This window comes from Micromonospora sp. NPDC051924 (genome assembly GCF_055586005.1).
Map to the genome: position 1 here is coordinate 55,755 of NZ_JBVJJA010000016.1, position 96,933 is coordinate 152,687.

Annotated in this window: 89 protein-coding genes, 1 tRNA gene, 1 other RNA gene and 1 pseudogene (1 of these 92 cut by a window edge); 31 read left to right on the top strand and 61 right to left on the bottom strand. The window is 72.7% G+C overall.

Annotated elements, in window-relative coordinates; all coding sequences use genetic code 11:
* The 3 genes from ACZ6S5_RS15160 to ACZ6S5_RS15170 all read right to left on the bottom strand — a co-directional run.
* Positions 1-155 carry the start of a sensor histidine kinase gene (locus tag ACZ6S5_RS15160; protein ID WP_466000732.1) on the bottom strand. The gene continues 1,090 nt to the left of window position 1, outside the view, so the window shows 155 of its 1,245 coding nt (coding positions 1-155); it begins with the start codon at positions 153-155; its stop codon lies off the left edge, out of view.
* 72 nt (positions 156-227) lie between these two features.
* Positions 228-725: a hemerythrin domain-containing protein gene (locus ACZ6S5_RS15165; protein ID WP_466000733.1), complete on the bottom strand. Its 498-nt coding sequence runs from the start codon at positions 723-725 to the stop codon at positions 228-230.
* 5 nt (positions 726-730) lie between these two features.
* On the bottom strand, positions 731-1,699 hold the full coding sequence (locus tag ACZ6S5_RS15170; protein WP_466000734.1) for an aldo/keto reductase: 969 nt from the start codon (positions 1,697-1,699) through the stop codon (positions 731-733).
* Between the two features lie 126 nt (positions 1,700-1,825).
* Here ACZ6S5_RS15170 and mgrA point away from each other — a divergent pair, with 126 nt between their 5' ends.
* The gene (gene mgrA / locus ACZ6S5_RS15175; protein ID WP_466000735.1) at positions 1,826-2,815 is read left to right on the top strand and encodes an L-glyceraldehyde 3-phosphate reductase; all 990 of its coding nucleotides are present in this window, start codon (positions 1,826-1,828) and stop codon (positions 2,813-2,815) included.
* A 25-nt stretch (positions 2,816-2,840) separates the two neighbouring features.
* On the opposite strand, the gene ACZ6S5_RS15180 is transcribed toward mgrA, so the two are convergent.
* Positions 2,841-3,731, bottom strand: a complete 891-nt coding sequence (locus ACZ6S5_RS15180; RefSeq protein WP_466000736.1) for a lytic polysaccharide monooxygenase auxiliary activity family 9 protein — start codon at positions 3,729-3,731, stop codon at positions 2,841-2,843.
* A gap of 140 nt (positions 3,732-3,871) precedes the next feature.
* Here ACZ6S5_RS15180 and ACZ6S5_RS15185 point away from each other — a divergent pair, with 140 nt between their 5' ends.
* The 3 genes from ACZ6S5_RS15185 (at position 3,872) to ACZ6S5_RS15195 (ending at position 8,747) form a co-directional block, all read left to right on the top strand.
* Positions 3,872-5,071, top strand: coding sequence for a hypothetical protein (locus ACZ6S5_RS15185; RefSeq protein WP_466000737.1), 1,200 nt, complete (start codon positions 3,872-3,874; stop codon positions 5,069-5,071).
* A gap of 241 nt (positions 5,072-5,312) precedes the next feature.
* Positions 5,313-7,529 carry a DUF4153 domain-containing protein gene (locus tag ACZ6S5_RS15190; protein WP_466000738.1) on the top strand — a complete coding sequence of 739 codons (2,217 nt, stop codon included), beginning with the start codon at positions 5,313-5,315 and terminating at the stop codon, positions 7,527-7,529.
* 150 nt (positions 7,530-7,679) lie between these two features.
* A complete protein-coding gene (locus ACZ6S5_RS15195; protein WP_466000739.1) occupies positions 7,680-8,747 on the top strand; it encodes a glycerophosphodiester phosphodiesterase family protein in 1,068 nt (355 codons plus the stop codon).
* A gap of 64 nt (positions 8,748-8,811) precedes the next feature.
* On the opposite strand, the gene ACZ6S5_RS15200 is transcribed toward ACZ6S5_RS15195, so the two are convergent.
* Entirely contained in the window at positions 8,812-9,429 is a 618-nt protein-coding gene (locus ACZ6S5_RS15200) for a GNAT family N-acetyltransferase (protein WP_466000740.1), read from the bottom strand.
* A 233-nt stretch (positions 9,430-9,662) separates the two neighbouring features.
* Between ACZ6S5_RS15200 and ACZ6S5_RS15205 the strand changes: the two genes are divergently transcribed.
* On the top strand, positions 9,663-10,274 hold the full coding sequence (locus ACZ6S5_RS15205; protein WP_466000741.1) for a class I SAM-dependent methyltransferase: 612 nt from the start codon (positions 9,663-9,665) through the stop codon (positions 10,272-10,274).
* 78 nt (positions 10,275-10,352) lie between these two features.
* Positions 10,353-10,703 (top strand): DsrE/DsrF/TusD sulfur relay family protein, encoded by a 351-nt coding sequence (locus tag ACZ6S5_RS15210; protein ID WP_466000742.1) that lies wholly within the window; start codon positions 10,353-10,355, stop codon positions 10,701-10,703.
* Positions 10,704-10,765: 62 nt separating this feature from the next.
* Here ACZ6S5_RS15210 and ACZ6S5_RS15215 read toward each other — a convergent pair.
* Positions 10,766-10,838: transfer RNA gene (locus ACZ6S5_RS15215), tRNA-Ala, on the bottom strand.
* A gap of 92 nt (positions 10,839-10,930) precedes the next feature.
* Entirely contained in the window at positions 10,931-11,521 is a 591-nt protein-coding gene (locus tag ACZ6S5_RS15220; RefSeq protein WP_466000743.1) for a YqgE/AlgH family protein, read from the bottom strand.
* Between the two features lie 153 nt (positions 11,522-11,674).
* Between ACZ6S5_RS15220 and ACZ6S5_RS15225 the strand changes: the two genes are divergently transcribed.
* A complete protein-coding gene (locus tag ACZ6S5_RS15225; RefSeq protein ID WP_466000744.1) occupies positions 11,675-12,478 on the top strand; it encodes an S-methyl-5'-thioadenosine phosphorylase in 804 nt (267 codons plus the stop codon).
* A gap of 111 nt (positions 12,479-12,589) precedes the next feature.
* Positions 12,590-14,185 carry a benzoylformate decarboxylase gene (gene mdlC / locus ACZ6S5_RS15230; protein ID WP_466000745.1) on the top strand — a complete coding sequence of 532 codons (1,596 nt, stop codon included), beginning with the start codon at positions 12,590-12,592 and terminating at the stop codon, positions 14,183-14,185.
* 25 nt (positions 14,186-14,210) lie between these two features.
* Here mdlC and ACZ6S5_RS15235 read toward each other — a convergent pair whose 3' ends face one another.
* The 10 genes from ACZ6S5_RS15235 to pruA all read right to left on the bottom strand — a co-directional run bounded on the left by ACZ6S5_RS15235 (position 14,211) and on the right by pruA (position 22,924).
* Positions 14,211-15,188: a hypothetical protein gene (locus ACZ6S5_RS15235; protein WP_466000746.1), complete on the bottom strand. Its 978-nt coding sequence runs from the start codon at positions 15,186-15,188 to the stop codon at positions 14,211-14,213.
* A 39-nt stretch (positions 15,189-15,227) separates the two neighbouring features.
* Positions 15,228-15,689, bottom strand: coding sequence for a hypothetical protein (locus ACZ6S5_RS15240; RefSeq protein WP_466000747.1), 462 nt, complete (start codon positions 15,687-15,689; stop codon positions 15,228-15,230).
* Positions 15,690-15,854: 165 nt separating this feature from the next.
* Positions 15,855-16,520, bottom strand: a complete 666-nt coding sequence (locus ACZ6S5_RS15245; RefSeq protein ID WP_466000748.1) for a hypothetical protein — start codon at positions 16,518-16,520, stop codon at positions 15,855-15,857.
* An 85-nt stretch (positions 16,521-16,605) separates the two neighbouring features.
* Positions 16,606-16,981, bottom strand: a transfer-messenger RNA (tmRNA) gene (gene ssrA, locus ACZ6S5_RS15250).
* Between the two features lie 104 nt (positions 16,982-17,085).
* Positions 17,086-17,565 carry an SsrA-binding protein SmpB gene (smpB, locus tag ACZ6S5_RS15255; protein WP_466000749.1) on the bottom strand — a complete coding sequence of 160 codons (480 nt, stop codon included), beginning with the start codon at positions 17,563-17,565 and terminating at the stop codon, positions 17,086-17,088.
* A 134-nt stretch (positions 17,566-17,699) separates the two neighbouring features.
* Positions 17,700-18,575: a permease-like cell division protein FtsX gene (ftsX, locus tag ACZ6S5_RS15260; protein WP_466000750.1), complete on the bottom strand. Its 876-nt coding sequence runs from the start codon at positions 18,573-18,575 to the stop codon at positions 17,700-17,702.
* Positions 18,576-18,646: 71 nt separating this feature from the next.
* On the bottom strand, positions 18,647-19,327 hold the full coding sequence (gene ftsE / locus ACZ6S5_RS15265; RefSeq protein ID WP_466000751.1) for a cell division ATP-binding protein FtsE: 681 nt from the start codon (positions 19,325-19,327) through the stop codon (positions 18,647-18,649).
* 118 nt (positions 19,328-19,445) lie between these two features.
* Complete coding sequence (gene prfB, locus ACZ6S5_RS15270) at positions 19,446-20,567, bottom strand: peptide chain release factor 2 (RefSeq protein WP_148431527.1); 1,122 nt, start codon at positions 20,565-20,567, stop codon at positions 19,446-19,448.
* A 45-nt stretch (positions 20,568-20,612) separates the two neighbouring features.
* Complete coding sequence (locus tag ACZ6S5_RS15275) at positions 20,613-21,128, bottom strand: PadR family transcriptional regulator (RefSeq protein WP_466000752.1); 516 nt, start codon at positions 21,126-21,128, stop codon at positions 20,613-20,615.
* Between the two features lie 167 nt (positions 21,129-21,295).
* Positions 21,296-22,924, bottom strand: coding sequence for an L-glutamate gamma-semialdehyde dehydrogenase (gene pruA, locus ACZ6S5_RS15280; protein ID WP_466000753.1), 1,629 nt, complete (start codon positions 22,922-22,924; stop codon positions 21,296-21,298).
* Positions 22,925-23,373: 449 nt separating this feature from the next.
* Between pruA and ACZ6S5_RS15285 the strand changes: the two genes are divergently transcribed.
* On the top strand, positions 23,374-24,450 hold the full coding sequence (locus ACZ6S5_RS15285; protein ID WP_466000754.1) for a hypothetical protein: 1,077 nt from the start codon (positions 23,374-23,376) through the stop codon (positions 24,448-24,450).
* Between the two features lie 24 nt (positions 24,451-24,474).
* Here the strand turns inward: ACZ6S5_RS15285 and ACZ6S5_RS15290 are convergent, their stop codons facing one another.
* The 4 genes from ACZ6S5_RS15290 to secA form a co-directional block, all read right to left on the bottom strand.
* The gene (locus tag ACZ6S5_RS15290) at positions 24,475-24,984 is read right to left on the bottom strand and encodes a DUF6912 family protein (RefSeq protein ID WP_466000755.1); all 510 of its coding nucleotides are present in this window, start codon (positions 24,982-24,984) and stop codon (positions 24,475-24,477) included.
* Positions 24,985-25,255: 271 nt separating this feature from the next.
* The gene (gene tnpB, locus ACZ6S5_RS15295) at positions 25,256-26,635 is read right to left on the bottom strand and encodes an IS607 family element RNA-guided endonuclease TnpB (protein WP_466000756.1); all 1,380 of its coding nucleotides are present in this window, start codon (positions 26,633-26,635) and stop codon (positions 25,256-25,258) included.
* The gene (locus ACZ6S5_RS15300; RefSeq protein WP_466000757.1) at positions 26,632-27,213 is read right to left on the bottom strand and encodes an IS607 family transposase; all 582 of its coding nucleotides are present in this window, start codon (positions 27,211-27,213) and stop codon (positions 26,632-26,634) included. Before ACZ6S5_RS15300 ends, tnpB (ACZ6S5_RS15295) begins: the two co-directional genes overlap by 4 nt.
* Before the next feature lie 808 nt (positions 27,214-28,021).
* The gene (gene secA / locus ACZ6S5_RS15305) at positions 28,022-30,925 is read right to left on the bottom strand and encodes a preprotein translocase subunit SecA (RefSeq protein WP_466000758.1); all 2,904 of its coding nucleotides are present in this window, start codon (positions 30,923-30,925) and stop codon (positions 28,022-28,024) included.
* A 168-nt stretch (positions 30,926-31,093) separates the two neighbouring features.
* Between secA and ACZ6S5_RS15310 the strand changes: the two genes are divergently transcribed.
* A complete protein-coding gene (locus ACZ6S5_RS15310) occupies positions 31,094-32,251 on the top strand; it encodes a GNAT family N-acetyltransferase (RefSeq protein ID WP_466000759.1) in 1,158 nt (385 codons plus the stop codon).
* A complete protein-coding gene (locus ACZ6S5_RS15315; RefSeq protein ID WP_466000760.1) occupies positions 32,248-33,357 on the top strand; it encodes a GNAT family N-acetyltransferase in 1,110 nt (369 codons plus the stop codon). Before ACZ6S5_RS15310 ends, ACZ6S5_RS15315 begins: the two co-directional genes overlap by 4 nt.
* A gap of 60 nt (positions 33,358-33,417) precedes the next feature.
* Here the strand turns inward: ACZ6S5_RS15315 and hpf are convergent, their stop codons facing one another.
* The 5 genes from hpf to mtrA form a co-directional block, all read right to left on the bottom strand.
* Positions 33,418-34,071 (bottom strand): ribosome hibernation-promoting factor, HPF/YfiA family, encoded by a 654-nt coding sequence (hpf, locus tag ACZ6S5_RS15320; protein ID WP_466000761.1) that lies wholly within the window; start codon positions 34,069-34,071, stop codon positions 33,418-33,420.
* Between the two features lie 251 nt (positions 34,072-34,322).
* The gene (locus ACZ6S5_RS15325; protein WP_466000827.1) at positions 34,323-34,976 is read right to left on the bottom strand and encodes a ComF family protein; all 654 of its coding nucleotides are present in this window, start codon (positions 34,974-34,976) and stop codon (positions 34,323-34,325) included.
* 42 nt (positions 34,977-35,018) lie between these two features.
* Entirely contained in the window at positions 35,019-36,818 is a 1,800-nt protein-coding gene (locus ACZ6S5_RS15330; protein ID WP_466000762.1) for an LpqB family beta-propeller domain-containing protein, read from the bottom strand.
* Entirely contained in the window at positions 36,815-38,467 is a 1,653-nt protein-coding gene (mtrB, locus tag ACZ6S5_RS15335) for an MtrAB system histidine kinase MtrB (RefSeq protein WP_466000829.1), read from the bottom strand. The genes ACZ6S5_RS15330 and mtrB overlap by 4 nt, the downstream gene beginning before the upstream one ends.
* A gap of 108 nt (positions 38,468-38,575) precedes the next feature.
* Complete coding sequence (gene mtrA / locus ACZ6S5_RS15340) at positions 38,576-39,265, bottom strand: MtrAB system response regulator MtrA (protein ID WP_265004980.1); 690 nt, start codon at positions 39,263-39,265, stop codon at positions 38,576-38,578.
* A gap of 213 nt (positions 39,266-39,478) precedes the next feature.
* Between mtrA and ACZ6S5_RS15345 the strand changes: the two genes are divergently transcribed.
* From ACZ6S5_RS15345 to ACZ6S5_RS15365, 5 genes are read left to right on the top strand one after another with little or no spacing between them, the layout of a single operon-like run.
* A complete protein-coding gene (locus tag ACZ6S5_RS15345; RefSeq protein ID WP_466000763.1) occupies positions 39,479-40,318 on the top strand; it encodes a hypothetical protein in 840 nt (279 codons plus the stop codon).
* Positions 40,315-40,923, top strand: coding sequence for a DUF4129 domain-containing protein (locus ACZ6S5_RS15350; protein ID WP_466000764.1), 609 nt, complete (start codon positions 40,315-40,317; stop codon positions 40,921-40,923). The genes ACZ6S5_RS15345 and ACZ6S5_RS15350 overlap by 4 nt, the downstream gene beginning before the upstream one ends.
* A complete protein-coding gene (locus ACZ6S5_RS15355; RefSeq protein ID WP_466000765.1) occupies positions 40,920-42,239 on the top strand; it encodes a DUF4350 domain-containing protein in 1,320 nt (439 codons plus the stop codon). The genes ACZ6S5_RS15350 and ACZ6S5_RS15355 overlap by 4 nt, the downstream gene beginning before the upstream one ends.
* Positions 42,236-43,219 carry an AAA family ATPase gene (locus tag ACZ6S5_RS15360; RefSeq protein WP_466000766.1) on the top strand — a complete coding sequence of 328 codons (984 nt, stop codon included), beginning with the start codon at positions 42,236-42,238 and terminating at the stop codon, positions 43,217-43,219. Before ACZ6S5_RS15355 ends, ACZ6S5_RS15360 begins: the two co-directional genes overlap by 4 nt.
* A complete protein-coding gene (locus ACZ6S5_RS15365; RefSeq protein WP_466000767.1) occupies positions 43,216-44,526 on the top strand; it encodes a DUF58 domain-containing protein in 1,311 nt (436 codons plus the stop codon). Before ACZ6S5_RS15360 ends, ACZ6S5_RS15365 begins: the two co-directional genes overlap by 4 nt.
* Positions 44,527-44,637: 111 nt before the next feature.
* Here ACZ6S5_RS15365 and ACZ6S5_RS15370 read toward each other — a convergent pair whose 3' ends face one another.
* From ACZ6S5_RS15370 to ACZ6S5_RS15380, 3 genes and pseudogenes are all read right to left on the bottom strand, one after another.
* Entirely contained in the window at positions 44,638-45,624 is a 987-nt protein-coding gene (locus ACZ6S5_RS15370; RefSeq protein WP_466000768.1) for a stage II sporulation protein M, read from the bottom strand.
* A 16-nt stretch (positions 45,625-45,640) separates the two neighbouring features.
* On the bottom strand, positions 45,641-47,020 hold the full coding sequence (tnpB, locus tag ACZ6S5_RS15375; RefSeq protein ID WP_466000769.1) for an IS607 family element RNA-guided endonuclease TnpB: 1,380 nt from the start codon (positions 47,018-47,020) through the stop codon (positions 45,641-45,643).
* A pseudogene (locus ACZ6S5_RS15380) lies at positions 47,017-47,594 on the bottom strand (IS607 family transposase). The gene tnpB (ACZ6S5_RS15375) and the pseudogene ACZ6S5_RS15380 overlap by 4 nt, the downstream one beginning before the upstream one ends.
* A gap of 88 nt (positions 47,595-47,682) precedes the next feature.
* Here ACZ6S5_RS15380 and ACZ6S5_RS15385 point away from each other — a divergent pair.
* On the top strand, positions 47,683-48,660 hold the full coding sequence (locus ACZ6S5_RS15385) for an RDD family protein (protein WP_466000770.1): 978 nt from the start codon (positions 47,683-47,685) through the stop codon (positions 48,658-48,660).
* 85 nt (positions 48,661-48,745) lie between these two features.
* Here the strand turns inward: ACZ6S5_RS15385 and efeB are convergent, their stop codons facing one another.
* The 17 genes from efeB to ACZ6S5_RS15470 form a co-directional block, all read right to left on the bottom strand.
* Positions 48,746-50,044, bottom strand: a complete 1,299-nt coding sequence (efeB, locus tag ACZ6S5_RS15390; protein ID WP_466000771.1) for an iron uptake transporter deferrochelatase/peroxidase subunit — start codon at positions 50,042-50,044, stop codon at positions 48,746-48,748.
* Positions 50,045-50,067: 23 nt separating this feature from the next.
* Positions 50,068-51,201, bottom strand: coding sequence for an iron uptake system protein EfeO (gene efeO / locus ACZ6S5_RS15395; RefSeq protein WP_466000772.1), 1,134 nt, complete (start codon positions 51,199-51,201; stop codon positions 50,068-50,070).
* Between the two features lie 30 nt (positions 51,202-51,231).
* Positions 51,232-52,161: an iron uptake transporter permease EfeU gene (gene efeU / locus ACZ6S5_RS15400; protein ID WP_466000773.1), complete on the bottom strand. Its 930-nt coding sequence runs from the start codon at positions 52,159-52,161 to the stop codon at positions 51,232-51,234.
* 295 nt (positions 52,162-52,456) lie between these two features.
* Positions 52,457-53,956, bottom strand: coding sequence for an adenosylhomocysteinase (gene ahcY, locus ACZ6S5_RS15405; protein ID WP_466000774.1), 1,500 nt, complete (start codon positions 53,954-53,956; stop codon positions 52,457-52,459).
* Positions 53,957-54,260: 304 nt separating this feature from the next.
* On the bottom strand, positions 54,261-55,412 hold the full coding sequence (gene manA / locus ACZ6S5_RS15410) for a mannose-6-phosphate isomerase, class I (RefSeq protein WP_466000775.1): 1,152 nt from the start codon (positions 55,410-55,412) through the stop codon (positions 54,261-54,263).
* Between the two features lie 2 nt (positions 55,413-55,414).
* Complete coding sequence (locus tag ACZ6S5_RS15415) at positions 55,415-56,443, bottom strand: cation diffusion facilitator family transporter (protein ID WP_466000776.1); 1,029 nt, start codon at positions 56,441-56,443, stop codon at positions 55,415-55,417.
* Positions 56,440-57,636, bottom strand: a complete 1,197-nt coding sequence (locus ACZ6S5_RS15420) for an SIS domain-containing protein (RefSeq protein ID WP_466000777.1) — start codon at positions 57,634-57,636, stop codon at positions 56,440-56,442. The genes ACZ6S5_RS15415 and ACZ6S5_RS15420 overlap by 4 nt, the downstream gene beginning before the upstream one ends.
* Entirely contained in the window at positions 57,633-57,821 is a 189-nt protein-coding gene (locus ACZ6S5_RS15425) for a Trm112 family protein (protein ID WP_466000778.1), read from the bottom strand. The genes ACZ6S5_RS15420 and ACZ6S5_RS15425 overlap by 4 nt, the downstream gene beginning before the upstream one ends.
* A 196-nt stretch (positions 57,822-58,017) precedes the next feature.
* Entirely contained in the window at positions 58,018-59,010 is a 993-nt protein-coding gene (locus ACZ6S5_RS15430) for a hypothetical protein (protein ID WP_466000779.1), read from the bottom strand.
* Positions 59,011-59,243: 233 nt separating this feature from the next.
* On the bottom strand, positions 59,244-59,942 hold the full coding sequence (gene nfi, locus ACZ6S5_RS15435; protein WP_466000831.1) for a deoxyribonuclease V: 699 nt from the start codon (positions 59,940-59,942) through the stop codon (positions 59,244-59,246).
* A 44-nt stretch (positions 59,943-59,986) separates the two neighbouring features.
* A complete protein-coding gene (locus tag ACZ6S5_RS15440) occupies positions 59,987-60,163 on the bottom strand; it encodes a hypothetical protein (RefSeq protein ID WP_466000780.1) in 177 nt (58 codons plus the stop codon).
* Between the two features lie 28 nt (positions 60,164-60,191).
* Positions 60,192-60,857 carry a tetratricopeptide repeat protein gene (locus tag ACZ6S5_RS15445; protein ID WP_466000781.1) on the bottom strand — a complete coding sequence of 222 codons (666 nt, stop codon included), beginning with the start codon at positions 60,855-60,857 and terminating at the stop codon, positions 60,192-60,194.
* 20 nt (positions 60,858-60,877) lie between these two features.
* Positions 60,878-61,456 carry a DinB family protein gene (locus ACZ6S5_RS15450; protein ID WP_466000782.1) on the bottom strand — a complete coding sequence of 193 codons (579 nt, stop codon included), beginning with the start codon at positions 61,454-61,456 and terminating at the stop codon, positions 60,878-60,880.
* Positions 61,457-61,516: 60 nt separating this feature from the next.
* A complete protein-coding gene (locus ACZ6S5_RS15455; protein WP_466000783.1) occupies positions 61,517-61,963 on the bottom strand; it encodes a hypothetical protein in 447 nt (148 codons plus the stop codon).
* Positions 61,954-66,207 carry a toxin glutamine deamidase domain-containing protein gene (locus tag ACZ6S5_RS15460; protein ID WP_466000784.1) on the bottom strand — a complete coding sequence of 1,418 codons (4,254 nt, stop codon included), beginning with the start codon at positions 66,205-66,207 and terminating at the stop codon, positions 61,954-61,956. The genes ACZ6S5_RS15455 and ACZ6S5_RS15460 overlap by 10 nt, the downstream gene beginning before the upstream one ends.
* 18 nt (positions 66,208-66,225) lie before the next feature.
* A complete protein-coding gene (locus ACZ6S5_RS15465; protein WP_466000785.1) occupies positions 66,226-66,582 on the bottom strand; it encodes a hypothetical protein in 357 nt (118 codons plus the stop codon).
* A gap of 5 nt (positions 66,583-66,587) precedes the next feature.
* Positions 66,588-67,001: a YbaB/EbfC family nucleoid-associated protein gene (locus ACZ6S5_RS15470; protein WP_466000786.1), complete on the bottom strand. Its 414-nt coding sequence runs from the start codon at positions 66,999-67,001 to the stop codon at positions 66,588-66,590.
* A gap of 81 nt (positions 67,002-67,082) precedes the next feature.
* Here ACZ6S5_RS15470 and ACZ6S5_RS15475 point away from each other — a divergent pair, with 81 nt between their 5' ends.
* Positions 67,083-68,315 (top strand): SUKH-3 domain-containing protein, encoded by a 1,233-nt coding sequence (locus ACZ6S5_RS15475; RefSeq protein ID WP_466000787.1) that lies wholly within the window; start codon positions 67,083-67,085, stop codon positions 68,313-68,315.
* An 87-nt stretch (positions 68,316-68,402) separates the two neighbouring features.
* On the opposite strand, the gene ACZ6S5_RS15480 is transcribed toward ACZ6S5_RS15475, so the two are convergent.
* A complete protein-coding gene (locus ACZ6S5_RS15480; RefSeq protein WP_466000788.1) occupies positions 68,403-69,842 on the bottom strand; it encodes an aldehyde dehydrogenase family protein in 1,440 nt (479 codons plus the stop codon).
* A 141-nt stretch (positions 69,843-69,983) separates the two neighbouring features.
* Here ACZ6S5_RS15480 and ACZ6S5_RS15485 point away from each other — a divergent pair, with 141 nt between their 5' ends.
* Together ACZ6S5_RS15485 and gabT are read left to right on the top strand one after the other, a co-directional pair.
* A complete protein-coding gene (locus ACZ6S5_RS15485; RefSeq protein ID WP_466000789.1) occupies positions 69,984-71,420 on the top strand; it encodes a gamma-aminobutyraldehyde dehydrogenase in 1,437 nt (478 codons plus the stop codon).
* 3 nt (positions 71,421-71,423) lie between these two features.
* The gene (gabT, locus tag ACZ6S5_RS15490; protein ID WP_466000790.1) at positions 71,424-72,692 is read left to right on the top strand and encodes a 4-aminobutyrate--2-oxoglutarate transaminase; all 1,269 of its coding nucleotides are present in this window, start codon (positions 71,424-71,426) and stop codon (positions 72,690-72,692) included.
* Between the two features lie 107 nt (positions 72,693-72,799).
* Here the strand turns inward: gabT and ACZ6S5_RS15495 are convergent, their stop codons facing one another.
* Positions 72,800-73,237: a hypothetical protein gene (locus tag ACZ6S5_RS15495; RefSeq protein WP_466000791.1), complete on the bottom strand. Its 438-nt coding sequence runs from the start codon at positions 73,235-73,237 to the stop codon at positions 72,800-72,802.
* A 109-nt stretch (positions 73,238-73,346) separates the two neighbouring features.
* Between ACZ6S5_RS15495 and ACZ6S5_RS15500 the strand changes: the two genes are divergently transcribed.
* Genes ACZ6S5_RS15500 through ACZ6S5_RS15510 form a run of 3 tightly spaced genes read left to right on the top strand, consistent with a single transcriptional unit; the run spans position 73,347 to position 75,651 of the window.
* Positions 73,347-73,763 (top strand): GntR family transcriptional regulator, encoded by a 417-nt coding sequence (locus ACZ6S5_RS15500; RefSeq protein WP_466000792.1) that lies wholly within the window; start codon positions 73,347-73,349, stop codon positions 73,761-73,763.
* Positions 73,764-73,774: 11 nt separating this feature from the next.
* Positions 73,775-74,665, top strand: coding sequence for an ABC transporter ATP-binding protein (locus tag ACZ6S5_RS15505; RefSeq protein WP_466000793.1), 891 nt, complete (start codon positions 73,775-73,777; stop codon positions 74,663-74,665).
* Positions 74,662-75,651 (top strand): ABC transporter permease, encoded by a 990-nt coding sequence (locus ACZ6S5_RS15510; RefSeq protein ID WP_466000794.1) that lies wholly within the window; start codon positions 74,662-74,664, stop codon positions 75,649-75,651. Before ACZ6S5_RS15505 ends, ACZ6S5_RS15510 begins: the two co-directional genes overlap by 4 nt.
* Positions 75,652-75,727: 76 nt before the next feature.
* Here the strand turns inward: ACZ6S5_RS15510 and ACZ6S5_RS15515 are convergent, their stop codons facing one another.
* Positions 75,728-76,414, bottom strand: coding sequence for an RlpA-like double-psi beta-barrel domain-containing protein (locus tag ACZ6S5_RS15515; protein ID WP_466000795.1), 687 nt, complete (start codon positions 76,412-76,414; stop codon positions 75,728-75,730).
* A gap of 167 nt (positions 76,415-76,581) precedes the next feature.
* Positions 76,582-77,439 carry an SCO6745 family protein gene (locus tag ACZ6S5_RS15520; protein ID WP_466000796.1) on the bottom strand — a complete coding sequence of 286 codons (858 nt, stop codon included), beginning with the start codon at positions 77,437-77,439 and terminating at the stop codon, positions 76,582-76,584.
* Between the two features lie 163 nt (positions 77,440-77,602).
* On the opposite strand from ACZ6S5_RS15520, the gene ACZ6S5_RS15525 reads away from it, so the two are divergent.
* Genes ACZ6S5_RS15525 through ACZ6S5_RS15535 form a run of 3 tightly spaced genes read left to right on the top strand, consistent with a single transcriptional unit; the run spans position 77,603 to position 80,775 of the window.
* Positions 77,603-78,886 (top strand): transcriptional regulator, encoded by a 1,284-nt coding sequence (locus ACZ6S5_RS15525; protein WP_466000797.1) that lies wholly within the window; start codon positions 77,603-77,605, stop codon positions 78,884-78,886.
* Between the two features lie 39 nt (positions 78,887-78,925).
* The gene (gene adh, locus ACZ6S5_RS15530) at positions 78,926-80,431 is read left to right on the top strand and encodes an aldehyde dehydrogenase (RefSeq protein ID WP_466000798.1); all 1,506 of its coding nucleotides are present in this window, start codon (positions 78,926-78,928) and stop codon (positions 80,429-80,431) included.
* On the top strand, positions 80,431-80,775 hold the full coding sequence (locus ACZ6S5_RS15535; RefSeq protein ID WP_466000799.1) for a DUF779 domain-containing protein: 345 nt from the start codon (positions 80,431-80,433) through the stop codon (positions 80,773-80,775). Before adh ends, ACZ6S5_RS15535 begins: the two co-directional genes overlap by 1 nt.
* 52 nt (positions 80,776-80,827) lie before the next feature.
* Here ACZ6S5_RS15535 and ACZ6S5_RS15540 read toward each other — a convergent pair whose 3' ends face one another.
* The 9 genes from ACZ6S5_RS15540 to ACZ6S5_RS15580 all read right to left on the bottom strand — a co-directional run bounded on the left by ACZ6S5_RS15540 (position 80,828) and on the right by ACZ6S5_RS15580 (position 90,552).
* Positions 80,828-81,577: a LamG-like jellyroll fold domain-containing protein gene (locus tag ACZ6S5_RS15540; RefSeq protein WP_466000800.1), complete on the bottom strand. Its 750-nt coding sequence runs from the start codon at positions 81,575-81,577 to the stop codon at positions 80,828-80,830.
* Between the two features lie 227 nt (positions 81,578-81,804).
* Positions 81,805-82,257, bottom strand: coding sequence for a DUF559 domain-containing protein (locus ACZ6S5_RS15545; protein WP_466000801.1), 453 nt, complete (start codon positions 82,255-82,257; stop codon positions 81,805-81,807).
* A gap of 570 nt (positions 82,258-82,827) precedes the next feature.
* Positions 82,828-83,841: an agmatinase gene (gene speB / locus ACZ6S5_RS15550; RefSeq protein ID WP_466000802.1), complete on the bottom strand. Its 1,014-nt coding sequence runs from the start codon at positions 83,839-83,841 to the stop codon at positions 82,828-82,830.
* Positions 83,838-85,040, bottom strand: a complete 1,203-nt coding sequence (locus tag ACZ6S5_RS15555) for a saccharopine dehydrogenase family protein (RefSeq protein ID WP_466000803.1) — start codon at positions 85,038-85,040, stop codon at positions 83,838-83,840. Before ACZ6S5_RS15555 ends, speB begins: the two co-directional genes overlap by 4 nt.
* Positions 85,040-86,461 carry an NAD(P)/FAD-dependent oxidoreductase gene (locus ACZ6S5_RS15560; RefSeq protein WP_466000805.1) on the bottom strand — a complete coding sequence of 474 codons (1,422 nt, stop codon included), beginning with the start codon at positions 86,459-86,461 and terminating at the stop codon, positions 85,040-85,042. The genes ACZ6S5_RS15555 and ACZ6S5_RS15560 overlap by 1 nt, the downstream gene beginning before the upstream one ends.
* Positions 86,458-87,300 (bottom strand): ABC transporter permease, encoded by an 843-nt coding sequence (locus tag ACZ6S5_RS15565; protein ID WP_466000807.1) that lies wholly within the window; start codon positions 87,298-87,300, stop codon positions 86,458-86,460. The genes ACZ6S5_RS15560 and ACZ6S5_RS15565 overlap by 4 nt, the downstream gene beginning before the upstream one ends.
* Positions 87,300-88,211 (bottom strand): ABC transporter permease, encoded by a 912-nt coding sequence (locus ACZ6S5_RS15570; protein WP_466000809.1) that lies wholly within the window; start codon positions 88,209-88,211, stop codon positions 87,300-87,302. The genes ACZ6S5_RS15565 and ACZ6S5_RS15570 overlap by 1 nt, the downstream gene beginning before the upstream one ends.
* The gene (locus tag ACZ6S5_RS15575) at positions 88,208-89,362 is read right to left on the bottom strand and encodes an ABC transporter ATP-binding protein (RefSeq protein ID WP_466000811.1); all 1,155 of its coding nucleotides are present in this window, start codon (positions 89,360-89,362) and stop codon (positions 88,208-88,210) included. The genes ACZ6S5_RS15570 and ACZ6S5_RS15575 overlap by 4 nt, the downstream gene beginning before the upstream one ends.
* Positions 89,363-89,367: 5 nt before the next feature.
* Entirely contained in the window at positions 89,368-90,552 is a 1,185-nt protein-coding gene (locus ACZ6S5_RS15580) for an ABC transporter substrate-binding protein (RefSeq protein WP_466000813.1), read from the bottom strand.
* A gap of 210 nt (positions 90,553-90,762) precedes the next feature.
* Here ACZ6S5_RS15580 and ACZ6S5_RS15585 point away from each other — a divergent pair, with 210 nt between their 5' ends.
* The 4 genes from ACZ6S5_RS15585 to ACZ6S5_RS15600 all read left to right on the top strand — a co-directional run bounded on the left by ACZ6S5_RS15585 (position 90,763) and on the right by ACZ6S5_RS15600 (position 95,055).
* A complete protein-coding gene (locus tag ACZ6S5_RS15585) occupies positions 90,763-91,275 on the top strand; it encodes an Lrp/AsnC family transcriptional regulator (protein WP_466000815.1) in 513 nt (170 codons plus the stop codon).
* 368 nt (positions 91,276-91,643) lie between these two features.
* Positions 91,644-92,990, top strand: a complete 1,347-nt coding sequence (locus ACZ6S5_RS15590) for an aspartate aminotransferase family protein (protein ID WP_466000817.1) — start codon at positions 91,644-91,646, stop codon at positions 92,988-92,990.
* A complete protein-coding gene (locus tag ACZ6S5_RS15595) occupies positions 92,975-93,679 on the top strand; it encodes a pyridoxamine 5'-phosphate oxidase family protein (protein WP_466000819.1) in 705 nt (234 codons plus the stop codon). Before ACZ6S5_RS15590 ends, ACZ6S5_RS15595 begins: the two co-directional genes overlap by 16 nt.
* Positions 93,679-95,055, top strand: a complete 1,377-nt coding sequence (locus ACZ6S5_RS15600) for an NAD(P)/FAD-dependent oxidoreductase (RefSeq protein ID WP_466000821.1) — start codon at positions 93,679-93,681, stop codon at positions 95,053-95,055. Before ACZ6S5_RS15595 ends, ACZ6S5_RS15600 begins: the two co-directional genes overlap by 1 nt.
* 40 nt (positions 95,056-95,095) lie before the next feature.
* On the opposite strand, the gene ACZ6S5_RS15605 is transcribed toward ACZ6S5_RS15600, so the two are convergent.
* Entirely contained in the window at positions 95,096-95,464 is a 369-nt protein-coding gene (locus tag ACZ6S5_RS15605; RefSeq protein WP_466000823.1) for a DUF3499 domain-containing protein, read from the bottom strand.
* A 154-nt stretch (positions 95,465-95,618) separates the two neighbouring features.
* Here ACZ6S5_RS15605 and ACZ6S5_RS15610 point away from each other — a divergent pair, with 154 nt between their 5' ends.
* Positions 95,619-96,068 carry a metallopeptidase family protein gene (locus ACZ6S5_RS15610; RefSeq protein ID WP_091260118.1) on the top strand — a complete coding sequence of 150 codons (450 nt, stop codon included), beginning with the start codon at positions 95,619-95,621 and terminating at the stop codon, positions 96,066-96,068.
* Between the two features lie 68 nt (positions 96,069-96,136).
* Here the strand turns inward: ACZ6S5_RS15610 and ACZ6S5_RS15615 are convergent, their stop codons facing one another.
* Entirely contained in the window at positions 96,137-96,397 is a 261-nt protein-coding gene (locus tag ACZ6S5_RS15615) for a WhiB family transcriptional regulator (protein WP_013284161.1), read from the bottom strand.
* Between the last annotated feature and the right edge of the window lie 536 nt (positions 96,398-96,933).

Genomic DNA, 96,933 nt, shown 5'->3' on the forward strand with positions numbered 1-96,933 from the left:
ACCGGCCGGGGCACCCCGCCGTTGCCGAGCAGTTGCACGAAGGTCGCCGCGAGCAGCGCGTACGGCAGCGCGAGCACCCCACCGAGCAGCAGGAACACCCCGCGCCGCCAGGTGCTCCCCCGCACCAGCGGCCGCAACACCCCCGGGACCGTCACCCGCTCATTGTCCAGCCCCGCCCCGCCAACCCGACTCCCCCACACTGGGGAGATCCCCCACGAGCACAAGACTCAGCGATGATCAGCCACGTACCGGGACGGGTCCTTGTCCAGGAACGGCAGATTCCGGCCGTTCTTGTGCTCGCCGTAGAACTTCAACCACCGCGCCCCCAGCTCGGCCCGCAGCTCGACGCTGGCGTGTTTGCGGAAGTCGGGCAGCGCCTCGTCCTCCTCCTCGGCCAGGTGCTCGCTGTTCTCCCGGCGGGCCCGCCACACCGCCGCCCACCACTCGTCGGAGCCGACCTCGTACCGCTTCGACTCGGCGATCGCGTCCCGGATCTTGTTGTGGTCGCCGATGGCGTCCTCGGTCTCGTCCTCGCCGTCGTCGCCGTGCCGGACCAGGTGCGGGTAGAGGATCGCCTCCTCCGCCTCGGCGTGGATGTCCAGGTGCAGGGCGAGCGCGTCCCAGACGGCGAGCAGCTCGGTCGGGTCGCGGGCGTCGTCGAGCCGGGCGAAGCCGCGCCGGAAGGCGGCGTGGTCGTCGAGGATCAGCGCGGTGATGTCGTCCATCGTGGTCACCCTCCGGTGCGGGCACGGATCAGCTTGGGTACGGCGGCCAGCCCGGTGACCGGGCGGAATGCGTGGGCGGCGGTACGCAGGGCGGCGTACTCGTCGTCGGCCAGGTCGATCTCGGCGGCGGCCGCGTTGCGCTCCACCTGCTCCACGCCGGACGCGCCGGGAATGGCCACCACGTTGGGGTGGCGCAACAGGTACGCCAGGGCGATCTGGCTCGGGGTGGCGCCGTGCGCGTCGGCCACCTCGCGCAACGTGCCGATCAGCTCGGTGCCGCGGGCCAGGTTCTCGGGGAGGAAGTACGGGTTGGCCCGACGGATCGCCCCGCTGGGCAGGTTGTTCGCGTCGTAGCGGCCGGAGAGGAAGCCCTGCCCGAGCGGGCTGTATGCGATGACGATCCGGCCGGCCTGCTCCGCGTACGGGATCAGATCCTCCTCGGGCCGCCGGTCGATCATGCTGTAGCGGACCTGGTTGCTCAGCACCCGGCGGCCGAGCGCGGCCTCGGCGAACCGCCAGCGGCGCAGGTTGTAGTTGCTGACCCCGACCTCGCCGACCAGCCCGACGTCCTGGAGGGCGCGCATGCCGCGCATGGTGGTGGTGTCCGCGATCACCGGGTTGGGCTGGTGGACCTGGTAGAGGTCGATGCTGGTGACGCCGAGCCGGGCGGCGGAAGCGACCGCCCGCTGCTGCACGACGGCGGCGACCGGCAGCACCGGGAAGATCTTGCTGGCCACGACGACCTTGGCCCGGTCGTCGCCGAGCGCCGCGCCGAGGATGCGCTCGCTGCGCCCGAAGCCGTAGATCTCGGCGGTGTCGAAGAGGGTGACGCCGAGGTCGAGCGCCCGCCGGACGATCTCCGCGGCCCGGCGCTCGTAGTCGGCGCCGTAGCCCCACTCCCGGGACCCGAACTGCCAGGTGCCGAGGCCGATCTTGGAGATGGGCTTGGGGGTGTCGAGCTGGACGAAGCGCATGGCCTCGAAGCTACCCAAGACGGCGGGCCCGCACGCCCGTTCCGAACGCGCGGCCCCGACGACCCGGCCGGGAGCCGCCCCACCTTCGCCACGAGCGGTGACCGGGTGGCCGACTAGGGTCGGGGCGTGACCTACCTCGCCGCTGACAAGCGTTACGACTCGATGCCCTACCGGCGAACCGGGCGCAGCGGGCTGCGCCTGCCCGCCATCTCCCTCGGGCTGTGGCACAACTTCGGGCCGGACCGGCCGTACGAGCGGCAGCGGGACATCGTCCGGCGCGCCTTCGACCTCGGCATCACCCACTTCGACCTGGCCAACAACTACGGCCCGCCGCCCGGGGCGGCGGAGGAGAACTTCGGCCGGATGCTCGCCACCGACCTGAAGCCGTACCGGGACGAGCTGGTGATCTCCAGCAAGGCGGGCTACCTGATGTGGCCCGGCCCGTACGGCGAGTGGGGCTCCCGCAAGTATCTGATCTCCTCGCTGGACCAGTCGCTGCGCCGGATGGGGCTGGACTACGTCGACATCTTCTACTCGCACCGGTTCGACCCGGACACCCCGCTGGAGGAGACGATGGGCGCGCTGGACGCCATCGTCCGCTCCGGCCGGGCGCTCTACGTCGGCATCTCCAACTACAACTCGGAGCAGACCGCCCGGGCCGCCGCGATCCTGCGCGACCTGGGCACGCCGCTGCTGATCAACCAGCCGTCGTACTCGATGCTCAACCGCTGGACCGAGGCCGACGGGCTGCTGGACACGCTGGCGGAGGTCGGGGCGGGCTGCATCGCGTACAGCCCGCTGGCGCAGGGCCTGCTCACCGACCGCTACCTGGGCGGCATCCCGTCGGACTCGCGGGTGCGCACCAGCGTCTTCCTCAACGAGAGCGACCTGACCGAAAAGAAGATGGCCACCATCCGGGGGCTGGCCCAGGTCGCCGAGCGGCGCGGCCAGAGCCTGGCCCAACTCGCCCTGGTCTGGGCACTGCGCGACCCCCGGATGACCAGCTTGATCATCGGCGCCAGCAGCGTGGCCCAACTGGAGGGCAACGTCGCCGCGCTGACCGACCTCGACCTGTCCGCCGACGAACTGGCCGAGATCGACCGCCACCTGGGCTGAGCACTCATCGTCGGGGCGTCGGCGGTCACCAGACCCGCCGGCGCCCCGCACGGTGGTTGCGGATCCCGCACGGCCGGCCGACCGGGGCGCTCCCGGCCCGGCGCAGCCGCCTGCCGACGGTGGCCACCAGCAGCACGGAGACCACCGCCGCCGCGCCGGCCACCAGCGGCCAGCGAACCCCGCCGGTGCCGGTCACCGCCGCCACCGGCACCCCGTCCGCCGAGACGGCGTCGCGGGCCGGAGCGGCGGTACGCGGCGACGCCACCGTCGGGGCGGCCCTGCCCGCTGCTCCCGGCGCCGGCCGGAACACCACGTCCGAGCAGGAGTAGTACGTGTCCTGGGTGTCGGAGTTCTGCCAGATGGCGTAGATGATGTGCCGGCCGGTCCGGCCCGACGGCAGCCGCCCCGGCAGCTGGTACGCGCCGTCCCGGATCGGCGGGTCGGTCACCGTGAGGAACGGCCGCTCCGCCAGGTCCGCCCAGGCCAGTCTCCGGGTCGGGGCGTACGAGTCGGTGGTGGCGTAGAGCCGGAACGTGCCCTTGTGCGGGATCGTGGTCCGGTAGCGGAAGGTGAACCGGGCACCGGCGGTGAGCGTGGTGGCCGGCCAGTCAGTCCGCGGCAGGTCCAGCCCCCGGTACGCGGACAGCCCGCCGCTGCACAGCTTCCCGTCGGGGATGCGTTCCCGGTCCCGGCCGTCGATCCGGGCGACCCGGATGTTGTCCCATTCCCGTACGGCGGCACCCGCCGCGACGGCCGCCCGGCAGGCGGGAGTGCCCGCCTGACCACCCTCCGGGCCGCAGGCCGCCGCCCGGCTCCGTGGGCTGATGGGAGCGCCGTGCGCGCTCGCCGGACCGGCCGCGGGCAGCAGGAGCGCGGCGACGGCCGCGACGGCGGCGAGCGTTCGGCGTACGACCATGGTCTTCGACCTCCCGCCACTGGTACGGGCACGGGCCGGCAAAGGTTCGAACGGGCGGCGCGACCGCTCACGCAACGGTAGATTTCCCTGATCAGATGCCTCGATGTCCGCCCCGCCGAGGGCAGGGAAGAGGGACGCCCATGTCACGCCTCGCCCGCACCCGCCTCCTGACCGCTGTCCTGCTCGGCCTGGGCTCCGTCGTCGCCGGTGCCGCTCCGGCGCACGCGGCCGACCCGGTCGATCTGTTCCTGACCGCCACCGCCTACCCGGACCCCGTCTGGGCCGGTGGCACCCTCTACTACAACCTCTCCTTCGGCAACCGTGGCCCCGGCACGGCCACCGGCACGCAGATCACCGCGCCCCTGCCCGCCGGGGTCTCCTTCGTGTCCGGCTCGGACGACCGCTGCGGCGCCACGTCGACCCTGCTCTCCTGCGACCTCGGACCGGTGTACGCGTCCACGGCGGGAACACTGGTCCTCGCGGTCCGGCCGACCGAGGCGGGCCCGCTCTCGGTCACCTTCAGCGTGTCGTCGAACGAGCCCGACACCGATCCCTCCGACAACTCGACCACGGTGACCACAACCGTCGACACGCCCACCGACGCCGACCTCGCGTTCCGGCTGAGCCCGCCCGCGACGCCGGTCTACGCGGGCACGACCTTCTTCGTCGGCGTCGAGGTCAGCAACGCCGGTCCCGCCACCGCCACCAACGTCACCACGACCCTGCGGCTGTCGGCCGGCCTGACGCTCGCCGGGGGCGCCGCGTGCGTCCCGGAGGGGGCGGGCAGCGTGTGCACCGTCGGCGGACCGACGACGCTGCCCCCGTCCACCGGCGCGGCCGCCCCGATCGCGGTGACCGCCACCGCGCCGGGCGACTGGGCGATCTCCGGATCGGTCACCGCCGACCAGCCCGACCCGCAGCCGGCCAACAACACCGCGTCCGGCAGCATCACCGCCCTGCCCGCCGCGGACCTCGCCGTGGCGATCGCCGAGTCCGCCGACCCGACGCCGCCGGGCCGGCCGCTCACCTGGACGGTCACCGTCACCAACCACGGCCCGTCGCCGGCCGCGGCGCGCCTGGTGCACGAGTGGACCACCACCGTGTCCGGCGGCCTCACGCTTCTCTCCGTCGCGCCGTCGCAGGGCACCTGCGGTGCACCGGCGACCGGCCGGGTGGAGTGCGACCTGGGTGCGCTGGCGAGCGGTGCGACCGCGACCGTGGCCGTCACCCTGCGCCCGCAGGGCACGGGCACGGCCACCGGCCGCGCACAGGTCACCGGCAGCGAGTACGACCCCGATCCGGGCGACAACCTGGCCGAGGAGACCACCACCATCCGGTGAGCACGCCGGCACCCCGGGTGCGGAACCTCGCCGGCGCGGCCGGGAGATCACCGGGCCGGCCCGGGTCTGCTGACCGAAAGGACGGTCGGGGCGGCGGCCGACCCACGTCGCGCCCTACAGTGACGGGCACCCCTGATCAAGGAGCGTGCTTGTGTCCGAGCCGCCGTCGACTCCAGACACCCCGCCAGCCGGTCCCCCGCCTGGTGGCGTCCCCGCCGATGCCCCGCCGCACCTGCTCGTCATGCCCGCCGTGGAGGGCGCTCCGCCCGGCATGGTGTGGCCCGGCCCCGAGGGTCAACCCGCCTGGGCCATCCCGGTGACCGTCCCGCCCGGCACCCGCGGCTACGCGCTCTTCCTGCCGCTGGTCCCGGCGAGCGAGGACGCGCCGGCCGTCACCCCCGGGCCGGCGACCGCGCCACGGGTCCTCGTGCCCGCGCCCGGCGTACCCACCCAGGCCACCGCACCGGCCGTCGAGGCCGGTCCCGCCAGGGTGACCCCGACCGCACCGGCGCCGGCCGTAGCGACCCCGGCCGCGACCGACCCGGGCCCCGGGTCCGACCGTCCGACGCCGACCGGAGGCGAGGCCCCGCCGACCGCCGACGACGCCACGGGGCGGGCGACCGAGCCGGAGGCCCCGGCGTCCGGCGACGCCGCGACCGCCACCGGCACGGAGCTGCCCGCAGGAGCCGCGACCCCCGCCGACGCGGAGCCGCCGACGCGGGCCGGGACGACCGACCCGCCGACTGTTGCCGGCCCGGAGCCGACTGCGAGCACGAGCGCCGCCGGAGCACCGCCGGCCGGGCCACCGGTGCCCGGCATCACCGCACCGGTCGCCGGCCAGCCCGGGCCGGCTTGGCCGGCACCGGGCCAGCCGCACCCCGCCCCGCCGCCCTGGCAGACCTTCCCGCCGCAGCCCGGGGGCCCCTGGGTGCCCCGCCCGTCCGTACCCCGGACGTCGTTCCTCGGCGCGCGCTGGCCCGGGCCGAAGCAGGCCGCCGGCCGGGCGATCCCGCTCGGGGTGCTGGCCGGCGCGCTGGGCGCGGCGTTCTTCGTGCCGCTGAACCGGGTGGGTGTCGGCTGGTTCCTCGGCTGGCTCACGCTGACCCTCGGCGTGCTGCTGGCCGTGCGGCGGCACACGGCCGAACTGCCCCGCACCGACCGGCTCATCCGCGCCGGCTGGGCGGCGGCTGCCCTGGCGCTGCTGGCCGTACCGGCCTTCCGCAACGCCTGGTGGCTGGTGACCTTCTGCGTCCTCGGCGCGTTGGGCTGCGCGACCCTGGCCATCGTCGGCGGACGGCTCGTCCGGTCGATCCTGTTCGGCCTGCTCGCCGCGCCGTTCGCGGCGTTCCGCGGCCTGCCCTGGGTACGCCGGCACATCACCGCCTCGCCCGAGGCCGGGATGGTGCGCCGGGTCGTCGGCTCAGTTGCGGCCACCGTGCTGGTGCTGCTGGTCTTCGGCGCCCTGCTCGCCTCGGCCGACGCGGCCTTCGACGAGGTGCTCAGCGCGATCGTTCCCGACGTCAACGGCGGGTCGGTGTTCCGGGGGATCTTCCTGGCGGTGGTCGGCGGGCTGATCGCCGTCGCGGCGGTCTACACCCTGGCCGCCCCGCCGGACCTGTCCACCGTGGACAGGCCGAGCGGGCGTCGCCTCGGCCTGCTGGAGTGGGCCCCGGCCATCGGGGCGCTGACCCTGCTCTTCGCCGGCTTCGTCGTGGTGCAGTTCGCCGTGCTCTTCGGCGGGCAGCGGCACGTGCAGAAGGTCGCCGGGCTGAGCTATTCCGAGTACGCCCGCAGCGGCTTCTGGCAACTGCTCTTCGTCACCCTGCTGACCCTGGCCGTGCTCGGCGGGGTGAGCCGCTGGGCCAGCCGGGAACGGCCGGTCGAGCGGACCGTGCTGCGCGTCCTGCTGGGCCTGCTCAGCGCCCTCAGCGTGGTGATCGTCGTGTCGGCGCTGTCCCGGATGTGGACCTACCAGAAGGTCTACAGCTTCACCGGGGAGCGGATCTTCGTGATGGCGTTCGAGCTGCTGCTCGGGGCGGTCTTCCTGATGATCCTGGCGGCCGGTGTCCGGTGGCAGGGCCGGTGGATCCCGGGCGGCACCCTGGCGCTCGCCGTGGCGATGCTGCTCGGCCTGGCGGTGCTCAACCCGGAGGACTACGCGGCCCGGCGCAACATCGTCCGGTACGAGCAGACCGGGAAGATCGACGCCTGGTACCTGCGGGCGCTCTCCGCCGACGCCACGCCCGCGCTGAGCCAGCTCCCCGACCCGGTACGCCGCTGCACGCTGAGCTGGATCGCCAAGGACCTGAAGCAGTCCGACCCCTGGTACGCCTGGAACCTGGGGCGGTACCGGGCCCGGCAGACCCTGGACCGGCTCGGTGAGGACGCGATCGGCGGCCCCAAGGACTGCCGCCGGGCCGACCAGTTCGACCTGCCCAAGACCCGCGGCCCGCGGTGACGTCGCGGCCGGGCCGCGCACCGACGCGGCCCGGCCCGGCGCACCTGTCACGTCCGCGAACGTTCACGGCTTCCTCATGTCAGGGCCACGACGGGCACCGACCCCGCCCCTAGCTTCGGCAGCGTCATCCGAGCAAGGGGGAGGTATCCCATGTCCGTCCGTCAGCTCATGGCGGCCCTGGCCGCCGGGGCGGTGCTGGCCACGCCCACAGCGGCACACGCGGCCACCGGCACCGGTCCCGGCGTGCTGCCGCAGAAGACCCACTTCGATCTGCAGGCGCACCGGGGCGGCATCGGCCTGACCACCGAGGAGACCCTGGCGGGCTTCGCCAAGGCCCTGCGCCTCGGGGTCAGCACGCTGGAGCTGGACACCCAGGTCACCCGGGACGAGAAGGTCGTGGTCACGCACGACCGGCAGGTCAGCGCGCAGAAGTGCCGGGACACCGCGCCGGTGGTCCCCGGCGACCCGATGTACCCGTACGTGGGGAAGTACATCAAGGACCTGACGCTGGCCCAGATCAAGACCATGGACTGCGGCTACCAGCAGCTTCCCGGCTTCCCCGAGCAGGAGCGGATCCCCGGCGTCCGGATGGCCGAGCTGCGGGACGTGCTGGACCTGGTGACGAGCTGGCACGCCGACCAGGTCACGCTGAACATCGAGACCAAGGTCGAGGCGGGTGCGCCGGAGCAGACGGCGCCGCGCGAGCTGTTCGTCCGCCGGGTGTTCGAGGAGATCCGCGCCTCCGGCATCGAGGACCAGGTCACCATCCAGTCCTTCGACTGGGGGGCCCTGTGCGTCATGCACCGGCTCGCCCCCCGGTGGCCGCTGGTGGCGCTGACCAACTACGACTTCCTCCAGGTCGGCAGGCCCGGCGCGTCGCCGTGGCTCGGCGGCCTCGACGCGGACGACTTCGGCGGCGACTTCGTACGGGCGGCGGCCGCCATCCCCGGCGTGACCGCGCTCTCCCCCAACTATGGCTTTCCGCAGAACGGCACCGTCGCCGACCCGGGCTTCCGCTTCTACCCGGACGCGACGATGGTGGCCGAGGCGCACGCGCGCGGCCTGAAGGTCATCCCGTGGACGTGTGACGACCCGGCCACCGTGGCGGCGCTCATCGACCTGGGCGTGGACGGCGTCATCACCAACTACCCGAACCGGGTACGCCAGCTCATGGCCGAGCGGGGCATGCGCCTGCCGAAGGCGTACGAGCCGCGCTGACGTCGCACCGGAGGGTGTCCGCCGGGCACCCTCCGGTCGCCCGCCCTCGACACCGAGCGGTGTCTCAGCGAGCGCCCCGGCGCTCCGCCCACATCTCCCGGGTGATCTCGTACTCGACCTCACCGAGGTCGGCCCCCGGCAGCGGGGCGTCCCAGGACGGGAAGTACGTCCGCACGTACCGCATGCCGACGGCCTTCATCACGCCCTGGGAGCCGGTGTTCACCGTCATCGTCTGCGCGATCACCCGGCGCTGCCCGACGGCGTCGAAGGCGTGCCGCAGCAGGGCGCGAGACGCCTCGCTGGCCAGGCCCTTGCGCCAGTGCCGCCGGACGAGGCGGTAACCCAGGTCCGAGACGGTCGGGTCGTCGGGCTGGTCGGGGCCGTGCGCCGGGGGCAGCATCATCAACCCGACGAACTCGCCCTCCTCCGCCCGCACCGGTGGCGTCGAGCCCGGTGCCGCGCCGGCCGACCCGAACGCCATCCAGTAGCCCAGGCCGTCCACCTGGCGGCCCAGGTCCATCCGCCGCGCGTGCGAGGCGAGCACCTCGTCCCTGGACCGGGCCCGGCCGAAGAGGTAGCGGAGCACCTCCGGGTCGGAGTCGAGCTGGATCTCCAGGTCGAGATGTTGGTCGGCGAGGGGGACCAGCAGCAGACGGTCGGTACGCAAGATCGGCTGGGGCACGGGGCCACGATCGCACGACGGCACCGGTGGTGCGATCCGTTTTGTCGCCGCCGTCCGGCGGCGGCGATCACGCCCGCTCGCCGCCCTGAACGGACGCCCCGGAAACGACAAACGCCTCGATAGCCGGCAATCCGCCCGCCAGGCACCGTCACCGGCCTGCGCCAGGCGGCTGTCACCTGATGTTGACTGGGTACTCAACCCGCATGAGCGCGAGCCCGTCGGAGGGACCAAACGTGACCACGGAGCACTGGACCGGCGTCTACGAGGGGAAGCCGACGACCGAGGTCAGCTGGTATCAGCCCGAGCCGACGCTGTCGCTCGAACTGCTCGACACCGCGGAGGCCGGCAAGGACGACGCAGTCCTCGATGTCGGCGGTGGCGCGTCCGTCCTGGTGGACCGGCTCATCGGGCGCGGATTCCGGGACGTGTCGGTGCTCGACATCGCGGAGCCGGCTCTGGACGCCGCCAGACGACGTCTCGGCGACGACACCCGAAGGGTCACGTGGATCGTCGCGGACCTGCTCACCTGGCAGCCTGAACGCCGCTACCGGCTCTGGCACGACCGGGCGGTCTTCCACTTCCTCACCGCTGCGGACGACCGCCGCCGTTACCTGGCGGTCCTGCGTAGCGCGCTCGAGCCGGACGGCCACGCGATCATCGGCACCTTCGCCCCGGAGGGGCCGGACCGCTGCTCGGGTCTGCCGGTCGCCCGCTACGGCCCGGACCAGCTCGCCGAGCAGTTTCCCGGTTGGCGGGTGCTGCGCGCGACTCGTGAGGAGCACCGGACCCCCGGCGGCGGCGTTCAACCCTTCACGTGGCTGCTTCTCGCCAGGAACAGCGACTGACGCCGGGGCGCGCGGGCCCTCTCCTGAAAAGGACCTTTCGCCCTACGCGGCCGGCCACCAGCGATATTTACTGGCGGCATGAAGGTCCTGCTCATTCTCAACAATCCGGCCTACGGCTCCGACGAGACGTACAACGCGATACGGCTCGCCACCGCGTTGGCCAAGCGGGACGACACCGAGCCGCGCATGTTCCTGATGGGCGACGCGGTCACCTGCGCCGTAGCCGGACAGAAGACGCCGGACGGCTACTACACCCTCGACCGCATGCTGAAGACCTTCGCCCGCCACGGCGGACAGATCGCCTGCTGCGGGACGTGCATGGACGCCCGGGGCCTGACCCCGGAGCACCTCATTCCCGAGGCGCCCCGCTCCTCGATGGGTGAGCTCGCCGGCTGGACCGTCGAGGCCGACCGGGTCCTCACCTTCTGAGAAGCGCCCGGAAACGACGAAGGGCGTCCGTCATCTCTGACGAACGCCCTGATCGTGAAGGGTGGAGCCGAGGGGACTCGAACCCCTGACCCCCACACTGCCAGTGTGGTGCGCTACCAGCTGCGCCACGGCCCCTTGCGGTCGTCCCCGGTCGCCCGGGCACGGAGAGAACTATACACACGCCGGTCGGCATGGTCATCTCGCGGGGGGTTCCCTCACGCTGGGGGTCAGTTCAACGCCACGTCCGGCGGGAAGTGGGCCACCGCCGCCATCATGCCGCCCTGCCGCCGCAGCACCATCGGCCAGAGATCGTCCGGCCGGTCGACGAAGGCGTCCCCGGGCAGGGCGTCGAGGACGAACCAGGACCCCTCCTCGATCTCCCGCTCGAGCTGGCCGGCACCCCAACCCGAGTAACCGGCGAAGACCCGGATCCCGCCGATGGCGTCCCGCAGCCGCTCGGGGTCGACCGACAGGTCGATGGTGCCGACCGCGCCGGAGACCCGGTGGAAGCCCTTCACCGGCTTGATCGGGTGTCGCATCCGGGCCAGGCAGATGGCCGAGTCGGGCTGCACCGGCCCGCCCTCGAAGAGCACCGCGGGGTGCCGGGCCAGGTCGCTCCAGTCGCCCAGGACGTCGGCCACCGGGACCTCGGTCGCGCGGTTCAGCACCACGCCGAGCGCCCCGCCGGGCTCGTGGGCGACCAGCAGCACCACCGTACGGTCGAAGTTGGGGTCCTTGAGCGTCGGAGTCGCGACCAGCAGCCGCCCGGTCATCGAGTCCATGGCCCGGCCACCGATCGCCTGTCCCTCACCCTGCATGTCCGACACCCGTCAGCCGTACGCCGGTGCGGCGCACCCGCCGTCGTCGAACGTCCGCGCTGTCAACGCCATGCCACGCACCATAGCCTGCACCCCGCCCGCTGGCTAAGGTCTGTCGGGCGGGTGATCGCGACAGGATCGAGGGAGGGCCGCATGGGTCCAACGGCCGAGTTGGCGGTGATCGGCGGGTCGGGCCTCTACGCCCTGCTCGACGGTGCCACCGAGCACGAGGTGGACACGCCGTACGGCACGCCGTCCGGGGCGATCACGATCGCCGAGGTGGGCGGGCGCCGAGTGGCGTTCCTGCCCCGCCACGGGCGCGACCACCGCCACCCGCCGCACCGGATCCCGTACCGGGCGAACCTGTGGGCGCTGCGCTCGCTCGGCGTGCGCCAGGTGCTCGCCCCGTGCGCGGTCGGCGGGCTCCGCCCGGAGCTGGGCCCGGGCACGTTCGTGGTGCCGGACCAGCTCATCGACCGCACCAGCGGCCGGGCGCAGACCTACTACGACCGGGGCGCGGTGCACGTCCCGTTCGCCGACCCGTACTGCCCGACCGGCCGCCGGACGCTGCTCGACGCGGCGGCCGCGCGGCACGTGCCGGCGGTGGACGGCGGAACGGTGGTGGTGGTCGAGGGGCCGCGCTTCTCCACCCGCGCCGAGTCGCGCTGGTTCGCCGCGATCGGCGGCACGGTGGTCAACATGACCGGCCACCCGGAGGCGGTGCTCGCCCGCGAACTGGCCCTCTGCTACACCTCGATCGCGCTGGTCACCGACCTGGACGCGGGTGTCGAGGCCGGCGAGGCGGTCACCCAGGAGGAGGTCTTCCGGGTGTTCGCGGAGAACATCGACGTGCTGCGCACGGTGCTGCTGGACGCGGTCGCCGCGCTGCCGACCGAGCGGGACTGCCCGTGCGGGCACGCGCTCGACGGGATCAAGCTGCCGTTCCCGCTGCCCTGACCGCCGGGAAGCGCCCGAAAAGTCGACCGAAGACCGATAAATTCGGTTGGTCGGGGGAACTGATCAGCGAGCCGTCTCCGGCACCGCGTGTGGGACGGGAGGCAGCCGGCGATGGCAACGGTCCGCGACACGACCTACGACCTGCTCCGTAACCTCGGCCTGACCACTGTCTTCGGCAATCCCGGCTCGACCGAGGAAACCTTCCTCCAGGGCTTCCCCGCCGACTTCCGCTACGTGCACGCGTTGCACGAGGCGTCGGCGATGGGCATGGCCGACGGCTACGCGCAGGCCACCGGCCGCCCCGCGCACGTCAACCTGCACACCGCCCCGGGCACCGGCAACGGCATGGGCAACCTGGTCACCGCCTGGCACAACAAGACGCCGCTGATCGTCACCGCCGGCCAGCAGAACCGGGAGATGCTGCTGATCGAGCCGCGGCTGGCCAACCGCCGGGCGGCCGAGCTGACCCAGCCGTACGTCAAGTGGGCCTACGAGCCGGTCCGCGCGCAGGACATCCCGGCCGCCTTCATGCGGGCATACGCGACCGCGGTGCAGCCGCCGGCCGGGCCGGTCTTCCTCTCCCTGCCAATGGACGACTGGGACCGGCCCGCCGACCCGCCGCCGCAGGTGCGGAGGGTGGCCACCCGGATCGCCCCGGACCCGGACCTGCTGCGCGGCTTCGCCGAGGTGCTGGCCGCCAGCCGCGCCCCGGCGCTGGTGCTCGGCGCGGCGGTGGACCGGGCGGACGCCTGGCCGGCGGCGGTGGCGCTGGCCGAACGGCTGGCCGCCCCGGTCTGGTCCGCCCCGGCCCCGGAGCGCGCCGTCTTCCCCGAGAGCCACCCGCACTTCCGGGGCGTCCTGCCGTACGCGATCGGCCCGCTCGCCGAGGCGCTGCGCGGACACGACACGGTCCTGGTGATCGGTGCCCCGGTGTTCCGCTACTACCCGCACGTGCCCGGCGACTACCTGCCGGCCGACGCCCGGCTGCTGCACGCCACCGACGATCCGGACGAGTCCGCCCGGGCGCCGGTCGGGGAGAGCCTGCTCGGCGACGCCGGGCTGACCCTGGCCGGCCTGCTGGAGCTGCTGCCGCCGGCGGACCGACCGCCGCCGTCCGCCCGGCCCGACCCGGCGCCGCCCGAGGTCACCGCACCGCCGAACGCCGACGCGCTCTTCGCGGCGCTGGCCCGGCACTTCCCGGCCGACGGGGTGCTGGTGCAGGAGTCACCGTCCAACCTGTCCGCGCTGCGCCGCCGGCTGCGGGTCGACCGGCCCCGGTCGTACTTCACGATGGCCAGCGGCGGCCTGGGGTTCGGCCTGCCGGCGGCGGCGGGGATCGCCCTGGCCGAGCGGGACACCGGGCGCGGGCGGCCGGTGGTGGCGGTGATCGGCGACGGCTCGCTGCACTACTCGGTGCAGGCGCTCTGGACGGCGGCGCAGCTGCGCCTGCCGCTCGCCGTGCTGGTCCCGGTCAACCACCAGTACGCGATCCTCAAGGCGTTCGCCGAGCTGAAGCACACCCCGGGGGTGCCCGCGCTGGACCTGCCGGGGCTGGACGTGGCGGCGGTCGCGCGGGGCTACGGCTGCGCGGCGACGGTGGTGGAATCGCTGGACGGGTTGGGACCGGCGCTGGCCGCGGCGCTGGCCGCCGACCGGCCGACGGTGCTGCCCGTGCAGATCAGCACCGACGTGCCGCGGATCCTCTGACGCGCATCGCGCGCCCGCCGGGCGGTCAGCGCCGTCCCACCACCAGCGCCGTGCCGCTGCCCACGTCCAGCACCGCCCGCTTGCCGACCGGCGCCTTCAGGGTGACGGACACCGGCTTGAGGACCAGCTGCATGGTGCAGGGTCCGGGCGTGGTGGTCACCCCGGCGCCGATCACCACGAGGTCGTCCCGCTCCAGCACCAGCGGGGTGGGTTCGCCGTCGCAGGCGCCCGTCCCGACCTTGTAGTCGAGGCGCGCGCCGTCGACCGCGTCGAGGCTCTGCACGGTCCGCACCCCGTCGGGCACCGGGGCGGTGGGGGTGAGCCCCTGGGGTACGGCGCCGAGGGCGCTCGGCGCGACCGCGACCCGGGCCACCGGCACCTTCAGCTCCTCCACGGTGAACAGCCAGGCCGGCACCTGAGCCGGCCCGCGGCTGGTCCGGACCGTCGCGCTGCCCAGCGTCACGCCGGTGACGGTCAGCGGCACGCAGGGTTCGGTCGCCCGGGTGGCGACCGGGCCGTCCGGCCCCGGCTCGATGGTCGGGCCGCCGACCCCCGGCTTGCCGGGTTCGCCCGCCGGGGGCTTCATCGGCCGTCCGGCGCACGGCGGCGGGTCGCCCTTGTCCAGTTCGGCGTACGCCGCGGCGGCGCTGACCAGCGGCGCCCGCAGCGTGCCGTCGGGGAAGCGGATCGTCGCGTCGGCCGGCGTGGTGGTCGGGATGGCGACCTGCTCCCGGTACCAGCCCTGCGCGTACGCCCACTTGGTGTCGGCGCTGAAGCCGGGGTCGCCGGCCAGCGTCGTGCCGTCCTCCAGCGGCACGTACCCGCTGCGCCACGCCTCGCCGGGGCGCCAGGTGTCGGCCACCCGGGCGGCCCGCTGGTCGAACGCCGGCCAGCCGGTGGTCGCCGGGGTGCTGGCCGGCGGCGCGGCCGGACCGGAGCCGGGCGCGGCGCAGCCGGCGAGGACCAGGAGCGGCAGCCCCAGCAGGGCGATGGAACGACGCATGCCCCTTTGGACGCGGCGCCGGTGCGCCGGGTTCCCCGCTCAGTCCTCCCCGCCCAGGTCGGCCTGGTACGCCTCCCAGAGCAGGTCGGCACCGCGTTGCCGGTGCCGGTGCAGCGCCCGGAGCAGCTCGCCGACCCGGCCGCGCAGCTCCTCGGCCGGCACCTCCGGCAGCCCGGCGGCGTGCTGGAGGGCGGCGAGCGCCGCCACGATCAGGACGTGCTCCCGGGTCAGCTGGCGTACGCCCCGGTCCAGCCGGGGTGCCTGGCCGAGCAGTTCGGCGTAGAGCCCGGTGGGGCCCTCGGTGACCCGGACGTGCTCGGCGAAGCCCTGCCGCACCGGGCCGAGGTGGCGGATCAGATGCTCCCGCCAGCGTGGCTCCCCGATCGGCACGGCGAGCGCCCGGACGAGGGCGGGCACGTCGCCGAGGAGGCCGGGCTGACGCGCGGCGGGCGGGCGGGCCGTCGCGGCGACGGTCGGCTGCTGGATCGGACCGGTGACCATGGGCACCTCCCGTCCGACGACTCCATCTCGGCGCGTCTGCCGCCGCGCCGCGACCTGGAGCCGTCTTCGCTACTGCGTACAGCGATGGTGGACCCGCTCGGGGGGACTGTCCAGGCCCGGCGGACGCCTCATCTGCCCCGTCGGCCCCATCCACCCCACCCGTCCCTACAGCCCCAGCGGGTTGGCCGCCATGGCGCGCAGCTGTCCGGCGAGCACGTGCGCGTCGGCGTCCCGGCCGTCGGACGGGCGGCCGGCGGTGATCGCGTCGGCCAGGGCCCGCAGCTCGTACGGGGGCAGCGCGGCGAGCCCCATGCCCTGCAACGGGATGGTGATCCGGCGGCCGGTGTCCCGGTCCCGGGCGACCAGGGTCGGCACCCGCACCACCGCGTCGTCGCCGGCCCGCTGGCCGACCGCGCCGCCGTGCACCTCGGCGGTGGCCAGGTCGACAGTACGGGTGCCCAGGGCGCCGCGGACCGAGGCGCGGGGCCCGTCCAGCCAGGCGGCGGTGCGCAGCACCCGCAGCAGCAGATAGAGCCCGAGCAGCGTGAAGGGCACGCCGCAGAGCCCGACGAAGCGTCCCGGCCCGAGGGGCGAGCCGGTGGAGCCTCCGGTCAACTCGGGCGGCAGCATGCCCGGCGGCAGGTCCCGCGCGTCCTCGTACGACGGGAAGGGTTCACCGGTGCCGGTAAGCCGGGCCAGCAGCCGGTCGGCGAAGATCGGCAGCAGCACGAAGACGGCACCGAAGGCGGCGAACAGCACGCCCACGACGGCCGCGACCACGCGCTGCCCTGGCGCCGCGCCGACGGAGAGCCGGATCCTCTCGTTCGTCACAGCGGGGAGCGTAGAGCGCGCCGGCAACCGGACCCGGAGACGACTGTGCGCCCCGGTCCAGGTGGACCGGGGCGCACAGGTCAGGTGGTGGAGGTGCCGGGAATCGAACCCGGGTCCTTCGCCGCCTTGTCAGGGCTTCTCCGAGCGCAGCTCGCTGTGCCTCTACTCGGCCCCTCCGATCACGCGAGCGAGTCGGTGTGACGGGCCCAGTCGCTGATTGATCTCGCCGCACGGACCCCGCGACCGGGTCCGGTTGGCCAGCCTTCTAGCTGATGCCGGCTAACTGGGTCGAAGGCGCTCCCAGGCCGACAGACTCACTACTCGCCTCAGGCGGCGAGAGCGAAGTCAGCGCGATTGTTCTTGGCGCTTATTGGTTTCCGACGACCGATTCACGAGACGACGTCGGCTTCCTCGGCTCGCTTCCCCTGCCGCAACGTACGAAGTCGAAACCAGTCACCCCCTCGACGGGCTGCCCCTTTCGGCAGCAACACCAAGCCTAACGCCTGGCGCAACCGGATTCATTCCGAGGCCGGCCCTGGCCAGCTACCCGGACAAACCGGATGTTTCAGTCGTCCATGCCCTTGCCGCGCCGGCCCGCCGTGCGGGCGATCTCCCGCTCGGCGTCCCGCTTGGCGAGGTCCTGACGCTTGTCGTACGTCTTCTTACCCTTGGCCAGGCCGATCTCCACCTTGGCCCAGCCGTCGGAGAAGTAGACCTGCAACGGCACCAGGGTGAGACCGCTCTCCCGGGTCTTGCCGATCAGCCGGTCGATCTCCAGCCGCTTGAGCAGCAGCTTCCGGGTCCGCCGGGGCTCGTGGTTGGTCCAGGTGCCCTGCGTGTACTCCGGGATGTGCATGCCGTGCAGGTAGAGCTCACCGTTGCGCTCCTGGGCGAACGCGTCGACCAGCGACGCCCGCCCGGCCCGCAGCGACTTGACCTCGGTGCCGGTCAGCGCCATGCCCGCCTCGTACGTGTCGAGGATGGCGTAGTCGTGGCGCGCCTTCTTGTTGGAGGCGACCACCTTGCGGCCCTTTTCCCGTGGCATCGGCGCCACCTCCCTTCCCATCGGTCCGCGACCCACCCGGGCGCGGAGCGGAGATCATGCTACCCCGAGCACAAGGGCCCTCCCGCGCCGTTTATTCCGGCGCGGAAGGGCCCTCGGAGAGCCGTACCCGAAAACTAGACCCGCAGGTAGAAGCGGAGCGTGACCCAGGCGGTGACCGCGCTGACCACACCGCCGACGGCGGCCATCAGCGGGAACGTGAGCAGGATCTCCGACCACGAGATCGGGGTGATCAGGCCCTCCAGGGCGGCCAGCGAGCCACCGCCGGCGACGAGCTTGACGCCGATCAACGCCACCAGGCCGAGGATCGAGCCGAACAGGCCGGCGACCACCGCCTCCAGCACGAACGGCGCCTGGATGAACCAGTTGGAGGCGCCGACCAGCTTCATGACCGCGACCTCGCGCCGCTTGCTGTACGCGGCCACCTGGATGGTGTTCGCGACCAGCAGGAGGGCGGCGACCGCCATCACGATCGCGATGGCCAGGGCGAAGTTCTGGATCCCGGTGAGCACGCCGAAGACCTTGTCGAGCAGCTTGCTCTGGTCGACGATCTCGTCGACCCCCTCGGAGTCCTTGTACTGGTCGTAGATGCTCTTGTACTGCTCCGGGTTCTTCAGCGTGATCCGGAACGACTCGGGCAGCTGGTCCGGCTTGACGGCGTTCACCAGGTCGGGGGCGTCGGCGTACATCTGCTTGAAGCGGTTGTAGGCCTCGTCCTTGTTGACGTAGGTGACCTCCTTGACCAGCGGGTCGCCCTTCAGCTTCGCGTCCAGGTCGGTGCGCTGCTGCTCGCTGACGTCGGTCTTGAGGAAGATCGACACCTGGACGTTCTCGTAGTAGAGGTCCTTCATGTCGCCGACCTTCTGGTAGAGAAGGCCGCTGCCGCCCAGCATGAACAGCGACACCGCCATCGTGATGATCATCGCGACGGTCATGGTGACGTTGCGCCACAGTCCGACCAGTACCTCGGACAGGACGTACTTCATCCGCATCGGGAAATTCCTCCGGCTCTCCGGCGTGAGGTGTTCGTCGTCAGGGTCTACGGATCGTCAGCCGGGACGGCTCAGCCGTAGACGCCACGGTGCTGGTCGCGCACGATGCGGCCGCTCTCGATCTCGACGACGCGGCGGCGCATCTGGTTCACGATGTTGGAGTCGTGCGTGACCATCACGACGGTCGTGCCGGTGCGGTTGATCCGGTCCAGCAGGCGCATGATCTCGATCGACGTGTCCGGGTCCAGGTTTCCGGTGGGCTCGTCCGCCAGCAGGATCAGCGGCCGGTTCACGAACGCCCGCGCCACCGCGACCCGCTGCTGCTCACCACCGGAGAGCTCGTGGGGGTAGCGGTGCTCCTTCCCACCGAGACCGACCAGCTCCAGCACCTCCGGCACGACCCGGCGGGCGACCGCCTTGGTCTTGCCGATCACCTCCAGCGCGAACGCCACGTTCTCGTACGCGGTGCGGTTCGGCAGGAGGCGGAAGTCCTGGAAGACGCAGCCGATGGAACGCCGGAAGTGGGGTCGCTTCCAGGAGCGCATCGACGTGACGTCCCTGCCGTTGACGACGACCCGCCCCTTGTTGGGGGTGACCTCGTGCAGCAGCATCTTGATGATCGTGGACTTGCCGGAGCCGGATGGACCGATGAAGAAGACGAACTCGCCCTTCTCGATCGAGACGGACACGTTGTCGAGCGAAGGCCGGGACGCCTTCGGGTACGTCTTCGTCACTTGCTCAAGCTGAATCACGGGTCGAGAGTCTACGCGGTGTAACGGAAGAGCCAAGCCCCCCGCCCCATCGTTGCGAGTCGCGTCATCGATTCAGCCGGTCAGGCGGAGATCGATGACGCGCTGCGTCCGACTCCGATCACGCACCGTCAGCGGTGAGCTGCTGCTGCTTCCGCCAGCGGATACCGGCCTCGATGAAGCTGTCCAGCTCGCCGTCGAAGACCGCGGACGGATTGCCCGTCTCCTGCTCGGTACGCAGATCCTTCACCATCTGATACGGGTGCAGGACGTACGAGCGCATCTGGTCGCCCCACGAACCGGCGGCGTCGGTCTTCAGACCCTGGAGCTTGGCCTGCTCCTCCTGGCGCTTGCGCTCCAGCAGCCGGGCCTGGAGCACCCGCAGCGCCGACGCCTTGTTCTGCAGCTGCGACTTCTCGTTCTGGCAGGTGACCACGATGCCGGTCGGGATGTGGGTGATCCGGACGGCCGAGTCGGTGGTGTTCACGCTCTGCCCACCCGGGCCCGAGGACCGGTAGACATCGATCCGCATCTCGTTCTCGGGGATCTCGATGTGGTCGGTCTGCTCGACGACCGGCAGCACCTCGACGCCGGCGAAGCTGGTCTGCCGGCGGCCCTGGTTGTCGAACGGGCTGATCCGCACCAGCCGGTGGGTGCCGGACTCCACGCTGAGCGTGCCGAACGCGTACGGCACCTTGACCGTGAAGGTGGCCGACTTCAGGCCCGCCTCCTCGGCGTACGAGGTCTCGTAGACCTCGGTCGGGTAGCCGTGCCGCTCGGCCCAGCGCAGGTACATCCGCAGGAGCATCTCGGCGAAGTCCGCCGCGTCCACGCCGCCCGCCCCGGCCCGGATGGCGACCAGCGCCTCCCGGGAGTCGTACTCGCCGGAGAGCAGGGTGCGGACCTCCATCTCCTGGATGGCCTTGGTCAGCCCGGTGATCTCCGACTCGACCTCGGCCAGCGTGCCCGGGTCCGACTCGGCCTGCGCCAGCTCCAGCAGCACCCCGGCGTCGTCGAGCCGGGAGCGGAGGCTGCCGAGCTTGCTGATCTCGCCGTTGACGTACGACAGCTGCGACGTCACCTGCTGCGCCTTGGCCTGGTCGTCCCAGAGGTCGGGCGCGGAGGCCTCCTGCTCCAGGCGGGCCTTCTGCTCGCGCAGCTTGTCGAGGTCGAGCACGGCCTCGATGTTGCGCAGGGTGGCGTCGAGTTCCTTGAGCTGTTCGGCGTAATCGGCAGCGGTCACGACAGACAAGCGTACTGCCTCAGGTGGCCGCGCCGGCGCAGGTGGTCAGCCGACCGGGGCGGACTTGAGCCAGGACAGCGCCGCCTTGTGGTAGGCGACGGCGAACTCCAGCGCGCTGGCGTCGTAGTTGTCGCCTTCCTTCTTGGCATTCTTGACCTGCTCGCGCACCGCCGCCAGGGCCTCGGTGTGGTATTCGTTCGCCGAGGTGTACAGGTTCTTGAGCTGAGTCGCCGAGTGCAGGGGGCCGAAGGCGATCCGTAGCGCGATCGGGTTACGGATGGTGTCCTTGCCCGGATTCTCCGCCAGCCAGCGGGAGAATGTCCGTTTCCCGGCCGCCGTGATCGCGTACGGCTGGCTCATCCGCGGCCCGGGCTTCCCGAGCCGCACCAGACCCTTCTCGGCCAGCACCGGGAGCTCCCGGTAGACCTGGCTGCGGGTCATCGACCAGTACGGCGCCAGCCGGCGCTCGGCGGCGGCCATCAGTTGGCCGCCTGTCATCGGGCCGTCGTGCAGCAGGCCCAGCAGGGCCGCCGCCGTCGGGTTGACTCCGGATTCCGCCATGCCCTCTAAGCTGCCACTTTGTCGGCATCGGCGTCCACGTTTCGCCGATTTCGCCACCCGTTGGCGCGTCCGATGTGCACTGTCGGCGGACGACAGTCCGCCGGGGACGCCCGCCCCCGGCCCCCGGCGGCGAGGAAGGGCCCCTGAACGGGGCCCTTCCCTGCCCGTCAGCCCATGTGCGGGTACGTGTGGTCGGTCGGCGGGACGAAGGTCTCCTTGATCGTCCGCGGCGACGTCCAGCGGACCAGGTTGTGCCAGGAGCCGGCCTTGTCGTTGGTGCCACTGGCCCGGGCCCCGCCGAACGGCTGCTGCCCGACCACCGCACCGGTCGGCTTGTCGTTGATGTAGAAGTTGCCGGCCGCGTACCGCATCTTCTCGGCCACCTGGTCGACCACCCGGCGGTCGGTCGCGAAGATCGACCCGGTCAGGGCGTACGGGGCGATCGACTCGGCCTGGTGGACCACCTCGTCGAAGCGGGCGTCGTCGAAGACGTGCACGCCGAGGATCGGGCCGAAGTATTCGGTGGTGAAGGTCTCGTGCGCGGCGTCGGAGCACTCGAAGAGGGTCGGCCGGACGAAGTACCCGACCGAGTCGTCGGCGGTGCCGCCCGCCAGGACCGTGCAGCTGTCGTCGCCCTTGATCAGCTCCAGCGCGGCGAGGTGCCGGCCGAACGCCTTGTCGTCGATGACCGCCCCGCCGAAGTTGCCGAAGTCGGTCACGTCGCCGTAGGTCAGCGCGTCCGCGGTGGCGGCCAGCCGGTCCCGCAGGCCACCCTCCCAGATCGACCGGGGGATGTACGCCCGGGACGCCGCCGAGCACTTCTGCCCCTGGTACTCGTACGCGCCGCGGATCAGCGCGGTGTGCAGGGCGTCCACGTCGGCGCTGGAGTGCGCGACCACGAAGTCCTTGCCACCGGTCTCGCCGACCAGCCGGGGGTAGCCCCGGTAGCGGGCGATGTTCTCGCCGACGGTCCGCCACAGGTGCTGGAAGACCTTGGTCGAGCCGGTGAAGTGGATGCCGGCCAGGTCCGGGTCGGCGAGCACCACGTCGGAGACCTCCTCGCCGCGCCCGGTGACCATGTTGATCACGCCGGGCGGCAGGCCGGCGGCCTCGAAGAGACGCATGGTGAAGTGCGCCGCGAACTGCTGGGTCGGGCCCGGCTTCCAGACCACGGTGTTGCCGAGCAGGGCCGGCGCCGAGGGCAGGTTGCCGGCGATCGCGGTGAAGTTGAACGGGGTGACCGCGTAGACGAAGCCCTCCAGCGGGCGGTGGTCGAACCGGTTCCACACCCCCGGCGAGGACATCGGCTGCTCGGCCAGCAGCTTCCGGGCGAAGTGCACGTTGAACCGGAGGAAGTCGATGAACTCGCAGGCCGCGTCGATCTCGGCCTGGACGACGGTCTTCGACTGGCCGAGCATGGTGGCCGCGTTGAGGGTGTCCCGCCACGGGCCGGAGAGCAGGTCGGCGGCGCGCAGGAAGATCGCGGCGCGCTCCTCGAAGGGCAGCGCCCGCCACATCGGGGCCGCGTCCTTGGCCGCCTTGACCGCAGCGCGGGCGTCGTCGTGGGTGGCGTGGCCGGTGACGCCGAGCACGTGGGCGCGCTTGTGCGGCTGGACCACGTCGATCGACTCGCCGCCGGCCATTCGCTGCTCGCCGGCGATGGTCATCGGCAGCTCGATCCGCTCGGCGGCGAGCTCAGCCAGCCTCCGCTGGAGCCGCTCCCGGTCGGCGCTGCCGGGCTCGTAGGTGTGGACCGGCTCGTTGCGCGGCTCGGGTACGGAGAACACGGCGTCCATCACGGCTCCTGTGCGATCTCGACGGCGGTGGCGAAACCGGACCCGCGGGCACCGACCGGGCGGCCGGGTGCCGGGCACCGCGCGGCGGACCGGTCGCGGCGGCGGGACCTCGGCCAATTCTTCCATGCGGCAGGCCCGGACACCCTCGCCGGTGCCGTCACCGGCAGGAACTCAGGGTCGCACCGCCACACGACGGACCGTAGGCCAGGAGCCGTCCGCACCTGCCCAACCGTCGGCCGGACCGGCTTCGTGCCCTGCGATCCGTCGCCGGGCCTCACCCTGCGGACACCGGTGCCGGGCGCACCGGCGGTCGCCCCGGGAGGTCACGCCCGGGACCGACCGGGTCGGCCGCGAGGGGCGCGGGGCCGGCCCCGGGTGGCGCGTACCCTGGATGGCCGGTGACCTGCCCGGCCCCGCGCGGCCGACTGGCGTCCGTCGAGAGGGAGACGATGAGCAAGCAGCCCGGCAGCTCCACGGCTGCGGAGCCGGACCAGCCCGAGGCCGCCCCGGTCGAGGTGCCGGACCAGCCGGAGGCCGCCCCCGCCGACGCGGCGGGGCCGGCCGCGGACCGGGCGTACGCGCCCGGCGCGCTGGTGCTGGCCGTGGTGGCGGTCGCCTGGCTGGCCGCCATGCTCTGGTCCACCCAGGCGGCGATCACCTCCGCCGCGGCCGGCGTCACCGCGATCAGCCTCTCCGCCTACGCGCTGCCCGGCGTGATCACCGCCGCGCTGGTCGCCGGTGCCGCCGTCGCGCTGGCGGTGACCAACCCGGTCGGCCGGGCCACCCTGCGCTTCCTCGCCGCCGTCGGCACCGGCCTGCTGGTCGGGCTCGCCGCCGCGGTGGCGATCAACCTGACGTACGCCGACAACGCGACCACGAACACCATCGCCGGCACCACTGCGGCGGCGGCGATCATCGGCGGCGCGATGGCCGGCGCGCGCAACGCCCGGGTGGTCGGTGCGCTGGCCACCGCGACGCTGGCCGCGCAGGTCTTCGTGGTGCTGTTCAGCCGCGCCCGGGACCCGCTCTCCGACCTGTTCGGGGCCGGCGACACCCAGCAGTCGATGCTCGACGCCGCCAAGTGGGTGTCCCGGACCGAGTCGCTGCTCGCCGGGCTGATCGCCGGTCTGGTGGCCTTCGGCTATCTCGCCTGGGCCCGCCGGCGGGCCGCCCGCCGGGACGGGGTCGCGCCCGACGGCTCCAGGTCGGGGCGCGGCGTCAGACGCGCCGAGCTGGAGTTGTCACAGCTGCGCTGGCCGTCGTACCTGGTCGCCGGGGCCGGGGCGGGCCTGCTCCTGCTGCTCACTGAGGTGATCATCCGGGTTGGTGGGCACGGCCTGCTGGAGCTGGCCGCCGCGCTCAGCGACGCGGACCAGGTGGCGCAGACCGCGCTGGGCACCTCGCGGGTCGACAACGGCATCTGGGTGCTGTTCGTGGGGGCGCTCACCGCGCTCGTCGCGTTCGGCCGCACCCTCGGCCCGCGCCCCACGGTGGACGAGGACGAGGACGAGCCGGCGGAGGCCTGACCACCAACCCCTGTCCGCGAGCCCTCAGCCGGCCTCGCGGAGCAGGAGGTCCAGTTCGGTCACGTCGTACCACTCCAGCTCGTGGTCCTCGGCGCCGTCGACGGTGAACTGGGCATCCGGGTCACCCGCCTGGGCCTCCGCGACCACCTCGGCGGCGGCCGCCACGTCGTCCACCGCCTCCGCGCCGTCCACGTGGATAGCGGCGACCGTCTTGACCGGCACCGGCCCGGCCAGCCGGACCACGCTGGAGCCGAGCTCGCCGCCGACCCGGCCGACCGCGCGGGCCGGCAGGTCGACCGAGACCACCACCCGGCGCCGGGGCGCGGTGTGGTCGGCCCGCAGCAGCAGCAGCGCGTCCTGGGCGGCCCGGGTGAAGGCGACGTACTCCAACTCCTCCTCGTCGCCCTCGGCGTACCACTCGCGCAGCTCCGGGGTGACCGCGTGCGCCTCGTCGGCGGAGAGCCCCTCCTCGCGCAGCCGCGCCAGCATCGGGACGGTCGCCGGCACGTACACCCGGACAAGCTCGTCGGTCACCGGTCTCTCCCAAGCTCAGGCCCGGCCGGCGGGCGCCGGCTCCGGGCGCCGATCATGCCGTACGCCGTGACCGTCATACACCTTGCACCCGCCCCGGAACTAGTTCCCCGCCGGTGTGTCCCTACGCCGGTTCGGCGCGGTTCCTCCGGCGGCCGGGCGGGTCGGACGCTGGGACCGGCGGGCCGGCGATGGCAGATTGAGGCAACACAACCAAACCCAGGAGTCACCGTGGAGCCGAGGTTCCGGCTACGGGTGTGCGAACCGTTACCTCTCAGTGTGCTCTAGTGAGCACATGGTCGGCAGTCCCGCCTGACGGTGGGACGGTCCCGGTCTTACCCGCCTGGGCGGTGCCGCGTTGACGCTTCGCGGCCACCTGCCCGCGTGGGCGGGTCTTACGGTCGGCTCCACGTCCTGCCACCGGGCCACTCCCGGCGGTGGTCGCCTCGGCCGCGAGCGCGGCGAGGTTACGTGCGGCATTCACATCCCGGTCCAGGATCAGGCCGCACGAGGTGCACTTGTAGGTACGCGCGGACAGGGCCAGCTTGGCTTTCACCGTGCCGCAGTCCGAGCAGGTCTTGCTGGAGGGATACCAGCGGTTGGCCACCACCAGGTGGCCGCCGTTCCATACGGTCTTGTAGGTCACCTGCCGGCGGATTTCACCGAACCCGGCGTCGGCGACGCGCCGGGCGAGGCGCGGGTTGCGCAGCATGCCGGCCACGTTGAGGTCTTCGACCACGATAGTGCCGTACTCGCGGGCCAGGCGGGTGGTGAGCTTGTGCAGCCCGTCGCGGCGCAGGTTCGCCACCCGCGCGTGCGCCCGGGCCACCTGCCGGCGGGCCTGTTCCCACCGCTTTGACGGCCGCTGGCCGGTACGCCGGGCCGGGCCGACGCGCCGGGACATCTGCCGGGCGAGTCGGCGCATTCGGCGGGCCGCGTCATCCAGGTGGCGGGGGTTGGGCTCCATCTTGCCGGTGGACAGCACCGCCAGGTGCGTGATCCCGACGTCCACGCCGACCACCGCCCGCGGACGTGCCGGGGCCCGCTCGGCCCGATCGACCTCGACGCAGAACGCGACATGCCACCGTCCGCCGTCACGGCGCACGGTCGCGGACAGGATCCGGGCCGTGCCCGCCTCCAGGCGGCGGGCAAGTTTGCGGGCGGACTCGTGCAGCTTGAGCCGGCCCAGCCGGGGCAGTACGACGTGCTGGCGGTCCGGCTCCACCCGGATCGCACCCGTGGTGAACCGGATGCTCGGCGTGCTGCGGCGACGGGACTTGAACCGCGGGAACCCGACTCGCCGCCCCTTTCGCTTGCCCGTACGCGCGTCGGACCAGTTCTTCAAGCCGCAGGCCAGGGCGTCGAGGCCGGTGTTGAATGCCTCCTTGGAGCACTCCTGCCACCACGGCGCCACGTCCGGCTTCGCTTGGTTCCACGCCTTGCGTAACGCCGCGAGGTTCCACCCGAGCGTCGGGGTCAGCAACTCCTCAGGTACACCGTAGGTGCGTTCCGCGGCGCGCTGGTCCATGATGGCCTTCACCCGGGCCAGGGCCCAGTTGTACGCCACCCGGGCCGCGCCGGCGTTGGCGAGCACGCCACGCTCCTGCGCCGCAGTCAGATTCAGCGCGAACCGATACGCCTGCACCACCTTCACGCGACGCTCTCCCCGCCGGTGGCGGCGTCGATCGCGCGGCGGGCCCGGTCGGCGGCGGCCCGATGCCCGTACAGGCGGGCGCACAGCGAGGTCAGGACCTCGGTCACGTCACCCACCAGATCGTCATCAACCTCGGCCGGGTCGACCACCAGCAGGCGGCGGCCCTGCGCGGACAGCGCGGCCTCGACGTACTCGGCACCGAACCGGGCGAACCGATCCCGATGCTCCACCACGATCGTGGATACCGCCTTGTCGGCCAGGAGCGCGAGGAACTCCTTACGGCGCCCATCGAGAGCGGAACCGACCTCGGTGACCACCCGGCCCACCGCCAGACCCTGCCCGGTAGCCCAGCTGGTCACCCGAGCGACCTGCCGGTCAAGGTCGGCGCGCTGGTCAGCCGATGACACGCGGGCGTACACCGCGACCACATGTCGTCCATGCGCAGACGGTGCCGGTTCGCCAACCACGATCAACCGGCCGGTCTGGTAGGCGGGAACGGGCAGCTTCCCGGCCGCGAACCACCGCCGGGCGGTTGCATACGACACCCCCTGGGATGCTGCCCACTCCTTGAGGTTCACATCAACACTCTAGCCCACTCCTGAGCGCTCATACTGACTGAACCGGCAACAGCGGCAACCCCGCGCCGGGGCGGTCGAGGCGGCCGCCGTGTTCGCCGGCCCGGGCGGGGCGAGATGGGCGATCGCCCTGCGCCTGGAACACCGCTGCGGCACCTGACTCTGCACCGTCCTCGACGTCCTCTGACTGTGAGGCACCGGCCGCCTTTCGCGCGAAGCCTCACCCCACGTCGCCCCCGCCCCGGGCCCCTGCCTTCCGCGCCCCACGCCCCAACGCCGCACACCCAACGCCCTGCGCCCTGCGCGCCCCACACGGCACACCCCAACGCCCTGCGCCGCCTGTGCCGCTCCGCGCCCGCGCCCGCCGCCGCACCCGCGGCCGCGGACGGCGTGATCGACGTCGGGATGCGGCGAGACGGGGCAACTCGGCGACAGGAAAGCGCGACGCGCCGCAAACCCGCGCCCCGCTCGACGCGCGACCGACCCGCGCGACCGACCTGCGCGACCGACGCAGGCGAGGGCGGACCGGCACCGGGATGCGGCAGGGCGGGCTATCCGGGCGGCCGGAGACGGCGACATGCCGCAACCCGCCCCGCGCCCGCCCGGCTCTGGACCTGCGGGCGGGACCTGCCCGGCTCGCAGGCGCGGGTGCGGGTGCGACCGGCGGGCCCGGCCTGCGGGGGCGAGGCGCACGAGACCGGGCGGCACCGTGCGCGGGGTCGCCGGATGCCGGGCGGCGGCGGGGGCGGGTGTAGACGGGGACGGGCCCCGGCCGGGTGGCCGGGGCCCGTCAGTGGCGCGGTGCGGGCGGTCAGTTGCCGCCGTTGGGGGCGCCGTGGCAGCGCTTGTACTTACGGCCGGAGCCGCAGGGGCAGGGCGCGTTGCGCGACGGGCCCTCGCCGGCGTCCACCTGGCCCGGGGCGGCCCGGCGGGCGGTGCTGGCCGCGACGGCCTGCCCGCTGATACCGGCGGGCGCGCGGCGTGGGCCCGAGGCCGCCGGGCGCTCCGGCTTCTCGGTGCGGCCGACACCCAGCGCGGGCGCCTGCTGCTCGGTGCGCTCGACCACCGGGGCACCCCGGCCCGCCTCGCCGTCCACAGCGGGCGCGGAGTATTGCAGACCCTGCTGCTGCGGCGCGCGGTTGAGGCCCTTGGCGTGGATCTCCACCGGCTTCTCCAGCAGCTGCACCTCCTCGGCCTCCGGCTCGGGCTCCTGGACCTGCACCTCCAGGTTGTAGAGGAAGCCGACCGTCTCCTCCTTGATGCCGTCCATCATGGTGGCGAACATGTCGAAGCCCTCGCGCTGGTACTCGATGACCGGGTCGCGCTGGGCGTACGCCCGCAGGCTGATGCCCTCCTGGAGGTAGTCCATCTCGTAGAGGTGCTCGCGCCACTTGCGGTCGATCACCTGGAGCAGGACCATCCGCTCGAGCTGGCGTACCGCCTCCTCGCCGAGCGTCTCCTCGCGCCGGTCGTACGCGGCGTGCGCGTCCTCCTTGAGGCGGGCGAGCAGGAAGTCCTGGTCGAGACCGGCCCGGGAGCCGACCTCCTCCTCCAGCTCCTCGATGGTGACGCCCATCGGGTAGAGCTGCTTGAGGTTGGACCAGAGCTGCTCGAGGTCCCAGTCCTCGGCGTAGCCCTCGCTGGTGGCGCCCACCACGTACGCGCCGGCCACGTCGTCGATCATGTTGCGGACCTGGTCGGAGAGGTCCTCGCCGTTGAGCACCCGGAGGCGCTCGGCGTAGATCACCTGGCGCTGCTTGTTGAGCACCTCGTCGTACTTCAGGACGTTCTTCCGGATCTCGGCGTTCTGGCCCTCGATCTGGGCCTGCGCGCTCTTGATCTGGCGGGTGACCATCTTCGACTCGATCGGCACGTCCTCCGGGATGTTGAAGCGCTCCATCACCGCCTCGACCGCGCCGGCCCGGAAGCGCTTCATCAGGTCGTCCTGCAGCGACAGGTAGAAGCGGGACTCGCCCGGGTCACCCTGCCGGCCGGCGCGACCGCGCAGCTGGTTGTCGATGCGGCGCGACTCGTGCCGCTCGGTGCCCAGCACGTAGAGGCCACCGGCGGCGGCGACCTCCTCCGCCTCGACGTCGCAGGCCTGCTTCCACGTGGGCAGGACCTCCTCCATCGCCTTGGCGTACTCCTCCGGCTGCTCGACGGGGTCGAGGCCGCGCTGGCGGAGTTCGTTGGCGGCGAGGAACTCGGGGTTGCCGCCGAGCAGGATGTCCGTACCGCGGCCGGCCATGTTGGTGGCGACGGTGACCGCGCCCTTGCGCCCGGCCTGGGCGACGATCTCCGCCTCCTTGGCGTGGAACTTGGCGTTCAGCACGGAGTGCGGGATGCCCCGGCGGCGCAGCAGCTGGGAGAGGATCTCGGAGTTCTCCACCGAGACCGTGCCGACCAGCACCGGCTGACCCTGCTCGTGCCGCTCGGCGATGTCCTCGACGACGGCGTTGAACTTGGCCTTCTCGGTCTTGTAGATGACGTCCGCCCGGTCGAGGCGGACCATCGGCCGGTGCGTCGGGATGGTCACGACGCCGACCTTGTAGACCTTGTTGAACTCGCTCGCCTCGGTCTGGGCGGTACCGGTCATGCCGGAGAGCTTCTCGTAGAGGCGGAAGTAGTTCTGGAGGGTGATGGTGGCCAGGGTCTGGTTCTCCTGCTTGATCTCCACCCCCTCCTTGGCCTCGATCGCCTGGTGCATGCCCTCGTTGTAGCGGCGGCCGTGCAGGATGCGGCCGGTGAACTCGTCGACGATCAGGACCTCGCCGTCGCTGACGATGTAGTCCTTGTCGCGCTTGTAGAGCTCCTTGGCCTTGATCGCGTTGTTCATGTAGCCGACGAGCGGGGTGTTGACCGACTCGTAGAGGTTGTCGATGCCGAGCCGGTCCTCGATCTTGGTGACGCCGCGCTCGTTGATCGCGATGGTGCGCTTGGCGTGGTCGACCTCGTAGTCGCCCTCGCCGTCGGTGCCCGGCTGGAGGCGGGCCACCACGGCGGCGAACTCCTGGTACCAGCGGGCGGAGTGCTCGGCCGGGCCGGAGATGATCAGCGGGGTCCGGGCCTCGTCGATGAGGATCGAGTCGACCTCGTCGACCACCGCGAAGAAGTGGCCGCGCTGCACGAGTTCGTCCCGCGACCAGGCCATGTTGTCGCGCAGGTAGTCGAAGCCGAACTCGTTGTTGGTGCCGTAGGTGATGTCGCACTCGTACGCGGCGCGGTGCTCGGTGGCCGGCCGGTTGGGCAGCACCACGCCGACGGTGAGGCCGAGGAACTCGTGCACCCGGCCCATCCAGGCGGCGTCGCGCTCGGCCAGGTAGTCGTTCACCGTGACCACGTGCACGCCCTTGCCGGCGAGCGCGTTGAGGTAGACCGGCATGACCGAGGTCAGGGTCTTGCCCTCACCGGTCTTCATCTCGGCGATGTTGCCGAAGTGCAGCGCCGCGCCGCCCATCACCTGGACGTCGTAGGGCCGCTGGCCGAGCACCCTCGAGGCGGCTTCCCGGCACACCGCGAACGCCTCGGGCAGCAGGTCGTCGAGGGTCTCGCCGTCGGCCAGCCGCTCCCTGAACTGGTCGGTCATGCCGCGCAGCTCATCGTCGGTGAGGTTGACGTAGTCGTCCTCGATCGAGTTGACGGCGGCGGCGATGGCCTTGAGCCGGCGCACCATGCGGCCCTCGCCCGCGCTAAGGACCTTTTCCAGAATCGACACGGATCAACGCTCCCCTAGACAGTCTCGAACCATCGTAGGCGCTCCATCGCGGCGATGGTCACTGGTGGCGGCGGTCCGGGGCAGGGAACCCGACATAACACCCCGGGTGGCCGTTGAGCGGCCGTTATCCGGTTACGCCCAGCGCGAACGATCCGGCACGATGGGCCGATGGAGCCCGTGGAGATCATCGAGGACGGCCTGCTGTTACGACCCTGGCGGGCGGCGGACGCCGACGCGGTGTACCGCGCCTGCCAGGATCCGGACATCCAGCGCTGGACCACCGTACCTCGCCCGTATCTGCCCGAACACGCCCTCGGGTACGTGACCACGATCAGCGGGACGGCCTGGGCGGAGGGCACCGAGGCGCTGTTCGCGGTCTGCGACGCCGACAGCGGGGAGTTGCTCGCGTCCTGCGGCCTGGTCTCGATCGACCGGGCCCGCGACTCGGCCGAGGTGGGCTACTGGACCGCGCCCTGGGCGCGCGGCCGGGGCGTCACGGTACGGGCCACCCGGGCGGTCGCCCGCTGGGCCTTCGACGCGCTCAAGCTGCGCCGGCTGGTCTGGCAGGCCGAGATCGGCAACCACGCCTCCCGCCTGGTCGCGCTCCGGGCCGGTTTCCGGATCGAGGGCGAGTTGCGGCTGGCCGAGCCCGCCGTCGACGGTCGCCCGGAGGGCTGGATCGGCTCACTCCTCCCGCACGAGCTGGCCGCGCCGGGCGAGCCCGTCCCGTACGGCCCGGACACCCTGCCCGCCCGCCGGGCCGCCGTGTTCGGCCGCCCCCAGCCCGTCCTCTTCGCCACCGCCGGGGACACCGAGCTGCGGCTGCGCCCGCTGGAGGAGCGCGACCTCGACGCGGTGATCGAGACCTGCCGGGACGAGGAGACCGTCCGCTGGACCACCGTCCCGCACCCGTACCTGCCGGAGCACGCCGAGGGCTTCCTGGGGGACGTCGCACGGGCGGCGTGGGCCCGCGGCACCGGCGCCACCTTCGCCATCGCCGACGCCGACGATCGGTACGCCGGCTCCGTCGACCTGCGGATCTCCCCCGGCTCCCCACTCGTCGCCGACGTGGGCTTCATGACCGCCCCGCACGCCCGGGGGCGCGGCTGGATGCCGGCCGCCCTCGGTGCGCTGAGCGCCTGGGGCTTCACCACGCTCGGGCTGGCCCGGATCGAATGGCGGGCCAACGTGGGCAACACCGCGTCCCGGCGGGCCGCCGAGAAGGCGGGCTTCGTCTTCGAGGGCACTGCCCGGGGCGGCGTCCAGCACCGGGGGGAGCGGGTGGACGTCTGGGTGGCCGGGCTGCTGCCGCAGGACCTGGCGTGACGCCGGACACCATCGAGGCGTACGGAGTGCGGCTGCGGCCGTCCCGCCTGACCGACGTGGCGGACACCGCGGCCGCCTGCGCGGACCCGCTCACCCAGCGGTTCATGCCGGGCATGCCCAACCCGTACACCGAGCAGAGCGCCCGGTGGTGGATCACCGAGGGCGAGCCCGCGGCCTGGGCCGCCGGCGGCGCGTCGTACGCGATCGCCGATCCGGCGACCGACCGGCTGCTCGGCGCGGTCGGCCTCAGCCACCCGCTGCCCGAGCGCCGGCAGCTGGAGATCGGCTACTGGGTGGCGCCCTGGGCACGCGGCCGGGGCGTGGCGACGGCCGCCACCCGGGCGCTGTCCGAGCGGGCCTTCGCCGCCGGCGCCGCCCGGCTGGAGCTGCTCACCGGCCAGGAGAACACCGCCAGCCAGCGGGTCGCGCTGGCCGCCGGTTTCCGCCACGAGGGGGTACGCCGGTCGGCCGGCACCGCGCGGGACGGCGGCCGGTACGATCTGGTCACCTGGGTACGTCTCGCCGACGACCCGCCCGGGCCGACCGCCCGGCTGCTGCCGGACCTGCCCGGGGGCCGGCTCACCGACGGTGTGGTCGCGCTGCGCCGGCTCGGGCCGACGGACGTGGACCCGCTGCACCGGCTGCACACGCTGCCCGAGGTGGTGGCGAACCGGGTGCCGCCGGCCCCGGCCAGCCGGGAGTCGATCGAGCGGCGCTGCCGCCTCGCGGAGAGCCGCTGGCTGGCCGGCCGCTCCGCCGACGTCGCCATCCTCGACGCGCACACCGGCACGGTGGCCGGCGGCTGCGCCCTGGTGTACGACGAGCCCACCACCGGTCAGGCCATGCTCGGCTACAGCGTGCTGCCCGAGGCGCGCGGTCGGGGGCTGGCCACCCGGACGGTGGAGCTGCTGGCCGGCTGGGCGTTCGAGGTCGGGCTGGCCCGGCTCTGGGCGGGTACCCGGCCGGAGAACGTCGCCTCGCAGCGGGTGCTGGAGAAGGCGGGATTCCGCCGGGAGGGGCTGCTGAGCGGCCGGCTCCCGGGCCCGGACGGCACCCGCGTCGACTCGCTGATCTACGGCCTGCTGCCCGGCGACCGCGCCCGCTGACGGCGGGAGCCGTGGTGGCAGGCCACCACGGCTCCCGGCCGGTCTCCGGTCAAGGGGTGGTCAGGGTGCCGTGTCGAGCGAGATGATCCCGTAGTCGTAGGCGTGCCGGCGGTAGACGACGCTCGGGCGGCCGGACTCCTTGTCCTGGAACAGGTAGAAGTCGTGGCCGACCAACTCCATCTGGAAGAGCGCGTCGTCGACGGTCATCGGCTCGGCGGGGTGCACCTTCTCCCGCGCGATGTGCCACGGCTGGTCGTCGTGCTCCTCGGTGACGTAGTCGTCGTCGGGTCGGTCGGCGACGGCGGTGGCCGTCCCGTGGCCGTTCAGTGTCGCCAGGCCGGGCCCGTCGAGGTTGGCCACCGGCAGGTCGGCGGTGGCGGCGGCGACGGAGAGCGGCGCGTGCCGTCCCCGGTGCACGCGACGCCGGTCGGCCGCCCGGCGGAACCGGGTGTCCAGCTTGGCGATGGCTGCGTCCAGCGCGCTGTAGAAGTCATTCGTGCAGGCCTCGGCCCGGATCACCGGACCGCGCGTCACGCAGGTGATTTCCACCCGCTGGCAGTGATCGGCCTGGCGCGGATTGCGCTCGTGGAACAACTCGACGTCCACGCGAATGAGCTTGTGGTCGTAGCGTTCGATCTTTGCGAGCTTTTCGGCTACGTGCACCCGGTAATGGTCCGGTACTTCGACGTTACGGCCCTTGACCACGATGTCCACGTGACCTCCCTTGTTCGGACGGTCGTTCGGTCCGGATCTCTCCGCGTCGACGCCCCCTGGGAGCTGCCCCGTTCGGCGTCGACCGGTGGTACGGCTACGCCTCCTTCCATTGCCGGGGAAGGGCGATGGACCTCCTACCCCCGACACGAAAACGCTAACTCCTGTTGGGCCACCAGTCACCCCTGGTTGCCGAGAGAGGCCGCGAAATTTAACAGGTCATACACCATGGGGTGAAACGGAAACACGAAGCGTCACTCACGGCGTCGCTTTTGCGTTGCGGCGAGCACCGCCGCGGCCTTTGGCGTCATTCCCGCCGCGTGCAAGACCCGGCTCACCGCCGCAAGCGTCGCGCCGGTGGTGACGATGTCGTCGAGCAGCACAATCGGCCCGTCCACCCCGCCGAACCGGCGCAGCCGGAACGCCGCGTCGGCCGCCGCGGCCCGCCCGGCGCTGTCCAACGCGACCGAGTCCGGCCGGGGCAGCGCGCGCAGCGGGTGCCGCACGCGTACCGGCCAGCCGGCGGCCCGCAGCCGGGCCGCCGCGTGCCGGGTCAGCCGGTCCAGGTGGTCGCCGTACCGGGCCCGGGCGGCCCGCGCGGTGTCCGGCACCGGCACCAGGATCACCGGCCCGGCCGAACCCACCGCCGCCGCGACCACCTCGGCGAGCAGCGCGCCCAGCGGCCGGGCCAGCCCGTGCCGGCCCCGCTCCTTGTACGCCAGCAGCCCTTCGCGGAGCGCCCCGGCGTACGGGCCGAGGGCGACGCAGGGCGGCAGGTCGAGGGGGCGCGGATCGGGGCTCGTCGGCGCGGGCCGCAGCGACTCCAACTCACCGACGCAGCGCGGGCAGAAGCCCTGCCGCAGGCCCGGGACCCGTTCCGCGCAGCCGGCGCACCCGGCCGGCAGCACCAGGTCGGTCAGGTCCGACCAGAGCCCGCCCACCCGCACGGCTCAGTAGTAGAAGAAGGGGGCGATGGGGTTGGCGTTCCGGTTGCCCGCCGGCGCGTCCTTCACCTGCTCCCGCTTGATGATGTCGACCGGGTTGTTCTTGTAGGCCGCCTTGTTCGCCTCGTACATGTAGGAGATCGAGGGCAGCACGCCGACCACCGGTCCCGGATACCCGGCCAACTGGGTCACCTCGGCGCCGATGTCCGTCTCGAGCGGGGTCCCCAGGGCGCCGTCGGCCGTGGTCTGGTAGATCGCCGGTCGGTTCCCCTCGTAGCCGGCGCAGACCAGGTCGTCCTCCGAGATCCAGTCGACGGCGGTGAGGCGGCCGAGCCTGGTGACCACCGGCCGCGGCGGGCCCACGTTGAAGCCGCTGCCGTCCACGCTCAGCGCCGCGACGTACAGGGCACCGTTGACGACCAGGGCGACCCGGTGCCCGTCGAGCGACGCGGCGACCGCGGTGACCTTGCCGGTGACCGCCAACGAGACCAGGCTCATTCCGGCCGCCCCGTCGAACTGGTAGAGCCGGCCGTCGGCCACCACCAGCCCGCCCGGATCGTTCGGGTCGAGCGAGCGGATCCAGGTCGGCCGCCCGATGGCGTCGTACGAGTCCTTGCTGTCGTTGAACACGCTGACCGGGTCCGGGCCGGAACCGACCCGGAGCACCTGGTTCCGATCGGAGCGGGTGACCACCAGGGCGGCCAGCACCTGGTCGTCGGCGGAGCGGTTGAGCGACGCCGAGACGACGTTCCGGTTCTTGCCCGCCGCCACGGGCACCGGCCCGCCCGTCTCGCCGACGAAGTTGAGCGGATGGATCACACCGTCGTAGACGCCGAACCGCTCCGGCCTGCCGCCGGACGGGTACGCCGGGCGCGCCGCCCGCTCCTGCTTCAGGTCGACGGTCAGCCGCTTCTGGTTCTGGATCTTCAGATCGAGCTGGCCGGACAGCTCGGGCAGTGACCAGGCGAGCTGGGTGGCGAGCTTGGCCAGCGCGGCGTCGTTGGCCCCGGGCATGGTCAGGTTGACCTCCCAGCGCCCGTCCGAGCCGGTCGCGTTGTTGATCGGCTGGGTACCGTCGGGCAGCTTGCTCACTCCGGGGCTGAGCCAGTCCGACGGGCCGAGGACCAGCCACTTCACCACCTGGGTGACCCGCCGCTGGACGGGCACCGCCGAGGGCAGCCACCGCTGGTCGGGCACCAGCCGGGTCTGGTCGGAGTTCCAGAAGTAGATCGTGTGCGCGCCGTAGTAGCTGCGCAGGGCGGTCTCGCTGACCAGCAGCACGTTCGGCAGCTCGTAGATGCGCAGCTCCGGCCGGTTGGGCGCGACCGGGCGCAGCTTGAACACGTACTCGGTCTCGTTGGCCACGGGCGGCCCCAGGGTGCCGTCCGCGCGGAGCACCCCGACCTGCTGCACCTTGATGGTGACCGTGCTGGTGCGGTCGTTGTTCGGCGGGGTGACCTCGAGCTTCTCCCGGAGTCGCACCACGGTCAGCTCGATCTCGCTGTTCTGCTTCCTCTCCCGCAGGCTGTCCTTCGCCCCATCGGTGAGGAACGCCTTCGCCCGGGCGTACGCCTGCTCGCGCTCCCCGGCCGCCGCGGCCGCGAGGTAGTTCTCGATGAACGGCCCTGGCTCGCTGGTGTCCGCCGGGGTGGGCGGCCGGGCGGCGCTGCCGTTGGACGAACCGGGCTCGGCGGCCGGACCCGAGCCGTCGACCTGGACCTCGGTCTGATCGGGGATGCCGCAGGCGGCCAGCCCGGCGGGGAGCAGCGCCCCGGCCAGCAGCGCGGCCAGGAGCCGGTGCCTCACGACGTCACCTCGGCCTTGCCCTCCACGGCCGGCCCGATGGCCAGCGCCCCGCCCCCGCTGCCCGGCCCGATGGCGAGCAGCCCACCAGCCCGCGGACCGCCGAACGGCAGCGCGGCGTCGGCCGGCACCAGCCGCAGCGGCGAGGTGGTCAGCCGGTCGCCGGCCCGGGCCGGCAGGGTCAGCCGGAACTGGGCGCCCTGGCCGGGCGCACCCCAGGCCTCCAGCCAGCCACCGTGCAGGCGGGCGTCCTCCAGGCTGATCGACAGGCCCAGCCCGGTCCCGCCGGTCTGCCGGGCCCGGGACGGATCGGCCCGCCAGAACCGGTTGAAGACCAGCTTCTCCTCGCCCGGCTTGAGCCCCACTCCGTGGTCCCGCACGGTGATCGCCACCGCGCTCTGGTCCATCCCGAGGGTGATCAGCACCGGCTTGGCCTCGCCGTGCTCGACCGCGTTGCCGACCAGGTTGCGCAGCACCCGCTCGACCCGGCGCGGGTCCACCTCGGCGATCACCGGGGTGTCCGGCACGTCCAGCTCGATGGTCACCCCGACCCGCTCGGCCAGCCCTTCCAGTCGCTCGGCCACCCGGTGCACCACCGGCACCAGGTCGGTCGGCTCGGAGTCGAGCACCGCGAAGCCGGCGTCGAAGCGGCTGATCTCCAGCAGGTCGGTGAGCAGTTCCTCGAACCGGTCCAGCTCGGCCTGGAGCAACTCGGCGCTGCGGGCCACCGCCGGGTCGAACTCGTCCCGCTCGGCGAAGATCAGGTCGGCGGCCATCCGAACCGTGGTCAGCGGGGTACGCAGCTCGTGCGAGACGTCCGAGGTGAACCGGCGCTGCAACCGGGACATCTCCTCCAGCCGGAGGATCTGCCGTTGCAGGTTGGTCGCCATCTGGTTGAACGAGGCGGCCAGCAGGGCCAGGTCGTCCTCGCCGTTGACCACCATCCGCTGGTCGAGCAGGCCGGCGGAGAGCCGCTGGGCGGTGCGGGCGGCCACTCGTACCGGGGTCACCACCAGCCGGGTGACCAGCGCGGCGAGCAGACCGAGCAGGAGCACCAGGGCGACGCCGGTGGCCACCACCGTGGCGCGGGCGTCGGCGGCCGTGGTGTCCTGCCGGGTCAGCGGCACGAGGTAGTAGAGCTCCACCTGCCCGAACCGGGTCGGCACCGGTGAGCCGTACACGAGGTATTTGGTGCGTTGTCCGCCGAGCGTGCCGGTGCCGATCTGGTGGGCGACGCTGCCGCCGGCGACGGACGCCCGCAGCTCCGGGCTGATCAGCGGGCGCACCTGCACGTCCGGCGAGGTACGCGGCTCGATGGCCCGGGGGAAGCTGTCGGCGGTGATGGCGACCACCACACCGCTGGTCTGCGTCGGGTCACCGCCGGCCAGGTAGTTGACCGTGCCGTCAATGGTGTCCTGGAGCTGTGCCTCCTGCGGCGAGTTGTAGAGGCTGAACTGCCGCTGGGCGTACTCGCTGCCGTTGCGCAGCCGCACCAGGACGTCGGTCTCGGCGTTCTCCAGCAGGATGTTGGTGATCTTGTCGGCGATCAGGTACGCGAAACCGCCCACCAGCAGGCTGGACGCGACCAGGGTGATGGTCACCACACGCAGCTGGAGGGAACGGCGCCAGGTCTGGTGCACGCCGCCGGCCAGGCGGGCCGCCCGGCCGGCGAGGACGCGCCAGAGCGCCCGCGCGGCGCGGAGCCGGCGGGCGGTGGTCGGCGAAACGGGGGGCGGGGAGGTCACCACAGTGCGACCAGGCTATCCGGTACCCGCCTTGTAGCCCACGCCCCGAACGGTGAGGATGATTTCCGGGCGCTCCGGATCCGGCTCGATCTTGGCGCGCAGCCGCTGGACGTGCACGTTGACCAACCGGGTGTCGGCGGCGTGCCGATAGCCCCAGACCTGCTCCAGCAGCACCTCGCGAGTGAAGACCTGGCGCGGCTTGCGGGCGAGCGCGACCAGCAGGTCGAACTCCAGCGGGGTCAGCTTCACCTCCTCGCCGTCCCGGCTGACCGTGTGCGCCGGCACGTCGATGGTGATCTGGTTGCCGGGCGGGCCGATGGTGAGCAACTCGGGCGCCACGTCCTCGCCCCGGCGCAGCCGGGCCCGCATCCGGGCCACCAGCTCCTTGGGCTTGAACGGCTTGACCACGTAGTCGTCGGCCCCGGACTCCAGCCCCAGCACCACGTCGACCGTGTCGCTCTTGGCGGTCAACATGACGATCGGCACGCCGGACTCGGTCCGGATCGCCCGGGCCACGTCGATGCCGCTCATCCCGGGCAGCATCAGGTCGAGCAGGACGATATCGGGCCGACTGTCACGGAACGCGGCCAACGCCCGTTCCCCGTCCGCGACGAAGGAGGGCACGAAGCCCTCGCTGCGCAGGACGATGCCGAGCATCTCGGCGAGCGCGGGGTCGTCGTCGACCACCAGTACCCGGGCTCTCATGGGGTTTATCGTTCCATCCCCGTTCGTTTCGGAGGGTTCGGCGTTATCACGGCACGGTACTGCGGTGGGCGGTTCCGCACCACAGCCGGCGACCCGGACGTCCGTCGTGGCGCGCCACGGACGTGCGGGTCAGCCGGAAACGGACCGGCCATGCAAACATGATCCCCCGGGCGCGCCCTCGCCCGCCACCACAGACGCCCGCCAGGAGTACGCGTGCCCGACGTCGGCCCGACCGCCGTGCTCCCGCGCCGCCCCCTGACGGTGGGCGAACTGCTGGACTCGGCCGTCCTGCTGCTGCGCGGCCAGGCCCGGTTGCTGGTCCCGCTGGGTGTCCTGCTGGCCCTCGGCGAGCAGTTGCTGCTCTACCCGCTGCGCGAGCTGGCCGCCGCCCGGCCGCCCGAGTGGTGGTTCCACGACCACCGGTTCGGCTCGTACTGGCTGCTGCTCGCGGTGGGGGCCGGGACCGAGGCGGCGATCATCGCGGTGCTGGGCAACCCCGCCGCGCGCGGTGCCGGGGCGGCGCTGCTGGGTCGCCGGGCCGGGGTCCGCGAGCTGTTCCGCGAGGCCCGCTGGGCGGCCACCGTGCTGTTCGCGGCGGCGGTCGGGATCATCGTCTGCCTGGCCGGGCTGGCCGGGCCGGCCTGGTTCGTCGCGTACGGGCTGCTCGGCGCGGTGGCCCCGGTGCTGGCGGTGGACCGGGTGCCCGGGCACCGGGTTCCGGGCCGGGCGCTGCGGCTGGCGGTCCGGGCCGGGGGCCGCGCCGCCGCCATCCGGCTCCTCGGCTACCTGGGCTGGTGGCTGATCCGGCTGGGCATCGGCCTCGGCCTCTGGTACGGCCTCGCGCTGCTCGGTCTCTTCGACCTGCACGCCTGGGCACTGCCGGTCGCCACGGTCGCGTGGGCCGGGGTGAACGCGGTCGCGTACCCGGCGCTGGCCTGCCTCGACGCGGTGCTGCACCTGGAGACCCGGATGCGCACCGAAGGGCTGGACATCCGGCTCTCCCGCGCCCCGGCCGGCACCCCGGAGCCCGTCCTGCTGGCGGTGCCCCGGTGAGCCGGTGGTGGACCGAGACCGTCGCCGCGCTCGGGGACGTCGTACCGCTGCCGCTGGCCGCCCTGCTCCTGCTGCTCGCCGCACTGCTGGCCGCGCTCGCCTGGTACTTCTTCCCGGCCTGGGTGCCCCGCCGGCTGCCCCGACTGCCCCGGCTGCGGCGGCCCCGCTGGCGACTCCCCCGGCTGCGCCGCCCGAAGCTGCCCCGCCGGCGCCGCCGGCCGAAGGCACGCCCGGCGGACGGGTCGCCCCCGGTGCCCACGCCCCGGGCCCCGGAACCGGTCGCGACCGGTCACGCCACCCTCGCCGACCGGCTGGCCGCCGAGGGCCGGTACGCCGAGGCGGTCCGGGAGCGGCTGCGCGACATGGTCCGCGAACTGGTGGAGCGGCGGGTGGTCGAGCCGCGCGCCGGGATGACCGTCACCGAGCTGGCCGCGGCGGCGGCGCACGTGCGGCCCGGGACGCGTCCCGCCCTGCACGCCGCCGGGGTGATCTTCTCCGACCTCTGGTACGCGCAGCGGCCGGCCACCCCCGAGCACGACCGCCGGATGCGCGAGCACGCCGCCGACCTGCACCGCGAGCTGGCCGGGGAGAGTGAGCACCGGTGACCGCCACCCTCGACCCGACCCGCCCGGAAGCGCCGCCCCGGCCCCGGCACCGCCGGCACCGGCTACTGCTCCCGCTCGGGCTGGCCGTGCTGCTGGTCGTGGCCACCCTGGTGTTCCACGCCGTCGACCAGCCCGACCCGACCGATCGGAGCTTCCTGTCCCCGGTCGCCACCGGGGACGACGGGGGCAGCCGGCTGGCCGAGGCGCTGCGCGGACAGGGCGTGACCGTACGCCGGGAGACGGACACCCTGCGGGCGCTGCTGGCCACCCAGCCGGGTCCGGCGACCCTGTTCGTCCCGGCCCCCGAGCTGGTGCACCCGGACACCCTCGGAGCCCTCACCGACCTGCCGCCCGGCAGCCGCCTGGTGCTGGTCGACCCGTCCCGCCGGGTCCTCGCCGGAATGGGGCTGCCGGTGGTCCCGGCCGGCCGCCGCTGGGCCACCCGGGTCACCACCCCGGACGCCGGCGGCCGGCCCTGCCCGCTGGCCGAGGCCACCCGCGCCGGTCGCGCCGCCGCCGAGCAGCAGCGCTACGCCGCCCGGGCCGCCGGGACGGTCCGCGGCTGCTACGCCGGCGGGCTGGTCCAGGTGCCGTGGAGCACCGAGGTGGTGGTGATCGGCGCCAGCGACCCGTTCCGCAACGACCGGATCGCCGAGTGGGGCAACCAGGCGCTGGCCACCGGCCTGCTCGGCGGTCCCCGCCGGCTGGTCTGGCTCGACCTGCCCGGCCCGGCCCCGGCGCCCGAGGGGCCGAGCTGGTCACCCGTCCCCGGCGGGGGCAACGGTGACGGCTACGGCGACGGCGACGGCGGGTCGTCCGACCGCTCCGGCCGGGGCTCCGACGACCGGGCCGACGGCGGGTCGCCGTGGGACAACCCGCTCTGGGGCGCCTTCCCGGCCTGGTTCTGGGCCCTGCTGCTCCAGCTCGCGTTGGCCGGCCTGCTGGTGGTGCTCTGGCGGGCCCGCCGGCTCGGCCCGCCGGTCCCGGAGCCGTTACCGGTGACCGTCCGCTCCGCCGAGACGGTGCTCGGGCGGGCCCGACTCTACCGCCGGGCCCGGGCGCGAGGGCCAGCCGCCGACACCCTGCGCGCCGCCGCGCTGGCCCGCCTGCTGCCCCGGCTCAGCCTGCCGCCCGACACCCCGCCCGCCCACGTGGCCGCGCGGGTCGCCGCGCAGACCGGCCGCGACCCCGAACAGGTCGCGGAGCTGCTGCACGGCGATGAGCCGACCACCGACCAGGAGCTGCTGGCGCTGGCCCGCGACCTGGACGCCCTGACCCGTACCGTCGTCCACCCGACCGAAGGAGACCCCCGGTGACCGGACCCGTCATCGCGCCGGCCGTCGCGCAGCCCGACGCCCGTGCCGCCCTGCACCGGCTGCGGGCCGAGGTGGCCAAGGCCGTCGTCGGGCAGGACGCCGTGGTCACCGGCCTGGTGCTCGCCCTGCTCTGCCGGGGGCACGTGCTGCTGGAGGGCGTACCGGGGGTGGCCAAGACCCTGCTGATCCGGACCGTGGCCACCGCGCTCGACCTGGAGTCCAAGCGCGTGCAGTTCACCCCGGACCTGATGCCCGGCGACGTCACCGGCTCGCTGATCTTCGACCCGCACACCGCGGCGTTCACCTTCCGGGAGGGGCCGGTCTTCACCAATCTGCTCCTCGCCGACGAGATCAACCGGACCCCGCCGAAGACCCAGTCGGCGCTGCTGGAGGTGATGGAGGAGCGGCAGGTGTCCGTCGAGGGCGAGCGCCGTCCGCTGCCCGAGCCGTTCATCGTGGCCGCCACCCAGAACCCGATCGAGTACGAGGGCACCTACCCGCTGCCGGAGGCGCAGCTCGACCGGTTCCTGCTCAAGCTGACCGTGCCGCTGCCCAGCCGGGACGAGGAGCTGGGCGTGCTCCGCGCCCACCACGCCGGTTTCGACCCGCGCGACCTGCGGGCGGCCGGCGTGCGCCCGGTGGCCACCGCGGCCGACCTGGCCGCCGCCCGGGCGGCGGTGCGCGAGGTGCACGTGGCCGAACCGGTCCTCGGCTACATCGTGGACCTGTGCCGGGCCACCCGGGTCGCCCCCGCGCTCGAGCTGGGCGCCTCGCCGCGGGGCGCCACCGCCCTGCTCGCCACCGCCAAGGCGTGGTCCTGGCTGGCCGGCCGCGACCACGTCACCCCGGACGACGTGAAGGCGGTGGCCCGGCCCACCCTGCGGCACCGGCTGCGGCTGCGCCCGGAGGTGGAGCTGGAGGGGGTGACCGTCGACGCGGTGCTGGACGCGGTGCTGGCCACCATGCCGACCCCCCGATGACCTGGCGGGCGGCGCTGCTGCTGGGCGCCGGTGCGGCGACCCTGCCGGTCTGGCCGGCGCCGTTCCTCGGCGTCGCCGTGATGACCGGGCTGGTGCTGCTGCTCGTCGCGCTCGACTGGGTTCTCGCGGCGCCGCTGCACGCGCTCACCGCCACCCGCACCGGTGACCGGGCCGTCCGGCTGGGCGGCACCGCCACCGTCACCCTGCACCTGGCCAACGCCTCCGACCGGGTGCTGCGCGCCCAGGTCCGCGACGCGTGGGTGCCCTCGGCCGGCGCCCGGCCCGACGTACCGCCCGGACGGATGCTCACCCTCGAACCGGGCGGCGTCGCCGCGCTGCCGGTCCGACTCACCCCGGCCCGGCGCGGCGACCGGCCGGCGGGCGGACTGACCGTACGCTCCCTCGGGCCGCTGCGGCTGGCCTTCCGGCAGCGCGCCCGCCGGCCGGCCACCCCACCGTGGACCCTGCGCGTGCTGCCCCGCTTCGACTCCCGCCGGCACCTGCCGGAGAAACTGGCCCGGCTGCGGGTCATCGACGGGGTGCAGGTGACCCGGGGGCGCGGCCAGGGCACCGAGTTCGACACCCTGCGCGAGTACGTGGTCGGCGACGACGTGCGCTCGATCGACTGGCGGGCCAGCGCGCGCCGCTCCGACGTGCTGGTGCGCACCTGGCGGCCGGAGCGGGACCGGCGGCTGGTCTGCGTCCTGGACACCGGCCGCACCTCGGCGGTACGGGTCGGCGACGAGCCGCGGCTGGACACCGCGATCGACGCGGCGCTGCTGCTCACCGCGCTGGCCGCCCGCGCGGGCGACCGGGTCGACCTGTTCGCCGCCGACGCCACCCTGCGGGCCACGGTGACCGGCAGCGGCCGGCCGGCCCTGCTCGCCCGGCTGGTGGACGCGGTCGCCCCGCTCCAGCCGGCCCTGGTGGAGACGGACTTCGAGCTGATCGCCGGGGAGGTGCTACGCCGGGAGCGCCGGCGCAGCCTGGTGGTGCTCTTCACCGCGCTGGAGGCGGGCGCGCTCGGCGAGGGGCTGCTGCCGGTGCTGCCCCGGCTGGCCGCCCGGCACCGGGTGGTGATCGCCGCGACCCACGACCCGGTGCTGACCGGGCTCACCGTCACGCCACCGACCGGCGTGGACGACGCCTACGCCGCCGCGGCGGCGTGGCGGGCCCTGGCGGAACGGGACCGGGTCCGGGCGGCCCTGTCCCGGCACGGCGTGACCGTGGTCGACACCCCCGCCGACCGCCTCGCCCCGACGATCGCCGACACCTACCTCCGCCTCAAATCCCTCGGCCAGCTCTGACCACCTCGCCCCGCGCCGCGCGGCCCACACCTCCCCACGCCTCCCCACGTCTCCGCGAAGATTCACGGAAATAGTGGGCATCGCGGGCCGGACAGCCACTATTTCCGTGAATCAGTGGCCACCGCGGCCGGGGTGGTGGCCACTGCGGCGGGGGGTGGGGGGACGGGTGGCGTGGCGGCCGAGGAGGAGGGCGTACGCCAGGAAGGCGAGCCAGACCGTGGCGCCCACCGCGATCCGGACGGCGGCCGGTACCGGCGCCGGGGTCACGAACGCCTCCAACAACGCGGAGACCGCGAAGAGCCCGACCAGGCCGGCGGCCACCACGATCGCGGAACGTCCCGCCTCGGCGACCGCCCGGCCCCGGCTCAGGTGCGCCGGCGGGGCGATCCACGCCCACGCGGTCCGCAGCCCGACCCCGGCCGCGACGAAGATCCCGGTGAGTTCCAGCAGCCCGTGCGGAGTGATCAGGCCGAAGAAGACGTCGGCCCGGCCGTACGAGATCATCACGCCGCCGACCACGCCGATGTTCAGCGCGTTCTGCCACAGCAGCCAGAACACCGGCACCACCAGCACTCCGGAGGCGAGGCACTGCGCGGCCAGCCAGGCGTTGTGCGTCCAGAGGTGGAACGCGAAGGTGGGCGCGGCGAACTCGGTGTAGTAGCCGGCGAAGCCGGAGTCGACGAGGTCCTTCGCGGCGTCCTCGCCGATGAACGCGGCGGCGCTGTCCGGGTGACCGGCGACGAACCAGATGAGGAAGCCGCTGAGCGCGCTGAACCCGGTGGCCACCGCACACCACCAGGGCCAGGCCTGGTAGAGGGCGGCCGGGAGGTCGGCCAGGACGAACCGGCGGACCGCCGCCCAGGACGGGCGGGGCCGGCCGGTGATCCGGGCGCGGGCGGCCAGCACGAGGTGCGACAGCCGGTTGACCAGCGCCGGGTCGGGCGAGCGGCTGCGCAGCGCGGACAGGTGCGTGGCGGCCCGCTGATAGAGCGCCACCAGCTCGTCGACCTCGGTCGCGTCCAGCTTGCGCCGGCCGGTCAGCTGCTCCAGCCGTCGCCACTCGGCGCCGTGCTCCGCCACGTACGCGTCGAGATCCACCCTGCACCGTTACCTTTCAGTGCGCTCTAGTGAGCACATGGTTGGTAGTCCCGCCTTGCGGTGGGACGGTCCCGGTCTGACCGGCGGGTGCCGTGCCGGGTTCACGTTTCACAGCCGCCTGCCCGCGTTGGCGGGTCTTCCGGTCGGCTCCACGTGCTGCCACCGGGCCACTCCCGGCGGTGTCGGCTTGGGCCGCCAGGGCGGCCAGGTTGAGCGAGGCGTTGCGGTCGCGGTCTGTGACCAGGCCGCACGTCTGGCAGTGGTAGGTGCGCTCGGACAGGGCCAGCTTGGTTTTCACCGTGCCGCAGCCCGAGCAGGTTTTCGTGGACGGGTACCAGCGGTCGGCCACGATCAGACGGCCGCCGCTCCACTGGGTTTTGTACGTGAGCTGCCGGCGCAGTTCGGCGAATCCGGCGTCGGCGATGTGCCTGGCGAGTCGCCGGTTGGCGAGCATGCCGGTGACGTTGAGGTCTTCGACCACGATCGTGGCGTGCTCGCGGGCCAGTCGGGTGGTGAGCTTGTGCAGCCCGTCGCGGCGCAGGTTCGCCACCCGGGCGTGGGCGCGGCCGAGCCTGTTCGCGGCGCGCTGCCAACGGTGGGAGGGGCAGCGGCCGGTTGCGCGGTCCGGGCCGGTCTTGCGCGACAGCGCCCGGCCGAGGTGCCGCAGGCGCTGCTGGGCAGCGCTCAGGTGACGCGGGTTGGGCTCCGTTTCGCCAGTGGACAGCACGGCAAGGTTCGTGACGCCGACGTCGACTCCGATCGTCGAGTCGGGCCGCATCGGTCGGCGTTCGGCTCGCTCGACCTCGACGGTGAACGCGACGTGCCACCGGCCGCCGTCGCGCCGGACGGTCGCGGACATGATCCGGGCGGTGCCGTTGTCAAGGCGGCGGGCCAACTTGCGGGCCGACTCGTGCAGCTTCAACCGTCCCAGCCGCGGCAGCACCACATGCGTGCGGTCCGGCTCCACGCGGATCGTTCCCGTGGTGAACCGCACGCTGGGCGTGGTGCGGCGGCGGGACTTGAACCGAGGGAACCCGACCGGCCGGCCGGCCCGCTTACCCGTCCGGGAGTCCGACCAGTTCCTCAACGCCCGAGCCAGCGCATCGAGGCCGGTGTTGAACGCCTCCTTCGAACACTCGGCCCACCACGGCGCAACGTCCTGCTTGGCGGCGTTCCACGCCTTGCGCAGCGCGGGCAGCGACCACGAGATAGCCGGGGTGAGCTGGCCATCCGGAACATCGTAAGTGCGTTCAGCGGCCCTCTGGTCCATGATGGCTTTGACCCGGGCCAGCGCCCAGTTGTGCGCAACCCGGGCGGCCCCGGCGTGCGCGAGCACGTCGCGTTCCTGCCCGCGGGTGAGATCAAGGGCGAACCGGTACGCCTGGATCGTCTTCACACCGTGCCCCTGGTGGCAGCTTCGATGGCACGGCGGGCTCGGTCCACGGCGGCGCGGCGCCCGTACAAGCCGGCGCACCACGACGTCAGGATCTCGGCTACGTCGCGCACGAGGTCGTCGTCCACCTCGGCGGGTCGACCACGAGCAGGCGGCGGCCCTGCGCCGCGAGAGCGGCTTCCACATACTCGGCACCGAAGCGGGCGAACCGGTCTCGGTGCTCGACCACGATCGTGGCCACGGCCGGGTCGCGCAGCAGCGCGAGGAACTTCTTACGGTGCCCGTCGAGCGCCGAGCCCACCTCGGTCACCACCCGGTCGACGGCGAGGTGCTGCCCGGTCGCCCACATCGTGACCCGGGCGACCTGCCGGTCCAGATCCGCCTTCTGATCAGCCGACGAGACCCGGGCGTACACCACGACCTGCCCGGCGTCCGGGACCGCGCCGGTCACCGGTTCACCGACCATGATGAGCCGGCCAAGCCGATACGTCGGAACGGGCAGCATTCCAGCCGCGTACTGCCGCCGCGCGGTCACATACGAGATACCGCTGGCCGCCGCCCACTCCTTCAAGTTCACTGCGGTAACTATAGGGCGCTAGATGTCGCTAAGGACCTCCGACACGCCTGTTTACCCCCGTTCGGCGCTGATGGTGTTCACTGTCGGGGTGCGCGCGCAACCTCCCCCACCGATCGGTTGGGCCGACGCCGGTCTGGTCAGCGGCGAGGCGGTCGAGTTGGACGTCCGGGCGGCCCGGCTCGGCTCCCGGGTGCTCGCCCTGCTGATCGACCTGCTGGCCCAGCTCGTGGTGGCGATGCTGCTGTCGGCCGTGCTGTCGGTGCTGCTCCTGCTCGTCCTGCCGGACAACCTGGTGGACGCCGCCCTGGAGGGGGCGTTGCAGACCGTGCTGCTCGTCCTCGTGCTGGTCGGCTACCCGGTGCTGATGGAGCGCTTCGCCAGCGGGCGGACGCTGGGCAAGCTCGCCGTGGGGTTGCGGGTGGTCCGCGCCGACGGCGGACCGGTCGGCGTCGGCCAGTCGCTGACCCGGGCCCTGGTGGGTGTCGCCGTGGAGTGGCCGGGGCTGGTGCTGCCGCTGCTGAGCTGGGCGGCGAGCGTGACCGTCATGCTGAGCGACCCGCGGGGCCGGCGCCTGGGCGACCTGGTCGCCGGCACGCTGGTGGTGCACACCCGCAGCGCCGGGGTGTTCCGGCCGCTGCCGCCGGCCGTGCCACCGCTGCTCGCCTGGGCGAGCACGCTGGACCTGACCCGGGTGGACGACGGGTTGGCGCTGGCCGTCCGGCAGTACCTGGGCCGGGTGCACCAGCTCGCCGAGCCGGACCGCAGCCTGCTCGGGCGGGGACTCTGGGCCGAGGTGGCGGCGCGGACCTCGCCGCCGCCCCCGTGGGCCGCGCCGGAGGCCGCGTACCTGGCGGCGGTGCTGGCCGAGCGGCACCGCCGGGCCGCGTACCGGCTGGGGCGCACCCGGGCTGTCACCGCCACGCTCTGGCCGGAGCTGGCCCCCACCCCGGTCCCGACGCCGGTCGCCGCCCCGCCGCCGGTCGCCGCGACCGGGTTGCGGCCCGCCGTGCCCACCCAGCCCGATCCGGTACGCGGGCAGCCCGCCCCGCTCGACGCCGAGCACTGAGATCGTGCTCGGTCAGGGAGGGATGACCGCGAGACCACCCTCCCGGATCGAGCACGACCATGCGGGGCCGGCCGGCCGCTGACGGTCAGGAGAAGAGCGCGCGGCCCCACCAGTCGGCGGCGTCGCGGACGCCCGGCGGGCAGGCGAACAGCCCGCTGGAGACGTGCCGCAGGTACTCGTTCATCGCGTCGTGCCGGGACAGCCGGGTCTGGATCGGCACGAACTGCTTGTGCGGGTCCCGTTGGTACGCGATGAAGAAGAGCCCGGCGTCGAGCCGGCCCAGCCCGTCCGAGCCGTCCACGAAGTTGTAGCCCCGGCGCAGCAGGTGCGCGCCGTTGTTCTGCTGCGGGTGGGCGAGCCGGACGTGCGAGGTCTCGGCGATCACCGGCTGGCCGTCGTCGCCCTTCGCGGCGAAGTCCGGCTCGTCGAACTCGTCGCGCCGGCCAAGCGGGGCGCCGCTGCCCTTGGTCCGGCCGATGATCTGCTCCTGCTCGGCCAGGGAGCTGCGGTCCCAGGTCTCGATCTGCATCCGGATCTTGCGGGTGACCAGGTACGACCCGCCGGTCATCCAGTCCGGCCCGTCGCCCGGCTGCGACCAGAGCTGCTCCCGGAGCAGGTTGGCCTCCTCGGCTTTGAGGTTGGCGGTGCCGTCCTTGAAGCCGAACAGGTTGCGCGGGGTGGCCTGGTCCCGCGAGGTCGACGAGGTACGCCCGAACCCGAGCTGCGACCAGCGGACGCTGACCACGCCCATGCCGATCCGGGCCAGGTTGCGGATGGCGTGCACCGCCACCTGCGGGTCGTTGGCGCAGGCCTGGACGCAGATGTCCCCGCCGGAGAGCTCCGGCTTGAGCGCGTCCCCGGCGAAGTGCGGCAGGTCGGCCAGCGCGGCGGGGCGCTTGTCGGCGATGCCGAACCGGTCCTTGCCCTGCGCGTCGCGGAACAGCGTCGGGCCGAAGCCGACGGTGATGGTGAGCTGCGACGGCGGCAGGCCGAGCGCCTCGCCGGTGTCGTCCGGCGGCGCCTCCGGCACACCGTCGACGGCGCCGATCAGGCCGGCGTCCTTGCCGGCGGTCATCCGGGCCGCGGCGGCTGTCCAGTCCTGGAGCAGCGCGACCAGCTTCGCCCGGTCCTTGGTGATCACGTCGAACGCGACGAAGTGCAGCCGGTCCTGGGCCGGGGTGGTGATGCCGGCCTGGTGCTCGCCGTGGAACGGCACCGCCCCGGCGGCCACGTCGTTGCCCGTGGCGTGGTCGCCGCCGCGGACCAGCGCGGTGGCGCCGGCCGCCACCCCGGCCACACCGGCGACGCCGACCCCGGCCAGGGTGATGGCCCGCCGCCGGGACATCCCGGTCCCGGTGGCGGCGTCGGTGCTCGGCTCGCTCATCGCGTCACCTGCGGTCGCGGTGCTCATCGGGCGACGACCGCGGCGACCTTGCTGATCGGCTCGGCGAGCGCGTTGATGCTGTCCGACAGCTCCTTCAGCTCAGCCTTGCTGAGCTGGGTGTGCAGCTTCCAGTCGTCGCCGGCGCGGTGCTTGCCGAGGGTGGCCTCGACGCTGGCGAATTCGGTGTCGAGCTGCTTGACCAGCTCGGGCGAGCGCTGCTCGAGGGCCGGGCGGAGCGCCGCGATCGCCGCCTTCGAGCCCTCCAGGTTGGCGTTGAAGTCCCAGAGGTCGGTGTGCGAGTAGCGCTCCTCCTCGCCGGTGATCTTGCCGCTGGCGACCTCGTCGAGGAGGGCCTTCGCGCCGTTGGCGAGCTGGAGGGGGGTGAGCTTCTCGGCGTTCGCCTTGGCGACGATCGCCTTCACGTCGGTGAGCAGCTGGTCGGCGATCGCGCCGTCCTTGCTGACGTCACCGGTGGTCCACAGGTCCTTCTCGATCCGGTGGAAGCCGGTGAACTCCATGCCCTCTTCGACGACCTCCTCGCGGCCGTCGATCTTCGGGTCGAGGTCGCCGAAGCTCTCCGCGACCGGCTCGATCCGCTCCCAGTAGGTGCGGGCCACCGGGTAGAGCGCCTTGGCCTTGGGCACGTCGTTGGCCTTGACCGCGGCCACGAACTCCTCGGTCTTCGTCAGCAGCGCGGCGGTCTGGCTCTGCACGTACCGCTGGTAGCTGGCGGTCGCCTCGGTCAGGGCGGCGTCCGGCGCCACGCTCGCGGCGGTGCCGCTGACCTTCAGCGCGGCCCGGATGCCCCGGCCGCTCATGCCGGGCTTGCAGGCCGTCTCGTACGTCCCCGCGGGCAGCTCGACCCGCAGCTCGCGGCTCAGGCCGGGGGCGATGTTCTCCACCTCGCCCATCACCCGGTCGCCGGCGGCGTAGACGTAGAACTCGTTGACCTTGGAGCCCGAGTTGGTCACCTTGAACGTCACCTGGCCGGCCTGGACCTCGGTGGTGGCCACCTCGCAGGCGCTGTCGGTGGCCTTGACCACGATCGGGCCGCCGACCGTCGTGTCCGACTTGTCGTCGCCGCCCCCGCACCCGGCCAGACCGGCCACGGCGAGCATCCCGGCGGCAGCGGGCACGATGAATCGAGTGGTACGCATCGGTACGGTTTCTCCTCGGAAAACGGTCGGTCAGGCGCGCTGCGGCGTGGTGGGGGTGTCGGTCGCCACCGGGCCGGCCGGGGCGGCGGCCTCGGCGGCCGCCTCGGCCTCGGCGGCCGGCGGGGCGACCGGGGTGTCAGCCGGCTTGGCGGGGGCGGCCGGCTTGCGCAGGAAGAGCACCAGCACCGGCACCGCGTATGCCACCCAGGCGACCACCTCGAGCACGCTCGGCGTGGCGGTGATGTTGAACATGCCGCTGAGCAGCGCCGCGTACCAGGTGCTCGGGTCGAGCACCGCGGAGATGTCGAAGGCGTGGGCGTTCAGGCCGGGCAGCACGCCGGCCTCCTGGAAGTCGTGCACGCCGTACTTGAAGATGCCGGCGGCGACCAGGATCAGCAGTGCGCCGGTCCAGGTGAAGAACTTGCTCAGGTTGAGCTTCAGGGCGCTGCGGTAGAGCAGGAAGCCGAGCACCACGGCGGTGAGGATGCCACCGACCAGGGCGAGCATGGCGTTGCGACCGGCGCCGCCGGTGCTCTGCGCGGCGGAGTAGAAGATCAGCGCGGTCTCCAGGCCCTCCCGGATGACCGCGAGGAAGGCCATGCCGGCCACCGCGAACGCGCCGACGGCCAGCGCGTCGGACAGCTTGCCCCGCAGCTCACCGGCGATGCTCCGGGCGGCCTTGCGCATCCAGAAGATCATCCAGGTGACGAAGACGACGGCGGCCACGGAGGTGATCGCGTCGAAGAGTTCGCGCGACTCGGAGGTCTGCAGCAACGAGGTCGAGGTGTACTCGATCAGCCAGCCGAAGAACACCGACAGCACCACGGCTGCGGCGACGCCGAGCCACACGTGCGGTAGCCGGTTGCGTCGGTCCGACTTGACCAGGAACGCGACCAGGATGCTGACCACCAGGGTCGCTTCCAGGCCCTCGCGCAGGCCGATCAGGTACGTGGCGAACATCAGGTACTCCGTCGTTTGGTTAGGCACGCCTCAGTTAACTTAGGGCAGCCATACCTTCCCCCTGACCCGGGCCCGCCGTCAAGTCGTTCACGACAACGTCACCCTGGTCGGCGGGGATCCGACACCCGCCGGCCATCCCAGCTTTCCGCCCTGGTGGCGAGGGTCACCAGGGCCATCCGGCCCCACCTGGGCACCGGGAGCCGGCGCGGCGCGCCGGGGCCGGCGGGTGCCCGCGTACGCGAAAGGGACCGGGACGGCCGCGCGGCGGCCGACCCCGGTCCCCTCCGGGCGTGACTCAGTACCGGTAGTGCTCCGGCTTGAACGGGCCCTCCTGCGACACGCCGAGGTACGCGGCCTGCTCCTTGCTGAGGGTGGTCAGCTTGGCGCCGAGCGCGTCCAGGTGCAGCCGGGCGACCTTCTCGTCCAGGTGCTTGGGGAGCACGTACACGCCGACCGGGTAGTCGTCGGTCTTGGTGAAGAGCTCGATCTGCGCGATGGTCTGGTTGGCGAACGAGTTCGACATCACGAAGCTCGGGTGGCCGGTGGCGTTGCCCAGGTTCAGCAGGCGACCCTCGGAGAGCACGATGATGGCGTGGCCGTCGCTGAACCGCCAGACGTCGACCTGCGGCTTGATGTTCTCCCGGGTGACGTCCGAGCGCTTCGCCAGGCCGGCCATGTCGATCTCGTTGTCGAAGTGGCCGATGTTGCCGACGATCGCCTGGTGCTTCATCCGGGCCATGTGCTCGTTGGTGATGACGTCGAAGCAGCCGGTGGCGGTGATGAAGATGTCGGCCTGCTCGACCACGTCGTCCAGGGTGGCGACCTGGTAGCCGTCCATGGCCGCCTGGAGCGCGCAGATCGGGTCGACCTCGGTCACCACGACCCGGGCGCCCTGCCCGCGCAGCGACTCGGCGCAGCCCTTGCCCACGTCGCCGTAGCCGAGCACGACCGCCATCTTGCCGCCGATCAGCACGTCGGTGGCCCGGTTGATGCCGTCGATGAGCGAGTGGCGGCAGCCGTACTTGTTGTCGAACTTGCTCTTGGTCACCGAGTCGTTGACGTTGATGGCCGGGAAGAGCAGGGTGCCGGCGCGGTGCATCTCGTAGAGCCGGTGCACGCCGGTGGTGGTCTCCTCGGTCACGCCCTTGATGCCGGCGGCGATCCGGGTCCAGCGCTGCCCGTCCTCGGCGAGCGAGCGGTGCAGGAGCTTGAGGATGACCGCGTACTCCTCGGAGTCGGCGGACTCGACCGGCGGGACGACGCCGGCCTTCTCGAACTCGGCACCCTTGTGGACGAGCAGGGTGGCGTCGCCGCCGTCGTCCAGGATCATGTTCGGGCCCTGCCCGTCCGGCCAGGTGAGCACCTGCTCGGTGCACCACCAGTACTCCTCCAGGCTCTCGCCCTTCCACGCGTAGACCGGGACGCCGGCCGGGGCCTCGGGGGTGCCGTCCCGGCCGACCACGATCGCGGCGGCGGCGTGATCCTGGGTAGAGAAGATGTTGCAGGATGCCCAGCGGACCTGCGCGCCGAGCGCGACCAGGGTCTCGATCAGGACGGCGGTCTGGATGGTCATGTGCAGCGAGCCGGTGATGCGGGCGCCGGCGAGCGGCTGGGCGTCGGCGAACTCACGCCGGATCGCCATCAGGCCGGGCATCTCGTGCTCGGCGAGCTGGATCTCCTTGCGCCCGAACGCGGCGAGCGACAGATCCGCCACCTTGTAGTCGCCCTCGGCGAGGGTGCTCGGCCGGGCCTCGGACGACGCGCCGCTGGGGGCCGCCGGGAGGGTGCTGGTCATGGAAGCTCCTGTCGAACGATGTGGTGCGCAGCCTTCCACCTTACGCTCGCGACCCAGCCGGACCGTGCCCGGTCGGCGGACGGCGCAAGGCTTCCGGACCCGGACAGCGCACGGGGCGGTCGGTCATGAACGGACTCTCCGCCCACGGCCCGGCCGCCCCGTGCATCCCCCCGGTTTGGTTCCCCGCGCGTCACCGGACCTTCGTCGCGACAACGCTGCGTACCCATAGAGTCACACTGCGCGAGGGGGTCGTCAAGCCATTCCGGAAAAGTCGGACTTGGTAAGTCGGGGCGGCGTCCGCCCGTCAGCGCAGGCCGCAGGTGGCGACGTACCCCTCGCCCTCACCGCCGACCACCAGCGCACCGCCGGCCGCGGTGCCCACCGCCGCCTGGCCCGGCCCCAGGGTGACCGTGCCCACCCCGTCGTCCACGGTGAGCTTGCCGGCCCGGCAGAGCACCACCCGCGGACCCGGCAGCGCCAGCCGCACCCCCGCGCCGCCGGCCGTCACCTCGACCCGGTGCAGCGCGAAGTCGTCCACCGGCACCGGCCAGGTCAGCACGCCCGGCGCCACCGGCACCGGGGCCACCACCGGCTCGTCGAGCACCTCGAAACACAGCACCCGCAGCAGCTCGTCCACGTCGACCCGCTTCGGCGTGAGACCGCCGCGCAGCACGTTGTCGCTGGCCGCCATGATCTCCACACCGGTGCCCCGCAGGTAGGCGTGCAGGTTGCCGGCCGGCATCCAGATCGCCTCGCCCGGCGCCAGCCGCACGTGGTGCAGCAGCAGCGCCACCAGCACCCCCGGGTCGGCCGGGTAGTCGACCGCCAGGGCCCGCGCCAGCACCGCGTCAGAGCCGGCGGCCTCCACCGACAGCACCCCCGCCACGAGCCCGGCACGCTCCGCCTCGGGCCAGCTCAGCAGCAGGCGTACGGCCTCCCGCAGCCCCGCCGGCCCGGTCCGCAGCGCCGCCACCACCGGCTCCAGCGCGGGTACGCCGAACGCCGCGATCGCCGCCGCCGACTCCGCCGGGTCGCGGAACCCGCAGAGTGCCTCGAACTCGCTCAACGCGACCAGCAGCTCCGGCTTGTGGTACGGGTCCACGTAGTTGACCCGACCCGGGTCGGCCGCGTGCCCCGCCCGGGCCTGCTCGGCGTCCGGGTGCGCCTGCAGGCTCAGCGGGGCGTCCGCGGCCAGCACCTTGAGCAGGAACGGCAACCGGGTGCCGAACCGGCCGACCAGCCGCTCGCCCAGCCAGTGCGCCGGCTCGGCGACCAGCAGGTCGGTGAGGCTCACCGGGCTGCCGTCCCGGTCCACCGTGGCCGGCGCGCCCGGGTGGGCGCCCAGCCACAGCTCGGCCTCCGGCCCGTCGCTCGGCACCGGGCGCCCCTGCAACTCGGCGATCGCGGTGCGGGAGCCCCAGGCGTAGTCCCGGATCTGGCCCTGCAGCAGCTCCACGGTCAGCTCCCGGGCCGGCCGGCCACCTCGTCGGCCGCGGCCCCCGGCTGCGGGTCGGTGGCCTCCGGCTGCGGCACCGCCGTGTGCGACGCCTGGCCGGTGCCGGCCCGGTCCGCCGCCGCGCTGTAGATGTCCGGCTCCAGGTAGATGATCCGGGCGATCGGCACCGCATCGCGGATCCGCGCCTCCACGGCGTTGATGCCCCGGGCCAGCTGCTCGGCGCTGTCGCACGGCGACACCGCGACCTTCGCGGCCACCATCAGCTCCTCCGGGCCCAGGTAGAGCGTCTTCATGTGGATGATCCGCTCCACCTCCGGACCGTCCGTGACGGCCCGCTGGATCGCGGCCAGTTCCTTCGGGTCGGCGCCCTCGCCCAGCAGCAGGCTCTTGGTCTCGATCGCCAGGGTCAGCGCGATGATCACCAGCAGCACGCCGATCATCGCGGTGCCGGCGGCGTCCCAGATGCCGTTCCCGGTGATCAGCGTCATCCCCACGCCGAACAGCGCGAAGACCAGACCGATCAGCGCGCCGAAGTCCTCCAGCAGCACCACCGGCAGCTCCGGCGCCTTGGCTCGGCGGATGAACCGGATCCAGGACTGGCTGCCCCGGATCAGGTTGGACTCCTTGATCGCGGTCCGGAACGAGAAGCCCTCCATGGCGATCGCGATCACCAGGACGGTCACCGGCACCCACTGCCAGCTGGTGATCGGCTCCGGGTGCTGCGCCTTGTGGTACGCCTCGTAGAGCGCGAACAGGCCACCGACGCTGAACAGCACGATCGCCACGATAAAGGCGTAGATGTAGCGCTCCCGGCCGTACCCGAAGGGGTGCTCCGGGGTGGCCTCCCGCTTGGCCCGGCGGCCGCCGAGCAGCAGCAGGCCCTGGTTGCCGGAGTCGGCGACCGAGTGGATCGACTCGGCCAGCATCGACGAGGAGCCGGTCAGCAGGAACGCGATGAACTTGGTGACGGCGATGCCGATGTTGGCCGCCAGGGCGGCGATGATCGCCTTCGTCCCACCGTTGGCGCTCACTGGTTGGCCAGCTCCTTCATCTCCGTGATGGCCGGCACGGCCATCGGGTCCAGCCCATGTGCCAGGGCGAGGTAGATCGAGGCGAAGTCCGGGACCGCCATCAGCGAGGCGAGCCGCTCCAGCGCGGAACCGCCCTCGGCGGTCACCACGTCGCAGCGCACCCCACGCCGCTCGGCGAGGGTCTGCACGGCGTCGGCCCGGCGCTCCTCCACCGCGAGCGGCTCGTCGGTGTCGTCCTCCGCGTTCAGGCCGCCGTCGCGCAACAGCACCAGCCGCAACCGGGTGCTGTCGCCATCGCCCTCGTCCGGGTCGGCGAAGATGTCCCGCTCCCCCTCGGCCAGGCCACCGAACACGCCGTCGAGCAGGCCGACCCGGCCCCGGCCCGCCTCGCCCAGCGCCCCGGTGACCACCGGGTAGCGGGCGTTGGCCGAGAGCGTGTCACCGAACCGACGGGCGGCCACGGTGGCCAGCGGGGACGAGCCCCAGACGATCGGGATCGACCCGGCCAGGCCGAGCGCGAGAGACTTCGCCGGGTTGACGAAGGACTCGGCCGTGGGGCGGCACCGGTCGGCGTCCGCGTCCAGCCGGGCCGCCGTCTCGGCCAGGTCCGCCTCGTTGACCTTCACCAGCCCGAGCGTACGGGCGGCCAGCAGCACCGGCACGGTGAGCGCCCAGAGACTGGCCCGGGCCGGGGCCCGGCGGGGCACCGGGATGAACGGCGCCCGGGCCCGCTCAGCCACCGACTGGAGCTGGGAGTCCGGCGCGCCGACCGCGACCAGGCGGGCGCCCCGCCGGTGGGCGGCCTCGGCGGCGCCCAGCGCCTCGGGACTGCGGCCGGAGGCGCTCACCGCGATGACCACGTCCGCCGCGCCCACCCAGCCCGGCACGCCGGCGCTACGGTGCGGGATCACCGGCACGGGGCAGCGCGGCCCGGCCACCGTGGCCAGCACGTCACCGGTACGCCCGGCGGTGCCGATGCCGGCGATGACCACCGCGCGGGGTCGACCCTCGTCGGCCAGCACGCTCAGGTTCGCCTCGGCGGCCAGCGCCGCCGACTCGCGCACCTGGGCGCCGCCGGAGGCGGTGAACCGGAGCATGCCGCCCGGATCCTGCTCGGCCAGCAGCTCCGGGTTGTCCAGCAGCGACTCGTCGGCGTGCCGGTGCCCGCTGACCCCGGCCGTACCCTCCATCACGGCTGCGTCGCCGCGGGACCGCCGCGCGCCTCGTCCAGCAGCAGCACCGGCACGTCGTCGCGCACCTCGAAGATCCGACCACACTCGGTGCAGGTCAGGGTCTGCGCCTGCGCGTCGTAGTCGAGCGGGGCGTGGTGTGTGTCCGGGCAGGCGAGGATCTCGAGCAACTGCGGGTCCAGGGCCACGGCGCGGCTCCTTCCACGTATGCGGTCTCACCGGTCGGCGGTGCCAGCCGGCGCACGCGATCTTATCGGCGAACCGACGCGGGCACCGTGCCACGTCTCAGCACCAACGGCACCCGCCGGCTGCTGCGGCGGCCACCCGGTCAGGTCGTCACCACACACCGTCACCGTAACGCCCGGTGAGCGGCCGGGCGCGGGCTCAGCGGGGCGGGTGGGGCAGCACGGTGGTCGGGTCCGGACCCGCAGCCGGTGGCTCGCCATCCGGCCGGTCCGCGCCGGCGGAGGCGCCGTACACGTTGCCGGTGGGACGGGGGGTCGCGGACCCGCCGTAGACGGTCGGGGTGGCCGGCTGCTGCCCGTACCCCTGACCGACCGGACCGCCGGCGCGATACGTGGTGCCGCCGGTGGCGCGCGGCAGCGGGACCTGCGGGTACGCGCCCTGCTCGTCGGCCTTCTCCGCGCGGTTGCGGCGGACCAGCAGCGCGATCAGGGCGGCGCCGACGAGCACCAGCAGGATGCCGAACCACATGATGGGAGAACCTCCGGAGGAACTGTCGGCCGCGGCGGAGCTGGCCCCGGCGGCCGGGTCGAGCGCGGCGCCCACGGCCGAACTGGTGTCGTCGGCGCTCGGGGCGATCGCCGCGGCACTCGGGGTCGGCGTCGGTTTCCGCGTCGGCGTCGGCGAGGGCGTCGGGACCTTCGCCCCGCCCACCACCCGCGCCGCCGCGCCGGCCCGGCCGATCAGCCGACCGACGGCGGTGGTCGCCTCGCCGACCACGGTCAGCCGACCGCCGGGCGCGCCGGCCAGGAAGGCGACCCGGTATCGGACCGTCCTGCTCTTGCCCTTGCAGAGCGTCGGCTCGGCCGGCGAGGTACGGGCCGTAACGACCCTGCCGACGCCGCCGGAAACGGGCAGCGGCCACCACCGGCCGCCGCTGTTGACCTGCGCCTGGACCTGCTCGGGTCGGACACCCTCGAGCTGCAACTCCAAGGCGGTGCGGAGCATGACGCAGCCGTCGGTGCGCTTGCGCACCTCGACCGCGACGGTGCCCGGAGACCCGCCGACCGTGAAGCTGCTCGCCGACCGCACCTCCACCCGGTCGCCGTCGGCCAGCGCCGGGGACGCCGCGACGGCCAAAAGGCCGCCCAGCATCGCGCCGACCGTGGCCACCCGCGCCGCGTGCCGCCTCATCGACATCTCCACCTCACCGTTCCGCCCCTGCCGGGTCCGCCGGTAGGTTACTACCGGGCCGGTGTGGTACCCGCGCATTGAACGCTCACCATGTGCGCCGCGACACGCCGGATCGCCCCGTTCACCATCCGCGCAGCTCCCGCCACCCGGTTCGACCGGCGGCGACCCGGTTCGATCGGCGGCGGCCTTGGCAGGTCTCGGAGCTCTGCCGCAGTCGGGTCCCGGCCGCGCAGTCAGGCGGGGGCGGCGGCCAGAGCCTGGCGGCACAGGCGGTCGGCGGTGCGGGTGGTCTCGGGCAGCCGGTACCGCGGCGTCAACGCCAGCACCCGGTCCACCGCGTTGGCCAGGCTCATCCGGTGGCCGACGCTGACGAACACCGGTTTGACCCCGTCCCGGGTACGCAGCACCCGGCCGACCACCTCGCCGGCGTCCTCCAGCGGGCTCCAGTCGCCCCGCCGCGGCCCCGGCTCGGCCCACCCGCCGACCAGCGGCGTCTTCCCCACCCCGATCGCGGGCAGTCCGGTGACCAGGCCGAGATGGCAGGCCAACCCGAACCGGCGCGGGTGTGCCAGCCCGTGCCCGTCGCAGACCAGCAGGTCGGGCCGGACGGTCAGCCGGTCCAGGGCGTCCAGCAGCGCGGGCAACTCCCGGAAGGCGAAGAGCCCCGGCACGTACCCGAAGGCCGGCCGGCCCACGTTCACCGCCTCGTCCACCACGGCCAAGGTGGCGGCGTCGAGCACGGTCACGGCCGCCGCCAGCCGGTCACCGCTCTCCGCGTACGCGACGTCCAGGCCGGCCACCGTCGCGGGCGCGGTCGGACCCGGCCCGACCAGGTCCACCCGCGAGCGCAACTCCTCCTGTACGCGCAGCGCCTCCGCGGTGTCGGCCGGCGGCACGTAGCGGACCGCGCCCGGTTCCGCTACCCCGGCCAGCGGCTGCCACTCCGCCTGTCTTCCGCCTGCCGGCTGCCCGCGCGTCACCTTCGGTCGGGCCCCCGGCGGGCCCGGCTGAAGGCGATCCCGAAGATCACCCCGACGCCGATGCCCACCGCGATCCCGGCGACCCCACCGATGGTGAGCCAGCCGATCACCAATCCGAGCACGATCCCCGCCACCCAGAGGAGGGCCAGGCGCCGATTCGGCGAACTCGTCATGCGCTCACCGTAGCCAGCGACGGTCGCCTCACGCCGGCTCTCCCGAGCTCGCCTCGATCGCGGCGCGAGTCTCCGCGACCCAGCCGAGCACGCCGTGTGCGTCGGCGGCTGCGGCGGCGGCCGTAGCCTCGTCGAGCAGGCCGCGGGCTCCGTCCAGGTCGCCGGTCCCGGCCGCGAACTGGGCCAGGGTGAGCAGGTTCGCCGCGACCCCGGGCCGGAAGTCGAGTTCCCGGCGCAGCCGGGTGGACTCCGCCACGAGGGCGCGGGCGTCGTCGGTCCGCCCGGCGTCCCACTCCCGGAAGGCCAGGTGCCGCAGCACGTACGACAGGGTCAACGTGTCGCCGGCCCGCGTGGCCAGCTCGCGGGCGCGGGCGAACACCGGGGCAGCGGCCTCGCCGTCACCGCGGACCACCTGGTGCACGCAGCCCACCAGGAAGATCGCCTCACCCTCACCGCGTACGTCGCCGAGTTGCCGATACAGCTCGGCCGCCCGCTCGAACAGCTCCAGCTCGCGTGGATCCTCGACCCGCTCCATCAGGTAGCGGGCATGCAGCACCCGACCCCGGGCGAGCGTGAGATCCGCCTCGACCGAGTCCAGCATTCGGTCAGCCGTGGCCAACGCGCCGCTGTCGCCTCCGAACGTCGCCCGCTCGTACAACTCCCGGGCCCGGACGATCCGGTCCGCCGTCGCCATCCCCACTCCCCCGGCCACCGTCACTGACCGATACGGCCGTCGATCCGCTCACGCAGCAGGTCGGCGTGGCCGTTGTGCCGGGCGTACTCCTCGATCATGTGGACCAGCAGCTCGCGCAGCGAGATCGTCAGATCGCCCCGATGCCCCTTGACGCCCAGGTCGGCGGCCTCGGCAACGAACCGGTCGGCGTACGCGACCTCCGCCCGCCAGGTCGCCCACGCCTCCTCGACCACCGTCGGGTCGGCCACCGCGCCGTCAAAGTCGCCGTCCGGGTCCGCCTCGGTGCACCAGATCCGGGGCGCGTCCTCGCCCGCCATGGTGCGGCGGAACCAGCCCCGCTCCACCTCGGCAAGATGCCGCACCAGCCCGAGCAGCGACATCGTCGAGGGCGGTACGGACCGGCGCGCCAACTGTTCGGCGTCAAGGTTCGCGCACTTGAGTTCCAGCGTGAGGCGCTGGTCCCGCAGGTAGTTGACCAGGACGTTCGACTCGTCGTCGAACCCGCCGTCGGACCGCGGGTCGTCGTCGGGGTGGACGAACATGTCCTCCCAGCCGAACCGGCGCTGTTGGTTCCCGCTGCTGGTACGCGCGTCAGCCATGCCCGGACCCTTGTCCTCGGGTCCGGGCGCCCGCAACGCATTTCCGTGGTGTGGCCAGCCTCAGGAGGTCGCGGAGGCGATGGTCGGGTCGGCGCCGGGGTCGCCGGCCTGCTGCAACTGCTCCTCGAACATCACGAACGTCCTCCGCCGGATGCCCGCGATCAGCGCCTGCTCCTGCGGGGTGGGGTAACGGCGCTCCATCCGAATGGTGTCCTGCAGCGCTTCCACGGTCTGGTAGAGAGCAAAGACCGGGCCCTCACCACCCAGATGCCGGCCGCGCTCCTGCTCGGTAAGCCAGACGAAATCGTCCCGCGAAATCTCGTAGATCTCCTCTCCGCTGCCGGCGAAGAGCGCTCTGTCGATCAGGTTGTTGGCCGGCTCCCAGCCGCCGGTGTCATCGGACAGACGCCATCCGGCGACACCCCCTGCAGGCGTCTCGACGAGCTTCAGAGAGGAGCCGTAGTACTCGAAGAACCTCGGGAGTCCCATACTCGTCACTACTGCCATCCTTCCGGCATCCTCCCGAGTCCTTCATCAAGGGCCCTCTGGTAGGCGTCCTGCGCCCGCTGCAGCAGGCCATCCCAGATCGCCTTCTCCACCTTCGTCAGAGGCCGTCCATCGGACTCGGACAAGATCTCCAGATCCCGCCGGACCTCGTACAGGGGATGCTCCCACCTGGCCACGCGTTCCAATGGCCGCAGCTGTAGCCGAAGTTCAGCGACATGCCCATTCGGCATATCCAAGTTGAGCAACACGTCGCGATACCCACTGCTTTGCGGCGATTGGAACCGATCCTTGATACTGAGTATCCGTACCGTCGGATCGGCAGCCAACTGACTCAGCGCTCGATATACGTCGTCTAGCTGGTCGAATTCCACCTTCGCACCAGCCAGATCCTTCAACTGAGAAGCGTCATTGCGATATTCGACCAGCTTGTCCATCACCCGGTCACGCTTCTTCGGCTCGGTTCGCCAGCCCGGGTGCCCGCGGTCACCCGCGACCTGGATCGCGAGGCTGTTCAGCTGCAGCTGCGCCTCTGCCGCATCGGCGTAGAGCTTCTCCAGGTAGGCGAGCCGGTAGCCGTCGTCATCCTTCCGGGTTTGGTCGAAGCCGAGTTGCAGGGGTCGTTGTCTACGACTGCGTACGGCGGCACTTGTCGCCCGCTGTTCGGATGTCAACGGCGTCGGGCCTGGCACCGGATCCTCATTGCGAATCAACGCCTCCGGGCCCCGCTCGGCGATGTCCCTCAGGACGTCACCGAGAACCTCAATCGCCTCCTGATCGCGTGCCAACTGGTGCAGCGTCACCGGTCTGGCTAGCAGTGAGTTCGCCAGGTCCGGAGTTGACAGCACCATCCGCGCCAAGTGCGGCCGCTGGGCGAGCTGGTGCACCAGCGTCTCCGCCAGCAAGGGCTCACCCCGCCGCGGCGCCTCCCAGGTCTGGTCGAGCATCTGCTGGACCCGCGGGTCGCCGAGCAGCCGCGCCACGTCGCCGGCCGCCGACTCGTCCAGCTCCGGTACCAGCCGCCGCAGCGCCGGTGAATCGAGGTGCTGCGCCAACTCAACCGGCGTCACCCCGGCGGCGAAAATCTGCTCCAGGCTTCCGCAGTTGGCGATGGCGTCCCGGACGTAGAGCCCAGCCGCTATCCGCTCGGCATGGGCGTCGCGGTGCTGTTTCCACAGGTCCTCAGGAGTCGGCTTGGCCGTGCTCCCAGGTGGCGGCGGGTCGCCGGACCGGTGGAATGTCGTGTCCTCGCCGAGCAGGTACACGTGGTTAAAGTCCGGCGAATCCGCCTCGCCGTCGTCGGTTGCCGGCGGTGCGGGCGGCCGGGGCGACTCGGGTGGCTCCCGCAGCTTGGGCAACACGTTGTAGATGCCGGGCGGTCGGCCGGCCAGCGGCATCGGACGGCCGTCCGGGCCGAGTACCAGCGCGTCGATCGCCGCCGTGTTGTGGGAGTGCGCCACCCCACTGTGCGTGTAGAGCGGACGATCCCAGACGGAGCCGTTCTGCGGATCCAGGTAGAGCACTGTGCCGTTCTGGTTCAGCGCCACCCATGCGTGGGAACCGCCGCCTTCGTAGCTGGTGATGAGAAAGGCGTAGCTGCCGTGCCCGCCGCCGAGCAACTGCCCGTGCAGGTCGCGGTAGCCGCGCTCGACCCGCTGCCGCGCTTCGAGATCACTCGTCGGTGCTGGTTCAGCGCACAGGTTCTGGAACCAGCCGCCGGTGACCTCCTCGACCCGCTTCGGCCCGTCCCGCTCGCCGTCGACCGGCGAGCGGACGTCGCCCTGGAGGTAGCCGTCGAAGGTACGCGGGGCGGAGACCCGGGGGCGGCCGTGCATCCAGGTCTCGTAGAGCGACAGGGTGCAGTCGAGGCAGTTGATGCCACGGGCCGCATCCGCTTCCGGGCCACCGTCGTTCGCCACCTTGAACCAGCCGCCATACCGGGGATCAGCGGTACGCACGACGCTGCCGTCCGGGTTACGCGGCATCTGCCGCTCCAGATCGGTCTGGTGCAGCGCGAGCGGAGGTCGCAGGCCACCGCGTACGCCGTAGCGACGGGTGCGATCGATCGGTGGCGGGTGGCCATCACCGGTCAGCGCCGAAAGGTCGGGCGTCTCCACGGCGCCGAGCGCGAGATCGGCGACGTCGTCATTGATCCGGTCGAAGTCGGACCGGGCCTCGATCCGCACCTCGTCGGGCACCACCGATCCGGCAAGGACCTGCTGGGCCAGCTCGCGAAGTTCGTAGCTTTCCCTGCTCGACTCGTAGGCTTCCCGGCGATACCTCTCCGCGCGCAGCCCACGGCCGGTGCGTCCGCACTCCGCTGCTTGGGCGTCCCACTCGTTGGCCCGCTCTTCGTGGTAATCGGCCCGCTCGCGCAGCCACTCCGCTCTTTGTCGGCGCCGGTTCTCCTCGTACCACTCCCGTTGCGACTGGAGGTAGCTCTGGTAGCGACGTCGGTCGAGGGCCTCCCGGTCGGCCGCGAGCCGGGCGGCCCGCTCCTCGGAACTGATCCGGGGCGGCGGCAGCGGATCGAACGGGCCGGGGAACGCGGGCGACGGGTCGTGGGCCGGCGGACGTGGTGCCGGGGCCAGCGACTCCAGCAGCGGAAAGCGGGGATTCGGCGTCGGCCGGGCGTCCTGGCCGGGGGCCGACGGCGCGGTGACCGGGTCCACTGCTGGTCGGACGTGCGGGTGCGACGACGGCACGGTCGACGGCTCGGCCGGTGGCGTCGCAACGCTGGCGGGGACGGCGTGGAGGGGTCCCGGCACCGGCGGGTGGGACTGCGGCGCGACGGGCGTGGCGACCGGCGCTGTCACGCTCGCCTGGGCCGGTGCTGACTGGCTGGACGTGCCGAGGTCCGCCGCTGCGGGGCTGTGGAGAGGACCGGGTCTCGGGTCGCCGGCGAGCGGATGGGTGACGGAGAGCGGCGACTCGATGGTGACCGAGGAGAGCGTGGGGCTGGCCGATGCTTCGACGCGGGGCCGGTGGGCGTCGAGGTCTCCGGCCGGATGCTCGAAGGTCGGGGCGACGCCCGCCTGGCCTTCGAGGTCGACCGGTGAGCGTCGAAGTTCCCCAACCCCGCCGTCCTGCGGCAGATGGTCGGCTGTGGCAGGAACCTGGTCCTGCGCGGCAACGACCGGCCCGGTCAGATCGGAGGTCCGCTGGGAGGGCATCACGCCGGCCGCATCACTCATATCCCCTGATGGCAGGGCGAGGTCCATCGGCTGCGTGAGACCGGCCAGCTTGCCGTCGAGCCGGTGGTGCATCGCCGCGTCGGCCTGGCCGGTGGCCGACCCGCTGGCCCCGGAAACCGCCGCCCGGGCCAGATCCTCCAGCGACACGCCCTGCCCGGTGGCCAGGCCCGCAGCGCTCTCGGCCAGGGTTTCGCCGGCCATCTCCCGGCCGAGGTGCTCGCCGATCTGCGGGAACCGCCCGTGCGCGTGCCCGCCCAGGCCGGCAAGGGGCGCCACCGCGCCGCCGGCGAAGCCACCGAGCCCGGACATCCCCGCCTCGGTCAGGTCGATGTCGTCGCGGCGGCCGGTGGAGTTCTGGTACGCCTGCGTCGCCAGGTTGGTGCCGGCCTCCTGCCCGGCCTCGATCAGGCCGCCGACGAGGGCCCGACGGGCCAACCTGCGTGCGCCGCTCTTTACGGCCTCCTTCGCGGCCCGTTCGCCGGCCTCCTTCAGTCCTTCCTTGACGGCCTTACGGGCCAACTGCGCCACGAGCCGCTTGAAGATCTGCTGCACCGCCACCCGGCTGGCAGCGGTGGCCGCGCCGACGGCCGGCGAGGCGACGCCGGCGGTGGCCACGGTCAGCACCGCCAGCGACAGCAGCTCGATGACCAGGATGCCCAGCTCGATCCAGGCCTCGAGCTTGGCGCCCTCGATGTCGCACCCGCAGGACTCGACGACCTTGCCCAGTTCGCCGGTGAAGTCGAGCACGGCGTGCAGCGGGGCGTCCTCACCCTCGCCGACCTTGTGCCAGGCGATGTCGAAGGTCTTCGCGACCAGGCCGATGCCGCCGTATCCACTGCGCACCTCGCCCGCCGCGGTGATCGCGTCGTTCCGCGGGATGCCGAGCACGTCGGCGACGCCGTACCACTGGTCGGCGAGGTCCCAGACGGCCCGCTCGTCACCCTCCGGCCACTCCACTCCGACGACCCAGTCGAGTGCCTCGTAGATCCAGCCCGGGACGTCCCAAGGGCAGTAGTCGAGTGGATGCGGGATCGGGCTGGGCAGCAGAGTCACGCGCGCATCCTCCGAAGGTCAGCGCCAGTGCCGATGTGGGTTGTGACGCTGGTGCGGGATCTCCCCGAGCTGCCGGGCATTGGCGTCGTCGGTCTCGACGGTCGCCGCCACCGAACGGACCACGTCGGCGCCCAGCCCTTGCAGCGACCGACCCAGGACCTCCCAGGCCTTCAGCAGCGTCTCCTCGTAGCCGCGATACTGCTTCTCGAAAGCGGCGCCGATGTCGTCGCGACCCCAAGGTCGCCGGGCACTCGCCTCCGCGATCGCCCCGCCGACCTCCCGCCGCGAGGCACCGACCGCCTCCCCTGCCATGCTCAGGTCGGCGCCGCCCCGGCGGGCCCGGTCAGGGTCCAGCCAGATCTGCCCGTCGGCCACCGCCGTCACTCTCCGCGCGACAGCACGGCGTCCGCCCGACCGAGCAGGGCGCCGAAGTCGTTCGTACGCAGGAACTCCACCGACGGCGAGCCGGGCGGCAGGTAGCCGGCGACCAGTTCGCGGGTGGCCGCCTCCGCTGCGGTGGAAGCCCGCAGGAGCGTTGTGGTGATCTTTCGGCTCAGCGCCTTGGCGTCCCGATCGTGGAAGACCGCCGGGGACACGTCCACGCTGATCAGTTCGCCTCGGGCTCCGACCACGGCGTTCACGTGGTCGTCGTCCGAACGCTCGGTCACCCGCAACTCCGCAAGCTTGGTCTGGAGTTCGTCCAGTCCGGAGCGAAGTCGCTGGTACTGGCCGTACACCTCGTCGAACCGCGCACGCAGCGCGCGATTGGCCTCCCGGTCCGCAGTCTCGGCCACCCGCCGCCCCTCTCCGTCACCGTCAGTAGGGCAGACCATACCGGGCGCCACGGAATCCGTGGGGTCCGGTAGTTTCAGGCTGTGATCGAGCGACAGCAGGCCGAGCAACTCGCCGCCGTCTGGGCGCAGCGGGATTCCGAACGCTTGGGATTCCCGTGCTCGCCGCTGGTCGAGGAGTTCGACCTGGGCTACCTGATCACCTCGACCGTGTCGCGGGATGCCCGCGCTCTTCCCGGTGGCCTGCCCACCACCGTCGTGGACAAGGAGACGGGCGAGGTGTCGACCTGGCCGCGGCTGCCGTTCCCCGCCGTGGAGCAGCTGTTCCGCCAGCGCCGGCCGCCCGAGCCGCGGGCGCCACGCACCGTCGACCCCGGCGGCCAACTGCTCCGCGAACTCACGCGACTCCCTACACCCGGCGCTGCCGCGCACCTCACTCTCGACGGCCGAATGCATGTGGCCCACGGGGCGAAGGGGGACGTGGAGCTGCGCCATCACCCGCTCGTGCAGTCCTACCTGGACGAACTACCTCCCGGCCATCTTGTCCGTGGCGGCGAACGGCACGCCGAGATGATCGTCGTCTCCGACCTGCTGCATGAACAGGACCACCGTCGCGCGAGTGGGGGTCTCTCCTCGCTGACCTTGGCGGAGGCCAAGGCGCTCCTGGCCAGGAGCCGGGTCGAGTTCTTCCGCATCCGTGAGGCCGGCGATGCTGCTGGCGGCGCCACGGACAGGCCCTGTGACTCCTGCATCAACTTCCTGGTGCACTTCAACGCACTGCCCTGGCCCGACCTCGCCTACACCGAGGCATGGCTCTCGGAACCACAGGCCGATCCGGAGCCTGGACGCTTTCCGCAGCAGGTCGTGGATGCCTTGGTGGTTGCCGGCTGGCGTCCGCACTTCGGCGACGAGGTGCTGGCCGCCGCCGCCATCCGCGACGTGACCGCCGTGGCCGGCAAGAAGCACTCTCACGCGGTGTTCCCAGCTGCGGTGGCGGTGCTCACGGCGTTCCCAGGACTCGTAACGGGGCGTAAAGGACCAGGAGAGCAGGTCTGGATCTCCCGCTTCAACATCCGGCCACGCCACGCCTCGTACACCGCCGACACCCTCGCCGATTTCGGTGCGGTGCTCGGCGTACGGCTGTTCCCGCTGGGCACCGAGCGCGGCGACAGCATCATCGCGGTCGACGAGCACGGTCGGATCTTCGCGCTGGACCAGGCCGGCGAGTGGTTCCTCGGCCCGGACATCGACGCCGCCCTCACCACCCTGCTGCTCGGCCGGGCCCCCGCCCGGGTACGCGACGACGGCACCTGGTGAGCGCCGTCAGCACCTCGACCGGGTACGGCGCGGCGGCGACGGCCGCGGCGACCTCATCCCACGCTGACTGCTCCACGCGCCGAGCGGCTACAGCGCCACCCCGGTCAGCACCATGACCCGCGGCTCGGTGTAGTCCTCCATTGCGCTTTGCAGCCCTTCCCGGCCGACGCCGGAGCCCTTCACCCCGCCGTACGGCATCTGGTCGGCCCGGTACGACGGCACGTCCCCGACGATCACCCCGCCGACCTCCAGGGTCCGGGCGGCGGCGAACGCCACGTCCAGCCGATGGGTGAACACGCCGGCCTGCAACCCGTACGCGGAGTCGTTGACGGCGGCGAACGCGGCCTCGTCGTCGGCGACCGGGGCGACCACCAGCACCGGCCCGAAGACCTCCTCCCGGCAGACCTTGGCGTCCGCCGGCACGCCGGAGAGCACGGTCGGCGGGTAGGTGGCGCCCTCCCGACGGCCGCCGACCTCGATGGTGCCGCCGGCGGCGACGGCCTCGTCCACCCAGGCCTCGACGCGTTCGGCCGCCTCGACGGAGACCAGCGGCCCGACGTCGGTCAGCTCCGCGGCGGGGTCCCCGGTCCGCAGTTCCTGCACCGCGGCGACCAGCCGGGGCAGGAAACCGTCGTAGAGCCATTCGTGCACGTAGACCCGCTGCACGGCGATGCACGACTGGCCGGCCTGGTAGTTGGAGAAGGTGGCGATCCGGTGCGCGGCGAAGGTGAGGTCCTCGTCGGACGACCAGTCGGCGCAGATCACCGCCGCCGCGTTGCCACCGAGTTCCAGGGTCACGTGCTTGTCGGGGACGGCCCGGCGGATGGCCGCCCCGACCGGCCCGGAGCCGGTGAACGACACCACCGGCAGCCGTGGGTCGGCGACCAGCTCGGCGGCGCGTTCGTTGGGCAGCGGCAACACCGAGAACATCCCCTCCGGGAGCCCGGTCTCGGCGAGGATCTCGCCGAGCAGCAGCGCGGACAGCGGGGTGGCCGGGGCGGGCTTGACGATGATGGGCGCGCCGACGGCGATGGCCGGGGCGACCTTGTGCGCCACCAGGTTCAGCGGGAAGTTGAACGGGGCGATCCCGAGCACGGGGCCACGGGGCACCCGCCGGACCAACGCGATCCGCCCGGTGGCCGCCGGGTCGGTGTCGAGGCGTTGCAGTTCGCCGGAGAAGCGCCGGGCCTCCTCGGCCGCCCACCGGAAGGTGGACACGGCCCGGCCGACCTCGGCCTTCGCCCACTTGAGCGGCTTGCCGTTCTCGGCGGTGATCAGCGCCGCGACCTCCTCGGCCCGTTCGGCGAGCCGGCGGGAGACGTGGTCCAGGGCGGCGGCGCGGACGTGCGCGGGCAGGGCCGCGGCCTCCGCGGCTACCCGGGCGGCTGCCGCGACGGCGGCTTCGACCTGGTCGGGCGTGGCGAGGGTGGTACGCCCCACCGTGCGGCCGTCGTACGGGTGGGTAACGGTCAGTTCGCCCGCACCGTGGGTGGGGCGGCCGGCGACATACAAGGCTCTCGGCTCCACGTCCGGCAGCGTAGACCACCCCAGCTCGCGCGGAAACAGTTGCTCAAGCCCTTGTCTGCCGCGAATTCAGTAGCCAAGATGGCAGTCAGATTGCGATAACCTCCGCTGACCCTTCCCTCGGCCACCCCTCGGAGACTTCTGATGAGCGATCAGCAGCAGCTGCGCAACTTCGTCAACGGCGAGTACGTCGACCCGGTGGACGGCGGCTACGCCGACCTGATCGACCCCTGCACCGGCGAGGTGTTCGCCCAGTCGCCGGTCTCCGGGGCGGCGGACGTCGACGCGGCGATGAAGGCCGCGGCCGCCGCGTTCGAGGGCTGGCGGGACGCCACCCCCGGCGAGCGACAGAAGGCCCTGCTGAAGCTCGCCGACGCGGTGGAGTCCCGGGCGGCCGACCTGGTTGACGCCGAGGTGCGCAACACAGGCAAGCCTCGCCAGCTCACCGCCGACGAGGAGCTGCCGCCGTCGGTGGACCAGTTCCGCTTCTTCGCCGGCGCGGCCCGCCTGCTGGAGGGACGCTCGGCCGGCGAGTACATGGCCGGGCACACCTCGTACGTGCGGCGCGAGCCGATCGGCGTCTGCGCTCAGGTCACCCCGTGGAACTACCCGCTGATGATGGCGGTCTGGAAGATCGCCCCGGCCCTCGCGGCCGGCAACACGGTGGTGCTCAAGCCGTCGGACACCACGCCGGTGTCGACGCTGCTGCTGGCCGAGATCGCGTCCGAGTTCCTCCCGCCGGGCGTGTTCAACGTGGTCTGCGGCGACCGGGACACCGGGCGGGCCCTGGTCGCCCACCCGACCCCGCAGTTCGTGTCGATCACCGGCTCGACCCGGGCCGGCATGGAGGTCGCCGCCGCGGCGGCTCCCGATCTGAAGCGGACCCACCTGGAGTTGGGCGGCAAGGCCCCGGTGGTGATCTTCGACGACGCCGACATCGGCGCGGCGGCCGAGGCGATCGCGGTCGGTGGCTACTTCAACGCCGGCCAGGACTGCACCGCCGCCACCCGGGTGCTCGCCGGCCCGGGCATCTACGACGACTTTGTGGCGGCCCTCGCCGAGCAGGCCCGGAACACGAAGACCGGCGCGCCGGACGACGAGGACGTGCTCTACGGTCCGCTGAACAACGCCAACCAGCTTTCCCGGGTACGCGGGTTCGTGGACCGGCTGCCGGACCACGCGAACGTCGAGACCGGGGGATCCCGGCAGGGCACGCGGGGTTACTTCTACGCCCCCACGGTGGTCAGCGGAGTGCGCCAGGAGGACGAGATCATCCAGGACGAGGTGTTCGGCCCGGTGATCACCGTGCAGCGCTTCTCCGACGAGGACGAGGCGGTGCGCTGGGCCAACGGCGTGGACTACGGCCTCTCCGCCTCGGTCTGGACGAAGGACCACGGCCGGGCGATGCGGATGACCCGCCGGCTCGACTTCGGCTGCGTCTGGGTGAACACCCACATCCCGTTCGTCTCCGAGATGCCGCACGGCGGCTTCAAGCACTCCGGGCACGGCAAGGACCTCTCGGTCTACAGCCTGGAGGACTACACCCGCATCAAGCACGTCATGCACAACATCGAGGGCTGAGCATTGTCGAGCGAGGAACTGCACAAGCGGCGCGGGGCGGCGGTCGCCCGGGGCGTCGGCAGCACCATCACCGCGTACGTCGACCGCGCGGGCGGCGGCACCATCACCGACGTCGACGGGCGGGAGTGGATCGACTTCGCCGCCGGCATCGCGGTCACCAACGTGGGCAACTCCGCCCCGCGGGTGGTCGAGGCGGTCCGGGCGCAGGTCGAGCGCTTCACCCACACCTGCTTCATGGTCGCCCCGTACGAGTCGTACGTGGCGGTCTGCGAGCAGCTCAACGCGCTCACCCCGGGCGACTTCGAGAAGCGCTCGGCGCTGTTCAACTCCGGCGCCGAGGCGGTGGAGAACGCCATCAAGATCGCGCGGCACGCCACCGGGCGCCCGGCGGTGGTGGTCTTCGACCACGCGTACCACGGTCGGACCAACCTGACCATGGCACTGACCGCCAAGAACATGCCGTACAAGCACCGGTTCGGGCCGTTCGCCGGGGAGATCTACCGGGTGCCGATGTCCTACCCGCTGCGCGACGGTGGGCTGGACGGCGCCACCGCGGCGGCCCGGGCGATCGAGATGGTGGAGAAGCAGGTCGGCGCGGAGAACGTGGCCGCGCTGCTGATCGAGCCGATCCAGGGCGAGGGCGGCTTCGTCGTACCGGCCGAGGGCTTCCTGCCGGCGCTGCGCGAGTGGGCGACGGCCAGCGGGGTGGTGTTCGTCGCCGACGAGATCCAGACCGGGTTCTGCCGCACCGGCGACTGGTTCGCCTGCCAGCACGAGAGCGTCGAACCGGACCTGGTCACCCTGGCCAAGGGCATCGCCGGTGGCCTGCCGCTGGCGGCGGTGACCGGCCGGGCGGAGCTGATGGACGCGGTGCACGTCGGCGGCCTCGGCGGCACGTACGGGGGCAACCCGATCGCCTGCGCGGCCGCCCTCGCGGCCATCGAGACCATGCACGAGCTGGACCTGGCGGCCGCCGCCCGGCGGATCGGCCAGGTGATGGGCGACCGGCTGCGCGCGATCGCCGCCCGCGACCCGCGCATCGCCGAGGTACGCGGCCGGGGCGCGATGCTCGCCGTGGAGATCGTGCAGCCGGGCACCCTCACCCCGGACCCGGCCGCCACGGCGGCGATCTCGGCGGCCTGCCACGCCGCCGGCCTGCTCACCCTGACCTGCGGCACGTACGGCAACGTGCTGCGCTTCCTGCCGCCACTGGTCATCTCCGACGAGGAGCTGGCGCGGGGCCTGGACATCCTGGACGCGGCCCTCGGCTGACCGACGGTCGGCCGGTGTACGTGGAACACCATGGGTCCCGATCCCCCCAGGAGCGACCCATGGTGTTCCACCCCCGGCCCCCCAGGGCGCGTCACCCGCTGCCCTGATCAGAGGCAGATCCAGCAGTACGCGTGGACGCCGTCGGCAACCGCCCGGCGGGCCACCCGCCGCAACTCCCCCACGATCTCGGCGACGAGCTTCTCGTCCGGCTCACCCATCCACTCCTCGGCGGTCCGCCACACCGCGGCGACGTCGTCGATCCGCTCATCCGGCAGCGCGGCAAGCTCGCTGACGAACGCCGGCTTGAGCCGGAGCAGGTACGGGCCCTCGTCGTCGTTGCCGTCGACCCGCGCCTCGTCGGTGGAGAGGTCCTCCGCCGCCAGGTCGAGGTCGCCGTGCCGGATCGCCGCCCACAGCCTGCCGACCAGCACCGCCGGCTCGAGGAACTTGCACCGGAGTGGAGCCAGATCGTCGCCGGGCCCGGTGTCGGCGGCGGCCAGCGCCTGCTCGGGATTCACCGCGAAGTAGTCGGTCAGGATGCCCACGGCCAGACGGTACGACCTCCCTCCGACAAGCCCGATCCTCCACAGGGGTCCCGTCCATCGCCGTCCTGTTCTATAGTCCTACTGTCGTAGGACAATAGAAGGGCGTCGCGTGATCGAGTTCGTACTGGACGGCCGGTCCAAGGTGAACACCTATGTGCAGCTGATCCAGCAGGTCAAGCAGTCCCTGCGGGTGGGGCTGCTGACGCCCGGCGACCAGTTGCCCAAGGTCCGCGACGTCGCGCAGTCGCTGGCCATCAACCCGAACACGGTGCTGAAGGCGTACCGCGAGCTGGAGATCGAAGGTCTGGTCGAGGGCCGCCCCGGCGTGGGCACCTTCGTCCGCCGCACCGTCGCCGGCTCGTCGCTGGCCGATCAGGCCGAGCTCCGCGAGGAGCTGGTGGCCTGGCTGCACCGCGCCCGCGCCGCCGGGCTCACCCCTGAAGACGTCACCGCCCTGGTGGAGACCACCATGCGGGCCGCGCTCGCCGCCGAGTCGCCGCGCGCCGAACCCGCCTCAGCAGGATGAGAGGACAGTTGATGGAGATCGCGCTGGAGGCCGAGCAGCTCGGCAAACGGTACGGACGAACCTGGGCGCTGCGGGACTGCTCGCTGCGCCTGCCCGCCGGGCGGATCGCCGCCCTCGTCGGCCCCAACGGTGCCGGCAAGAGCACGCTGCTGCACCTGGCGGTCGGCCTGCTGCGGCCGGACGCCGGCGCGGTGCGGATCTTCGGCGAAGCGCCGTACGCCAACCCGTCGGTGCTGCCCGAGATCGGCTTCGTCGCACAAGACACCCCGCTCTACCGGGACTTCACCGCGGCCGAGCTGGTGGAGCTGGGCCGGCGGATGAACAAACGCTGGGACGCGGCGCTCGCCCGCAACCGGCTGGCCCAGCTCGGCATCCCGCCGAAGCTGCCCGTCGGCAAGCTGTCCGGCGGTCAGCGGGCGCAGGTCGCGCTGGCGCTCGCCCTCGCGAAGCGGCCCCGGCTGCTGCTCCTCGACGAACCGGTCGCCAGCCTCGATCCGCTGGCGCGCCGGGAGTTCCTGCAGTCACTGATGGGCAGCGTCGCCGAGTCCGAGACGACCGTGCTGCTCTCCTCGCACCTGCTGGCCGACCTGGAACGGGTCTGCGACTACCTGGTCGTGCTGCAGGCCGCCCGGGTGCACCTGGCGGGCGCGGTCGACGACCTGGTCGCCGCACATCGGCAGCTGGTCGGTCCCCGGCACGGCGGCGAACCCATCGAGGGGGTCGATGCCGTGGTCCGGGCGAGCCACACCGCCCGGCAGTCGACGCTGCTGGTCCGCACGAGCGGCGAGGTCCTTTCTCCGGAGTGGACGGTGCACGACGTGACGCTGGAGGACCTCGTGCTGGCATACCTCGCCGAGGGCGAGACCACCACGAGCCACGCGGCCTGGGAGGTGCCGGCATGATCTGGCTGGCCTGGCGGCAGCACCGCAAGCAGCTGCTCTTCACCCTCCTCGGCTTCGCCGCGCTGGCGGCCCTGATGATCCCGATCGGCCTGTCGATGCGGCACAGCTTCACCGAGCTCGGGCTGCCGGACTGCGTCAGCAAGCTGGCGAATTCGCAGCTCAACCCGATCACCGCGAACGGCTGTGATTCGGCGTTCCGCCAGTTCACCAACCGGTACTCCAGCCTGAACCTGGTGGCGGTCCTGCTTGTCGTCCTGCCGGTGCTCGTCGGTCTGTTCTGGGGCGCCCCGCTGGTCGCCCGGGAAGTGGAGCACGGCACGCACCGGTTCGCCTGGACGCAGGGCGTCGGCCGGACGCGGTGGGCCCTGGTGAAGTTCGGCCTGGTCGTCGTGGTGACGTTGACCCTGGCGATCGGCTACGGACTGGGCATGGCCTGGTGGGTCAGCCCGCTGACCCAGGCCGCGCACGAGGGCCGACTCGGCTTCATCGTCTTCGACCTGCAGGGCATCGCCCCGATCGGCTACACCCTCTTCGCGGTGGCGCTCGGCATCTTCGCCGGCACCCTCTGGCGCCGGATGCTGCCCGCCATGGGCGTCACCCTGGCCACGTTCATCGGGGTCCGGGCGGCGGTGGCGATCCTGGCCAGACCGCACTACCAGCCCGCCCGCACCCTCACCTTCCCGATCGAGGGGGCCGATCCGGTGCGGGAGTCCCGGGGCAACTGGGTCCTCGCCAGCGGTGTGCGCAACGCCGACGGGAAGATGGTGGCGGCCGACACCCAGATCATGTGCCCGCCGGGCGGCCAGGCACCGGGGGGCGGGCGCTGCGGGGCCGACATCGGCGCCGGACCCGGTGCCTACAACTGGCAGCTCTACCAGCCGGCGGACCGGTTCTGGCCGTTCCAGTGGATCGAGACCGGCATCTTCGTCGCCCTTGCCGCCCTCCTGCTCTACCTCGCCGTACGCCGGCTCCGCCGGATCGCCTGAACCGCCCTCGGTGGAACACCATGGCGGTCACCGCAGCCAGGAGACCTCCATGGTGTTCCACCCGGGGCGCGGCGGCTCAGCCGAGCAGCTCCACCACGTTGCGGCGGACCAGGTTCTTGCCGGGCTCGCGGATGAGGTCCATCGCGGCCGCGTTGAGCAGGACGCAACTGCCCGAGGGGCCGGTGACTGTCACGGTCACCGCCTTGCCGTTGTCCAGGTTGGTCACCCGCAACCGGGTCCCCGCCGGGAACTGGCCGCTGGTCGCCGTCGGAGCGCCGCGCTCGCCGGAGAACGTGATCGGACCGCCGCACACGGTCCGGCCGGCCGCGCCGCCCGGCTGAGCAGCGCCGCCCGGCTGAACATTGCCCGGCCGGGTCTCGCCGGTGCCCGGCCGGGTGGGCTGGTCCGCCGGTCCGTCGAGCCGTTCCACCACGTTGCGCCGGATCACGTTCTTGCCCGGCTCCCGGACCAGGTCCATTGCGGCCGCGTTGAGCAGCACGCAACTACCCGACGGCCCGGTCACCGTCACCGTCGCCGCCTTGCCGTTGTCCAGGTTGGTCACCCGCAACCGGGTGCCCACCCGGAACCGGTCGCTGGTCGCCGCCGGCGCCCCGCCCTCGGCCGAGAACGTGACTGATCCCTGGCACGCGCTCGGCCGGGCCGGTGTGGTGTCGGCGAAGCCGAATCCGGTGCCGACCGCCACCACCGCCGCGGCGACCACCGCCACACCACCCGCCAGTACGTGCTTCCGCTGCACCCTCACCGCAACTCCCGTCGTCCGTTGGCCTGACGTACGCCGGTACGGCGTGGAGCGTCGCATCGTTCACCGCGACCCCGCCCGGGCGCCGGTTTCGGCTCTTTCGCTACTGCCGGTGACACCACGGACCGGTCCGGGTGGTGGCACCCGCCCCACCCGCACCGGTCCACCCGTCAGTCCCGCCGGATGCCCAACGTGCTGCGCTCCGGCAGCATCCCGGAGGCCACCACCGCCCCGGTGACCGGCGCGACGAGCTGGGCGAACCGGCCGACCGCGGGGCCGAGCGCCCGCCACGGGGCGGCGGCCAGCTCGTCCGTACGCCGCTCGACCTCGTCGCGCAGCCGCCGGCCGGCGTCGGTCGCGGCGCCGTCCGCGTCGATCAGACCCCGGCCGGCGAGCCGCTCGCGCGCGGCGGCCCACTCCTGGGCGCTCCACCGGCGGCTGGCGAAGACCTCCACCGGGGCGGCGCCGACGGCGGCGAAGGAGACCAGCGCCTCGGTCGGGTCGAGCCCGGCGGTGAGCAGCGCCGCCACGTGCCCGTCGCCGCGGTGCTCGCGCAGGATCGTGGCGGCCTGCCAGAGCGCGAGGTGGGGCGCGTCCGGCCAGGGCAGGTCGGCGTTGGCCGCGGCCAGCGGGCGACCGGCCAGGTCGGCGGCGTGGACGGCCCGCCGGGCCAGCACGGCCGCCTCGGCCAGCTCGGGCGAGTCCACCCGGTCGCCGAGCAGGCGGCGCAGCGCACGGTCCACCCCGGACAGCCGGGCGGCCAGGACCTTGGCCGGCTCGGCGGCGGCCCAGACCGCCGGCAGGTACTCGGCGACCATGCCCGGGCTGAAGCTGTAGTAGGTGGCGGTGACCAGCGCAGGTCCCGCCGCGCCGAGCGGCGCCGACCGGAGGGCGAAGTAGCCGGGCCACCGTTCGCCGGTGGGCAGGCCGAGCGCGTCGGCCTCCTCGGTCAGCTCGGGCGCGTAGTAGACGAGCGCGTGCACGGGCTCGATGAGCTGCCACATCTTCCGGACCATCGTCAGTTCCACGCCAGCCTCCCGGGAGCGTCATCTTGTCGATGTCAAGTTTCGCTCGACCGGACCAACTTGTCAATGACAAGATGGCCCCGGCGGCGCGTCGGCCGATCTTCCGGGCAACCGGTATTGGCGATCACGGGTGAGCTGGGTCACCATGGGCCCGAGGAGGTCGCCCATGGCTGACCCGTGGCTCGCCCTGGAATTCGGCGCCGATCCGGCGGAGCGGATCGCGCAGGTCGGTGCCGCCCACGAGGCGTTCCTCGCCGGGCACGTCACCGCGGACCGGGTCCGGGACGTGGTCCGCCGGTCGTGGGAACGGTCCGCGCTGCTCGACCCGGATACCACCGCCCCGGTCGACCTGGCCGACGACGTCCTGGAGAGCTACCGGGCCGCCCATCCCCTCGCGCGGGTGCTGCCGCTCTTCCGCGACCTGCTCGGCGGGATCGCCCAGGACGGCGCGCACCTGATGGCGGTCTGCGACGCGTACGGGCGGCTCCTCTGGGTGGAGGGACATCCGGGAGTGCTCCGGCACGCCGAGCGGATGAACTTCGTGCCCGGCGCCCGGTGGGATGAGGCGCACGCCGGCACCAACGCCCCCGGCACCGCCCTCGCCGTCGACCACTGCGTGCAGATCTTCGCCACCGAGCACTTCGTCCGGCCGGTGCAGCGCTGGACCTGCGCCGCCGCCCCGATCCACGACCCCACCACCGGACGGTTGCTCGGCGCGGTCGACATCACCGGCGGCGACCACCTGGCCGCCCCGCAGAGCCTCGCGCTGGTCCGGGCCACCGCCCGGGCGGCCGAGGCGTTCCTGGCCGGCGCGGCACCGGCCGATCCGGACGTGCTGCACGTCGCCGCGCTCGGCCGGGACGAGGCGGAGCTGCGGATCGGCGGGCGGCGGATCCGGCTCGGCCGCCGGCACAGCGAGCTGCTGGTGCTTTTGCTCGACCACCCCGAAGGCCGTACCGGCGAGCAGCTCGGCATCGATCTCTACGGCGACGAACGGCTGCACCCGGTCACCCTCCGCGCCGAACTGTCCCGGCTGCGCCGGGCGCTCGGCGAGGAGCTGCTCGACTCCCGCCCGTACCGGCTGCGGGCGACCGTGCGCGCCGACTTCCGTACCGTCACCGAGCTGCTGGAACGCGGCGACCCGGCGGGGGCGCTCCAGGCGTACCGCGGGCCATTGCTGCCCGGTTCGGATGCGCCCGGGGTGGCGCGGCTGCGCCGCCTGGTCGACGGGCAGGTGCGGGAGGCCGTGCTGGCCACCGCGGACCCGGCGCTGCTCGCGGCCTGGACCGCGACGCCGGCCGGGGCCGACGACCTGACCGCCTGGCAGGCCCTGGCCCGGGCGTTGCCGCCGGGCGCCCCCCGCCGGCCCCTCGCGGCGGCGCGCATCCGCCAGCTCTCTCAGGAGTACGACCTGCCGCGCGCAACGTTCCTGCAACGTCGCGGAAACTAACGTCGCCGCCGTCCACCCCTACGGACGGCGGAGGTACCCATGACGCGCTACGACGCCCCCACCCACTGGCAGTCCCGCTACGACCACTTCATCGGCGGCGAGTACGTGAAGCCGCACGGCGGCCGGTATTTCGAGAACCCCAGCCCGGTGACCGGACAGACGTTCTGCGAGGTGGCCCGGGGCACCGCCGAGGACGTCGAGAAGGCCCTCGACGCCGCGCACGGCGCCGCCGACGCCTGGGGCCGCACCTCCGTCGCCGACCGGGCGCTGATCCTCAACCGGATCGCCGACCGGATGCAGGAGAACCTGGAGTCCCTGGCCATCGCCGAAACCTGGGAGAACGGCAAGCCGATACGGGAGACGCTGGCGGCCGACATCCCGCTGGCGATCGACCACTTCCGCTACTTCGCCGGGGCGGTCCGGGCCCAGGAGGGCTCGCTCGGCGAGATCGACGACGACACGGTGGCGTACCACTTCCACGAGCCGCTCGGCGTGGTCGGGCAGATCATCCCGTGGAACTTCCCGCTGCTGATGGCCACCTGGAAACTCGCCCCGGCGCTCGCCGCCGGCAACGCGGTGGTGCTCAAGCCGGCCGAGCAGACGCCGGCGTCGATCCACTACCTGATGTCGCTGATCGCCGACCTGCTCCCGCCCGGCGTGGTCAACGTGGTCAACGGCTTCGGCGTCGAGGCGGGCAAGCCGCTGGCCTCCTCACCCCGGGTGGCCAAGGTGGCGTTCACCGGCGAGACCACCACCGGGCGGCTGATCATGCAGTACGCCAGCGAGAACATCAGGCCGGTCACGCTGGAGCTGGGCGGCAAGAGCCCGAACATCTTCTTCGACGACGTCAGCGCCGCCTCCGACGACTTCCGGGACAAGGCCCTCGAAGGCTTCACCATGTTCGCCCTCAACCAGGGTGAGGTCTGCACCTGCCCGTCCCGGGCGCTGATCCAGCAGGGTCACTACTCCGACTTCCTCGCCGCCGCCGTCGAGCGGACCAAGGCGGTGAAGCAGGGACACCCGCTGGACACCGAGACGATGATCGGCGCGCAGGCGTCCAACGACCAGCTCGAGAAGATCCTCTCCTACCTGGACATCGGCCGGCAGGAGGGCGCCAAGGCCCTGACCGGCGGTGAGCGGGCCGACCTGGGCGGTGAGCTGTCCGGCGGGTACTACGTGCAGCCGACGATCTTCGAGGGCGACAACTCGATGCGGATCTTCCAGGAGGAGATCTTCGGCCCGGTGGTCTCGGTGACCTCCTTCGCCGACCTGGACGACGCCGTGAAGATCGCCAACGACACCCTGTACGGACTCGGCGCTGGCGTCTGGACCCGGGACATCAACACCGCGTACCGGGCCGGGCGGGCGATCCAGGCCGGCCGGGTGTGGACAAACTGCTACCACGCCTACCCGGCGCACGCCGCGTTCGGCGGATACAAGCAGTCCGGCATCGGCCGGGAGAACCACAAGATGATGCTGGAGCACTACCAGCAGACCAAGAACCTGCTGGTCAGCTACTCCCCGAAGAAGCTGGGCTTCTTCTGATGGGTGACCCGGTCACCCTGACTCCCGCGGCGGCCGACCTGATCCGGTCGCTGCGGGAGGCGCACGGTCCGCTCATGTTCCACCAGTCCGGCGGCTGCTGCGACGGCAGCGCCCCGATGTGCTATCCCGCCGGCGAGTTCCGCACCGGCGCCTCGGACATCCGGCTCGCCTCGCTTTCCGTGGACGGCGTCCCCGAGCCGGTCGAGTTCTGGATGTCCGCCGCCCAGTGGGAGCTGTGGAAGCACACCCGGCTCACGGTCGACGTGGTGCCGGGACGCGGCAGCGGCTTCTCCCTGGAAGCCCCGGAAGGCGTCCGCTTCCTCATCCGGTCCGAACTGGCCTGAGACAGCGGGGGCGGGTGGCTCCCGTGCCACCCGCCCCCGCGAACGCTCAGCGTCAGCCGATGCTGAAGACGGCGTTGTCCAGTTCGCCGCGGAACTGGTCGTTGTTGGTCAGCCCGGGCCCCTTGGCTCCGATGTTGACCTTGGCGGTGCTGGTGACGTTCATGCTGGCACCGCTGGCGCTGGCCACCGTGTCGGCGCCGACGACGAGGCTCAGCACGTCCCCACGCCGCTTGCACTGCACGAACTTCCAGCCCTGGTCGGCGATCGACACGCTCGAGGTGAGCAGCACGGCGGGGACGGCACTTCCGCCGGCGTCGGTGCCCGCGATGCGGCAGCCCGGCTTACCACCGTCGAGCTGGAGCTTCCACTGCGCCGGGTCGGCGAACAGGCCCTTCTGCACCAGGTTCGCGCCGGCCGTCACCTGGCCGGCGGCAACCTTGACCATCACGCTGACGGTGAAGTCCTGGGTGCCCGGGTTCAGGTTGGGCGCATCCGGCACCTGGATCACCGCGCTCCCGGCGGCGGGAAAGGCCAACGCCGGGCTGCTGCCCGTGCCGTTCGGACGGGTGGCGCGGGAGATGCTGCCCGGGTCGCTCACCGCGATGCAGCCCGAGTCGCCCGGGGTGGCCACGTCGGCGAAGCATCCAGACGTCCACGGGCCCGGCTCGACCTGCCCGGTCGGCGTGGCGTCGAAGTCGAGACGCAGCTGCTCGGTGGCGGCGTACGCGGGCGCGGTGTCCACCAGCACGACGGCGGCGAGGGTGGCGACACCCAGGGCGAGCGCGGACATGGTTCGACCCATGAAGGTCCTCCGGAGATCGTGCCGCGGTCCCCCGTATCGGCCGCAGCGTCCCCCCATGATCACGTCGACTTCGGCAGGTGTCAATGCCCTGCCCCCATGCCGCCGATCTTGCACTTGTGGTTGGCGATTACCCCGCTTCAACCCGTTTTGCCGCCACCACAAGTGCAAGATCGCCGAGGAGGGTCGGGGGTGGGTCGGGGGTGGGTCGGGGGTGGGTCGGGGGTGGGTCAGTGGAGGAGGGGGCGGAGGGTGGTGAGGATGTGGGTGGGGCGGCGGTAGAGGTCGCGGTCGGTGAAATAGCGCATCGTCCAGCCCTGGGCGTCGAGCCAGTTCGCCCGGTCGCGGTCGTAACGGAGGCGGTCACGGTCCAGGTGGGAGAGGCCGTCGTACTCGATCCCGACCTTCCTCCGGCGGTAGCCCAGGTCGAGACGGTACCGCCGGACCCCCTCCGCGTCGTGCACCCACAGCTGCGGCTCCGGGGCGGGAAGCCCCCCGTCGAGCAGCACCAACCGCAGCTGGCTCTCCTGGCGGCACTCGGCCCTGCCGTCCGCGAGCGGGACCAGTTGCCGCGCTTGACACACTCCTCGCAGGCCGCGATGCCTGCCGACCTCGGCGTGAAGATCGTCGGAGTCGGCCAGGCCGCCGCGTAGCGCCGCGTCGAGCAGCGGTAGGGCGTTCATCCGCGAAGCCGTCCGCGCCAGGTCCACCGCGCACCTCACGACGGGAACACAAGGCACTCCCCGCACCGAAGTCGGCCCCTTCACGGGCAGCACGCCGTGGTGTACGACGAGTCCCGGCAGGCGTGGACGAGGCACCTCGGACGGCAGGTGGATGTGGACGGCGCCGTCGTCCGGCAGGGGCACCCCGTAACGGCGTAGCGCGGACGTCCCGGTCAGCAGCGCCTCCGGCGGAAGACAGAGAAAGAGCGCCCTCAGCTCGTCCTCCGCACACGGCTCACCGCTGCCATAAACGCCTCGCCGCACCCGCACGAGTCCACCGCGCTCGACCTGGGTACGCACCGCCTGCCGCCCCAACGCCTCGACGAGGTCCCGCCCCAGCCACACCCCACGCCGCACACCCCGCACCCTCACTCATCCCCCGCCCCTCCGCACTCCCCTCCCCCTCCCCTGTGGACAACCCCGCCGCCGAAGCGGCGATCTTGCAGCTTCGGTGGGGACATAAGGGGACACAAGGCGCTTCTCACCCACCACAAGTGCAAGATCGCCGGAGCGGGGGGCGGGGGGGTGGGGTCAGCGGGCGTCGAGGAGGGGTTGTTTCGGGTTCCAGGGTGGGGCGCCGGCGGCGTCGCGGCGGCGGCGGGCGATCGCGGACAGGGCCTCCAGGACGACCCGGTTGCCGAGGTAGGCGGTGATGTCGGCGTGGTCGTACGGCGGGGCCACCTCGACCACGTCCACGCCCACCACGGGCAGCTCGTAGCAGCAGCGGCGGACCGCGTCGAGGAGCTGTCGGGAGGTCAGCCCGCCGGGCTCCGGGGTGCCGGTGCCGGGGGCCATGCCCGGGTCGACCACGTCCACGTCGACGGAGAGGAACACCCCGTCGCACTCGTCCACCGCGATCTCGAACGCCTCGGTCAGACATTCGTCGAGGCCGCGGGAAACCACCTCGGTCATCTCGTACGAGCGCATCCGCTGCTCGGCCATCCAGGAGAGGGTCTCCGGGCCGGGCCAGTAGCCGCGCAGGCCGATCTGGAGGAAGCGGTCGCCGCGTACCGCGCCGGACTCGATGAGCCGGCGCATCGGCTGGCCGTGCCCGTGCAGGGAGCCGAACTCGATGTCCCCGGTGTCGGCGTGCGCGTCGAAGTGCACCAGCGAGACCCGGCCGAAGCCGTGCTGCCGGGCCACGCCGGTGGCGTCGGGCAGGGCGATGGAGTGGTCCCCGCCGAGCACGATCGGGATCGCCCCGGCCGAGGCGACCGCGTGGACCGCGGTTTCCAGGGACGCCAGCGACCGCTCGATGTCGCCGGAGAACATCTCCACGTCCCCGGCGTCGTAGACGCGAAGATCCTGGAGGCCGTCCACCCGCAGGGCCAGCGAGGGCCGGGAGCCGTCGTGCGGCAGGTAGCAGGCCTGCCGGATGGCGGACGGGCCGAACCGGGTGCCCGGCCGGTGCGAGGTGCCGCCGTCGAACGGCGCGCCGACGATGACCACGTCGGCGTCGGCATAGGTCACCGGCTCCTCGATGGTGCACGGCGGCACCCCGAGGAACGTCACGTCGGGGCCGAACATCGGGCCGTAGCGGGTCACCGCTCCTCCATCCCCCACGGCGAGCCGTAGCCGGTCAACAGGTCGAGGAAGGGTACCGGGGGGAACGCCTCCGGGCCGAGCACGCCGACTCCGGACCAGGCGCCGGTGGCGAGCAGTTCCAGCGCGACGACGGGGTTCACGGCGGTCTGCCAGACCACCGCCTGGTGGCCGTACTCCCGCATCGACCACTCGTTGTCGACCACGTGGTAGAGGTAGACCTTCCGGGGCCGGCCGTCCGGGCCGGTGCCGGTCACGTACGTCCCGGCGCAGGTCTTGCCGCGCATCCGGTCGCCGAGGGTGGCCGGGTCGGGCAGGCTGGCGGCGACGACATCGCGGGGAGCAACCGAGGCGCCGCCCACGCGCACCGGTGACGTCGTGTCCAGGCCGAGCTTGTGCAGGGTCTTCAGCACCTCGATGAACTCGTCGCCGAGGCCGTACTTGAAGGTGACCCGCTTCGCCTTGACCCAGCGCGGGATGAGCAGCACCTCCTCGTGCTCCACGTTGACACACTCGACCGGGCCGATCCCCTCCGGGAACTCGAACACCTCTGGCTCGGAGAACGGCGCGGTGGTGTACCAGCCGCGCTCCTCCTCCCAGATCACCGGCGGGTTCAGGCACTCCTCGATGGTGGTCCAGATGGAGAACGAGGGAGCGAAGTCGTAGCCGTCGACGGTGAGGTTCGCGCCGTCGCGTACCCCGATCTCGTCGATCTCGCTGAAGAGCTCGTCGGCGGCGTAGCGGGCGAAGACGTCGGAGAGGCCGGGCTCGACGCCGATGCCGCAGAGCGCCAGCCGGCCGGCCTCCGCCCAGCCGGGGGCGGCCGCGAACTGCTCGTCGCCGAGCTTCACCCCGGTCTCCGCGTACGGCGTGGTCGGGTGCGGGCGGGACAGGGACATCGCCATATCGAGGTAGTCGGCCCCGGCGGCGAACGCCCCGTCGAAGATCGGCATGACGAAGCGCGGGTCGACCGCGTTGAGCACGTGGGTGATCCGGTGCTCGCGACAGAGCGCGGCGACCGCGTCGGCCGAGGAGGCGTCGAGCCGGGCGGCGACGAAGCGGTCACCGTGCCCGGCGACCGCCCGCTCGGCGCGGGCCTGGTCGTAGTCGGCGACCACCATGGTCTCGAAGAAGGAACGGCGGGCGGCGATGGCGACGGCGGCGGAGCCGACCCCGCCGGCGCCGACGAGCAGGATGCGCATCAGGAATCGAACCCCAGTCCAAGACGATCGAGAGTACGGAGCCAGAGGTTGCGCCGGCCCTCGCGCGCGTCGGCGCGGGCCAGCGACCAGCGGGTGAGGTTGATGCCGGTGGCCCGGAAGGGTTCCGGCGGGAACGGCAGCGGCTTGCTGCGGACCAGGTCGAGCCGCGTCAGCGGGGTCTCCGCGCCGCCGAGCAGGTCGAGCATGACCCGGGCGCCGAACCGGGTCGCCCCGACGCCGAGGCCGGTGAACCCGGCGGCGTACGCCAGCCGACCCTCGTACGCGGTGCCGAAGAACGGGCAGAACCGGGTGCAGGTGTCGATGACACCGCCCCAGCGGTGGCTGAACCTCAGGCCCGCCAGTTGGGGAAAGGTCGTGAAGAAATGGGAAGCCAGGGCGCTGAAGGTGGCCCCGCGCTGCTCCAGCGGAGGGGCCATCCGGTTGCCGTAGTGGTAGACCGCGTCGTAGCCGCCGAAGAGGATCCGGCCGTCGGTGGTGATCCGGTAGTAGTGGAACTGGTTGCCGGTGTCGGCCAGCCCCTGCCGGTTGTGCCAGCCCACCGCGTCCCGCTGGGCCGGCGTGAGCGGCTCGGTCATCAGGGCGTAGTCGTAGACCGGCACCAGCCAGGCGCGCAGCCGGCGCAGGAGCGGCGGGAACGCGTTGGTGGCCAGCACCACCTGCCCGGCCAGGACCGTACCGGGCGGGCCGTCGGGGCCGCCGGAGGTGGTCGCCCGCAGCGCCCCGCCGTCCCGGCGCAGGCCGGTGACCCGGGTGTGCTCGTGGATGCGCACGCCGAGGTCGAGGGCGGCGCGGCGGAGTCCCCAGGCCAGCCTCGCCGGGTCGAGCATCGCCACCCGGTCCCGGTCCCACATCCCGCCGAGGTACGTCGGCGAGTCCACCTCGGCGCGCACCTCGTCCCGGTCCAGCAGCCGGACGTCATGGCCGTACCGGCGGGCCAGCTCGGCGTCCTCGGCGAGCCCGGCGAGCTGGTACGGCTCGACCGCCACCGCCAGCTCGCCGGCGCGTTCGAAGTCGCAGTCGATGCCGTGCTTCGCGACCGTCGCGGCGATGGCCTCCAGGTTCTCCCGACCGAGCCGCTCCAGCTCGTCGATCTCACCGGCGAACCGGTCGACGCCGTTGGCCAGGCCGTGGGTGAGGGAGGCGGCGCAGAACCCGCCGTTGCGTCCGGACGCCGCCCAGCCGCAGGTGCCCGCCTCCACCAGGAGCACGTCCCGGGTCGGGTCGGCCTCCTTGGCCAGCAGGGCGGTCCAGAGACCCGAGTACCCGCCGCCGATCACCAGCAGGTCGGTGCCGTGCGGGCCGGCCAGCGGCGGCAGCGGGTCGGGGCGTTCCGGTCGGTCCAGCCAGTACGGAACGGGCGCGGCGTCGGCCAGCGCCCGGCCGGTATGCGGGAGTTTCATGATCCCTTCTTGGTGGAGTGCCCGGTGGCGACGGGGGCCACCAGGGCCGCGCGCCGGGCCTGCCGGCCGCGCAGCATGCTGGCGCCGACCAGCAGCAGCGCGATCGCGAACATCGCGGTGCCGATGACGTTGACCTGCGGCGGGATGCCCCGCTGGGCGGCGCCCCAGACGTACATCGGAAAGGTGACGGTGGTGCCGGCGTTGAAGTTCGTGATGATGAAGTCGTCGAAGCTGAGCGAGAAGGCCAGCAGCGCGGCGGCCACGATCCCCGGCAGCACCAGCGGCAGGGTGATCCGCCGGAAGGTCTGCCACTCGCTGGCGTACAGGTCCATGGCGGCCTCCTCCAGCCGCCGGTCCATGCCGGAGAGCCGGGCCTTCACGGTGACCACCACGAACGAGACGCAGAACATGACGTGCGCGATGACGATGGTCCAGAAGCCCTGCGGCACCCCGGCGGAGACGAAGAGCGCGAGCAGCGAGGTGCCCATCACCAGTTCCGGCGTGGCCATCGGCAGGAAGATCAGGCCGTTGATCCCGGACCGGCCCCGGAAGCCGTGCCGGACCAGGGCGAACGCCATCAGCGTGCCGAGGATGGTGGAGACCACCGTGGCGATCAGTCCGATCTCCATGCTGCGCACCACCGCATCGCACATGTCGGACGTGGCGCAGGGGTGGGTCCAGTTGTCCAGGGTGAACTCGTTGAAGTCGTAGGACAGCCGGCTCGAGGGGCGGTTGAAGGAGAGCCCGGCGACCACGATGATCGGCAGCGAGAGGTAGCCGAGGACGAGCAGGGCCACGACCATCACCCATCGGTCGGCGATCCAGCGCGAGATTCTCATCAGAGCACCTCCTCCGTGCCGGCCTTGCGCAGGTAGACGAAGACGATCGCCAGGATCGCCGCCATCAGCAGGAAGGACAGGGCGGCACCCTGCGGGTAGTCCAGCCGGACCAGGAACGCCGAGTCGATGACGTTGCCGATCATGTACTCGTTCGGGGTGCCGAGCAGCTCGGCGTTGATGTAGTCGCCGGTGGCCGGGATGAAGAAGAGCAGCGTGCCGGCGATCAGGCCGGGCATCGACAGCGGCAGGGTGACCCTCTGGAAGGCCCGCAGCGGGCTCGCGTACAGGTCGCTCGCCGCCTCCAGCAGCCGGTGGTCGAGCCGCTCCAGGCTCGCGTACAGCGGCAGCACCAGGAAGGGCAGGAAGTTGTACGTCAGGCCGAGCACCACCGCGAACGGGGTGGCCAGCAACCGGCCGTCGGGGCCGAGCAGGTGCACGTCGCGCAGCACACCGACCAGCCAGCCGTTGTCCGACAGGATGGTCTTCCAGGCCAGCGTGCGGACCAGGAAGCTGGTGAACTGCGGCGCGACCACGGCGACCAGCAGCAGGTTCTTCCACCGGCCGGCCTTCTGCGCGATCGCGTACGCCAGCGGGTAGCCCATCAGCAGGCCCAGCACCAGCGCGATCGCGGAGTAGGCGAACGACCGGACGAAGTGCGGCCAGTACGCCTGCAACGCCGTCGGGTAGTTGTCGAACGCCCAGGTCATCGCGTACCCGGTGGAGAGCGATCCGTTCGGGTCGTAGAGGCTGGCGGCGGCGAGCTGGAGCAGCGGCAGCGCGAAGAAGATCAGCAGCCAGGCCGCGCCGGGCAGCAACAGCAGGTACGGCAGCAGCTTGTACCGTCCCCGCCGGGGCGCCGGCGCGGCGGCCGGCTCCCCGGTGGGGGTCGGTACGTGCGCGAGGGCGGTCATGACGCCACACCCACCGGCGGCTCGTCGAGCAGCGGGGTGGTCTGGTCGTCCTCGCCGGGCTCGCGGGGCAGGACGAAGGCGTGCCGCGGGTCCCAGTGCGCCGTGACCGGGGTGCCGACGGCGATCCGGCCGCCGACCCCGCTGTTGGCGGCGAACACCGACAGTTCGCTGCCCCAGGCGGTCCGCACCAGGTACTGGGTGCTCACACCGACGTACGAGGCGTCGGTGACCACGCCACCGACGTACTGCTGGCCGCCCGGGACCGCGCCCGGGTCGCCAACCAGGTGCAGCTTCTCGGGGCGTACCCCGAGGAAGACCGGACCGCGGTCGACGCGGGCCCGGCCGGCGGGGACGGAGAAGCGCCCGCCGTGCGCGGTGACCACCACCGCGTCCCCGCTGCGCCCGGCCGCCTCGCCGGCGAGCAGGTTGGACTGGCCGAGGAAGTTCGCCACGAACGCGGTGGCCGGGTACTCGTACAGGTCGGCGGGGGCGCCGAGCTGCTCGATCCGGCCGGCGTTCATCACCGCGACGGTGTCGGCCATGGTCATGGCCTCTTCCTGGTCGTGGGTGACGTGCACGAAGGTGATGCCGACCTCGGTCTGGATCCGCTTCAGTTCGATCTGCATCTGCCGGCGCAGCTTCAGGTCGAGCGCGCCGAGCGGCTCGTCCAGCAGCAGCACCTGCGGGTGGTTGATCAGGGCGCGGGCCAGCGCGACGCGCTGCTGCTGGCCGCCGGAGAGCTGGGCCGGCTTGCGCCGGCCGTACCCTTCGAGCTGCACCAGCGCCAGCATCCGTTCGACCTGATCGGTCACCTTGCGGATGCCGCGCCGACGCAGCCCGAAGGCCACGTTCTCGTTGATGTCGAGGTGCGGGAAGAGCGCGTAACTCTGGAACACGGTGTTCACCGGCCGCTTGTACGGCCGCAGCCCGGCGATGTCCCGGTCACCGAGCAGCACCTGCCCGCTGGTCGGCTCCTCCAGCCCGGCGATCATCCGCAGGGTGGTGGTCTTGCCACAACCGGACGCCCCGAGCAGGGCGAAGAACGAGCCCTGCGGGATGGTGAGGCTGAGGTCGTCCACCGCGGTGAAGACGCCGAACCGCTTGGTCAGGTTGGCCAGCCGCAGATCGCCGGCCGGTGTCTCGTGTCCCATTGTTCTCACGCCCCGATGACCTGCTGGAACTTGGTCTCGTACTCCTTCTCCCGCTTCTCGTCCAACGCCATGAAGACCTTGGACTTCGAGAGCATGGTCTCGTCCGGGAAGATGAGCGGGTTGCTGGCCAGGTCGGGGTCGATCTTCTCCATCTCGGCCTGGGCGCCCTTGACCGGGCAGATGTAGTTGACGTACGCGGCGAGCTTCGCGGCGACCGCCGGTTCGTAGTAGTAGTTGATCAGCTCTTCGGCGTTCGCCTTGTGGGTGGCCTTGTTCGGCACCAGCATGTTGTCCGACCAGAGCATCACGCCGGACTCGGGCACCACGAACTTGATCTTCTCGTCGTCGAAGCCCAGCTGGATGACATCGCCGGACCAGGCGACGCAGGCGACGATGTCGCCCTTGGCCAGCTCGGTGGAGTACTCGTTACCGGTGAACTTGCGGATCTGTCCGGAGTCGACGGCCCGCTTGAGCTTGGCCAGCGCGTCGTCGAACTGCGCCGTGGTGAAGTTCGCCGGGTCGTGGCCGTTGGACTGCAGCAGCAGGCCCATGGTGTCGCGCATCTCCGACAGCGCGGTCACCTTGCCCTTGAGCTCGGGCTTGGTGAGCAGCTCGTCGACGGTACGGATCTCAGTGGTGTGCTTGCCGTTGTAGGCGATCCCGGCAAGGCCGGACTGCCACGGGATGGCGAGCTGGTTGTCGCTGTCGAAGGAACGGTTGCGCAGCGAGGGCAGCAGGTTGGCCTCGACGTTGGGCAGCTTGGCCTTGTCCAGCTTCTGGATCCAGCCGAGCCGGATCATCCGGGCCGCCATCCAGTCGGTGAGGACCATGATGTCGCGCCCGGTGGGCTGACAGCCGGCGAGCTGGTTCTGCACCTTGCCGAAGAACTCGTTGTTGTCGTTGACGTCCTCGGTGTAGGTCACCTGGATGCCGGACTTGGCGATGAACGCGTCCAGCGTGGGGCGCTTGGACTCGTCCTTCTCGTCGACGTCCATGTACTGGGGCCAGTTGGAGAAGGCCAGTTTCTTCTCCGTCGCGGAGAGGTCATCGCTCTTGCAACCGGCCTCGGTCTGCTTGGCGGCCTTGGTGCCGCAGCCGGCCAGGGTGCCCGCGGTGGCGAGCAGGGCGGCCGAGCCGAGGGTGCCGGTGAGCAGACCACGCCGGGTGAGGGACCGGTGGGGACTACGCATGTGACGACTCCTAGGGGGATCATCGTCGGCGGCGGGACGGGGGTGGCACGCCGGCGGGAGGGGTCAATGGCGATGGACGACTGATCCTGACATGAGGTGACCTTCCTTACAAGGGATTCCGTTGCGGGAATAGCTTCGGGCCACGAAATACGCCAGACTGCGCCGGGGCACTACGCTCAGCGCCAAGGATTCGGACAGGGGGAGCGGACGATGGTCAACCGGCAACTGGAGAACGGGAACGGCACGCGCCGGATCACGGTGCGTGAAGGTGCCAGTCACGTTCTGCTCGACGACGTGGCCAAGCAGATCATCGAGCAGCTCCAGGAGGACGGCCGGCGCCCGTACGCGACCATCGGCAAGGCGGTCGGCCTCTCCGAGGCCGCGGTCCGGCAGCGGGTGCAGCGGCTGCTCGACGCCGGGGTGATGCAGATCGTCGCGGTCACCGATCCGCTCCAACTGGGCTTTCCCCGGCAGGCCATGATCGGCCTGCGCACCGACGGCGACCTGGAGACCGTGGCGGACCGGCTCGCCGAGTTCGAGGAGATCGACTACGTGGTGATCACCGCCGGCTCGTTCGACCTGCTGGCCGAGGTGGTCTGCCGCAACGACGAACACCTGCTGGAGATCCTGCAGAAGCTGCGCGGCGTCGCGGGCGTGCTGTCGACCGAGGCGTTCGTCTACCTCAAGCTGCGCAAGCAGACCTACAGCTGGGGCACCGCCTGATCGGCAGAACGACTCCCGACGACGGGAGGAGCTGCCTTGCCACGCCTTTCGAGCTGACGTCACAGACGACTCACCGACCGGTCTCCCCGCTCCCGGCCGCGGCCGCTCGCCCACCGGCCGGCGATATCACCGGCGACTCAGCTCGAAAGCCTCGCGCGACCAGTCACCCGGGCCGCCGGGCCAGCCTCGACGCCCCGGCGAGGCGAGTACGGAATCCGTTGTCAGCGGACATCTGGTTCGCTAATTCCGTCGCCGAATAGCCAAAGCGCTATCGATTCCCACTTGCCTTCCGGGTCCGGGCTGTGGGATAACCGTGGGCAGAGCGGCCGGTGTCACCCCTGACCGGCCCGAGACCCGATGGGGCTGACATGGCCAACGCCACCGACCACCTCTGGATGCACTTCACCCGGATGGCCAGCTACTCCGCCGGCGAGGTACCGACGATCGTGCGCGGCGAGGGCCCGTACATCTGGGACTCGCAGGGCCGCCGCTACCTGGACGGACTCGCCGGGCTCTTCGTCGTCAACGCCGGCCACGGCCGGACCGAACTCGCCGAGGCGGCCGCCAAGCAGGCCGGCGAACTGGCCTACTTCCCACTGTGGTCGTACGCCCACCCGACCGCCGTCGAGCTGGCCGAGAAGGTCGCCTCGCTGGCCCCCGGCGACCTGAACCGGGTCTTCTTCACCACCGGCGGCTCCGAGGCCGTCGAGGCGGCGTGGAAGCTGGCCCGGGCCTACTTCAAGCGCACCGGCCAGCCGAACAAGTACAAGGTGGTCAGTCGCTACATCGCCTACCACGGCACCTCGATGGGCGCGCTGTCGATCACCGGCCTGCCCGGCATCAAGAGCGACTTCGAACCGCTGGTGCCCGGCGGCATCAAGGTGCCGAACACCAACTTCTACCGGGCTCCCGAGCACGGCGACGACCCCGAGGCGTTCGGCCGGTGGGCCGCCGAGGAGATCGGCCGCGCCATCGAGCGGGAGGGGCCGGACACCGTGGCCGCGGTCTTCCTGGAGCCGGTGCAGAACTCCGGCGGCTGCTTCCCGCCGCCGCCCGGCTACTTCGAGCGGGTCCGGGAGATCTGCGACGCGTACGACGTGCTGCTGGTGAGCGACGAGGTGATCTGCTCCTGGGGCCGGCTGGGTGAGTACTTCGGCGCCACCCGCTACGGCTACCAGCCCGACATCATCACCACCGCCAAGGGCATCACCTCCGGCTACGCCCCGCTCGGCGCGATGATCGCCAGCGACCGGCTGATGGAGCCGTTCCTCAGCGAGACCGGCATGTTCGCGCACGGGGTCACCTTCGGCGGCCACCCGGTCTCCTGCGCGGTGGCCCTGGCCAACCTGGAGCTCTTCGCCCGCGAGGACCTGATCGGGCACGTCCGGGCCAACGAGGGTGCCTTCCGGTCCACCCTGGAGAAGCTCAACGACCTGCCGATCGTCGGCGACGTCCGGGGCGACGGCTACTTCTACGGGATCGAGCTGGTCAAGGACAAGGCGACCCGGGAGACGTTCGACGAGGCCGAGTCGGAGCGGCTGCTGCGCGGCTTCCTCTCCACCGCCCTCTTCCAGGCCGGGCTCTACTGCCGCGCCGACGACCGTGGCGACCCGGTGGTGCAGCTCGCCCCGCCGCTGATCGCCGGGCAGGAGCAGTTCGACGAGATCGAGCAGATCCTGCGCGCCGTGCTGACCGAGGCATGGTCGCGCCTCTGACCGGCGGCGCAGGACCGGACCGGGCCGGGACCGACGGGTCCCGGCCCGCGCCCGTCGGCCCGGCCGCCGTCGGGGGCACCAACCGGACCCGGGTACGCCGCCTGCCCGACCTCGCCGTCCACGACCGGTCGACCCTGCACGCCGTGCTCGACGCCGGCCGGGTCGGCCACCTGGCCATCGCCGACCACGACCAGCCGTACGCGCTGCCCGTCGCGTACGCCCGGGACGGCGAGCGGGTGCTGCTGCACGGCTCCACCGGGAGCCGCCTCTTCCGACACCTCGCCGCCGGCGCGCCGGCCTGCCTCACCGTCACCCTGCTCGACGGCCTGGTGCTGGCCCGCAGCGCCTTCGAGTCCTCGATGAACTACCGGTGTGCCATGGTGCTCGGCCGCCTGGTCGCGCTGGACGGCGCGGCGAAGCTGGCCGGACTGGAACGCCTCTCCGAGCACCTGATCCCCGGCCGCTGGCCGCAGATCCGGCCGCCGTCGGCCAAGGAGCTGGCCGCCACGCTGGTGCTCGCCCTGCCGCTGGACGAGTGCTCGGTGAAGGTCAGCTCGGGTCCGCCCGACGACCCCGAGGACGACCTCGACCGGCCGGTCTGGGCCGGGGTGGTGCCGGTCGTCGAGGCGTACGGCACCCCGCAGCCCGATCCACGGCTGCGCCACGACCTGCCCCCACCGGAGTGGTGATGCGCTACCAGGAACTGTCGTACTGGCTGTCCAGCGTGGACGAGCCGCTCACCCCGCGGCCCGGGCTGCCCGGCGACACGGACGCCGACGTGGTGATCGTCGGCGCCGGCTACACCGGGCTGTGGACGGCCTACTACCTCGCCGCGGCGGACCCGGCGCTGCGCGTCGTGGTGCTGGAGAAGGAGATCGCCGGGTACGGCGCCTCCGGCCGCAACGGCGGCTGGTGCTCGGCGCTCCTCCCCACCTCGCTGCCCGCGCTGGCCCGCCGACACGGCCGGGACCGGGCGCTCGCCATGCAGCGGGCGATGCAGGAGACGGTCCGCGAGGTCGGTCGGGTGGTCGCGGCCGAGGGCATCGACTGCGACTGGCGGGCCGGCGGGACGGTGGTGCTGGCCCGCACCGAGGTCCAGCACGACCGCGCCCGGGCGGCGGTCGCCGAGGCCCGCGAGCACGGCCTCGCCGACGAGGACCTGGTGCTGCTCGACGCGGCCGAGGCCGCCGGCCGCTGCCACGCCGAGGGGGTGCGCGGCGGCACGTACACCCCGCACTGCGCCGCGGTGCACCCGGCGAAGCTGGTCCGCGGTCTGGCCCGGGCGGTCGAGCGCCGGGGGGTACGCATCTTCGAGCGGACCCCGGTGACGGCGGTGCGCCCGGGCGCGGCGGTGACCCCCGCCGGGGTGGTCCGCGCCCCGGTGGTGGTCCGGGCGACCGAGGGCTTCACCCCCGCCCTGCCCGGGCAGCGGCGGGCCGTCGCGCCGGTCTACTCGCTGATGGTGGCCACCGAACCGCTGCCGGAGTCGACCTGGGCGCGGATCGGGCTGGCCGAGCGGGAGACCTTCTCCGACTACCGGCACGTCATCATCTACGGCCAGCGCACCGCCGACGGCCGGCTCGCCTTCGGCGGGCGGGGCGCCCCCTACCACTTCGGCTCCCGGGTACGCCCCGGCTACGACCGGGAACCCCGGGTCTTCGCCGCGCTGCGGCGGGTGCTCGGCGAGCTCTTCCCGGTGCTCGGGCCGGAGGTGCCGGTCAGCCACACCTGGGGCGGGCCGCTGGGTGTCGCCCGGGACTGGGCCGCCTCGGTGGGGCTGGACCGCGGCACTGGACTGGCCTGGGCCGGCGGGTACGTCGGCGACGGCGTCGGCACCAGCAACCTGGCCGGCCGTACCCTCGCCGACCTGATCCGGGGTGCGGACAGCGACCTGACCGCCCTCCCCTGGGTCAACCACCGCTCCCCCCGCTGGGAGCCGGAACCCCTGCGCTGGCTGGCGGTCAACGCCGGCCTCAAGGTGATGTTCTCCGCCGACGAGGCCGAACTCCGCACCGGCCGCCCCTCCCGCCGCGCCGCCGCCTTCTCCCGCCTCCTCGGCCACTGACCCGCACTCGCGCCCGGGGAGGCGCGGGTGTCGCGGGAGGTCAGTGGTTGGGGGGGATGACGCGGAGGTGGCCGCGGCGGCCCTGTTGGGGCGCCTGCGGGGCGACCTGGGTGTCATCCGGGGGGCGCGGGGGCGCGGGGCGGGCGGCCTCGCGGACCGCCTCGGCCAGGGCGACCAGGTCGTCGGTGGTGGGCGGGGGCGGCTCGAACTCGCCCTCGTGCCGTACCACGTCCCAGCCGCGCGGCGCGGTCAGGTTGCGGGCGTGCGGCTCGCAGAGGTCGTACGTGTGCGGCTCGGCGAAGGCCGCCAGCGGGCCCACCACCGCGGTCGACTCGTTGTAGACATAGGTCAATGTGGCGACCGCTTGCCGGGGGCAGCCGTTACGGGAGCAGCGCCGTGGTGACCTCACGGCGGCAGGGTATCCCCATTACCGGCTCCGGCGCACCGCTTCGCGTTACGACACGCCCGTCATGGTGATCACAATTCGTCCGATCGGATCACCGGCGCGCCGCTGCGGCGGCGCGACGACGGGCGGCCAGGTGGGGCGGGCTACCCTTTGCGTCATGACGAGCCCGGAGAACCGCCGCCCCGGCTCCGGCCGGCGCACCCACCGCGACCGGCACGGTCGCGGGCTGCGGGGGCGGCTGGTGCCGGCCACCGTACCGCTGGCCCGGACCAAGGCCGAGGTCTTCGACGACCTGGTGCTGGACACGGTCGAGACCCTGGAGCGCCGGTTCGCCAAGGAGCTGGCCGGCGTCGAGTTCGCCGTCGAGGACGTCCCGCCGGACCTGAACGTCTACGACTCGGACGTCCTGGAGGACGGCGAGGTGCCGCTCGCCCGGCTGCTGCCCGGCCGGCCGGGCCGGCAGGAGGTGCCGCCGCGGATCGTGCTCTACCGGCGGCCGCTGGAGTTCCGTGCGATGGACCGCGAGGACCTCGCGGATCTCGTGCACGACGTGATCATCGAGCAGGTGGCGAACCTGCTCGGGGTCGACCCCGACGAACTGGCCTGAGCCGGCCCCCACCGGCTCCGCCTGTCGGCCCGGGCCGGGCGGCCCCCACCGCCCCGGCCCGGTACGCGTCAGGCGGCGACCCGCCGCTTGAGCTTGCGCCGCTCCCGCTCCGAGAGCCCGCCCCAGATCCCGAACCGCTCGTCGTGACCCAGGGCGTATTCCAGGCATTCCGTCTTGACTTCACACCGCGAGCAGATGCGCTTCGCCTCGCGGGTCGAGCCGCCCTTCTCGGGAAAGAACGCCTCCGGGTCGGTCTGCGAGCAGAGCGCCCGCTCCTGCCACTCCGGCGCGTTTCCGAGCAGGTCGGCCACCTCGAGCTGGCCGTCCATCAAATGCCTCCTTGTCGCGCACCGGCGTCATCGCCGCTGCAACCCCCCACGCGAAAGGCGTGCTTGTCCGTCCGCACCCATTTTGTTGCGTTCCGGCCGAACAACCCCATTCAAATTACACGCGTGTAATGCGTGCGCCGTCAAGCCAAACTTGATAATGGAGTCGTCCTCCCGACACGTACGGGACGACCATCCGGGCCGCCCGAGCCTCGCAACCTGCCCTATCGATTCAGACCCCGGACGAGTAACGCCCTCTCCGGCGAGTTGCCCGAGATTTTCGCCGTGGCGCACCCGCCCGACGGCCCCCGGTGGAGGCTCCGGCGGGCCGCACCCGGGCGGCCGTCGCGACACCGTCCAAGATCAGCATGTGGTGGGGCACAGGTTAACGCGACCGGCGCACAACCGCCCGTCGAGCGCGCGAACGCCGACCGCGGGCCCGCCCCCGGGGGGGGGGGGGGGGGAGGGGGGGGGGGGGGTGGGGGTGGGTCTTTTCCTCTCGTGGGCGGGTTGGCCGAGCAAAACCGCGGGCAGCCCCC

What these genes read in the sequence shown, in the direction of transcription:
- ACZ6S5_RS15240 (WP_466000747.1), bottom strand. Translation starts at nt 15,689, where the DNA reads ATGGTCACCGGTCCGATCCAGCAGCCGACCGTCGCCGCGACGGCCCGC.
- ACZ6S5_RS15445 (WP_466000781.1), bottom strand. Translation starts at nt 60,857, where the DNA reads ATGGCGACGGCGGACCGGATCGTCCGGGCCCGGGAGTTGTACGAGCGG.
- ACZ6S5_RS15185 (WP_466000737.1), top strand. Translation starts at nt 3,872, where the DNA reads ATGTCACGCCTCGCCCGCACCCGCCTCCTGACCGCTGTCCTGCTCGGC.
- smpB (WP_466000749.1), bottom strand. Translation starts at nt 17,565, where the DNA reads ATGCCACGGGAAAAGGGCCGCAAGGTGGTCGCCTCCAACAAGAAGGCG.
- ACZ6S5_RS15455 (WP_466000783.1), bottom strand. Translation starts at nt 61,963, where the DNA reads ATGGCAGTAGTGACGAGTATGGGACTCCCGAGGTTCTTCGAGTACTAC.
- ACZ6S5_RS15190 (WP_466000738.1), top strand. Translation starts at nt 5,313, where the DNA reads ATGCCCGCCGTGGAGGGCGCTCCGCCCGGCATGGTGTGGCCCGGCCCC.
- ACZ6S5_RS15285 (WP_466000754.1), top strand. Translation starts at nt 23,374, where the DNA reads ATGAGCAAGCAGCCCGGCAGCTCCACGGCTGCGGAGCCGGACCAGCCC.
- ACZ6S5_RS15555 (WP_466000803.1), bottom strand. Translation starts at nt 85,040, where the DNA reads ATGCGCATCCTGCTCGTCGGCGCCGGCGGGGTCGGCTCCGCCGCCGTC.
- ACZ6S5_RS15510 (WP_466000794.1), top strand. Translation starts at nt 74,662, where the DNA reads ATGATCTGGCTGGCCTGGCGGCAGCACCGCAAGCAGCTGCTCTTCACC.
- ACZ6S5_RS15545 (WP_466000801.1), bottom strand. Translation starts at nt 82,257, where the DNA reads ATGAACGCCCTACCGCTGCTCGACGCGGCGCTACGCGGCGGCCTGGCC.
- ACZ6S5_RS15590 (WP_466000817.1), top strand. Translation starts at nt 91,644, where the DNA reads ATGGCCAACGCCACCGACCACCTCTGGATGCACTTCACCCGGATGGCC.
- ACZ6S5_RS15225 (WP_466000744.1), top strand. Translation starts at nt 11,675, where the DNA reads ATGGGTCCAACGGCCGAGTTGGCGGTGATCGGCGGGTCGGGCCTCTAC.
- ACZ6S5_RS15170 (WP_466000734.1), bottom strand. Translation starts at nt 1,699, where the DNA reads ATGCGCTTCGTCCAGCTCGACACCCCCAAGCCCATCTCCAAGATCGGC.
- ACZ6S5_RS15525 (WP_466000797.1), top strand. Translation starts at nt 77,603, where the DNA reads ATGGCTGACCCGTGGCTCGCCCTGGAATTCGGCGCCGATCCGGCGGAG.
- ACZ6S5_RS15610 (WP_091260118.1), top strand. Translation starts at nt 95,619, where the DNA reads ATGACGAGCCCGGAGAACCGCCGCCCCGGCTCCGGCCGGCGCACCCAC.
- pruA (WP_466000753.1), bottom strand. Translation starts at nt 22,924, where the DNA reads ATGGACGCCGTGTTCTCCGTACCCGAGCCGCGCAACGAGCCGGTCCAC.
- mdlC (WP_466000745.1), top strand. Translation starts at nt 12,590, where the DNA reads ATGGCAACGGTCCGCGACACGACCTACGACCTGCTCCGTAACCTCGGC.
- ACZ6S5_RS15165 (WP_466000733.1), bottom strand. Translation starts at nt 725, where the DNA reads ATGGACGACATCACCGCGCTGATCCTCGACGACCACGCCGCCTTCCGG.
- ACZ6S5_RS15195 (WP_466000739.1), top strand. Translation starts at nt 7,680, where the DNA reads ATGTCCGTCCGTCAGCTCATGGCGGCCCTGGCCGCCGGGGCGGTGCTG.
- ACZ6S5_RS15595 (WP_466000819.1), top strand. Translation starts at nt 92,975, where the DNA reads ATGGTCGCGCCTCTGACCGGCGGCGCAGGACCGGACCGGGCCGGGACC.
- ACZ6S5_RS15365 (WP_466000767.1), top strand. Translation starts at nt 43,216, where the DNA reads ATGACCTGGCGGGCGGCGCTGCTGCTGGGCGCCGGTGCGGCGACCCTG.
- ACZ6S5_RS15535 (WP_466000799.1), top strand. Translation starts at nt 80,431, where the DNA reads ATGGGTGACCCGGTCACCCTGACTCCCGCGGCGGCCGACCTGATCCGG.
- ACZ6S5_RS15585 (WP_466000815.1), top strand. Translation starts at nt 90,763, where the DNA reads ATGGTCAACCGGCAACTGGAGAACGGGAACGGCACGCGCCGGATCACG.
- ACZ6S5_RS15235 (WP_466000746.1), bottom strand. Translation starts at nt 15,188, where the DNA reads ATGCGTCGTTCCATCGCCCTGCTGGGGCTGCCGCTCCTGGTCCTCGCC.
- mtrA (WP_265004980.1), bottom strand. Translation starts at nt 39,265, where the DNA reads ATGAGAGCCCGGGTACTGGTGGTCGACGACGACCCCGCGCTCGCCGAG.
- ACZ6S5_RS15540 (WP_466000800.1), bottom strand. Translation starts at nt 81,577, where the DNA reads ATGGGTCGAACCATGTCCGCGCTCGCCCTGGGTGTCGCCACCCTCGCC.
- efeB (WP_466000771.1), bottom strand. Translation starts at nt 50,044, where the DNA reads ATGAGCGAGCCGAGCACCGACGCCGCCACCGGGACCGGGATGTCCCGG.
- ACZ6S5_RS15210 (WP_466000742.1), top strand. Translation starts at nt 10,353, where the DNA reads ATGAAGGTCCTGCTCATTCTCAACAATCCGGCCTACGGCTCCGACGAG.
- ahcY (WP_466000774.1), bottom strand. Translation starts at nt 53,956, where the DNA reads ATGACCAGCACCCTCCCGGCGGCCCCCAGCGGCGCGTCGTCCGAGGCC.
- ACZ6S5_RS15220 (WP_466000743.1), bottom strand. Translation starts at nt 11,521, where the DNA reads ATGCAGGGTGAGGGACAGGCGATCGGTGGCCGGGCCATGGACTCGATG.
- efeO (WP_466000772.1), bottom strand. Translation starts at nt 51,201, where the DNA reads ATGCGTACCACTCGATTCATCGTGCCCGCTGCCGCCGGGATGCTCGCC.
- ACZ6S5_RS15575 (WP_466000811.1), bottom strand. Translation starts at nt 89,362, where the DNA reads ATGGGACACGAGACACCGGCCGGCGATCTGCGGCTGGCCAACCTGACC.
- ACZ6S5_RS15580 (WP_466000813.1), bottom strand. Translation starts at nt 90,552, where the DNA reads ATGCGTAGTCCCCACCGGTCCCTCACCCGGCGTGGTCTGCTCACCGGC.
- ACZ6S5_RS15310 (WP_466000759.1), top strand. Translation starts at nt 31,094, where the DNA reads ATGGAGCCCGTGGAGATCATCGAGGACGGCCTGCTGTTACGACCCTGG.
- ftsX (WP_466000750.1), bottom strand. Translation starts at nt 18,575, where the DNA reads ATGCGGATGAAGTACGTCCTGTCCGAGGTACTGGTCGGACTGTGGCGC.
- ACZ6S5_RS15600 (WP_466000821.1), top strand. Translation starts at nt 93,679, where the DNA reads ATGCGCTACCAGGAACTGTCGTACTGGCTGTCCAGCGTGGACGAGCCG.
- ACZ6S5_RS15440 (WP_466000780.1), bottom strand. Translation starts at nt 60,163, where the DNA reads ATGACGAGTTCGCCGAATCGGCGCCTGGCCCTCCTCTGGGTGGCGGGG.
- ACZ6S5_RS15275 (WP_466000752.1), bottom strand. Translation starts at nt 21,128, where the DNA reads ATGGCGGAATCCGGAGTCAACCCGACGGCGGCGGCCCTGCTGGGCCTG.
- ACZ6S5_RS15505 (WP_466000793.1), top strand. Translation starts at nt 73,775, where the DNA reads ATGGAGATCGCGCTGGAGGCCGAGCAGCTCGGCAAACGGTACGGACGA.
- ACZ6S5_RS15450 (WP_466000782.1), bottom strand. Translation starts at nt 61,456, where the DNA reads ATGGCTGACGCGCGTACCAGCAGCGGGAACCAACAGCGCCGGTTCGGC.
- ACZ6S5_RS15570 (WP_466000809.1), bottom strand. Translation starts at nt 88,211, where the DNA reads ATGACCGCCCTCGCGCACGTACCGACCCCCACCGGGGAGCCGGCCGCC.
- ACZ6S5_RS15560 (WP_466000805.1), bottom strand. Translation starts at nt 86,461, where the DNA reads ATGAAACTCCCGCATACCGGCCGGGCGCTGGCCGACGCCGCGCCCGTT.
- efeU (WP_466000773.1), bottom strand. Translation starts at nt 52,161, where the DNA reads ATGTTCGCCACGTACCTGATCGGCCTGCGCGAGGGCCTGGAAGCGACC.
- adh (WP_466000798.1), top strand. Translation starts at nt 78,926, where the DNA reads ATGACGCGCTACGACGCCCCCACCCACTGGCAGTCCCGCTACGACCAC.
- ACZ6S5_RS15565 (WP_466000807.1), bottom strand. Translation starts at nt 87,300, where the DNA reads ATGAGAATCTCGCGCTGGATCGCCGACCGATGGGTGATGGTCGTGGCC.
- ACZ6S5_RS15180 (WP_466000736.1), bottom strand. Translation starts at nt 3,731, where the DNA reads ATGGTCGTACGCCGAACGCTCGCCGCCGTCGCGGCCGTCGCCGCGCTC.
- ACZ6S5_RS15485 (WP_466000789.1), top strand. Translation starts at nt 69,984, where the DNA reads ATGAGCGATCAGCAGCAGCTGCGCAACTTCGTCAACGGCGAGTACGTC.
- ACZ6S5_RS15430 (WP_466000779.1), bottom strand. Translation starts at nt 59,010, where the DNA reads ATGAGGCGGCACGCGGCGCGGGTGGCCACGGTCGGCGCGATGCTGGGC.
- ACZ6S5_RS15615 (WP_013284161.1), bottom strand. Translation starts at nt 96,397, where the DNA reads ATGGACGGCCAGCTCGAGGTGGCCGACCTGCTCGGAAACGCGCCGGAG.